We start from the raw sequence: 103,701 nt of genomic DNA on the forward strand, positions 1-103,701 counted from the left end.
TTCCGAGCTCCAGGCAGGTTTGACGTGAGGCAAAAAAGCCCGGTGATGCGGAGAGAGCCGCGGCCAGCAGCCAGCATTTGTGGTGTCGCCACAGGTGCAACGGAATGACAATCGAACGTCACGGCCAATGCTGATTCGTAATCCTCGGGGGCTACAAGCACGCAATGGTGACTATCGCTTGATGCCCTCAAGTGTTGAATTGCCTGCCTTGATGGCAAGACTGTGCGTTCCTGAAAGGAGAGGGCATGGTTTTCGGTCCATGGCCTGGTGCTCGTGGGTTTGTTATATAGTACGAAGCCGCCCCGGAATTAATGCTGGAGTACTAATGCAATGATACGTGAAACCAGGGCGTTAGATGTCAAGCCGGCTACAGCAAGTACCTTAAGTCACCTAGATGCTTTGGAGGCAGAGAGCATCCATATCTTTAGGGAGGTAGCGGCCAGTTTTCAACGGCCGGTGATGCTCTATTCGATAGGTAAAGACTCTTCCGTCTTGTTGCAACTGTTACGTAAAGCTTTCTATCCGGCTTGTTCGCCGATTCCCCTTTTGCACGTCGATACGACCTGGAAATTCAGGGAGATGATTGCGTTTCGTGACGAGATTGCCGCAGCCGGGGACGTTCAGCTTTTGGTGCATATCAACCAGGACGGTGTTAGCCAAGGCATTTCGCCGTTCACGCATGGCGCAACGGTACACACGGAAGTTATGAAAACTTCGGCGCTCAAGCAAGCACTGAGCAAATACGGATTCGATGCGGCAATAGGGGGGGCGCGTCGCGACGAGGAGCGATCGCGCGCGAAGGAGCGCGTTTTCTCATTTCGCAATGCCCTGCATCGCTGGGATCCTAAGCGACAACGCCCCGAGCTCTGGAACCTTTACAACACGCACATTCACAAGGGTGAAAGCGTGCGAGTGTTCCCGCTGTCCAATTGGACGGAAATGGACGTCTGGCATTACATTCGCCGAGAAGGCATTCCGGTAGTACCGTTGTATTTCGCCAAGAAGAGACCGGTGGTGGCGCGCGATGGCGCGTTGATCATGGTCGACGACGATCGCTTTGTGTTGCAAGAGGGGGAAAGCATTGAACAGCGTATGGTTCGCTTCCGTACTCTGGGCTGCTATCCGCTGACTGGCGCCATCGAGTCTAGTGCCAGCGACGTGGATGAGATCATCGAGGAACTGGCGGCTTCCCGGTCGTCCGAGCGGCAAGGACGGATTATCGATCACGATTCCACCGCGTCGATGGAGCTTAAAAAGCAAGAGGGCTATTTCTGATGGCTGCCGCCGATATGTCAGTGCGCAGTCTGCTGCGTTTTATCACATGCGGTAGTGTCGACGATGGCAAGAGCACGCTCCTTGGCCGTCTGTTGTACGACGCGGGCATGCTGCCTGATGATCAGGTCGAAGCGCTGAAGCGCGACAGTCTCCGTCAACATCCGAATGGCGATGTGCTGGATTTTTCGCTGCTTACCGATGGCCTGGATGCCGAGCGCCAGCAGGGTATCACCATTGACGTAGCCTATCGCTATTTCCATAGCGTACGCCGCAGCTTCATAGTGGCCGATTGTCCGGGTCATGAACAGTACACCCGCAACATGGCTACGGGTGCTTCGAACGCCGATCTCGCCGTGGTACTGGTGGATGCGCGAAAAGGGCTGTTACCGCAGACGCGCAGGCATACGTACATTTGCGCCCTGCTAGGAATTCGCAAAGTGATCCTCGCCGTCAACAAGATGGACCTCGTTGGCTATAGCAGGAGTGCCTATGAGTCCATTCGCGACGCCTATCAGGACATGGCGTCAAAGATGGGAGTCAGCAGTGTTTACAGTCTGCCAGTGGCGGCACTGATGGGCGACAACGTAGGTCGACCTTCTCCACATATGCCTTGGCATGATGGTGCTACGCTGCTGCAATTGCTGGAAAGCATCTCGGTGGAGCCTATACAGGCAACCGACTTTCGCATGCCGGTGCAATGGGTCAATCGGCCTGATCAGTCGTTTCGCGGCTACGCGGGTACGATTTGCGGCGGACGGTTGCATCCGGGCGTAGAGATTGTCGTACAGCCCGGTGTGCATCGCGCTCGCGTTGTAAGAATAGTGACTGCCGCTGGAGATTTGTCTGAGGCACACGTAGGGCAAGCTGTGACCCTTACGCTGGATCGGGAGTTGGATGTCAGTCGCGGTGATGTTTTGGCCGATGCGACGTGCCCTGCTCCGGAAGCAGACCAATTTGCCGCACATCTACTGTGGATGGGCGATGAGCCATTGCTACCCAATCGCAGCTATAGGTTGAAGATTGGCGCGCGCACGCTAAATGCACGTGTTACCTCGATCAAGCACAAGGTAGACGTCAATACGCAAGCCAGGCTTGCGGCGCATCGCCTGGAGTTGAATGACGTCGGCTATTGCAATATCGACCTGGATCATCCAATCGCGTTCGAACCCTATACGGTTAACCACAGCCTCGGCGGCTTTATCTTGATCGACCGACAGGACAACGCTACGGTAGCCTGTGGCATGCTGGATTTCGCGTTGCGCCGCGCCACCAACGTACATTGGCAGCAGCTGGATCTGGATAAGCGGGTGCGTGCGGAAAGTAAAGGGCAGCACCCCTGCTGCATATGGTTTACAGGGTTGTCTGGGGCAGGTAAATCTACTATCGCCAATTTGCTGGAGCGTCGGTTGAGTGCGATGGGTTATCACACCTATCTTTTGGACGGCGACAATTTGCGGCACGGGCTCAATCGTGATCTCGGCTTCACGCCCGAGGCGCGAGTTGAAAATGTGCGTCGGGTTGCTGAAGTGGCGCATTTGATGGTCGATGCCGGGCTGATCGTGCTGGTCTGCGTTATCTCCCCCTTTCATAGCGAGCGACAGTTTGCGCGAGATCTGTTTGCCGAAGGCGAGTTCGTCGAAGTATTCGTAGACACCCCGCTGGAAGAATGTGAGCAGCGAGATCCGAAGGGGCTTTATCGAAAGGCCAGGGAAGGGAAGATTCTTAATTTTACGGGTATAGATTCACCCTACGAGATGCCTGTAAAACCAGACGTGCGCTTACGTTCAAACATCTCAACACCGGAAATATTGGCGGATCAAGTTGCATCTTACGTTGTCGATTTGGTGCGCAAGAAATGAGGCTTGCCGTTGGCCCCACTTGCCGTTCATTTTTGCGGTGGGGGCGGACCTTTTGGATACCTTGACTAGTCCAGGTATCGCTGGTTTGCAGTTCGTCTGAAGTTCTTCGCATGTCTATTGGATAGAAACAATAGGAGCATGCATACGCCACCCGAAAGGGCAAGCAATGGGGTCAGGAGCCGCACTGCTACGGCTGCAGCTTCGGCATCCAGGCGAGATCTCCCGAGCCATAGCAAAATACCCTGACTTCCCAGCTCGGCAACCCCCAAGCCACCGGGTGTCATGCTTGCAGTTACGGTAAGCATCACGCCGCCCAGTAAAAGACTGATTTGATCGAAGTCGATCGAGACATTCATCGCGCTAATGGCGGTCCACCAAAGAGCCGCATAGAGCAGCCATAGGGGCACAGTTATCAGGCTCGCGACGGTGATTCGCTTATGCTGGTGCAGCAGCTTGCCATACACCTGGGCTTTGACCGGCAGATGCGGCGTCAAAGTCCTGAGCAAATAGAGCAGTTGTCCGGCCCATGCAGGTAACAAGAGTGCCAAGGCGGCGAGCCAAGTATGCCCGAAATGCAACGAAAGGCCGCACAGGCCCATGCCGACGACGCCGGCCAAATCCAATACTCGTTCCAAAAAGAAACCGGCAATTCCTTGCTGCCACGCAAAGTCATCGCACTCCGGGATCATGCTGATTTTAAGCATCTCGCCCAACTGAAGGGGCGTGAGCGACGCCAGCCCGGAGGCAGCGCCGTTAGCGCAGAAAGATTGCCATAGTCTCCTGCGATCGAGCGGCAGGCGCAGCACAATCAGCCAACGAAGACCGCGCAAGGCGAATGCACAGATAACCAGCGCTACGCCCGACGTCGCAAGAAGACCCCATCTCATCCTCGCTACGCTCGCACCAATCTGGCGCCAATCAAATATATGAATGGTCCATATCACGCAAGCTGTCGTGATAAGCGTGATGATCACCGTACGGGCAATATGGCGTCTCAAGTCAGGTATCAGGGTTGGGTCGCAGCGGTCATCCCAAGACGGAATGCTGTATTGTTGGATAGGAGGCAAGGATATTTTGTGCAGAACGCATGACCTGATCAAGATGTTCTTCGATACCGACCCATAGCGGCAAGCGTACCAAGCGCTCGCTGGTGGCGTCGGTAATCGGTAGTTCGCCAAAACTTCTTGCAAATCGCGTGCCTGCAGGCGAGCTGTGCAGCGGGACATAATGAAATACCGTGCCGATCCCAGCCGCTTTCATCGATTCAATGAAATGCGTGCGCGCCTCCAGATTGTCCAAGAGCAGGTAATACATATGCGCATTGTGGACACAGTCGGAAGGGACTATCGGTCGCCGAGCGAGCCCGGCCTCTTCAAGTGATTTGGCCCATGCGTGATAGCTATTCCAAATATCGATACGGCGACGGGTAAGATATTCTGCCTGTTCGAGTTGAGCGGCAAGAAATGCGGCGATCAATTCACTTGGCAGGAAAGACGATCCGATATCCACCCAAGTGTATTTATCGACTTGGCCGCGAAAAAATTTGCCGCGATTGGTGCCTTTTTCGCGAATGATTTCTGCCCGGTCGATCATCGCCGGGTTATTGATCAAAAGCGCACCACCTTCACCGGATATGACGTTCTTTGTCTCGTGAAAGCTTAGCGCGGCCAAATCGCCGAAACTTCCGAGTGGCTTACCTTCATACGTCGACAAAATACCTTGAGCCGCATCTTCGACAACAAAAAGCCCGTAACGCCGGGCTGTCGCCATGATGGTGTTCATGTCGCACGACACCCCGGCGTAATGAACGACGCAAATTGCCCTGGTGCGCGGAGTGATGGCTGCCTCGATCAGGTTTTCGTCGATATTGAGGGTGTCGGGCCGTATATCCACGAACACCGGGACAGCCCCTCTCAGCACAAAAGCGTTGGCGGTTGTGACAAAAGTGAAAGACGGCATGATCACTTCATCGCCCGGCGCCAGTTCAAGCAGCATCGCCGCCATTTCCAGCGCGGCCGTGCAAGAATGGGTAAGCAGCGCCTTGCGGGTGCCGGTCATTTGTTCGAGCAGGGCATGGCACCGCTTGGTAAAGGAACCGTCGCCGGAAAGATGCCCGTTGGCGTGTGCCTGAGCAATGTAGTCCAGTTCCTTGCCAACGAGGTAGGGGCGATTGAATGGGATGCTCATGTGGGTTTCACTTGGCAAAGCTGGAGTCTATGACTTGGTCTCGCGGTGACCCCAGATGTAGTAGGGCGCCTGCGGACCTGTGTTGAAGATTAGATCGAGTACACTGACCTGGTGTTCAAAGGGCGGATAGAGCTGAGGATAGATCGGGTAGCCGCTGTAATCATGGTACTCCAAATGAATTCCGGCCTCTTCAAAGGCTTTATCGTCAATGTAGCTTCGGGCCGAGGGGCCGGAAAGGTAGTGGGTAGCTCCAGCGGCGCGTAGGAGGTTCAGCAGGCGATCCTGGCGCTTACCCTCGAGTCGGAATTCCCGCGAGTCGCGAAAGCGGGTGTCTATGCCTAAAATCTCTGTGGCGATCATCTGAATGACGAATTGATTCAGTTCCGAAAGCGATCGCCAGGAATGTCCAAGATAGAGGTCCTCGACAGCGTTCTGGTATGTTTTGAAATATGGCGCTTTCGAATAGCTTTGCTTGATAGCGGTCCAATGTTTGCGCTGCCAGTCATGGCTGGTCAACTCGACGTCGCAGATTAGGCGGTCAATACGAGATCCGGCGGGCGTGCTCAGCCAGAGCAGTCCTTGCGGGGTCTTGATTCGATTGCGCGAACGCCAATCCGATTTGGTGAACTGCACATCGTCATAGAAGACGAAAGTATCGACCTTATGAATGAGGTCAAAGTATCCCTTCCAGGGAAGATAGGACGATTGAACGACCCCAACGGTATGTCTTCTCATGAAGGTGTACGAGCATGGTGAGTAAGTTCGTCAACTGCGGTTTGCCGCATGATTGAAGACGACGTTTTGGTTAAAGACACGCAGGCATCTCGGCGCTGCTGGTAGAAAGAAGGATGAGGTCCCTCTTCATGGCTACTTCCTTACTAAAACGGTGAATTCGAACAATCCGTAGTCATGTAGCAACGCCACATTGCGGGAAAAGCGTTGCTTGCATAAGTGAAAGATCCGGCATGGATCCGCGTAGTAAAGATAATCGCGCATCTTTTCGGCATCAGAGTACGTGGTGAGGCAATTGAATGAAAAGCCGCGACGGCTGCTCTGGTTTAGCAAATCCAGCGTGGCCTCAATGTGGCTGAACCATTGCTCGGCCGATCGATCGAAGTGAACGTTGAAGATGCCGCTCGCGATGCTGTAGTCGGCGTGGCCTTCGGGTTCGCTTCCGGCTATGAAATGCGCGCTGGAATTTCCCGTATGGAGGCGCTTCGCGGACCGAATCATGTCTTCAGCGACATCAATTCCAGTGTAGGAGAAGGCGCCGTACGTCAGGGCAAGGAAATCGTAGAGCGCACCATAGCCGCAACCCAGATCATTGATTGAGAATGGGTCATTGGTTTCGATTATCTTGCAAAGTTGTTTGAATCGTATCGTTTGACTCTCTGCGCCATTCCAGTCAACGCCGCGCGGCGTTTCGCCATGCTCGGCGAGCTTGGTCGAAAAATATTCCGAAATATCCATGAAGAGATCATTTTTTTTGTCTGGCATAAACCTGCCTCACTATCGTATAGGGGCGCTGCTTGGTTTCGGAAAATATCTTTGAAAGGTAGATGCCGACGACGCCGATGAATGAAATGATGAGGCCGCCAATGAGCCATATCGATGACATCACAGATGTCCAGCCGATCAATGGTCTGGCGAAGAAAAGCCAGCGAAATATCAGGTAAATTGTATAAATGATGGCTAATAGTGATATGGATAGTCCGGTGTAAAAAATCCCAACCAGTGGTGCATTGCTGAATGATGTGATGGAATTGACGAATAGCGAAAATTTCTTTTGAAGCGAGTAAGTGGTGGTGCTGGTGTTATGCTTTTTGATCGCTTTTGGAATTTGAGTAAAGCCAGTTATATACCAAAGTCCGTTTATGAAGACCTCCCTTTCCTCATGGCGCAATAACGCGTCGACATAGCGACGGGTCATCAATCGAGCAGTAACGGCATTGGCCGGCAAAGCCATTCCCGTGGCCGCGCGGAATAGAATATAGAACCACTTGCCGCTCCACCGCTCAAGCCATCCGCCCTTGCGCTCCGCTTGAACGCCAAATACGACGTCACACGGCTCGCTTTGCATGTGATTGGCAAAGACGCTTAGATATTCAGGTTCCTCTTCCAGGTCGACGTCGATAAGAAATATTCGTTCTCCCCTCGCGTGCGCGAGACCCGTCATCATGGCCTTGTGATGCCCGAAGTTGCGGGAAAGATCAACGACGACGACATGGTCGTCGGTCTCGGTAAGAGCTACGGCAAGATCGAGGCTGTGATCGGGGGAGCCGTCATTCACCAGCACGATCTCGAAGTCTCCGCCCACGAGTTGCCGAGCTTCATCGCTTGCCCTTCGGTGAAATTCAGCGATATAGGCGGCCGATTGGTAGAGCGTGGCGACTATGGAGAGTTTCATATGGGCACGTGCTTCATGTGACGGCGGGTTTCTGGGCCATATTTGAACAAAAGGTCAGCTGCCATTGCGTTGTCTTGATCAGGTGGCGATGGCGCCAATCGCTTCCTGTGTACCGCGCGTCGTCGTCGAGAGCGGTCTTAGGCATAGCGGCAATCATGTCGCAATGCCCTTTCCAAGGGATGTAGTTGGATGGGATGACGGCGATCTTTTTCATTGCGCTTGGCTGTTGGCTTTGGATATGTGGTAATACGGGTTGGGGGAGCCAGGTAGCGGGACGAAGTTGTTGAGAATGTATTGGTAAATGAGCGGGTGTGTATTGCTGAAGCGCAGTGCATCCACTCCGTCGAGAGGCATTTCATCAATCAGAGCGAATCCTGGATTGGCCGCTTCAATCCGCTTTATCTCATCCTGCTCGAATGTGCCGGAACGTCGCTGCAGCGGATAGATTTCCCATACAGGCGATTTTCGTTCGAGCAACGCGTAGGCGCCTGGCCAGTAGGGGGCGGCGATAAAGCTTCGTCCGTGTGCTGCGTATTTGTCGGCCAGAGTGCGCAGCAGCGCTATATCGCGAGCCGTACCAGGGGCTGTTTGCAGCATGCTATGGGAGATCTCAACACCAACACACTTTCCATCCCTGCATTCCCATCCTGGCTGGAACGCAATCATCACCCATATGCTTGCTGCACAGATTACTGCTGCCAGCGGCCATTTGATCTGCGCGGCTTGGCGCGAAAGCGCCACCATGATGCCGACCAGCATCGGAAAGATTCCTTGGGCTAGATGACTGATGTCGGCTCTGGAATACGCAAAATGCGCGTACGGCAGCACCAGGAACGACGCGGCCACCAGGGTTGGCGAAACCGGCCTGTTAAGCATCCTTTGTCTAACTACCCATAGAAGGGAGACCGCGCCGAAGATGAGCAAGCCGATAAAGAAGGTGCCGATCAGGATCTCTCGAACTGCGTCGCTGGTTGGCAGCGACGTGAAATGCACCCGCCAAGGCCATTGCACCGGTAGCGGAATATTGGTGGTCCTGATTTCGAACAGATAGCGGATATCCTCCAGGAATGCGGCGGCAAAGCCCGGAACGAAGATCAGCATAAGCAATATGGGGCAATAGCCGGTTATGACGCCCGCCGACCATGCAAGCAGTCCACTGACGGGACTGTAGGATTCTGATCGATTGATGGTCAACCAGGCAATGACGCCGAGGCTACCCGTTACGCCATATACGCCATGATTTCGTCCAAATACAGCAGCCAATCCCACGCACATGCCCGCCAAGAAATATCTTCGGCCAACGGGTTTCTCGACGAGATAGGTTAGTGCGCCGACTAGAAAGATCGACAGTGAAACGTCAAAAAGCTTGTAGCGTGGAAACATCCATGCCGTCAATATGAGAGTGGAGAGAAGCAGATAGACCAAGCTTTGCTTCTTCAGGGCGCGTGCAATGAGCAGCAAGCCCACGAACAGGCCTATTGCTTGAAAGATCGCTAAGGCAATTCGCATGGCCATGATGCCGTTACTCCCGCACAACTCCATTACGGCGGCGACCCAATAGTACCGGCCTGGGTCATAAGCCATGAAGTCGCGGATGGGTACCTCGCCCAGCGTTACCCGTTGGGCCCCATACCAAAGAAAGCCTTCATCCCAGAGGCTGAAACCTTTGTTGCCTTGCCAGACAAAGAGCGCTATGACAACGACAGAGGCCAGCATCATCAACTGCAGTAGCCGATACCTGTCATGATTGGATGCTGATGGCATCCGCTATCTCCCGAGCGTGAAGTGTGTCCTTCCAACCTCTTAGGCGAGGCTTGGTTTGTCTCGATGTTGGGAGGCAAATCGCAAGAAGGGCCAGCGGCAGAAAACGTCAGAACCTTTTTAAATCAAGGTCCGGGGGCGCTGTTGCAGATGTTCCTGGTAGCGCGTTCTCGGGCACCCCCGACGACGGCGTGAAGTAAAGCCGGCACACGGGCATCCTCGTATCCGCCAAGTCATCTGCCGGTCCAAGTAGCAAATATGTCATGTCAATGGAGTAGGGCGGCGCATCACAAGTAGCCATCTTGAGAATGGACGAAATTTCAGGTTCAAATCGATGATCCACCAGGTATTTTCACGAAACTTTGATGATCTACTGAGATGTAGACGTCTGACCCGCGATTTTTTGAAATGGCCTTCCGGCGTGCTTAGATGGGCGTGTTCAGTGCCGAAGTGAATGGCCGATCGTCAGTTTCGTGGCAGTTATGGGGGGGCGACGCGCCACATTTTTGGGCCGTCGGGTACTGAACCCATGGGGTCATGGGGGCCTGTTTCTTTCTTGACTCGGATGACGCTCTTCGCCTATGTCGAATCATGCTAGACCAATTCGGTTACTACTGCCTGACGTCATGCTGTCTTTATGCTTCCAACGCATTGGCTGGGCGGGGCTGCGATTGAGAGCGCGCGGCGCACGCAGCCTGCCTGGCGTTCGTTAGTCCCAAGCATTGAAGAGCTTTCAGGCGAGAGTCGTGCGCAGAATGAATTTGCAAGTGCGCGGCGCCATCGCATCCCCCTCCTCAAAGCCGAAGTGGCATTTGCTTAAAACGGCCGGCCGTCACGCACGGCCAGACGATGGCCGGGATGATGGTACTCCGTGGGGCCATGGAGGTCGGCAAGCAAGAAGGAATGGTAGCCGGGAACGCCCCTGTGCAGCGTCCAGTGATGCTATGCAGGTAGGCGATTTTCACCGACGAAGCGTGGGCAAAAATTGCCGCGGGGCGGTGGCCTCGCGGCAAAATGGAGCATTCCAGAACGTCAGCAGCCGAACCGCTGGTGTCCTCTGACGGTAATTCCACGGGAACCCGCCATGCGCGAATTCCGAGGCATAACTAATAGACGCCCATTTGATCGTTCGGAGCACCCACGATTGTGTTGGCAATGCGATGATTATTGCCCGCGCTTACGACTGTGCCGCCGCCGGATCCGATGGCGGCGGTGTTATTAAAGAAGTCCACGTTGGATATACCAACCAACCCGCCGGAGGCGTCGGCTTGCACTGCCGTGCCGTTGTACGAGAACACGCTGCTCTCCACGTTGATCGAGCCAGCCTCCGCATGCACGGCATACGAGGAATTGTTCTGGAACATGGAATGCATCACATCAATATGCCCACGCAAAGTATGCAGGGCCGTTCCGGTCCCTTGAATAGTGACGTCCTTCACGGCCACCCCGATGGGCCCGGGCCCTGAAGTTCCGTCGATGACAACGCCCTGGCTTCCGCCTACGAGGGTCGAGTTTTGCACGAGCACGAAACCGCTGTTGGTCATGCTCAGCTCGATGTCGTTGCTGATGAATCCGTCGAAAGTACAGTGGTCGATAATCACATTTCCGGCACTATTGATCAGCACGCCATCCAAGCCCGAGCCTATTCCGCTGAAATGAAGATTCCTGAGGATGACGGTATCGGTAGGGCCAGCGGCAATGACAATGGCATTGGTGCCGGCCACGAGCGAGCTGGCCAGTTCGCCATCCCCATCGATGATGATCCCCTTGGTAATGGTCAAGGCCCCAAATCCGCCGGGGTCGAGGACCGAGATCTGACCGTTGGGAGTAGTCTTCGATATGGCGCCTGCAAAAGTCTTGCATGGAGCGGTTCTGCTGCAAGGGTTGGCGTCGTCGCCAACACCCGAAACCCAAGTGCGAGTGGCCTGGGCATGCGCTGCTGTTGCGAAAGCGAACGACACAACAAGCGCCGCCAGGAATGGCTTCAATAGACGTTTCATCATATTTCCCCTTGAAAGAAAATCGTGCGACGCACGAACGGCTAGCCGCAAAGCGGATTGGACTTTACGGCGCCCCTGAGCCCATACGGGCTGGGGTCGAAGGATAAACCAATTTTGTGAAATGGATCACATTTAATGACGGTGCGGGCACAGTAGTCGGCAGCCAGGCACGCAGAAAACCTGTTGTGACAGTTTCCGTTATCGGCCGATTAGCCTAAGCAGGCTAAGACGACGAAGCCCGCCTTTCGGCGGGCTCGGATCGCTAGCGCCCCCTTCGTCTTTTTCACGAAAGGCGCTCTGTGTCAGGTGGTCGCGAAGCCGGCGTACAAGCGGCGGGAATCGCCTTGGCGCGAAAGCGGCACCACCCCGGTACCGCCTTTCTTTGATCAGCCGATTGCCTGCTCCAGCTCCGGAATCAGCTTGAACAGATCGCCCACCAGGCCGATATCGGCCACTTCGAAGATTGGCGCTTCACCGTCCTTGTTGATGGCGACGATGGTACCCGCATCCTTGATGCCAGTGAGATGTTGAATGGCGCCGGAAATTCCAATGGCGATATAAAGCTCCGGCGCGATGATTTTGCCGGTCTGGCCCACCTGCAATTCGTTTGGCACATAACCGGCGTCGACGGCGGCGCGCGATGCGCCCACCGCCGCCCCGATCTTGTCGGCAAAGCGATAGATGACTTCAAAGTTCTCCTTTGAGCCTACGCCGCGGCCACCGGAAACGACCTTGTTGGCGCTCTGCAGATCCGGACGGTCGCTCTTTCCCTGCTTGAGCTCGACAAAGCGGGTATGTGTAGGCACGGCAATGTCCAGGCTCAGCGGTTCGATCGGAGCATTGTTCGCGCCGTTGGCAGCTGCCGCCCAGGATGCCGTGCGTATGGTCGCCACTACGGCATGCGCCGGATCGGCTTGCACCGTGACGATGGCGTTGCCGGCGTAGATTGGGCGCTTAAAGGTATGGCTGCCGTCGATGCTCATGATGTCGCTCACCTGAGCAACGCCAAGCAAGGCGGCCACGCGCGGCGCGACGTCCTTGCCGAAGGTGGTGGAAGGCGCGAACACATGGCTGTAGCCTGCGGCGACCTTCGCAATCTGCGGTGCCAGTACGGCAGCCAGCGGATGGGCGTTTTCAGCGCGGGTGACGGTAAGTACGCGGCTCACGCCCTCGATCTTGGCGGCGTCGGCGGCGATAGCGTCTACTTCCGCGCTAAGCACAAGCACATCGATGGTGTCGGGCTTGACGGCGACGGCTGCGCTGACGGCACGGGCGGTGGCGGGGTTCAATTTGCCGTCCAGATGTTCGGCGATAACCAGGATCTTGCTCATGGATGTCTCCTCAATGCTGGTCGGCTGCTTAAAGCAGCCCTTTTTGCTTCAGAACCGCCACCAATTCGGCGGCATCCTTGACCATTACGCCTTTGCTGCGCTTTGCCGGCGCGGTGTAGTTCATGGTCTTGAGCTGGTCGTGTGCATCCACGCCCAGTGAAGCGAATTCGATGGTATCGATGGGCTTGGATTTGGCTTTCATGATGTCCGGCAGCTTGATAAAGCGCGGCTCGTTCAGGCGCAAATCGGTAGTGATTACCGCTGGCAGCTCGGCCTCGATGACTTCCAGACCAGCGTCTACCTCACGCGTCACCGTAGCCTTGCCATTGGCGATCTCCAACTTGCTGGCGAACGTGGCTTGCGGGCGGTCCCATAGCGCAGCCAGCATCTGGCCGGTTTGGTTGGCATCGTCATCGATGGCCTGTTTGCCCAGGATGACCAGGCCGGGCTGCTCCTTCTCGACTAACCTCAGAAAGACCCTGGCCGCGGTAAGCGGCTGTAGGGTGTCTGGTGTCACTACATGAATGGCGCGATTGGCTCCCATCGCCAAGCCGTTGCGCAAATGCGCGGTCAGGTCGGCCGGCCCAATGCCGACCGCCACGACTTCTTCAGCCACGCCTTTTTCGCGCAGGCGCAGGGCTTCTTCCAGGGCGATATCGTCAAAAGGATTGGCAGAGAGCTTCACGCCGTCGGTCACTACACCGGTGCCGTCGGGCTTGACCTGGATGCGGACGTTATAGTCCACCACACGCTTGTAGCCGACCAAAATCTTCATTTTTGTACCTTTAACCGTGCGCCTGCGGGACGCGGAAATGGGGTTACGCAAACATCCATTCTAACCGATGCTCCATCCGGGCACGAATGGCAGCTTTGCCGTACGTTTTAAACCGTGTCCGTTTCCGGTAAGGCCCGGCGCAGCGCTGCCCGCGCAGCGCTGAAGGAAAAGTGCTCACGTATATTGTCCAACCCGTTGTCCGACAGGCGCCTCCATAGGAGCTCATCGTCGTAAAGCCGTAACACGGCGGAGGCGAAAGTGGCGGCATCGTCGGCGAGCAGTATGTTTTCTCCATCCCGCAGCTGCATACCTTCACTGGCAATGTCCGTTGCAACGACCGGTAAGCCATAGCTCATCGCCATATTGACCTTGCCCTTAACGCCGGCTCCATAGCGCAATGGGGCTACTGCGATGCGGCACCCGTCCATCCATGGCGCCAAATCTTCAACCTTGCCATGGATCTGAATCCCGGGCTTGGTCAAGTTGGGCCTGGCAGCAGCGGGGATGTCGCCAATAAGGTGCAAGCCGATTTCCGGGCGCAGGCCGTGGATGAGAGGATAAATCTCGTCTACCAGCCATTGGACGGCGTCGACATTTGGCGGATGAGCGAAGCCACCGACGAAAACAAGGTCTCTGCGCGCCGCGAACTCTGTCCGCCGCCCGAATTCCTCATGCACGTTGGACACCAGCTCCACGTTTGCTTCGGGAGCTTCTTTTGACAGCAGGGCCTGCTCGACCGGGCTAACCACCAAAGTGACGTCACACGCGCGAATCAATGCCAGTTCGCGTCGGCGTGACAATTGCGCCCGGCGTAACATGGCTCGATTTCCGGTGTGCCTCGCTGCGCGCAGTTCGCGCAGAAAATGCAGGTCAACCGTATCAAAGATCACTTTGGCGCGCGGTGCTACCCTTCGCACCAGGCCAAGATTGGGGGCGGCGACGTAATGTCGCGATAGCAGGACGGCTTGCAGGGAGTCACGTTCTTTCGCGAGCCAGCGGGCTAGTGAAGGAGACCAGGGTTTGCACAGTGCGTGAACCCCAATGCGACCAAGCTGGACAATCTCCCTATCGCTGGCCGTGTAGTTGTCGGCCACAAAGGTTACACGCCAACCGAGCTCGCGCAGCAAACGCATGATATTGATCATGCGCAGGGAGCCTGAATCGCGCGAGGCATCGGGCGTCAGGGCGTCCACAATCAGAATATGTGGGCGCCCATCGTGATGGATAGCCGATTCAATCGACGATCCGGCAGCGGGCTGCCGAGCCAGCGCGTCCTTCCACTTTTCTGCGAACTTGGTTTTATTGATGAGCTGGTACTGTTTTACGCCCGCGCGCAGATCGGTTCCTGAGCTAATGCCTTCAAAGTGCACCACCACGCTTTCAGGCTGATAGATGACACGCTTGCCGGTGGCGCGAACACCGAAGGCAAGGTCGGTGTCTTCGTAATAGGCCGGAGAATAGCGAGCATCAAAACCGTTCAGCCGCTGGAATAGCTCCGCTTCGATCATAAGCGAAGCGCCAGACACGTAGTCGGTGTCGCGTCGATAAAGGAATTTCGGGTCTTCAGGCGATTCGAAACGGCCGTAGTTCCAGCCGTCGGCATTGGAAAACACTATTCCGCCGGCTTCCTGCAGGCGTCCGTCGGGGTAAATCAGCCGGCTGCCTGCAAGGCCGCAATTGGATTCTTCCTCGAAGCAGTCCAGCAGGCGATCCAGCCAACCGTCAGTAACCTGCGTATCGTTATTGAGGAACAAAAGATGCGACCCGCGTGCGGCAGCGGCGCCTGCATTGCAACTGCCGATGAAGCCTAGATTGCTTGCGTTGCGCAGCAGCAGCAGGCCTGCGATTTCGCTCAGAACAGAGGCCGTTGCATCAGGCGACGCATCGTCTACGACAATGACTTCGAACGGCGCGTTTGCACCGTGACGGGCAATGGACCGAAGGCAAGCCAGCGTATAGCTCAGCTTTCCATGCACCGGAATGATGACCGAAACTCTGGGGGCATCATGGGTGGGCAATGCAAAAGGCGCATGGGACTCCTCCAGCGGTTCCAGTGCCAGGACCGGCAACTGAGCGGTGCGCTGTCGAAACTCCTGAGCGATGCGCGCCGCCGTGCCTTGCACGCCACGCTGTACAACGCTCCCGGCTACGCGTTGCATCAAGTAGTACAGACGCTTCACGCGCCAGGTCAACAAACTGCTCAATGCCACCTCCGAGGGGGCTCATGGGGGAGATTAAAGGTTCTGGTAGTTTGGCCCGGATCCGCCTTCCGGCGGCACCCAGTTGATGATTTCGTACGGATCCTTGATGTCGCAGGTCTTGCAGTGCACGCAGTTGGCGGCGTTGATCTGCAGGCGCTTGCTGCTGCTTCCATCAGGCGCGGTATCCTGGACGATTTCGTAGACGTTGGCAGGGCAGAAGCGGGTGCAGGGATTGCCGTACTCCTCTGCACATTTCGTCACGCATACCGAAGTATCGGCGACGTGCAGGTGGACTGGCTGGTTCTCGTCGTGCTCGGTGGCAGCGAAATACACGCCGGCCAGGCGGTCGCGGGGCGCTAGCTCGCGCTGCACGTAGTCGCGCTTGGGTTCTTCGTACTGGCCAAGCTTGTGCAAGGAGTTCCAGTCGGGTTTGTTCTTCAGCGTCCAGGGCGACTTGCCGCCGGTCACGGTTTCCCAAGCGGAGTTGAACAAGCCGAACCACAGGCCTTTCTTGAAGCCGGGCTTGATGTTGCGCACCTTCTTCAGTTCGGCCATGACCTCCGATCCGCGCAGTTTGGCGTCGAAGCCGGCGGGCTTCAGATCGTTGGCGGCGAGGTGTTCGGCGGCGAGCATGCCGCTCCGGATCGCCTGGTGCGTGCCCTTGATCTTGGGCACGTTGAGCAGGCCGGCGGTGTCGCCGATCAGCAAGGCGCCGGGCATCTCCACCTTGGGCAGTGACTGGTAGCCGCCGGTGACGATGGCCCGCGCGCCGGCGGAGAGAATGGTGCCGCCTTCGAGCAGCGACTTGATCTTGGGATGGTTCTTCCACTGCTGGAAGGCTTCCCACGGCTGGTAGCCGGGATCCTTGTAATCGAGTCCGCTGACGTAACCGAGCGCTATGCGGTCTTTGTCCAGGTGATAGAGGAAGGCGCCGCCGTAGGTGTGGTTGTCGGCCGGCCAGCCGAAGCTGTGGAAGATCTTGCCCGGCGTCGCACGCCCCGCGGGCACCTGCCACAGCTCCTTGATGCCGATCGAGTAGCCTTGTGGATCGCTGTCCTGGTCGAGCTTGAAACGTTTGACGAGCTGCTTGGTGAGGCTGCCACGCGCGCCTTCGGCGAGTACCGTCACCTTAGCCTTGATGTCGATGCCTTGGGTGTAGCCGGGCTTATGCGAGCCATCTTTCGCTACTCCCATGTCGCCTATGCGCACGCCTGCGACGGAGCCGTCTTCATTATAAATAGTGTCGGCGGCGGCGAAGCCGGGAAACACATCCACGCCCAGCGCTTCGGCCTGCGGGGCGAGCCACGCGCACATGGCGCCTAGCGAGACGATGAAATTGCCGTGATTGTTCAAGGTCCCCGGCACCGGCAGCTTGCGGCCGCCGGTCTTGCTGAGCAGCCAGAACTCGTCTTCTGTAGCAGGCACGCAGATCGGTGGCGGGTTATCGCGCCAGCCGGGCAGCAGGGCGTCCAGCGGCTGCGGTTCGATCACCGCGCCGGAAAGGATCTGTGCGCCGATGGTCGAGGCCTTTTCGATCACGCACACCGTCATGTCCGGCTTGAGCTGCTTCAAGCGAATCGCGAACGACAACCCGGCTGGGCCCGCACCGACGACGATCACGTCGTATTCCATCGTCTCGCGTTCGGTCATGGGGCTTGGGCTCCGTCGGTGGCTGGGGGCTGTTGAGGGTGGTACGCACGGCTGGTTACCGTGGCGACCGGGACGCTATTCTCCGGGTTCGCCTGCTGCGCGGCAAACTCGTGCCCGGCGGGCTTGGCCACCGGAGCGTGCATGAGTTCCCTTCCACCAATCGCCGATCTCGATCTTCGCCGTGCCACGCTGTGCCAGATCCTGCATTGGCTGGCGTCCGGCCGGGTGCAGCCGGGCCGCTTGGCGGAGGTCTACCTGGCCGCCATCGAGCGCCTCAATCCTCGACTCAACGCTTACATCAGCGTGAGTCCTGCGCTGACGCGAGAGCAGGCGCAGGGGGCCGAGCATCGCCGTCGTGACGGCGTGATCGGGCGATTGGATGGCGTGCCCATCGCCGTCAAGGACAATTTCGACCTCGCTGGCTGGCCGACGAGCTCAGGCTTACCAGGTCCTGTCAGGCCAGCGGAGCACGATGCCCACGTGGTGGCACGGTTGCGCGCCTCGGGTGCCGTCTTGACCGGCAAGACCAATATGGATGAAGGGGCGCTGGGCGCAGTCACCAACAACCCGCATTTCGGCGCCACGCACAATCCGTATCGTCACGGCTACACGGCAGGCGGCTCTTCAGGTGGCGCCGCTGCGGCGGTGGCCGCGGGGCTGGCGGTGGCGGCGATCGGATCGGACAGCCTGGGCTCGATCCGCATTCCAGCCAGCTATTGCGGCGTGTTCGCGTTGAAGCCGACGCAGGGCGAAATTTCCACGCGCGGCATGACCGCGGCGGCGCGCCGGCTCGATAGCGTGGGCCTGCTGGCGCGAAGTGTGGACGATCTCACCGTGCTGCTGCAGGTGCTTGCCGGTTACGACGCGGAAGATCCACGCTCGCGCCGTCGCCGTGTAGCCTTGTCGCCGCCGGACTGGGAGCCGGGAAAATTGCGCTGTGGCATGCTTCCCAACCTGCCCGCGCTTGGCGTGCAGCAAGATGTGCTGGACGTTTTCGAGGCGGCGCTAGCCAAGCTGGATCGCGAACTGGGCGAACGCCGCACGGTGGACTTCGACGACTGGCAGTTCCCACGCTCGCGTCGTGCCGGCTTTCTGCTGATGGAGGCGGAGATGCTGGGTACCTTCGCTGCGCAGCTCGCCGACAACGAACACCCCGTATCGCCGCAGTTTCGCCGCCTGCTTGACTATGCGGCGCGCAAGACCGCGGCTGATTACGCTGATGCCGATCGCGTGCTCGATGCCGCCGCGCTCAAGATGCGTCGGCTGTTTGCGCAGATCGATGTCCTGGTCACGCCCACCACGCCGCAAGCCGCCTTTGCGTTGGATGGGCCGGTGCCGGATAACCAAGGCGATCTCACCAGCTTCGCCAATCTTGCCGGCTGCCCGGCGGTAAGCATTCCCATGGGCACGTTGCCGAACGGCTTGCCGATCGGCATGCAGCTGATCGGCGCGCGCGGGTCCGATCTGCGCCTGCTCGAGCTGGCGGCGGTGTGGTCGGCCACGCTCGATGCGGCGCCCGAATATCCTGGCATGCGCGATGCTCTGTGAACTTGCCGGTGGTGATTGGCAACGACTGCCTTTGGCCGATGCGGATGTGTATTACGCGCCTTCCTGGCTTGCTGCGGGGGAGGCGGACGAACTGCTTGGGCGTCTGCTCGACGAAATCCCTTGGGAACGCCATCGCCTGCGCATGTTCGGACGCGAAGTCGACGCACCGCGCCTGAGCTGCTGGATCGGCGATCCGGGCGCCACTTACGTGTATTCGCGTAGCCGTTTCGAACCCAGGTCTTGGACGCCATCGCTGTTGGGCTTGCGCGAGCGCGTCGAGCAAGCTTGTGCGGCGCGCTTCAACAGCGTGCTGGCGAATCTGTACCGCGGCGATCAGGATTCCATGGGCTGGCATAGCGACGACGAGCCGGAACTTGGCGCACAACCGGTGATCGCATCGATCACCCTCGGCGCGGAACGCCGCTTTCGCTTCCGTCGCCGGGTGCCGCGCGGAGCGAGTGCGGCCCGGCCCGTCGGTCTTCTGCTGTCGCACGGCAGCCTGCTGTGCATGGCGGGCGATACCCAGCGCCTTTACCAGCATGATTTGCCCAAGAGCGCCGGCAGTTGCGGGGTACGCATAAATCTTACGTTCCGCATGATCAATTCGGCATACACGCCCCCGATGACGCCCTGCAACTTGGATTGACAGGGAGTGGCGGGGATAATGCGCGATCCTTCCCGTCCTCCCCACCCGTGCAGGCCCGCAATGACTCAGAAGACCGTACTCAACGCCCTCCATCGCGAACTTGGTGCGCGCATGGTCGATTTCGGTGGCTGGGATATGCCGATCAGTTACGGTTCGCAGATCGAAGAGCATCACGTGGTGCGCCGCGATGCCGGCATGTTCGACGTCTCCCATATGACGGTCGTCGATCTGCACGGCGCACGCACGCGGGAGTTTCTGCGTCATCTGCTGGCCAACAGCGTCGACAAGCTGAAAGTGCAGGGCAAGGCGTTGTATAGCTGCATGCTCAACGAGCAGGGCGGGGTGATCGATGATCTCATCGTCTACCTCTTGGGCGACGAACACTTCCGCCTGGTGGTCAACGCTGCCACGCGCGACAAGGATCTGGCCTGGATCGAACGGCAGGCACGGGCCTTCGACGTAAGCGTCAGGGAACGCCCCGAGTTCGCGATGATCGCCGTACAAGGCCCCAGTGCGCGTGCCAAGGTGATTGGCCTGCTGCATGAAGTGGACCGTCCGCGCATCGAAAAGCTCGGTCGCTTTGCCGCGGCCGCGGCACAAGGTCCTCATGGCATGCCGCTGTTCATCGCACGCACCGGCTACACCGGCGAGGACGGTTTCGAGATCATCCTGCCGCAAGAGCATGCCGTCGCCCTGTGGAAGGAACTGGCCGCCGCGGGCGTCGCCGCGTGTGGGCTGGGTGCGCGCGACACTTTGCGCCTGGAAGCCGGCATGAATCTCTACGGCCAGGACATGGACGAAAATGTCACGCCATGGGAAGCGGGCCTGGCCTGGACTATTGCGCTGGATGAAGGTCGTGACTTCATCGGCCGCAAGGCGCTGCAGGCGCAGCAAGCCGCCGGCGTCCCGCGCGCGATGGTCGGCCTGGTACTGGACGAAAAAGGCGTGCTTCGCCACGGCCAGAAAGTGCTGACGCCGCAAGGCGAAGGGGAAATCCTTTCCGGCAGCTTCGCGCCCACTTTGAACAAGTCGGTGGCGTTCGCACGCGTTCCTGCCGGCGCGGTCGAGCAGGTACGAGTCGACATCCGCGGCCGCGAAGTGCCGGTCCGCGTGGTGAAGTTCCCATTCGTGCGCGACGGCAAGGCCTGCGAAGGCATCTGAGCGCCGCAGCGGGAGTGTCCCATTCCCGCATCGGCAGCGGTTAGAATCGGCAAAATCAATCCCTGATCGAAATCAATCACTGGACCCGACCATGAGCGCGAGCGAGATTCCCGGCGATCTGAAATTTCTCAAGTCCCACGAGTGGGCCCGTGTCGAAGACAAGGGGCTGGTTCGCGTGGGCATTTCCAACCATGCCCAGGAGCAACTTGGCGACCTGGTTTACGTCGAACTGCCGGAAGTGGGCGCCCAGGTGCAGGCGGGCAGCGGTGCGGCCACCGTGGAGTCGGTCAAGGCCGCTTCGGACATCTACTCGCCGGTGTCCGGCGAGATCGTCGAGGTGAACGAGAGTCTTGCCGACAAGCCCGAGACCATCAATGAAGACGCCTACGGCGAGGGCTGGCTGTTCGTGGTCAAGCCCAGCGATCGCGGTGAGCTGGACGAACTGCTCGACGCGGATGCCTACGCCGAACTGATCGAGAACGAAGACCACTGATAGTGCGATCAGCTTGATCGGAGAACGGCCGCCTACGCGGCCGTTCTCGTGTTCGTGGCAGTGCATGACGCAGGCGTGCAGCGCTGGCGTGTGCAGCGTGAAGAAAACGCGTGGCGACACAGGGACTGAGCATGGCGAAAAGTCCATCGTGTGCGCGTCCGGTCTGTCGCGGCGGAGCGCTTCGAGGGTGCTCGGACGGTCTCAAGACCTCTTCGGCGCCGTCTCGAGCATCTCCCAGTCTAAATTTGTTCATGCTCCCGGATGACCCGTTCCGGCCGTCTCCCTGGCATGACACACCGCGTGATCGCTTGGCTCGCATGGCTGCGGTGCGCGTATCAGGGCGGATGAGAAAAATCACATTTTTTAGCTTGTTTTTGGCCTTTTTTTAAAATCGCGCGAGGTGAATTCCTTGAATATTTAGATGGCTGTCTGCATTGCAATGAGTCATCGAAATACCGTTCTCCCGAGCGTGCCGCCGACCGGTCGCCGGGGCGAAGGGATTGATTTCATGGCAAAAATCAATTGACAGTTGAAATGTTCGGGAATAGCTTTCGCACCATAAACGGGGAACGTTTCCAATGGTGGCATCGAAATACATCCAGCCTTACGTAGAACATGGTGCAAAAGCCGAGGCGGTCAGAAAGATCACAGTCTCGATTCCAATGCATGTATTGCGACTGCTGTCGGACCTGCGCACTTACCGGCAGGTCAACAATTTGCGGCACGCCACCAACAGCGACCTGCTGGTTGAGGCGTTCCTCCACGCTTTTACTGGGCAACCACTGCCAACTGATGAGGAGCTAAGACGTACTATGGCCACTGCCAAGAAAACCGCACGTAAGTCGGCGAAGAAAGCCGCCAAGAAGACCACTCGTAAAGCTGCAGCCAAGCGGCCGGTCGCCAAGAAGGCCACCGCCAAGAAGCGCACCGCGCGCAAGACCGCCAAGAAGGCGGGTGCCAAGCGCGTAGGCGCGAAGAAAGCCACCGCCAAGCGCGTTGGCGCCAAGAAGGCCGCCAAGAAGGCGACCCGTAAGCGCACCGCCAAGAAGGCAGCCGCTGCCAAAGTCGTAAAGGCCACCAAGGCCGCCAAGGCCCCCCGGGCCCCCAAGGCCAAGAAGTAAGCACAACAACTAGAGTCTCACTCGATTTATCTCCCTGCGGTGCCCAGCGCAGGGAGGTGGTTCGAAAGCGTTTCGTCCCGGCCTCGTGCCGGGACGCTTCATTTAGGGCCTTTGCTTCCGGTCACCGAAAAACAAGAAGAACATGGCCTTGGGATGGATTCCCCCCTCTCGCTGATACGCAGTTCGCCTCGCCGGCGTTCGTGATCGTCCTCACAATTGCAGAGCCACTCCAATCGCGCTACCTTTGGCCCATCCGCGCCGCGGCAAGCCTTAAGGGGGGAAGCCGCTCCTGGATAACAGGGGGGAAGCGCGGGTATCTAATGCCACTGCAGTTGTGAAAGATCATGGATACCCGAAACAGTCGTCATGCGCGCTCGCTTGCGCGCGGGGCCTTCAAGCCCGTCATCATTGCGATCCTTGCCGTGGTTGCAGGTCTCGCCGTCGTGTCCTGGTTCCTCATCATCAAGCCGCACGAGGACTTGATGACCGCGGACTCAGGCGGCCACCCGTCCACGCCGGTCAACCTTAACCAGCAACAGGCGGCAGCGGCGCCGGTAAACGTCGACGCGCTGAGCATCGACGCGTTGCTGTCCGAAGCGCGCAAGGCGATGAACCAAGAGCGCGTGATCGCCCCGTCCGGCAACAATGCTTTCGAGTTCTACCTCAAGGTGCTGCAGAAGCAGCCCGGCAACCAGGTGGCGGCCGATGCCTTGCGCGAAACGTTCCCGTTTGCGGCCAGCAACGTCGAGCAGGTCATCAACCAGCGTCAGTTCGATGAAGCCGAACGCGAAATCAACCTGCTGGCCAAGGTGGATCCCACCAACTACACGTTGACCATCCTGCGCTCCAAGCTGGATGCCCAGCGCAAGACGCTCGACCAGGAGCAGCAGAAACAGCTCGACCAGCAGCATCAGGCCGAGCTGGCGGCGCAGAAGGCGGCGGCCGACAAGGCTGTGGCCGACAAGGCGCTTGCCGAGAAGGCGGCGGCGGATAAGGCGGCGCAGCAGCAAACGGCGCTGGCCACGCAGCAGCCAAAGGCCAAGGAGCCAGGCACGTCGCCGGCAGCCGCCCAGAACAGCCAGGCGGCCAGTGCGAACGCTTCCACTGGCGGCGGAACCAGCGACCCTGTTGCGATTTCCGCCATCCGCCCGCGCTATCCGACCACCGCTCTTCGCAACAACCAGGAAGGCTGGGTGGATGTGCAATACACGGTCAACGTGGACGGCAGCGTGAGCAACATCTCCGTAGTTGGCGCCGAACCGCGGCACGTATTCGACAACGCCGCCATTGACGCGCTGCGCCGCGCCAAGTTCTCGCCGGCCATGCGCGACGGCAGCGCGGTCGCCTCGCAGCAGCAGAAGCGAATCGAGTTCAAGCTCAGTGCTTCGCAGTGATGTTGCTCGGATCGCTCCCGCCCCTGCTCACAGGGGTGGGAGCCGCATAGGGTGAATGCTTTACCCGCGCCGCCGCGATTTGTGCCGTGACCTCGCCGGTGCCGCGCGATGGGCCGGCGGATCGCTTTCCACGCCAGCCCAGTCCTCGTGCGGTAAGCCGAGCATCGCATCGAATACCATCGGCATCAGGTCGGTACCGACCGAACCTGGCGAGTTCCACATCGAAACCATGCCGACGCCGTATTTTGGAAAGAACGCGATCATCGTGCGATAACCTTCCACGGCACCACCGTGGAATACCAACGTTTCGCCCGCATAGGTGAACACGCGCCAGCCCAGTGCGTAACTCGCTGAGGTCACGCGGGCGCGGCGCCATGGGGTGTTGTGCATTTCGGCAGGCGTCGGCACGCCGGGTGCGTGCAGTTCGTCCAGCAGCGCTTGCGGCAGCACGTCAGGCCTTCCGCCCATCTGCGCCATCAGCCATTGCTCCATGTCGCGCAGGCTCGCGTTAACACCGGCGGCGGGTGCCACGCGGTAATAAGCTTCCTTGGGATCGAAAGACTCCCAGTTGTGCGCACCGTGCGGACGGTGCGGATGCGCCCAGCTCTTGCTGCCTTCCAATGCCTCGCGGCCATAGCTCGCGGTGGTCATGCCTAGCGGGAAGAACAGGCGCTTGTCGACCTGGTGATAGAAGAAGTCGCCGGTTTCGGCATAGATCAAGTCGCCGATCAGGCTGAAGGCGACGTTTTGGTAGCCGTAGCACTGGCCTACGTTGCAGGTCAGCGTCACCTCGTCAAGCTTGCGCACCAGTTCCTCATAGGGAACGTTGTCCTCCAGCATCTGATCGTAGGTGTTGTGCGGCAGCCCCAAGCGCTGCCCGAGAATGTCGCGAACGGTGACTTCGCCAGAAGCTTGCGCATCCTTCAATTGGAAGAAGGGCACCGCGTCGGCCAGCTTGGTATCCCAGCTGAAGCGGCCATCCTCGATCAGCAGACCGGTGATCGCGGTGGCGAACGCCTTGGATAGTGACGCCAGACGGAACACGGTGGTGGGCGTGACCGGTTCCTGCGTAGCGACATCCGCATAGCCGATGGTGCGCTCGAAAGCCACCTTGTTGTCCACCACCACCGCGGTGGCGAGACCGGCCACCTCGTTGCGTTCCGCCACCACATCCAGCCAGTGCGAATAAGCCTGCAGGGCTGCCTTGACGCGTTCGGGCGGAAGGGTGGCACTGAAGTCAGTGGCGTCGTGGCGCGCTTGGCGGATGTCGGCTGCCGGCGGAGTGTCGGTGAATGCCTTTGCGGCCGAAGCGGGCAGCCAGGTGGCGCCGGCACCGAGCAGGCTGGCGATCAGCAAGGGAAGCTTACGGAACTGCATGCTACTCCGCTTGTTACAGGCGTGACGTCTAGCCCTTAGGCTCAGACTGGTGGGGTCATCCATGCGTGAGTGCAGGATTGTCCTGTACTTCGAACAGGGTCACAACGCCGTGATGTCGCCAACGGAAGTTTCTGTTGCAGTGCATCGGAACTCTGTGCGACGCGTGAATTTTCTGCCCATGGCGCATCATCGCAGCAGCAGGGCCGCTGCGCGTTCAGCCATCATGATGACTGGCGCATTGGTGTTTCCGCTCGGCAAAGCGGGCATCACCGAGGCATCCACCACATGCAAGCCCGTCATGCCGCGCACTTGCAGTTCGCTGTCCACCACGGCTTGTTGGTCCGTTCCCATACGACAGCTGCCGGCCGGGTGATAAATGGTCTCGGCCTTGCGGCGGATGAAGGCCTCCCACTGCGCGTCGCTGGCCGGCGCCGATTCCGGGAAAACCGGCTCGCCGCGATAGGGATCGAAAGCCGATTGCGCGAGGATGTCGCGCGAAAGCCTGGCAGCCTCGATCATGCGCGCCAGATCGTGGCCTTCCGGATCGCTGAGATAGGCCGCATGAATCGAGATGGGTGCCGACGGGTCGGCCGAGCGCAAACGCAAGTGTCCGCGGCTGCGCGGATGCAGGTAGCAGGCGTGCAGGGTGTAACCACGGCCGGGCAGCCGGTGGCGGCCATGGTCGTCGAGCAAGGCCGGCACGAAATGGAACTGGATATCGCAGCGCGCATCCGTGGCCAGCCGGCTGCGAACGAAGCCGCCCGATTCGGCAATGTTGGAGCTGCCAGGGCCGTCGCGATGGCGCAAATAGCGCCAGCCTACCGCGAGGTCATTGAGCTTGTCGTAGGTGATGTCGCGCGTGCAGTTCACCAGCGTGCAGATATCCAGGTGGTCCTGCAGGTTTGCGCCGACTCCGGGCAGATCGACCAACGGTGCAATGCCGTGCGTGCGCAAATGATCGGCCGGCCCGATGCCCGACAGCATCAGCACCTGGGGTGAGTTGATCGCACCGGCGGCGAGGATGACTTGGCCAGCGCGCACGACTTGCCGCCCAACTGCACTACGTAGCACCACACCAGTAGCACGGTCCTGCTCGATCAGGACGCGTTCCACTAATGCATGCGTACGCACATGCAGATTCGCGCGTATCCGCGCCGGGCGCAGATAGGCTGCCGCTGTAGACCAGCGTGCGCCTTCACGCTGGGTTACCTGATAGAAGCCGAATCCGGCCTGTGCCGGACCATTGAAATCGGCATTGCGCGCGAAGCCGGCCTGGACGCCGGCCTCGATCAATGTTGCGGAAAGCTGGTTGTGATGACGCAGATCCGATACGCACAGCGGCCCGTCAGCAGCATGTAGAGCGTTCGCGCCACGTGAGTTGTCTTCGCTGAGCAGGAACCACGGCAGCACCTGCGACCAGGACCAGCGCGCATCGCCCGTCGCTTGCGCCCAGGCGTCGTAGTCGGCCGGGACGCCGCGCACGTAGCACATGGCGTTGATCGAGCTGGAGCCGCCCAGGGTCTTGCCGCGTGGCCACCATAGGCGTCGCCCGAGCAAGCCTGGTTCGGCTTCGGTCGTGTAGTTCCAGTTGAGCCGACGATTGTTCGCCAGATGTGCGATGCCCGCGGGCATGTGGATGAGGGGATGCCAATCGCTTCCACCGGCTTCCAGCAGCAGGACGCGTTTGCCTGGTTGTGTACTCAGGCGGTTGGCCAGCACGCAACCGGCCGAGCCGGCCCCGACGATCACATAGTCGTATTCCATGCCTCCCCCTTAGGGTGCGAACCCATGTCACCCGAGCATGCTAGTCTTGCGCCGCCTCCCGCTGGAAGCCGACCGGTGCGCTTGACGTTCCCTGATTCTCCACGCCAGGACGCCACGCCGATGGTGTCCGCACTCGCGTTTTTTTTCCTGCTGACCTCCTACTACATCATCCGCCCGGTGCGTGATCAGTTAGGCGGGGCGGTGGGTTCCACGCAGTTGCCGCTGTTCTATCTCGCCACCTTCGCGGCCATGCTGCTGCTGACGCCGGTGTTTGGCATGCTGGTGGCGCGTTTTCCGCGGCGGCGCCTGCTGGGCTGGAGCTACAGCTTCTTCATCGTCTGCCTGCTGGCCTTCATTCCGGCATTCGTCGCCCAGGACCGCATCGGTGCGCGAGCCTTGGGGGTCGCGTTCTATATCTGGGGCAGCGTGTTCAACCTGTTCGTGGTGTCGTTGTTCTGGAGCTTCATGGCGGACGTCTTCGACAGCCGGCGTGCGCGCGAAGTGTTCTCGTTGATCGCGCTGGGTGGCATGGCCGGTGCGATCTTCGGCCCCTTGATTACCAGTGCGCTGGTCGGCGTGATCGGTGTCGCGCCGTTACTGCTGGTGTCGGCGCTGATGCTTGGCATGGCGTTGCTGTTGCTGCTGCATATTTCTGTACGGCGGGCGGAAGTCGGCGATACCGAACAACCGATTGGTGGTTCGTTGTGGGCCGGAGCGAAGGAGCTCTGGTCGCGCCCTTTCTTGCGCCGCATGGCCATCCTGATGCTGCTTGGCGATGGCATCGGCACGCTCGCGTACGCACTGGTGGCCGACTATGCCAAGGCGCATCTGGTATCGGCCGCCATGCGCACGGGTTTCTATGCGCACATCGATCTGGCGGTGAACCTGCTCGGGGCGGTGTTGCAGCTCACTCTGTCGCGCTGGCTGCTGATGCGGCGTGGTGCCGTGTGGGCGCTTGTGTTACCGCAGCTGGTGAATTTCGGCCTGCTGATCATAGTGATGGCTGGAGGCCACGCGCAGGTGAGCATGTTGGGCTACAGCGTGCCGCTGCTGGTGCTGATGATGGTGGGCACACGCGGCTTCATGTACGGCATGACCAAGCCCGCCAGCGATGCTCTCTACACCCGGGTGCCGCGGGAAACCCGCTACAAAGGCAAGAACTTCGTGGAAACGGCGGTGTGGCGATTCGGCGACGTGGTGGTCACCAGCGGCATCAGCGGCCTGGTCAAGCTCGGTATTGGCGTGAGTAGCATTGCGCTGATCGGGGTAGGGGTTTCTTCATTGGCGGCCTGGGTGGCGCGCAAAGCGGCTACTTCGCCGGATCTGGCGCCGGACACCAAGGCAGGGAAGGGCGAGGCGGGAACGGGGAACGAAAGCCTTGCGTGAGGCTTTGCGTTCCCTGTCCCTGATTCAGCTCGTGATGTACCGCTGCAACTGTTCGATCTGTTCGGCTTGCGCACCGATCACTTCCTTGACCAGGTCGCCGATCGAGATCACGCCCATCACGCGATGGCCTTCCACCACCGGCAAGTGACGTACGCGGTTGTCGGTGCACATGCGCATGCAGTCGAACACATCGGTGTCCGGCGTTACGGTCAGGACCGGGCTGCTCATGATCTCAGACACGGGTGTCTGGGCCGAAGAGCGGCCCTGCAAGATGACTTTACGTGCGTAATCGCGTTCGGAAATGATGCCCACGAGTTGCTCGCCACGCATCACCAGCAATGCGCCGACGCGCCTTTCCGCCATGTGTTTGATCGCTTCCAGTACCGGTGCCTCCGGCGCGATCGCGTAGATGTCGTTGCCTTTCCTGTCCAGCAAATGCTTGACCTGACGCATCAGACCTCCCCGGCGGCCGCAGCAATGGCCGCGTTGGAACAGTGTAGCGCGGTGGTGTTGCCCCGGTGTGAATCAGGGCCTCTCCTGATGTTGCGTACCCGGAAGGTGCTCCTCCTCGATGAAGTACAGCGGCCGTTGCTTGGTCTCGTTGTAATTGCGGCCCAGGTATTCGCCGATGACGCCCAGCGCCAGTAGCTGGATGCCGCCCAGAAACAGGACCACCACCATCAGGCTGGGATAGCCGGGCACCGGATCACCTCGCAGCAAGGCCTTCAGCAGCACCTTCAGCCCGAACAGGAACGCCAGCACGGATGCGCCAAGCCCGGTCCAGGTAGCAAGTTTCAGCGGTGCACTGGAGAACGAAGTAATGCCTTCGATGGCGAGCTTGGTGAGGCGCCAGTAGTTCCACTTGGTCTTGCCCGCCAGGCGCGGGTCACGCAGGTATTTCACCGCGGTCTGGCGATAGCCGATCCAGGCGAACAGGCCTTTCATGAAGCGCTGCCGCTCGCGCAATTGCGCCAATGCCTTCAGCGCCCGGCGCGAAAGTAGCCGGAAATCGCCGGTATCGCGCGGTACCGCCACTTCCGAGAGCACTTCCATCGTGCGATAGAAAGCCGCCGAGGTGAATCGTTTCAAACCGGTCTCTCCCGCACGCGCCGCACGGGTGGCATAGACCACGTCATAACCGGCCTGCCATTGTTCCACCAGTTGCGGGATGAGTTCGGGCGGGTCTTGCAGGTCGGCGTCGATCACCACGGCGGCATCCGCGTCGACATGATCGAGCCCGGCGGTCAGCGCCGCCTCCTTGCCGAAATTGCGCGAAAGCTTCAGCGTACCCACGTGCGGATCGGCGGCAGCCAATGCCTGCATGATCGCCCAAGTGTCGTCACGACTGCCGTCGTCGACGTACAACACGTCGCAGCTCAACGGAAGCTGTTCCAGGACCTTGGCCAGCCGTGCATGGAAGGCGGCAAGCACGGCCGACTCGTTGTAGGCGGGAACGACAACGGTGAGTCGCAACATGCCAGGTATCCATAGTTTCAAGCGGGCAGACAGGCGAAGTTTAAAGGCTGCCTGCCTGCATGTCTCACGGCCGTCGCGCGGTACGCACGTCGCGCGCCGGCGAACGGCTTTTCAGGTAGGCCGGACCGCCCAGCTGGGTGACCTGTTGTTCGATCCAGTGCGTGCGTTCGAGCACGTAGCTGCTCGGGCGGTCGACACGGAAGCGGTCCGGATTGGGCAGCACGGCAGCCAGGCGCGCCGCTTGCGCAAGACCTAGCTGCGCCGGCGGCGCGTGGAAAAAAGTTTCGCTGGCCGCGCCTACGCCGTAAATGCCGTCGCCAAACTGGGCGATGTTCATGTACACCTCCAGGATGCGCTGCTTGGGCCAGGTCAGTTCCAGCAGCACCGTGAAATAGGCTTCCAGGCCCTTGCGCACGAAGCTGCGGCCATTCCAAAGGAACAGATTTTTGGCCGTCTGCTGACTGATCGTACTGGCGCCGCGCAAGCGCTTGCCATCGTCCGCCGCATCGATCGCGTTCTGGATGGAATCGAAGTCGAAACCGTGGTGGAACGGAAATTTCTGGTCTTCGCCGGCCACCATCGCGATCGGCACCCATGGCGAAATACGCGACCACGGCACCCAGCGCTGGCGTAGCTGGAAATCCTGTTCACCGTGGACCAGGGCATCCAGTCGGCGCTCCATGATCATCGCCGAGGTCCATGGCGGCAGGAAGCGCAAGACCAGCACCACGAACCAGCTCAGGGCGATCCATGACAGGATCACGATACCTGCATAACGCAACAGACGGCGAAAAGGCGGAAGATGCGGCATGGTGTCGATCGGCTAAGGAAAGCCGGTGAAGTATAAGAGGCCGCCGCGGGCGGGCCATTGTTCAAGCCGGCACCCGTCCCCATTTGTCGTTACTTTGTGTTGTGAGGAAAGTCCTACGTGGAAACCGTGCTTGCCGAGGATGTGCTCCATCGCTTTGTGCTGGAGCGCGCAGGTGTCCGGGGCGTGATCGTGAGGCTGGGGGCGGCCTGGCGCGAGGTTGCCGGCCGAGCTGAATATCCTGCGCAGCTGCTGGATCTGCTGGGGCAGACGCTGGCCGCCAGCGCGCTGCTGACCGGCAACATCAAGTTCGAGGGCGCGTTGTCGGTGGAATTGAAGAGCCAGGGGGCCTTGCGGCTGCTGTTCGCTGAGTGCACCGATGCCGGCCGCTTGCGTGGTCTGGCGCGTTGGAGCGCCGAGGAGCTGCCCGAACCGCTTTCCCTGAGCGAACTGCCCCAAGCGATCATGGCCATCACCATCGGGCAGGCGGAACGCGGGCAGCGCTATCAAGGCCTGGTCGACCTGCGCCACCCGGAACTGGCGGCGGCGCTGGAGAACTATTTCCAGCAATCCGAGCAGTTGCCGGCCCGTTTCGTGCTGGCCGCCGATGGACAGCACGCTGTCGGGCTGATGCTGCAGAAGCTGCCGGGCGAGGGCGGCCACGATGCGCAGCAGGACGAGGATGGCTGGCCGCGCGTGGAGCATCTCACCGCTACCTTGGGGCGTGACGAGCTGTTAAGCACGTCGTCGGAGCAATTGCTCTATCGCCTGTACCACGAGGAAACCGTGCGCCTGTTCAAGCCACGCCCGTTGGCGTTCGGTTGTAGCTGTTCACGCGAGCGAGTGGAAGCCATGTTGCGCTCGCTGGGGCGCGCTGAGATCGAAGCAACGCTGGAGGCCCAGCAAGGCACTATCGAGGTCACCTGCGAGTTCTGCGCACGCACCTACCATTTCGACCGCGTGGATGCGGAGCATTTGCTGAGTGGCGGCACGGCGGCGAGTTCGAGGGTACAGTGAGGGGCGAAAGCCCCGAACCGTCATTCCCGCGCAAGCGGGAAGCCATTTTCAATGGATGCATCAGATCAAAATGGGTCCCCGCTTGCGCGGGGATGACGGCCTACTTTATCCATACCTCGGCGGGCCGTGGTTCGGCAAACAGGAAGCCTTGCCCAAAGCGGCAACCGATATGCCGCAAAACCTGTCGCTGCGCATCATCTTCGATGCCCTCGGCGATCACCTGCATCTGCAGTGAATCGGCCAGCACCTGGATGGCGCGCACCACCGGTACACTGTGGCTGTTGGCCTTTGCCAGTTCGGTGATGAAGCTGCGATCGATCTTCAAGGTTTCGATCGGATATTGGTGCAGATAGCTCAACGAAGAATAGCCGGTGCCGAAATCGTCCAGCGCAATACTCACTCCGTGCTGGCGCAGGTTGTCGAGCATGCGCTTCACTTGGGCGGGATTTTCCAGCAGCGTGCGTTCGGTCACTTCGATACGCAGCGAACGCGGATTGACGCCATGCGTGCGCATCAGATTGAGCAGGCGGTCGTCCAGGTCGGACTGGCGGAAATGACGCCCGGAGACGTTGAGGCTGACGAATCCCTCGGCGCCCGCCAATGTGCCAGCTTGCGAGGCGATCTGTTCGAAGATCTGCCAGTCGATGCTCTCCGCACTGCCATTTTCTTCGGCTACGGCGAGGAAGTCGCCCGGCGCCAGCAATCCCCTCACCGGGTGGCGCCAGCGCAGCAATGCTTCGTAGCCGACGGTGCGACCATCCTCCAGCGATACGATCGGCTGATAGAATGGGACGAACTCGTTGCGGCTCAGCGCGCGGCGCAGGTCGCCTTCCATCTCCAGCAGCGACAGCACTTCGCGGCGCAGGCGGTCGTCGAACACGGCGGCGCGATGGCGACCTTCGTCCTTGGCGCGATACATGGCCGCATCCGCGTCGCGCAACAATTCCTCCGGCTGTTGGTAATGCGGGCCGGGCAGGGCGATGCCGATCGAGGCGGAGGTGAAAATTTCCTTGACGCCCAAGCGGAACGGTACATGCAATTCCGCGATGATGCGCTCGGCGACCAGTTGGGCCTTGCCGGCGTCGCTGATGCCTTCCAGCAGCACGGCGAACTCGTCGCCGCCCAGGCGCGCGACCAGGTCACGCGTCTTCAGGCAGGCCCGGATCCGGCTGCCGGCTTGAAACAGCAGGTCGTCGCCGATCAGATGGCCGACCGAATCGTTGATGACCTTGAACCGGTCCAGGTCGATGAACAGCACCGCGAACAGTTTGTTGGGATCGGCGTGATACGCCTGCAGTGCCTGGCCTAGCCGCTGCAGCAGCAAGGTGCGGTTGGGCAGGCCAGTCAGCGAATCGTGCAGGGTTTCGTACATCAGCCGGCGCTCGACGCGTTCGCGCTCGGCGATCTGTTCGCGCAAGTCGCGGTTGGCGAGCGCCAGCGCCCGGGTGCGTTCAGTAACGCGGCGCTCCAGGTTGATGTAGGCCTGCTTCAGCGATTCGCTGGTTTGTTTGCGTTGCAGCGCGTTGGCGATGTGGTAACTGACGAAAGTGAGCAGTTCCTGGTCGCGCGCGTCATAAATGTGCTTGGGTGAGTAGCTTTGCACTGCCAGCACGCCCATGACCCGGTCGTCCCATACCAACGGTACGCCCAGCCAGCACACCGACTTTGCGCCCATTTCCACGCATTCGCCGGTAGAGGCCAGGCGCTCGAAGGTCTGGCTGTCGGCCAGCAGTGGCTTGCCGTACTTGAGCACGTATTCGGTGGCGCCGTTGGCCACGGGCCGCGCCTCCCGGCCGGTATCGAGCTCGTCCACCGAGTAGGGAAAGCTGATGTTCTGGCCGCTTTCGTCCAACAGCGCAATGTAGAAGTTACGCGCATACAGCAAACCGCCGACCACGCGATGCACGGCGGCGTAGAAGTTCTGCTGGCTTTCCGGTGCGCTGGCCAGCTCCGCAATGCGGAACAGGGCCGATTGCAGGCGCTCGCCGCGTTGACGTTGCAGCACCTGCTGGCGCAACACGCGATTGGTGGCACGCAACGCTGCGGTACGGTCGGCCACGCGTCGCTCCAGTTCGGCGTGTGCTTCGCGACGCTCCAGCGCGGTTTGCATGTGCTGGGCGACGTAGTTGAGCAGGTCGCGATCGTGGTGCGTGTAGTGCGTGTCGGATCGATAGCTCTGAACCACGATGCCGCCCACGGCCTGGCTGCCGCGCAGCAATGGCACGCCGAGCCAGTGTTCGCAGGCCGGTCCCACCAAGGTGAAGCGGCCTTCGAGCTGGCGCGCCAGCTCCTCCACCGAACCCATGATCGGCTGGGCGCTTTGCAGCAGGTTCCAGGTCAGGCTGTAGCGCATGTCCTGCAGCGGATAGCTTTCGTCCGGCGGTGGCGGTTTCCGGTCGACCGTATCCACGTAATACGGAAAGCGCACGCTGTCGCCAGCCGGGTCGTACAGGAAGATGTAGAAATTCTCGGCATACATCAGCATGCCGACGATGGAATGCAGCGACTGCATCATCTCGGTCAGGTTGTGCGTGCTGGCCGCCAGTTCGGCGATCGCGTACAGCGCGCGCTGCAGGCGCTCGGCCAAGGCCAGGCGCGAGATGGACTCGTAAAGCCGGCCGGTTTCGCTCAATTGCCGCAGGCGGATGCCGGCCAGGCGACCCAGCCACGCCAGTTCCGAGCTGGCTTCCTGGCCTGGGACGACGTCTCCCTCCCACACCAGCATTTGCAGGGTTTGCGGGTCGATGGCCAGGTTGAGCCGGCCCGGCCCCGAGCTGCTGTCCGCCTCGGTCGGCAGCCAGCACAAGGTTCCCTGCAGCCCCAACTGGTCCATGGCTGTCGCACATATGTCCAAGACGCCAGCCGAATCCGCTGCCCGGAACAGCCGTTCCAGCATCTCACGCAGGGTCGCCGGCAGAGCTCCACCGGGGGTTGGCGCGAAATTGCGGCTATCTGGCACTGAACTCATGACCTGTGAGCGGGTCCATGTGCGGTACGTCAGTTGACTATATATCGTGAAGATACCGTCATGTGACGTAGCCCATGGCTTTCACAAAGTTGGCTGGCGAAGATGCCTTTGCCAAGCATCCCTCGTGCCAGCAAGTCTTTGTTTCGTGAATCCGTTTTTGCTGACCCCGGCACGGAAAATCTAGCTTTCCAGGGTGTTAGCAAAAAGTAAAGTAAGGTATACTGAACCCAAGGGAGTCCGCGATCGACCTAAACGAAGCGGACGGGGTTATCAACCAATTCGAACTTTCATGCGCCGCTTGCTGCTCACATTACCGCTGCTCTGCATGCCGCTACTAGCGGCAGCGCAGGTGTTGCCCGGTGATCAGGCAGCCAGCCACCCCGCGTTGATGCAGCCATCACAGCCGTTGCTGAAAACCGGTCAGCAAGCGCCGATGCAGGGTTCGCTGCTGGTGCAGTCGCAAAACGAAACCACGGCAGACGCGCAAGGCGACAGCAACGGCTCGCTATCGCTCAACCCGCTTGCTGGTGGCACCGTCAAGTCCAGCACGGTGCAATACGGTATTACTTCGAATGTTTCAGCGCAGGCGGGTGTTGCGCAGCGCTCGTGGGCCACTGAGCCCCGCATCATCAGCAGCGAGGTGGGTGCCACCTATAATGCGGGCCGCTATAGCCTGGGCGTGAGCGTGGCGCAGGATCAGGTCCCCAATCCTACTGCGCTGCCGCGCGTGCTGCCCGGTGCGGCACCCGGCGTCAACGGGTTGCCCGATTTCGATAGCGCCACGCAGTTGAACGCGCGCGGGCGCTTTGCCTTGAACGGCGATAATGGCGTGCTGCTCGGCGCGAGCATGGGGCGTATCCGCCTGCTGCCCGGCAATCAACTGGGCTTGACCACGCTGGATCAAAAGGCGTTGAGCTTTGGCGTCGAACACGGTTCGGTCAGCACCAGCATCGTCGGCCGCACCATGCAGCCGGAACCGGGAACGGCCGTGCCGGGCATGCTCAATACCGAGCGCCGTTGGAACAGCATTGACCTGGGCGTGACCTGGCATTTGCCCTGGCAAGGTTCGTTGAGCTTCGGCGCGCAAAATTTGTGGTCGTCCGGCAATGCGGTGAATACGCCGGCCGGTCCGCCGGAGCCGGATCAGTCGCGTACACCGTACGTGCAGTATCACCAGGACCTTTGATACATCGGCTTGAATGCGAAACGCCCCCGCTGATCCGGGGGCGTTGGCTTTTATGGGCCGGCGAGGACACTGTTTCCCATTAGTCCCGACCCTTCCTGATCCGCACGTCACCACTGAAGGTTTCGATGTGGATCTTGCCGCTGCCATTACCGACTACGGTATCAAGCGTGCTGCCCGGGCCATGCTCCGGGTGTGTCGGAGTACCGAATTCGGTGTGCACTGTGCCGCTGAAGGTATTGGCATGCAGATTGGCGTTGAATGGCGCAGGAAGCTGCAATTGCACGTCGCCGCTCATGCTGTCGATGTTCATGCTGCCGTCTGCAGCGACTACGCCGGTAAGCTGCACGTCGCCTGATACGGTGCTGATGCTTAGTTGATGCCAGGGGCCGCCGCCGGCCTGGATACGGCCCGAAACCGTTTGCAGTTCGACCGTACTACCCAGCGTAGGCGCAAGAATGTCGCCGCTGACCGTCTGCAGCTTTGCTTGGCTCGTCTGACCCGAGAAGGCGACGTTGCCGCTGACGGAGACGACGTTGAGCATGGGGGTCTGGGCATTGATGCGCACCCGGCCACTGACCGAGTTGGCTTCGATATCGCCGCCGCGGATGCCATCGACGCTCAGCGATCCGCTGACGACATTCACTTTCACCGACGCACTGCGCGGCACGTTGATGTCCAGATTGCTGGGTTCCATGGCGTTCTCGCCATTCCAGTTGAACCAGCCGCTGTGTCCCTTGGCCTCAACACGGATGGTGAGGTTGTTCTCGCTGCCCTCGATGGTGAGCGGTTCGGCGCCATCGCCGAGCTGGCCGCCGACGTGTACTTCGGGGCGATCCCAGGCGGTGATGTTGATTTCGCCTTTGACATTGCTGATGTCGATGTGGGCCGTGGGGGCGGCCGGATGGTGAAGATCCAGGGGGGTATCGGCAAAAGCCTGCGCTCCTGGCAGCAGGCACAGCATCAGCGGCAGATAGCGGGCGGTTTTCATCGTTGTTATGTCCTTAGCCGGCTTGTTTCTCGAGTTCGCGCAGGTGGTTCTGTTGGGCGTGGGTCCGCTGCAGCAGGCGCTGCAGCGCGGGTGAATCGGGAGCTTGCTGTATGGCCTGTTGCAACTCCATGCGCGCGGCATCCAGTTCGAGCGCGGCGCCGGCCAGGCGCGGGTCACTCGGTTTCCAAGGGAGGTTTTCAGCGTGCATGGTAGTGGCGACCTGCGTTGCACTCTGCGGTATCGCGTGCATGCGCCATACAACGCCGCAGGCGAGCACCACCACTGCGGCAATGCTTGCTGCCATCGCCCATCTGCTTACGTGCCGCGTCGGCGCAGGCCGTGCCGATACGGCGACATCCTGCGATGCGGTGTCGTCCAGCGCGGCTTCGATGCGTGACCACAGATCGCTCCGTGGCGCGACCGGCTGGTTCAATTCGCGCATCTGGCGCAGCCATTCGAATTCGTTCATCGCATTTCTCCGAGAACCTTGCGCAACAGGCCTCGCGCACGATGCAGTTGCGCTTTGGACGAGCCTACCGCCATCTCCAGTTCGCTGGCGATTTCCTCGTGGCGCCAGCCCTCCACGTCGTGCAATACCAGTACCGCGCGTGCCCGCGGCGGCAGCTTGCCGATCGCACGTTCGAGCTCTTCGCGTTCGGCCGCGCAAAACGGGGTTTCGCCATGCTCGGGTACGCTGTCCTCATCGACATAACCGACCGGATCAGCACCCCGCGCGCGGATGTCCATGAGCGCCACATTCACCGCCAGGCGGTAAAGCCAAGTGCCGAACGAACTCTGCTCGCGGAAGCTGTCCAGCTTCTGCCACGCCCGCACGAACGCATCCTGCGTAAGATCCTCGGCGCGTGCGTGATCGTAGCCGGCCAGCCGCAGCATGGCGCCATGAATACGGCCCGCATGCTGGCGATACAGGCGTTGGAACGCCTGCCGGTCGCCCGCGGCGGCCGCACGCACGTCGTCCCTATCGTTGTTTCCCGCAGCGAGCGCAGGTGGCATGGCGCTTCCGGTGGCGATGCAAGCGGCAATCATCTTGCCAGCTTGGATGCAGCCCGGGGCGATTCGGTTTAGAGGGCCCCTTCCGGTGCATGGGGCGGGCCTTCATACCGCTCCTCCTCCCGCAAGGGAGAGGAGGAGTTCGTCGTCAGGCATTCGCCGCCTTGCGCGGCAATTGCAGGGTTTGTTGGACGCGTTGCTGTTCCTGCCGCAGACGCGACGGCAGGCGATCGCCGAAGCTGTCGAGGTACTCGCCAATGGCGTGTAGTTCCGCTTGCCAACCTTCGAGGTCGACGTCGAGCAGCTCGGTCAGCGTCTCACGTGACAGTTCCAGGCCATCCAGTTTCAGCTCACCAGTGGCGGGCAGGGTGCCGATGGGGGTTTCCAGGCCGCGCACCTTGCCTTCCACGCGGGCGATCATCCATTCCAGCACGCGCAGATTTTCACCAAAGCCAGGCCACAGGAACTTGCCGTCCTTGCCTTTGCGGAACCAGTTCACATGGAAGATCTTCGGCAGCTTGGCGCCGGGCTGGTCGAAGGACAGCCAGTGATTGAAGTAGTCGCCGTAGTGGTAGCCGCAGAACGGCTTCATCGCCATCGAATCGCGACGCAGCACGCCCACGGCGCCGGTGGCGGCCGCCGTGGTTTCCGAGCCCATGGCGGCGCCCATCAGTACGCCATGCGTCCAATCCTGCGCTTCCATCACCAGCGGCAGCAGCGACGGACGGCGGCCGCCGAACACGATGGCACTGATCGGCACGCCTTGCGCCTCCTCGGCCTTGGGCGACCAGGTCGGGCATTGTTTGGCGCTGACGGTAAAGCGCGAATTCGGATGCGCGGCCGGGCCGTTGGCTGGGTCGTACGGGCGACCTTGCCAATCGACCACCGGCGTTCCAGGCAGGCCTTCCCACCATGGTTGCTGGTCGGCGGTCAGCGCAACGTTGGTAAAGATCGTGTCGTGCGAGATCGAGGTCAGGGCATTGGGATTGCTGCTGTTGCTGGTGCCTGGCGCGACGCCGAAGAAGCCGGCCTCGGGATTGATGGCGTACAGACGACCGTCTTCGCCAGGGCGCATCCAGCAGATGTCGTCGCCAATGGTCCACACGCGCCAGCCGTTCTTGCGATAGCCCTCCGGCGGAATCAGCATCGCCAGGTTGGTCTTGCCGCAAGCTGAAGGGAACGCGGCGGCAACGTAGTGCGTCTGCCCCTGCGGATTTTCGATGCCGACGATCAGCATGTGCTCGGCCAGCCAGCCTTCGCTGCGCGCCTGGAAACTGGCGATGCGCAATGCATGACATTTCTTGCCCAGCAGCGCGTTGCCGCCATAGCCGGAGCCATACGATTTGATCGTCAGCTGTTCCGGGAAATGCATGATGAAGCGGCGCTCCGGATCGAGTTCGCCGGTGGAATGCAGGCCTTTGACGAAATGGCCTTCGCGCTCGATGCGCGCCTGCGCGGCAGCCCCCATGCGCGTCATCGTGCGCATGTTGGCCACTACGTAAGGGCTATCGGTGATCTCCACGCCGCAGCGTGAAAGCGGCGAGTCGATCGGCCCCATGCAATAGGGGATCACGTACATGGTACGGCCTTCCATGCTGCCCTCGAACAGCGCATCGATCTTCACGTGCGCTTCGGTCGGCGCCATCCAGTGATTGTTCGGACCTGCATCCTGTTCGCGCTCGGTGCACACGAAGGTAAGGTGCTCCACGCGCGCCACGTCGGATGGGTTGGAGCGATGCAGATAACAGCCCGGATGGGTCTGCTGATTCAGCTCGATGAGATCCCCGGTTTGCAACATCTGCTGCACCAGTGCGCGATATTCGGCGTCGGAACCGTCGCACCAATGGATCTGCGCAGGGCGGGTCTTGGCCGCCACCTCATTGACCCATCGATCGAGCGCCGCCAGCTTGCTCGTCATGCTTCCCTCACTTTTGGTATGCCCATAAAACAGAAGTGTGACGCTAAGTTACGACAACTGGGCCTGGCAAGGTGTAGTGCAGCATAAGTACGATTAAATGGAATTGAAGGCGAAGAACATCGTGAGAGCGGACCGCCTCCGCTCTCACCGTGGGACTGACTCGTTTCGGTTTGCGCCCTGGCTTTACGCGGGAATCAGCGTAGCGATCATGTGTTCGACGTAGGCGTCGAACTCGTCGTGGCTCAACCTTGGCAGACCGAGCGTGAAATTCAGTTGCAGGAAACCGACATAGGCAGCGTAGGTGAGGCGTGCCCGATTGAGAGCTTCGGCGGGCTCCATGCCAGCCTCGGTATAGGCCGTGTGAAGAAATTCCGTGCGGCGCTGGGATACGCGTGCCATGACCGGCACCACCAGCGGATGATCCAAAGCCTTCAGCAGCGCAGCGTAGACACGATGCGGATGCAGCTCGTGCGCGACGCGCCGGAACAATTCCGGCAGGCGTTCGCGCGGATCGGGCAGCGCTTCGATCTGGCCGATGATTTCGCGTTCGCCGTATTGTTCCCAGCGTTCCAGGGCCGCCTGCAACAAAGCTTCACGGGTACGAAAATGCCAATAGAAGCTGCCCTTGGTGACACCGAGCTGGCGCGCCAACGCTTCGACGGCCAATGCTCCCACGCCTTGTTCAGCGATCAGGTTGAGGGCGGCATCTTCCCAGTCTTCGGCGGAAAGGCGCGTACGTTCGGGCTTTTGACGGACATTCATAAGCGTATGGTAGCCCATGCTGACGCGGAACTGTGCTTGCCGGGGCGACTCAGGGGCCGGTTGACGACGCGCCGGCGCACAATCCATACTCATGCGTATGGAATCCAGTCCCTCCAACCGCACTTCGTTCAACACGGCCGATGGCCTGTCCTTGGCTGTGGACGTACGCCACCCCTCGGGCGAGCCGACATTGTTGTTTGCGCACGGTTTCGGCCAGACCCGTGGTGCGTGGAATGCGGCTGCGGCGACGCTCGCAGCGCGCGGTTGCCGCTGCGTATCCTTCGACAGCCGCGGCCACGGCGAAAGCGCGCGGGTGCCGAATGGCGACTATCACATGCAGCCCTTCGTCGATGACCTGCTCGCACTCGCTCATGCGCAGCCGCAACCACCGATGCTCGTGGGCGCTTCCATGGGCGGTCTGCTAGGCCTGGTCGCGGCCGGTGAAGTGCGACCTTCGCCGTTCCGTGCGCTGGTGCTGGTGGACATCACGCCACGTTGGGAAACCGCCGGGGTCGAACGTATTCTCGCTTTCATGCAGGCGCATCCAGACGGCTTCGCCAGCTACGCCGAAGCGGCGGAGCAGATTGCCGCCTATTTGCCGCAGCGTCGAGAACGCAAGAGCGAGCAGCAACTGCGTCCCTTGTTGCGCGAAGGCGCGGATGGCCGCTTGCGCTGGCACTGGGACCCGGCCTTGCTGGCCGGCGAGCTGATCAGCGAGTGCGAACGCTACCAGCCGCGCCTGTTCGAAGCGGCAGCCAAAGTCGAAGTGCCGGTGCTACTGCTTTCCGGCGAGCGCAGCGACGTCGTCTCGCAGAGCACCGTCGAAGAATTCCTTGCGCTGGTACCGCACGCGCGGCATGCCGAAGTACCTGGCGCCACCCATATGTTGGCCGGGGATGCGAATGACGCGTTCACGGCCGCGATCGCAGGCTTCATCGGAAGCCTGGAGCCTGCCTTTCGTCCCCGCGGCGAAGGCGAAGCAACCTGCCATGAGGTGTTGAAATGTCCGTAATACTGACCGTGTTGGCCGCGCTGGTTGCGACCGGCGCCTGCGCTTATCACCGCAGCAGTCTGCGCACATGGGCGATTGCCACGATTGCCGCCACTTTCGTCGTGGGCCTGCTCGCGCACGCTCTGATCACGATGGTGATCCTGCTGATCATCGAGCTGGCGATTGCGGTGCCGTTGTTGAATCTGGGATTTCGCCGCAAACAGATCAGCGCACCGTTGCTGAAGATCTTCGCCAAAGTGACGCCGAAGCTCTCCGATACCGAGCAGACTGCGCTGGAAGCAGGCACCGTCGGCTTCGAGGGCGAGCTGTTCTCCGGCAAGCCGGACTGGCACGAACTGCTCAAGCAGCCCAAGCCTGAGTTGAGCGTGGAAGAAAAAGCCTTCCTCGACGGCCCGGTCGAACAGTTGTGCGGCATGCTCGACGACTGGCAGATCACGCATGAATTGGCCGACCTGCCGCCGGAAGTGTGGGAGTTCATCAAGAAGCACAAATTCTTCGGCATGATCATTCCGAAGCAGTACGGCGGCCTGGGCTTCTCCGCGCTGGCGCATTCGGCGGTGTTGCAGAAGCTCGCCAGCATGTCGGCCACCGCCGCTTCCACGGTCGCCGTGCCCAATTCGCTTGGTCCGGCTGAATTGCTGCTGCATTACGGCAGCGACGAGCAAAAGAACTACTACCTGCCGCGCCTGGCGCTGGGCGAAGAAATCCCGTGTTTCGCGCTCACCGGTCCGTACGCGGGTTCCGATGCGACTTCGATTCCCGATTATGGCGTGGTCTGCAAGCAGGTGGTCGATGGGGTCGAAACGCTTGGCATGCGCCTGAATTTCGACAAGCGCTACATCACCTTGGCGCCGATCGCCACTGTGGTTGGATTGGCTTTCCGCTTGTACGACCCTGAGCATCTGCTGGGCGACAAGGAAGATCTGGGCATCACGCTCGCGCTGCTGCCGCGCAGCACCCCGGGCCTGGAAATTGGCCGCCGGCATTTGCCATTGAACATCCCGTTCCAGAACGGACCGGTGCGCGGCAAGGAAGTGTTTGCGCCGATGTCGACCTTGATCGGTGGGCCGCACATGGCCGGCCATGGTTGGCGCATGCTGGTGGAGTGCTTGTCGGTGGGGCGTGCGATTTCGCTGCCTTCCAATGCGACCGGTGGTGTGCGCATGGCGGTGGCGGGCACTGGCGCCTACGCACGTATGCGCAAGCAGTTCGGTCTGGCCGTGGCGCGTTTCGAAGGTGTGGAAGAAGCGCTGGCGCGTATCGGCGGTCTCACTTATGCCACTGCCGCGTTGTCGCGCGCGACGGCGGCAGCGGTCGATCGCGGCGAGAAGCCGGCCGTGCCTTCGGCGATCGCCAAGTATCACGCGACCGAATGGGGCCGTGCCGTCGCGGGCGACGCCATGGACGTGCACGGTGGCAAGGCCGTGCAGCTTGGCCCGAAGAATTACGCCGGCCGTGCCTGGCAGGGCGTGCCGATCGCGATCACAGTCGAAGGCGCGAACATCATGACGCGCAGCTTGATGATTTTCGGTCAGGGCGCGATCCGCTGCCATCCGTACGTGTTGAAGGAAATGCAAGCGCTGTCGATCGAGGACTACAGCGAGCGCCTGAAAGCGTTCGACCGCGCCTTGTTCGGACATCTCGGCTTCGGCGTTTCCAATGCCGTACGCAGCTTCGTGCTCGGCATCACTGGTGCGCGCATCGGCGATTCGGCGGGCGATGCCTATGTGCGCCGCTACTATCGCAAACTCAACCGTTATTCCTCCGCCTTGGCGTTGTGTGCCGACACCTTCATGGGCGTGCTGGGCGGCAAGCTGAAGTTCAAGGAAAAACTTTCCGCGCGCCTGGGCGACGTGCTGAGCTATCTGTATATCGCCAGCGCCATGCTGAAGCGTTACGAGGATACCGGCCGACCGGAGGCGGACCGTCCGCTGCTGGCCTGGGCATTCCATGAGTGCATGTGGCGCACGCAGATGGCACTGGACGGCGCAATCCGCAATTTCCCGGTGCGCCCGGTGTCCTGGCTGTTGCGCGGCCTGGTGTTCCCCTTCGGCCGCCGCGAAGTGCCGCCGTCGGATCGTCTGGGTCGCCGGGTCGCCGCGCTCATCACCGCACCCGGTGAAGCGCGCGATCGCCTGCTGGAATGGGCTTACCTCACGCCAACTTCCAATAACACCGTGGGTCGCATGAACGAGCTGCTGCCGGATGTGATCGCTGCCGAGCCGGTGGAGCGCAAGTTCCTCAAGGCGCAGAAGGCCGGCCAGTTCAAGTCGCACGACTATCTTGGCCAGCTGGATGAGGCGATGCGGTCGGGCGTGATCGACCATTCGGAGGCCGCCTTGCTCAAACGGGTGCGTGAAGGCGTGTTCGAGTTCATTTCGGTGGATGATTTCGATCCGGCTGAGCTACAGTCGGCGATCACCCGCAAGAGCGCCAAGAAGCTGGCCGATGCGGCGTAGGCTGACATGAATCGTAGGCTGGGATGACAATCCCGGCTTTACCATGCATGCAGCATAAGCAAGGCTGGGATTGTCATCCCAGCCTAGGGTACGTCAACGTCGCAGGAGACTTCATGGGTGCATCGTTGTTGTCCTTGTACCAGCGCATCACCCGCTGGCCTGCCGGCCACTGGCTGTTCTCCCGCGCCGTCTGCCTGCGCGCCCCTTACTTCGCCACCATCGCCCCGTTGTTCGTCGCCCTGGAGCCGGGGCGCTGCGAGGTGCTCATGCGCGATCGCCGGCGCGTGCATAACCATATCGGCACCGTCCATGCGATCGCACTCTGCAACCTGGCCGAATTGTCCGCGGGCGTCATGGCGGAGGCGACGATTCCGGCCGATGCGCGCTGGATACCCAGGGGCATGAGCGTGGAATACCTCAGCCGGGCGAAGGGCAGCATGCATGCCGTGGCGACACCGGAAGCGCAGCTTGAGGCCGTGGATGCCGCCAGAGACTGGCCAGTGCGGGTGGAGGTCACCGATCCGACTGGAACGCCGGTGTTCCGCGCCCGCATCACGATGTGGGTGTCGCCTCGCAAGAAGGCGTGACGGCGCGCGACCTGCGGGAGCGCACGATGCTTTTGCGGCGCAATGCGGTCAGCAGCAACACCACCGAAACCGATGTGCACACCAGCAACGCCACCACAGAGGCTTCCGCGCCGAACGCACCGCCGCTCAGCCAGTCTGGGCCAGTGCGCGAGGACAGCAACCAACCCTTGCCGCCGGTACCAGACACTGGGATGCCGTAGATCGTCCCTTGTGTGATGTTCCATGCAGCGTGCAGGCCCACGCATGCCCATAGAGTGCGTGTCACATGGAAAACCAGGGCGAGCAGAATGCCCGCTTCGATGGCGATGGCCAGCGAGCTCCATAGCGTGGCGCCGGGATTGAAGATGTGCGCACCGCCGAAAAAAACGGCGGAAATCGCCAGCGCCCACCAAGTGCCAAGACCCTCTTCGGCGATGCGGAACAGGACCCCGCGCGTGACGATCTCTTCGCCAATGCCGGCGCCGACACCGGCAAGCAACACTTCGGGCAGCCAGTCCACCTGAGCATTGATACCAAGCACGTGATAGCTGCCGCACAGCCACAGTATGCCTACCACGGTGCTGAAGATCAGGAAGCCCGCCAGCAGGCCGGCCAGGCCATAGGTGGGAAGCGCGCGCAAGGACAGTTCGCGTGGTGACCGGTGTTCGACGAGGCAGACCAGAACCAGGTAGGCAATGACAGTGGCGACAAGCTCCATCGTCATGAGGCCGAGCGCGCGCTGCAGTGGTGCTACCGATTTGCCCATCCAGCCTATTGCAGCCAGGATGTCATGCATTGCATAGCCGACACCAAAGGTGATGGCGGCGAAGATTACGATGCGCGCCACTGGCGAATAGACCAGCCAGCGCTGCCATGCGGGCGCTGACGGCGGTGTACGAAAGGCGATGTCTTCGGACATGGCGAATCTCCCGTGAGTGGTTACTCAGGCCAAGTTGCGGTCCTCGTTCGGCGTGGCGTTGCGGGTCACGTCGGCGCCAGCGCGCAGCCGTTTTTGCCGCTCTCCTTGACTTGGTACAGCGCACGATCGGCGGCTTGGATCAAGGTCTCGTCAGAATCGATTTTTTCGCTCCACAGCGCGATGCCGATGCTGGCGCTCACGTGGGCCAGGAAAGCACCGTGTTCGCCCTGCAGCTGGTACGGCTGCGCCAGCACCTGGCAAATCGACTGGCAGCGCTTCAGCAGCGGCTCAAGCTCGGCGGCGCCTTGGAAGATCAACGCGAATTCATCGCCGCCCAGGCGCGCCGCCGTATCGTCGGCACGCACCTGGCCGGTCAATCGCGAGGAAATCGCCTGCAAGAGCGCATCTCCAGCCGGATGGCCGTAGGTATCGTTGACCGCCTTGAAGCCATCGATGTCGACCAGCGCCAGCGCGAAGGGAATGCCGTGCAGCAGGCTGTATTGCACCGCCGAGCGCAGCCGCTCATGAAACAGCATGCGATTGGGCAGCCCGGTCAACATGTCGTGGGTGGCCTGGTGGCGAACCTGTGCTTCGGCGCGCTGGCGCTCGCCGATCTCGGCCTGCAATTGCTGGTTGCGGGCGGACAACTGCTCGAGCGTCTCCTGCAATTGCATGCGCGCGTTGTGCAGTTCCAGGAATACACGTACTTTGGATTTGAGGATCGTGTCGTTGATCGGCTTGGCGATATAGTCGACCGCGCCGGAGCTGTAGCCTTTCAAGCGGTTGATATCGTCTGCATAGGCGGCGGTAACGAAGATCACCGGTGTATCGCGCAGGTGCTCGGTTTCGCCAAGCAGTTGCGCGACTTCGAAGCCATCCATGTCCGGCATGTTCACGTCGAGCAGGATCAGCGCGAACTGCTGGTCCAGGCAGGCCGCCAGCGCAGCGTTGCCGTTGCTGGCTTCCACCAGTTCCGCGCCGCAGTCGGCCAGCAGATGGCGCATGGCGATCAAGTTGGCGCGAGTGTCATCGACGACCAGGATCTTGGGAATGTGAGTATTCATGTAGGGAGCCTCTGATCTATTCCTACGTACCCGTCACCGCACTGTATGCGCGCCTCGCTTCGCCCCGTCGGGGAGTATGTCTAGACGGCGGGGCGAAGCGAGGCGCGCATACAGTGCGGCCCCAGCATTTTAAATTTTGACGACGGGGTGACGTCCAGAAGGCCCGCAGGCTGTGCCCCGCGGCTTGAACAGACGGCCAGTCTGCCCTGTGCCGCGCGACCCACCCTGCGGGCCTTCTGGACGTCATGCCGGGCACGTAGGAATAGATCAGAGGCTCCCTAGACAGAGTCGATTGAGCAGGGGGGCGATGTCCGGGAGAGGAAGGCAGTAATCCGCGCCGGCCATATCGAGCGCGGCTTGCGGCATGGCGGTGGCTTCGGCATCGGTGGGAGACTGCACGATGGCGACTCCGCCGAGTTCGCGAATGCGCTGCAGACCCGCGGCGCCATCGGCATTGGCGCCCGTCAGGATCACGCCGATCAGGGCCTGGCGCCAAACCTCGGCGGCGGAACAGAACAGCACGTCGATGGAAGGGCGCGAATAGTTCACGCGAGGATCGGCCGACAGGGCGAAATGCAGATCGCTTTCCACCAGCAGATGGTATCCGGAGGGCGCGAGGTGTACGACACCGGCTTGTACCGGTTGGCGCTCGACCGCTTCGATCACCGGCAACACCGACATGCGCCCCAACACGTCTCCCAGGATGTCCATCGCGTCGGACCGGTGGCAGCACACCAGCACGGATTGCCGCAGCCTGGCGTCGAGCGCGCCGAGCAGGGTCATCAGAGCATCCACGCCGCCCGCCGAACAGCCGATCGCGATGGCGGCGGGGGTGGTCATTCGGCAATATCGTCCAGATGGCTGGCGAGCCGGTAGATGCGCTGCGGTTCGCTGAACGGCACGAAGGCCTGCGCGATCGGAGAGCGGTCTATGTTCTCGCGCACGCCCAGGCAAAGGAAGCCGGCGCGCACCAGGCTGTCGCGAAACAACGACAGCGCGCGATTCTGCAGCGTGTTGGAAAAATAGATCAGCACGTTGCGGCACAATATCAGGTGCGCCTCGCAAAAGACGCCGTCGGTAGCCAGATTGTGCACGGCGAAGGTCACGTTCCGGCGCAGGCGCTGGTTGAGCTTGAGTAACTTGTAGCCGGCGCTGCAGTAATCGGCCAGTGAGCGCCGGCCACCGGCGGCCTGGTAGTTGCGCGACCACTGCTGGGCCTCCTGGGCCGGATAAATGCCCTCGCTGGCGCGTTGCAACGCGCGGTCGCTGAGATCGGTGGCGAAGATCTGCGTTCGCTCGTACAGCCCGGCCTCTTCCAGCAGGATCGCCAGGGAATACACCTCCTGCCCGTGCGCGCACCCCGCCTGCCAGATGTTGATCTGCGGATAGGAGGCCAGCAGCGGAAACACCTGCTCGCGCAACGCTAGGAACATGGCCGGATCGCGGAACATGTCCGACATCGGCACGGTTAGGCCTTCCAGAACACGCGGCAGCATCGCCGGCTCGTGCAGCATGCGTTCGGTCAGGCCGGTAATGGTCTTGCATTCGAGCTGATCGACCAACAGATGCACGCGGCGCTTGAGCGAAGCGGGCGCGTATTGGGTGAAATCGTGCCCGTGGCGCTTTTGCAGCGCCTGGACGAAGAGTTCCATTTCGATGCTGTCCAGCTCCGGGGCGTCCATGGGCACAGTTCCCTCAGGTCAGTTGCGCAGCCACATGCGCATCAGCGAAGCCAGTTTATCCACGTCGATCGGCTTGGACAGGTAATCGTTGGCGCCTGCTTCCAGGCAGCGTTCGCGGTCGCCACGCATGGCCTTGGCGGTGAGCGCAATGATTGGCAGGCTGGCGAGATTCGGCTGGGCGCGGATCGCTCGCGTTGCCTCGTAGCCGTCCATGCCGGGCATCATGATGTCCATTAGCACAAGTTCGACCTGCGGATTTTCGGCCAGCACCTGCAAGGCTTTCTGGCCGTCCTGCGCCATGCTTACGCGGATGCCCCAGTCGCGCAGCACTTTGGACAGCGCAAACAGGTTGCGCATGTCATCGTCCACCAGCAGGACGTTGCGATCGCGCAGGCCGTCATGGCTGGGTGCGGGGCCGGGGCTGCCGGGTGGTTGCCTGGTGTCGCGAATGCTGTGCAGGAACAGGCTGACTTCATCCAGCAGGCGCTCGGGCGAGCGGGCGCCCTTGATGACGATGCTGTCGGTGTACTGGCGCACCGCCAGGTTTTCTTCGCGGCTCAATTCACGTCCGGAATACACCACCACCGGCGGAATGCTACCTCCCGCGGCGAGCTGCTCTAGCAGTTGGAGGCCGGACATGCCGGGCAGGTTCAGATCGAGCACGATGCAGTCGTAGCCGGTGGCGGCGATCTTTTCCAAGGCCTGCTCGCCACTGCGGGCTTCATCCACTTTGACGTCGTCGTCCACGCCGAGCAGGTCGCGCACGGCGCCTCGTGCGGCGTCGTCGTCGTCGACCACCAGCAGGTGACGTGTGCGGCCCTTGGCGAAATGCAGCAGCCGCTCGAATGCCTGGTTGATGGCCTCCCGCGAGACCGGCTTGGTAAGAAAGCCCACCGCACCCAGCTCGCGTCCGCGACTGGCATCGTCGGTAGCGGTAAGAAAGTGCACGGGAATATGCCGGGTGGCCGGATCGGCCTTCAGCCGCTCGATCACCGTCCAGCCGTCCATGCCAGGCAGCATCACGTCGAGCAGGATACCGATCGGATGATAGCGCCGCGCCAGCTCCAGCCCGGCCTCGCCGTTCGGCGCATGCAGCATGTGATGGCCCTTCTGCCGCACCATGTCGGCCAGGATGCGCGCGAAGGCCGGGTCGTCTTCCACGATCAGGATCACGCTTTCGCCCGGTGTAATGCGTTCGCGATCGTCACGCACGCCTTCGGCAGGCAGCAGGGCGCGCGTCACTGGGCGTGGTGTGGATGGTTGGGTGACGGTTGCCGCCGACGCCTTGGTGGCGATGGAGGTACCGGCGCTTTGCTCGGGCAGGAGCAGCACGAATTCGCTACCTTGTCCGACTTCGCTGCGCAACAGGATGTCGCCGCCCATCAGGCCGGCCATGCGCCGTGAAATGCTCAGGCCCAGGCCGGTGCCGCCGAATTGCCGGCTAGTGCTGCTGTCGGCCTGTTCGAACGCGTTGAAGATGCGTTCCAGCTTGTCCGCCGCCACGCCGATACCGGTGTCCTTCACGCTGATCGCCAGCAGCGGCTTGCCCTGTGCCGATTCCGGTACCGGCAGCTCGCTGCTAGGCCGGCCGATGTGCACGCGGACGCTACCTTGCTGGGTGAATTTAAACGCGTTGCCGAGCAGGTTGTTGGCGATCTGCTCCAGCCGGGTGGGGTCGGTGTGGATGACTTCCGGCAGGCCCTCGTCCATCGTTACCTGGTAATCGAGCTTTTTCTCGCGCGCCACGTGGTCGAAATTGCGGCGCAAGTTGCGCACCAGACTTTGCAGCGGGTAATCGACCAGCGACAGTTCCATCTTGCCCGCTTCGATCTTGGACAAGTCGAGAATGTCGTTGATCAGGCGCAGCAGGCCCGAGCCCGAGTCGTGAATGATGCGGGCCGACTCCACTTCTTCCTCGTCCAGATGGCCTTCGCGATTGTCCGACAGGCTGCGCGAAAGGATCAGCAGGCTGTTCAGCGGCGTGCGCAGCTCGTGCGACATATTGGCCAGGAATTCGCTCTTGTACTGACTGGCGCGCGCCAGCTCCTCGGCCTTCTGTGCGGTATCGTGCTGCAATTCCTCGACCTGCTGCTTCTGCTGGCGCAGCGATTCGGTGATCAGGCGCAATTCTTCGTTCGAAGCCTGCAGCTCATCGGCCTGCACACGCAGCTCTTCCTCCGATGCCAGCAGGCGCTGGGATTGCTCTTCCAGTTCGATGGTCTTGCTTTGCAGGGTGTCGTTGGCGGCACGCAGCGCTTCCTGCTGCTGGCGCATCGTGACGGAAGAAATGCGCAGTTCGTCCGCCTGTTCGCGCGTCTGCTCCAGCAATTGCTCGGTGTTCACAGTGCGATTGAGGTTTTCCAGCGTCAAGGCTGCGAGCGGAAGCAGCTCTTCCAGCAATTGCTCGTGATGGGCCGCGGGCGCGGCAAAGCCGGCAAATTCCAGCACGCCCACCAGCTGGTCGCGCACCATCAGCGGCAGGATGGTGAGGTGGCGTGGCAGGGCCGAGCCGCCACCCCAGTCGATGCGCAGATAGTTCGCCGGCACGTCGTCCAGTACGATGGCATGGCGGGAGGCGGCGCATTGGCCCACCAGGCCCTCACCCGGCATATAGGCATCCGGACTGTTCTGCATGCGCAGCCCGTAGCTGCCCAACAGGTCGAGCCGCTGGCGCGATTCGTCAAAACCGTAGAACAGGGCCACGCCACTGTTGATCAACGGCGCCAGCTGGTCCACGAACCTTTCCGCGAACTCGCGATGGTTGGTCGCCGACTGCAGGCTGGTGGAAATCGCCGTGACGTGGGCCTTGAGCTGAGCCTGCTCGTGCGTCTCGACCACCATGCTCTTGAACACCTGCAGGGCGCGCGAGATTTCGCCGATTTCATCGCGTCGCTCGACGCCGCGAATCGGGATGTTGTGATCATGGTTGGCCAGCCGGGTCATCGACTCGCCCAGTCGGCGGATTGGGCGCGCCACCATGCGTGAGGTCAGCGAGATCACCAGCAGGCCGATGACCAGTTCAAACAGCGTACTGGCGATGTCGATATAGCGAGTCTTGTTCAGCTGACTGTCCGCGCGCTCTACGCGCGAGGCAAGCAATTGCCGTTCGGTCACGACCATCTCGTCAAGCACGGCCATGTAGTCTTCGACATGCACGGTGCGATGCGTCAGGTAGTTCTCCCTGATGGGCGCGATCTCCGCGGCAAGTGCCTGCTTGTCAGTGGCCTTGACCGACGCCAAGGGCCTGTAAACCATGTCCTGTACTTCTTGGTCCCAGCGCAGGGACAGCATCTTGATCCGGTCGACGCGCGACTGCTGCAGCGGATTGTCCGCGCTCATCTGCTGCAGTTGTGCCAGGTCGGCCTGGAACATCGCATCGCTGCTCTTGGCGCGTTCCAGTTCATTGGCATCCTGGGTGAGCATGAAGCCGCGCAAGCCTATCTGCCCGGACAAGGCGGTGCGTTGCAGCCCTTCGATCTGCTGGATGACCTGATAGGTGTGTTCCACCCACTGCCGCGTTTCCAGCTGCAGGTTGCCTGACACGACGTCGATCAGGCTGTCGATGAAGAACAGTCCGAGCAGCAGCCCTATCCCAAGAATGATCTTGTAGCGGATGGGCAGGTGCGCCAGCCAGCCGTACTTCCTTGGAGTCGGAGCCGCTTCGGAGCTGACCATGCGAAATCCCGCTTAAGTTGACGATTGGATATGCCGCGCCCCCTGATCGGACGGCGGCCCCCTTGCCAATCAGATTAGCGAGATGCCTGGCCGGGCGGTACTGCCCGGCAAAAAATGACGATTATGTGAAGGCTGTTCGGCGGCCAGCGTTCAAACCTCGACGGAAGCGGCGTGCTCGCGTGTGGCGGAGAAGCGCACAGCGGGCGATCGCTCCTGCGTCAGTTGCAAGTTCACGCGCGAGGGCGCCAGGTAGACCAGCTCGCCGGCCGCATCGATGGCCAGGTTCATCGCGTTCTTCTCGCGGAATTCTTCCAGCTTCTTGGCGTCGTCGCAGTGCACCCAGCGGGCGGTCACCACGCCGACCGGTTCGAAGCTGGCGTCCACGCCGTATTCGTCCTTAAGCCGGTACGCCACCACGTCGAACTGCAGCACGCCCACCGCGCCCAGGATCAGATCATTGCTCATCAGCGGGCGGAAGAACTGCGTGGCGCCTTCCTCGGAAAGCTGGGCCAGGCCCTTCTGCAGCGCTTTCATTTTCAAGGGATCGCGCAGGCGCGCGCGGCGGAACAATTCCGGCGCGAAGTTGGGGATGCCGGTGAAGCTCACTGCTTCGCCCTCCGTGAAGGTATCGCCGATGCTGATGGTGCCATGGTTGTGCAGCCCGATTACATCACCCGGATAGGCGCTTTCGACGATCTCGCGATCGCTCGCCATGAAAGTGAGCGCGTTGGCGATGCGCACTTCTTTGTTGGTGCGCGTCTGAAGCATTTTCATGCCGGCGGTATAGGTGCCCGAACAGATGCGCATGAAGGCGACACGGTCGCGATGCGCCGGATCCATGTTGGCCTGGATCTTGAACACGAAGCCGGTGAGCTTTTCTTCCGCCGGTTTGATCTCGCGCGAAAGCGTAGCGCGCGAGCGCGGCTCGGGCGCGTGTTCCACGAAGAAATCCAGCAGCAGCTGCACGCCAAAGTTGTTCACCGCCGAACCGAAGAATACCGGGGTCAGCTTGCCGGCGTGGTATTGTTCCAGGTCGAACGGATGCGAAGCGCCCTGGATCAGTTCCAGCTCCTCGCTCAGCTCGTTCAAGGCTTCCGTGCCGATAGCCTGTTCCAGCCCCGGCGCATTAAGGCCCTTGAAGATGGTCGAATCCTGGCGCGTGAAATTCTTGCCTTGCTCGAACACGTGCACTTCGTCCAGCAGCAGGTGGTACACGCCCTTCAGCCGCTTGCCCATGCCGATCGGCCAGGTCAGCGGCGCACAGGCGACGCCGAGCACGGACTCCACTTCGTCCAGTAGTTCGATCGGCGAGCGGCCTTCGCGGTCGAGCTTGTTGATGAAGGTCATGATCGGGGTGTCGCGCAGCCGGCACACTTCCATCAGCTTGATTGTGCGCTCCTCCACGCCCTTGGCGCAGTCGATCACCATCAGCGCCGAGTCCACCGCGGTAAGCACGCGATAGGTGTCCTCGGAGAAGTCCGCATGGCCCGGCGTGTCGAGCAGATTGACGATCTTGCCCTCGTAGGGGAACTGCATCACCGAGGAGGTCACCGAAATGCCGCGTTCCTTCTCCAGCGCCATCCAGTCCGAAGTGGCGTGGCGCGCGGCCTTGCGGCCTTTCACCGAGCCGGCCATCTGGATCGCGCCGCCGAATAGCAGCAACTTTTCCGTCAGCGTAGTCTTGCCCGCGTCGGGGTGGCTGACGATGGCGAAGGTGCGGCGGCGTTGGGTTTCTTGCAGATGGATGGACATGGGGGGTTGGGCTGGCAGGCGAACCGCGTATTGTAGCCCGGATGGCCCATCGGGGCGCGTGAGCTGGGATGGTCATCCCAGCGCAGGTTTCACCGCTGAAGCTTTCCCGGCCGCAACCGTCTTTCGCTGCGCAGCACATAGAGAACGAATACACGCTCGCCGTCAATGCGGTAAATGATTCGACAAGGAGGTTCAACAATCTGGCGATAACGCCAGCCTTTCAATTCCTGTGGCTTTGAACCGCTTTCCGGGTGCTCGGCCAGCTGATCGACATGCGTGAAAACACGCTCGACGAGTTTGCGCGCGGCCTCCGGGTTGTCCAGTGCGATGTAGTCGGCGATTTCGTCCAGCTCGCTCAGGGCCGGCTCGGTCCAAGCTACTTCAGCCATCGGCCCAGGCGTTCCTTCGCCTGCTCGTGCGAGAGCGTACGCCCTTCCTCCACCGCGCGTTCCCCGCGTGCGATGCCTTCCAGCAGCTTCATGCGTTGCTGCATGGTTTCGAAAGACTCGACGTCAACCAGATAGGCGCTAGGCAGGCCATGCTGGGTAATCAGGATGGGCTCGCGGTCGCGCTCCAAGTCGGCCAGCAGTTCAGTGGCCTGTCGCTTGAGGGTGGTGACTAGTTCGGTGCGCATGTGAGTGATACTAGAGTGTCACTCAAAGGGCTGCAAGGCCGGTGTGCCCGGTTACAAAAAAGCCCAGGGATCGCTCCCTGGGCTTGGGCTTTCCGAGACGGCAGCGAAGGCTTACTTCGCTTCCTTCTCCATCAGCTTGGCGACCATGCTCGCCGGCACTTCCTCGTAATGATCGAAGATCATCGAGAAGGTGCCGCGGCCGCTGGTGGCCGAACGCAGGAAGTTGATGTAGCCGAACATTTCCGCCAGCGGCACGAAGCCCTGTACGAAGGCGTTGGTACCCTTCTGGCCCTGCTCGCTGACCGAGCCGCGGCGACGGTTGATGTCGCCGATCACGTCGCCGAGGTAGTCCGCCTCGGTGACCACTTCCAGCTTCATCACCGGTTCCAGCAGCTTGGGCTTGGACATCTTCTGCGCTTCGCGGAAGCAGGCGCGGCCGGCGATTTCGAAGGCGAGCGCCGAGGAGTCCACGTCGTGGAACTTGCCGTCGATCAGGCGTGCCTTGAAGTCCAGCACCTCGTAGCCGGCCACCTGACCCTGGCGCGATTCCACCGTGATCGCGTGTTCCACCGCCGGGATGTATTCGCGCGGTACGCGACCGCCGACCACTTCGTCGGAGAACACCACACCGCTGCCCGGTTCACCCGGTTCGAAGATGATCTTCACTTCGGCGAACTGCCCCGAACCGCCGGACTGCTTCTTGTGCGTGTAGGTGTGTTCCACCGTCTGGCCGAACGCTTCGCGGAAGCTGACCTTGGGCTTGCCCATGTTCGCTTCCACGCCCAGTTCGGTGCGCATGCGGTCGATGGTGATTTCCAGGTGCAGCTCGCCCATGCCCTTGAGCACGGTCTGTCCGGTTTCCTTGTCCACTTCCATGCGCAGCGACGGATCGGCTTTCACCATCTTGTAGAGCGCGGTGGAGAGCTTGTCGACGTCGTTGCGGCTCTTGGGCTCCACCGCCACGCTGATCACCGGGTCGGGGAAGCGCATGCGCTCCAGCAGCACCGGATGCTGCGGATCGCTCAGCGAATCGCCGGTCTCGGTTTCCTTCAACGAAACGAAGGCGCAGATATCGCCTGCACGCACTTCCTCGATTTCCTTGGTGGCGTTGGCCTGCACTTCCACGATGCGGCCAATGCGCTCCTTCTTGCCACGGGTGACGTTCTGCAGGGTGTCGCCCTTCTTGATCACGCCGGAGTAGATGCGGGTGAAGGTGAGGGTGCCGAACTGGTCGTTGATCACCTTGAAGGCCAGCGCGCGGACCGGGGCGTCGTCCGTGACGGACTGTTCGCCGGTCACGTTGCCGTCTTCGTCCACCATCGAGATGCCGCCGTTCTCGCCCGGATAAGGCATGTAGTCGATCACGCCGTCCAGCATCTGCTGCACGCCCTTGTTGCGATAGGACGATCCGCAGAATATCGGCACCAGCTTGCCGGCCACGCAGCCCTTGCGGATGCACTTCTTCAGCGTTTCCAGTGTCGGTTCCTGGCCGTCGAGGTAGGCGTGCATGGCCTCGTCGTCCATTTCCACGGCGCTTTCGATGCTATGCGCGCGCAGTTCGGCCAGCTGGGACACCCATTCCTTGTCGGCGGTGGTGGTGAATGCCTTGACCTTGGGATGGTCGGCAACCTGGTCCAGCGGGATGGTTTCCCACTTGCTGTCCTTGTCGCTGCTGTCCCAGATATAGCCCGCACCGGCGATCAGGTCGACCATGCCGATGAAGTCGTCGCTGCTGCCCAGCGGTACCTGGCAGAGCACGATATTGGCGCCCAGGCGGTTCTTGATGCCGTCCACGGCGTGTTTGAAGTTCGCGCCGATACGGTCCATCTTGTTGATGTAGCACATGCGCGGCACGTTGTACTGGTCGGCCAGGCGCCAGTTGGTTTCGGTCTGCGGTTCCACGCCGGCCACGCCGTCGAACACCACTACGGCGCCGTCGAGCACGCGCAGGGAGCGGTTCACCTCGATGGTGAAATCCACGTGCCCTGGGGTGTCGATCACGTTGATCTGGTGACCCTTCCACTCGGTCGACACGGCGGCAGACTGAATGGTGATGCCGCGCTTCTTTTCCTGTTCCAGGTAGTCGGTCGTGGTCGAGCCCTTGCCGTCCTTGGTGTCGTGCACGTCGATGATCTGGTGCTTCTTGCCGGTGTAGTACAGGATGCGCTCGGTGGTGGTGGTCTTACCGGCGTCGATGTGCGCGATGATGCCGATGTTGCGATAGAGGTTGAGGGGTTTCTGGCGGGCCACTGTCTTGGTTCCGTAGTAGAAGTCGTTTGTCGATCAGAAATCGTTGCTCTCCCCGAGGGGAGAATGAAAAGCTGGGCGGGTCGTCCTTGGCTCCGCAGCGTACGTATCAAATGTGTATGCCTCGTTGCCGGCCGGGCGCGTTCATGGCGCTGGATCGGCTAGCAAATCTTCATAGAAGGCACCGAACGGTTCGCTCGGGTGGGCAATCTGGATTTCAAGTATCCACAAACCCTTGCGGGGGGTGTGGTCGAGATCCCCAAGATTGCCGCCCTTGTGCACCGAGTGCGGAAAGTCGCTCACCCGATGCCCTTTGATGGCATGGTTGAAGCGCCAGCCCATCGCCTCGGCACGCTCGAACGCGTAATTATAAAGCTTTTGACCGTCCCAGCCCTCATGGCGCCATTTTTTGGCGACATCCTGGAACAAATCACGTGCAGCCTGCGCGCAAGCCTCCCGTTCGGGCGCATGGCCAACCACGAAAGTATCGCCGACATCGCCCTCGTGCCCACTGAATACCAAGCCCAGATCGATGAAATAGCTATCGTTTTCGCCTAGTCGCACACCTGGTTGAGAGGCTTCGCGGTAGGTCTTGGTGGTATTCGGGCCGATGCGGATGATTACCGGATGCCACAGCCGTTCCAGGCCCAGCGCCTCGAACACCTGCGAGGCTTCGGCGCGAGCTTCGTCCTCATTAATGCCCGGTCGCATGCGCTCGCGAATGCCTTGCAGCGCCTGCCAGCTCAGTTCGCGTGCGCGCTGCATCAGCGCATGGTCGAACGGCTGGCCGACAGCTTCGCGATCGTGCTCGTGCATGTCAGGCCGCCAGTACCAGGGCAAGGCCGATGGCGGCAGGGAGCCCCTGTATCCATAGGACCTTGCGCGTAGCGGTCAGGCCGCCGTACAGACCTGCTACCAGCACGCAGGCAAGGAAGAACAGCTTCACGTGCGTACCTTCCGGGCCGCCGAGGATCAATCCCCAGCCCAGGCCGGCCGCGAGAAAGCCGTTGTACAGGCCTTGGTTGCCGGCCAGTACCTTGGTCTGTGCGGCGAATTCGGGCGTGATGCCGAACGCACGCAGGCCTGTGGGTTTGTCCCACAGCAGCATTTCCAGGATCAGGAACCATACGTGCATCAGCGCGATGATCGTGACCACGATGCCGGCGAGGGTGGACATGGCGAGACTCCCGGCGCTCAGGCCAGTGCGTGGCCGAATTGCTGTTTGAATTCGGCGGCGAACTGGTCGTAGGTAAAGTGCTGGTTCTGGGTGCCGGGGTGCTCCACTTTCAGCGCACCCATCAGCGAGGACATGCGGCCGATGGTGGGCCAATCCATGCCCTTCATGACGCCGAAGATCAGGCCAGCCCGGTACGCATCGCCGCAGCCGGTCGGGTCCACCACCGCGCGCTCGCGCGCCGCCGGGATCTCATGCGTGCTGCCTTCGGTATGGATCAGCGAGCCGCGCGGGCCCAGCGTCACCACATAGGCCTTCACACGCGAGGCGATTTCCTGTGCGTTCCAGCCGGTGCGCTGTTGCAGCAGCTGGGATTCGTAGTCGTTGACGATCACATAGGTGGATTTTTCGATCATTGCCCGGAATTCCTCGCCGTTGAACAGCGGCATGGCCTGGCCGGGATCGAACACGAACGGTACCCCGCGCGCGGCGAATTCATCCACATGCTGCAGCATGGCTTCGCGGCCATCAGGAGCGACGATGCCGAAACTGACGTCGGGGATGTTGCGCACGTGGTTGGCATGGGCGCTGGACATCGCGCCCGGGTGGAACGCGGTGATCTGGTTGTTGTCCAGGTCGGTGGTGATGAAGCACTGCGGGGTGAACTGGTCTTCGAACACGCGGATGCCATCCATGCGGATGCCGCAGCGCGTGAGGTGCTCCCGGTAGGGGGCGAAATCCTGGCCCACCGCCGCCACCGGCAGGGGATCGCCGCCCAGCAGCTTGAGGTTGTAGGCGATGTTGCCGGCGCATCCGCCAAATTCGCGGCGCATTTGCGGCACCAGGAACGACACGTTCAGGATGTGCACCTGGTCGGGCAGGATGTGCTTCTTGAACTGGTCCTGGAACACCATGATGGTGTCGTAGGCAAGCGATCCGCAGATGACGGCAGACATGGTGATTGGCAATCCCGGCTGAGTTGGCAAACGCATCATCGTAGCGGTTGAGCGGGGAACGGGAAACAGGCGGCCCGCTGGTCTGGGCTGCCTGGCCGGGCTTCCTAGGCTCCCCCTTCCACTGCTGCGCCTCACATTTGCCCTTAAAAAACCGCATTCTTAACGCCAATGTCCTTGCGGAATAGGGGTTTGCTGACTAGACTGGCGCGCTTACTTTTTAGCCAGAGTCGATGCGCGGCGGACCCATGTTCAAGAAGTTTCGCGGGATGTTTTCCAACGATGTTTCCATCGACCTTGGTACAGCCAATACGCTTATTTACGTACGGGGCCAGGGCATCGTCCTAAACGAACCTTCCGTCGTGGCGATCCGTCAGGATCGCGGCCCGGGCGGTCCTCGCACCGTCGCGGCCGTAGGCGGCGACGCCAAGCGCATGCTGGGCCGCACCCCCGGCAACATCGCCACTGTGCGTCCGATGAAGGACGGTGTCATCGCCGACTTCACCATGACCGAGGCGATGCTGCAGCACTTCATCCGCCAGGTGCATCGCTCGCGCCTGTTGCGCCCCAGCCCCCGCGTACTGGTCTGCGTGCCGTGCGGCTCCACTCAGGTGGAGCGCCGCGCGATCAAGGAGTCGGCCGAAGGCGCCGGCGCCCGCGACGTGTTCCTGATCGAGGAGCCGATGGCTGCCGCGATCGGTGCCGGTATCCCGGTGCACGAGGCCCGCGGCTCGATGGTGCTGGACATTGGCGGGGGTACCTCCGAAGTGGCGGTCATCTCGCTGAACGGCATCGTCTACTCGCAGTCGGTGCGCGTGGGTGGCGACCGCTTCGATGAGGCCATCATCAACTACGTGCGGCGCAACCACGGCACGCTGATCGGCGAATCCACCGCCGAGCGCATCAAGCTGGAGATCGGCTGCGCCTTCCCGCAGAGCCAGGTCAAGGAGATCGAAATCTCCGGCCGCAACCTGGCTGAGGGCGTGCCGCGCATGTTCACGGTCAACTCCAACGAAATCCTGGAAGCCTTGCACGAGCCGCTGGCCGGCATCGTTGCGGCGGTGAAGTCGGCGCTGGAGCAGACGCCGCCGGAGCTGTGCTCCGACGTGGCCGAGCGCGGCATCGTGCTCACCGGCGGCGGCGCGCTGCTGCGCGACCTGGATCGCCTGCTGTCCGAGGAAACCGGCTTGCACGTGCAGGTGGCGGACGATCCGCTGACCTGCGTGGCCCGTGGCGGCGGCAAGGCGCTGGAGCTGATCGATCAGCACGGCAGCGATTTCTTTGCCCCTGAATAATCGGCGCGCAGAGGTGTAGGACATGCCGCTCGCGCGCGAGGAATCCTCGCCCCTGTTCGCCGGCACCGCCGCCGGGACCCTGCGGCTGATGTTCTATCTGGCCCTGGCGATGGTGCTGATGGTGTTGGACCATCGCAACGGCTGGCTGTGGCGGCTGCGCTATGCCACCGCGATCGTGGTCGAGCCGGTATACCGCCTGGCAAGCCTGCCTGCCGACGGCTTTCACGCGCTCAGCGTCGCCTTTGCCGACCGCCGCCTGCTTACCGAGCAGAACCAGCACCTGCGCGAAGACCTGCTGCTGGCCAATGCCAAGCTCAATCGCATGGCCGCGGTGGCCGAGCAGAACCAACGCCTGAAGGAACTGCTGGACACCCAGCATAGTCTGGAATTGCACGTGCAGATGGCGCGGGTCATCGGCGTGGACATGGGCGCCTACCGGCATCGCATGATGATCAACCTTGGCGCCCGCGACGGTATCAAGGCCGGCCAGCCGGTGATCGATGCTCACGGCGTAGTGGGGCAGATCGTCGATGTGCTGCCCAATTCCGCCGCGCTGATGCTGGTGACCGACCCGGACCACGCCGTGCCGGTGATGATCCAGCGCACCGGCCTGCGCACCATCGCCTATGGTTCGCGCAACGGCCAGCAGCTCACTTTGCCCAACGTACCCATGGCAGCCGATCTGCATGAGGGCGACAAGCTGCTCACTTCCGGCCTCGGCGGGCGCTTTCCACAGGGCTTCCCGGTAGGCGAAGTCACCAGCGTGGGGCCTTCCCCCAGCGGCATGTTCCTGGAAGCGCACGCCCAGCCGAGTGCCGATCTGGATCGCGCCGACGAGGTGCTGGTGCTGCATGACCTGCCCGAGCCGGCCGGCCCGCCGCCGCCGGTGACGCCGGCAGGTCCTCCGGCCAGCGATGCACCCGCGCCGGCGTCCACGGCGCGGCCGCCCGCTGCTGCGCCGACTGCAACAGGCAAGCCCGCTGCTGCACAAACCGCCGGGACTCCTGCGACATGAGCCGGCAGCGACTGTCCTTCTGGTGGTTCGTCGGCACGCTCGCAGCGGCGCTGCTGCTGATGCTGGTGCCATTGCCGCACGTGCTGGATGCTTTCAAGCCCTATTGGCCCGCATTGGTGCTGCTGTACTGGGCGCTTGAATCGGGCGAACAGCGCGTCACGCTGGGTCTCGCGTTCGTCTTCGGCCTGTGCGCGGATCTGCTGACCGGCGTATTGCTCGGCGAACAGGCCGTGCGCTTGTGCGTGCTGGTCTTCATCGCCTTGCGCTTCCGTTCGCGCCTGCGTTTTTTCCCGATGTGGCAGCAGACCCTGGCGGTGCTGGCCTTGTTGCTCAACGACCGCTTCCTGCTGCTGGTGGTGCGGGCCTTTGCCGGCGAATCCACGCCGCCGGCGCTGTGGTGGACATCGCCGTTCATCAGCGCGCTGCTGTGGCCGTTCCTGTTCCTGCTGCTTGATGATTTGCGGATGCGGTTGAGGCTGCAATGAAGCCGGCAGCAAAACGCCTGCGCATCTACAAGGACTCGCGTGGCGAAGGCGAGGCATTCCGGCGCCGCGCCTTGGCGGGTTTCGCGTTGATCCTGCTTGGCTTGTGCGCGCTGGTGGGGCGCTATGTGTTCCTGCAGGTGCTGCGGCACGACGAGTTCGCCCTCCGTTCGGTCAACAACAGCGTGAAGCCGCGTGCGATTCCGCCGGCGCGTGGCCTGATCTACGATCGCAATGGCGTGCTGCTGGCCGACAACGTGCCGGCGTTCCGGCTTGAAGTGGTGCCCGAGCAGATTCGCAACATGAACCAGTTGCTGGCGCAGCTGGGCTCGGTGATTGCGCTAGACCAGGACGACCTGGACGCCTTCCGCAAGCAGCTCAAGCAATCGCGGCGCTACGACAGCGTGCCGCTGAAGATGCGCCTGACTGAGGACGACATTGCGCGCTTTGCCGTGAACCGCTGGCGCTTCCCGGGCGTGGACGTGGTGCCGTACCTCACACGCCAATACACGCTGGGCCCGTTGTTCGCGCATGTCATCGGCTACGTCAGCCGCATCGACGCGGACGATCTGCAAAACCTCGATGCCGACCGCTACAAGGGCACCACGCACATCGGGCGCACCGGCGTGGAGCGCTCGTACGAGGATATGCTGCATGGTTCGCCCGGCTACGAACTGGACGAGGTGAACGCCGACGGGCGCATCCAGCGCGTACTGAAAACCGATCCGCCCAAGCCAGGCAAGAACCTCTACCTGAGCATCGACGCGCGCATCCAGAAAGCGGCGCAGGATGCGTTCGAGGGGAGGGCCGGCGCTGCCGTGGCCATCGATCCGCGCAACGGCCAGGTGCTGGCCATGGTGAGCGTGCCATCGTTCGATCCGAACCTGTTCGTCAACGGCATCAGCTCCGCCGATTACAAGGCACTGCTCAACGCACCTGACAAGCCGCTGATCAGTCGACCGTTGCGTGCAGCCTTTCCGCCCGGCTCGACGGTCAAGCCGTTCATGGCTCTGGCCGGCCTGGAGTATGGCGTGCGTACCCCGCAGGACTCGGTGTTTTCCAGCGGTGTGTTCTACATCCCCGGACAGGCGCGCGGCTATCGCGATGACCAGCGTTACGGCGTGGGTACCACCAACCTCTACAAAGCGATCTACGCTTCAGTCAACACATACTTCTACAAGCTTGCCCTGGACTTGGGGATCGATCGCATCAGCGACTTCATGAGCTCGTATGGATTTGGACATCCCACTGGCGTCGACCTGCCGGGCGAAGCGCCAGGCATCGTCCCTTCGCGCGTGTGGAAAGCCAAGCATTCACCCAAGGAACGTACCTGGTATCCCGGCGAGACGGTCATCGCAGGTATCGGCCAAGGCTACTGGTCGGTTACCGCATTGCAGCTGGCCCATGCCTTGGCGACGTTTGCCGGCCGCGGTGTGCCTTATGCGCCGCGCGTAGTGATGTCGACCGGGGATGTCGGCACGCCGCAGGTGCCGCTGCCCAATCCGCCTACCGGCCCGTCCTTGATGAAGAACATGAAAGACTGGGAGGCGGTGAACGAGGGCATGCAGATGGTCATCTACAGCAATGACCCGACCTCGACCGGTTTTCGCGCCAAGCTGGGCAATGGCTTCCCGTATCGTATTGCCGGCAAGAGCGGTACCGCCGAGCGTTACTCGCGCAAAAGCAATGCGTATGACGAAAACAAGAATGCTGCCTATCTGGCCGCGCGCCACCGTGCCTGGTTTGAAGCCTTTACACCGGCGGAAAATCCGCGCATTGCCGTAGCCGTCGTGCTGGAGGCGGGTGCGTGGGGTGCGGAGGATTCGGGGCCGATCGTACGCAAGATTCTAGATGCATGGCTGGCTGCGCAGGGCGGCGCGGTGCCGCCGAGCACGCCGCTGCAGGAATCCGGCCTGCCGGCCGCTCCGGCTTCCACGCAGACACCGGAAGACCTTCCGCAGGGCGACATTCCTGCCCCGGACAGTTCCACCGGTGAGGACAACACGCCATGACGCTCGATGTCCTGCGCCTGCGCATGCATCGTTTTTTTCGGCGTATGTGGACGAGGCCGCGCATTGATCTGCCGTTGGCTTTTGCACTGCTGATGCTGTGTGGTGTCGGCCTGACCACCCTATACAGCGCTGGTGATGGCAACCTCGGCCTGGTTGGCGGGCAGGCCGCGCGCTTCGTGCTTGGCTTCGCGTGCATCCTGCTGATGTCGCGCATCCCGCCTTCGGCGCTGCGCAACTGGACACCCTGGCTCTACGCCGGCAGCGTGATGCTGCTGCTGGTGGTGGCGGTGCTGGGCCAAGGCCGCGGTGCGGATCGCTGGTTGAACCTTGGCATCATGCGCTTCCAGCCGTCGGAGCTGGTCAAGCTCACCATGCCGATGATGGTGGCGTGGTACCTGCATCCGCGCCAGTTGCCGCCGCGCTGGAAGGACATCATCGCGGTGGGCGCCATGATCGGCATTCCGGCCGGCCTGATCGCCCATCAGCCGGACCTGGGCACGGCCTTGCTGGTTGCGGCGGCCGGCGGCTTTGCGCTGTTTCTTTCCGGCATGGCCTGGTGGCGCATCGGCTTGCTGCTTGCCGGCGCGGCGGGCATGGTGCCGGTCGCCTGGCATTTCATGCACCAGTACCAGCGCGACCGCATCCTCACCATGATCAACCCCGAATCCGATCCGCTCGGCAACGGCTGGCACATCATCCAGTCGCAGATCGCGGTGGGTTCGGGCGGCATCTTTGGCAAGGGCTTCGAGCAAGGCACGCAATCGCGCCTGGACTTCCTGCCCGAACACACCACCGACTTCATCTTCGCCGTGTTCTGTGAGGAATTCGGCTTGATCGGCGTCTGCGCGATCCTGGTGTTGTACGCCTTCATCATCGGCCGTTGCCTATGGATCGCCATGCAGGCCAAGGACACCTACTCGCGCCTGCTCGCGGGCGCAATCGGCATGAGCTTCTTCGTCTATGTGTTTGTCAACGGCGGCATGGTGGCCGGCCTGCTGCCGGTGGTCGGCGTGCCGATGCCGATGGTCAGCTATGGCGGTACTTCGGCGGTGTCGCTGTTGCTGGGTTTCGGTGTGTTGATGTCGATCCACGCCAACCGCAAAGTTCATGACTGACGCCCCTGCAAAAACGCGCATGCGTGCTACGCTCCGCCCCATGAAGGGAAAGATCATTTCTACGCTGGCAGCGCTGTGTTTCGCGCTGCCGCTTGCCGCATGGGCCGAGCACCCGGGGCAAGCCCAACTGGTCAGCGAAGTGGCGAAGGATACCGGCAAGGATCCGGCCGCCTTGAACGCCTTGCTTGATGGCGCGAAGCGGCAGCAAAGCATCCTCGATGCGATCAGCCGCCCGGCCGAAGCGAAGCCGTGGGGCGAGTACCGTCAGATTTTCCTCACCCCCGCCCGCATCGATGCAGGCATCCGCTTCTACCTCGATCACCAGGCGCTGCTGGAGCAGATCGGCAAGAAGTACGGCGTCGCGCCGCAGTACATCGTCGCGATCATCGGTGTGGAAACCTTCTACGGGCGCAACACCGGCAAGTACAAGGTGCTCGATGCGCTGGTGACGCTGGGCCTGTACTACCCGCCGCGCGCCGCGTTTTTCCGCGATCAGCTGAAGACCCTGCTGGAACTGCCCGATACGCAACTCGCCGGCCCCGTCGACACGCTCACCGGCTCCTATGCCGGTGCGCAAGGCTGGGGCCAGTTCATGCCCGGCAGCATTCGCGACTTCGCCGTGGACGAGGACGGCGATGGGCGCATCGACCTGCAAAATTCGCTGCCGGACATCCTTGGCAGCGTGGCCAACTATTTCGCGAAACACGGTTGGGTTGCCGACGGCCCGGTGGCGGCGCGTGCGCAGCCCGATGCGGCGGCCAAAGCGCTGGGCGTGAAGGATGCCAAGCCACAGTGGACGGTGGAACAACTCGAAGCGTGGGGTTATGCGCCGCTGCAGCATCTGGATCCGGGTGCGCCAAGCAGCCTGCAGACGCTGCAAGGGGCGAATGGCCCGGAGTACTGGTTCACCTTCAAGAATTTCCAGGTGATCACCACCTACAACCGCAGCGTGATGTACGCGATGGCGGTTAATCAGCTCGCCCAGGCGATCATCGAAGTCGTCCATGCGCAACAGGGCCAGGAGCGGACGCCCTGATGAAGCTACCCTGGCGCCTGTCCTGGCTGCTGGCGATCACCCTGGTGCTGGCCGGTTGCGGCGGTCATCGCGGCACGCGGCCTTCGTCATCGCATGCCGGTTCAGGCCGGTCCAGCCAGGGTTCCGGTGGCTTCTACGACGACACCAGCAAACCTCAGGGCAGCCGCTATCGCGACGGTACGGACAGCATTCCGGGTGGTCCGCCACCGGACGTGAGCAACTTGCCTGAGCCGGTACCCAAGGTCGAGCCGCGCTCGCTGTATGGCAACAAGTCACCGTACAGCGTCTTGGGTCGCACCTACACGGTGCTGCCCACCGCGCATGGCTACGACGAGCGCGGCATCGCCTCGTTCTACGGCAGCAAGTTCCACGGCTATAAGACCTCGAGCCTCGAGGACTACGACATGTACAAGTTCACCGCCGCCAGCAAGGTGCTGCCGCTGCCGAGCTACGCGCGGGTGACCAACTTGCAGACCGGCAAGAGCGTGATCGTGCGCGTCAACGATCGGGGACCGTTCCACGAGGACCGCGTGATCGACCTGTCCTACGCCGCGGCCGTAAAGATCGGCATCTGGCCCAAGGGCACCGGACTGGTGGAAGTGCAGGGCATCGACCCTTCGGCGCCACCGCAACAGGAGGCGCCGCCACCACTTGTCAGCGCTACGCCAGCCCATCCGCCCAGTATTTACCTGCAGGTTGGTGCATTCTCCGACCTGGTCAACGCCGAGCGCGTCGCGGCACAGTTACGGGTGGCGAATTTTGCGCCGGTGCAGGTGTCTGATGCGACGATAGCCGGCCGCTTGGTACACCGCGTGCGGATAGGGCCGCTGAACGATGTGGACAGCGCCGATCACGTCAGCGCCAAGATTGAACAAATGGGGCTGCCGCAGCCGCAGGTCGCGGTAGACTGAGCGTTTATTAGAAAAAGTAGGGCGCCTCGCGCGCCGCGTATTGACGGATGTAAGCCCACAATGAATCTGTTCCGCTGCTCCCTGCACGTTTTTGCCGCCGCCGCCCTGGTGATCGGCGCCAGTGCCATTGCCCAGCAAACACCGCCCAAGCCGGTGCCGAACCCGCCCCCGGCGCCGGCTGCCGTAGCGGTCCCGGTGCCACCGCCGCCGGACGTGGATGCCAAGGCCTGGGTGCTGATGGATTACACCACCGGCCAGGTACTCGCCTCCAAGAATCCCGATGAACGGGTGGAGCCGGCTTCTCTCACCAAGGTGATGACCGACTATGTGATCTCGGCGCAGCTGGCGGCCGGCAAGATCCATTTCAACGATCAGGTCACGATCAGCGAGCATGCGTGGCGCGCAGGCGGTGCGGGCACCGACGGTTCTACCAGCTTCCTCAAGCTCAACAGCCAGGTGCCGCTGAAGGACCTGCTGTACGGCATGATCATCCAGTCCGGCAACGACTCCGCCATTGCGCTGGCCGAGCACACGGCTGGCTCGGAGGAAACCTTCGCGAACCTGATGAACGCCTATGCCAAGCAGTTGGGCATGGTGAACACCCATTTCGTGGACGCTTCAGGCTATCCGGCCGATGGTCATTACTCGACGGCGCATGACATCGCCATCCTTTCGCGTGCCCTGATCCACGATTATCCGGACGATTACGCGATCTCCGCGATCAAGGAGTTCACCTGGAACGGCATCAAGCAAGGCAACCGCAACACCTTGCTGTGGCGCGACCCCAGCGTGGACGGCATCAAGACCGGCCACACCGCCGCGGCAGGCTTCTGCCTGGCCGCTTCGGCCAAGCACGGCGATGCGCGCATGATCGCGATCGTGATGGGCGCCAGCAGCGCAAAAGCGCGTGCGGACTCCGCGATAGCGCTGATGAATTACGGTTTCCGTTTCTACGAAACGCACAAGCTCTACGAAGCCAACAAGCCGCTGTCCACGCCGCGGCTATGGAAGGGCGAGCAGAATGAACTTCCGCTCGGCGTCGCACAGGACGTGATGGTGACCGTGAAGACCGGCGACTATGAAAAGCTCAAGGCGACCATGGACATTCCGGCCACGCTGATCGCGCCCTACAAGAAGGGCCAGCAGGTTGGCACGTTGCACATCGCCCAGGACGGCCAGGCTGTGCTGGACGTTCCGCTGGTGGCGCTGAACGACGCGCCGCAGGGTGGCTTCTTCAAGCGTCTGTGGGACAGCATCCTGCTGTGGTTCCACGGTAGCGGCAAGAAGTGAGAATGCGGCGCAAGCTGCGGATTTTCGTAGGCTGGGATAACAATCCCAGCCTACTAGCCAAGCCCGCCATTGAGTCGAGTGGAGGCTCCTTATGAAAGACCTGAGCGACATCAAGGCGCAGCAGGAAGGCCAGGGGTTTCAATTCCCTGGCGAGTTCGAGATCACCGCGATGGGCAATGCCAGTGCGGACCTGAAGGCCAGGGTGCCGGAGATTCTTGAAGGCATCGGGCTGCACGTCCTGCATGAGACGGTCAAGCACCGCCATTCGCGCGAAGGCAACTTCCTTTCCGTCACCGTTAGCTTCCGCTGCGAGACGCGCGAGCAATATGAGCTGGCGCACAGCGCGCTGCGGGCGGATCAGGATATTCGCTATACGCTTTGACCGCGGGGCAGGAAGCCAAGGAACATAAGCGCCTCCAGTACTTGTTCCCATCGCGATCAACCCTATCTGCTGTCCTGTCATACCCGCCTTGATGGTCTTGCCGTGACCGACCCGTCCCCGTTCTCAGTGCCCTCGCTCCTGGTCCGTCGCCTGGGCCGCCAGCCCTACGCGCCGGTCTGGCAGGCGATGAGCGCCTTCACCGACAACCGTACCGCCACCACTACCGACGAACTCTGGGTGCTGGAGCACGATCCCGTCTTCACGCTCGGGCAGGCCGGCAAGATGGAGCATGTCTTGGCGCCGGGCGAGATCCCGGTGGTGCCGGTGGATCGAGGCGGACAGGTCACCTACCACGGCCCTGGCCAGATCGTGGCCTATCCGCTGATCGATCTGCGCCGCGTCGGAGTGGGGGTGCGTGAGCTGGTGTGCCGGATAGAGCAGGCCATCATCGACACCCTGGAGCACTGGAATATCCAGGCTGTCCGTCGCGAAGGGGCACCCGGGGTGTACGTAGGGGATGCCAAGGTGGCGGCCTTGGGCCTGCGTGTGCGCCGCGGCTGCAGCTTTCACGGGCTGGCCTTCAATGTGAATATGAACCTGGAACCGTTTCACCGCATTAATCCTTGCGGTTACAAGGACCTGGCGGTCACGCAAGTGCTAGACTTGGGCGGTCCGTCGCGGCTGTCGGACGTCGAGGATGTGCTGATCGGCGAATTCTGCCGGCAGTTCGGCTTCGAGGCTGAATCGGCCGCTCCCGTGATCCCCGAACTCCCCGCCCGGCTGGCGGTCTGAGCTATTTCATGAGCGAAACCAACGCATCCTCCAGCAAGGTCATTCCGATCAGCGTCGTCAGTGGCGCCCCTGCCGAAAAGCAGCTGGGCGGCGACAAGATCGCGCTCAATCGCGCCGGCTTCGCTACCGACGTGCCTACGCTGCGCAAGCCGAGCTGGATCCGCGTGCGCCTGCCACAGGGCAACGCCGTGCAGGTGCTCAAGGCACGCCTGCGTGAGAACGCGCTGGTGACCGTGTGTGAAGAAGCGTCTTGTCCGAACATCCATGAGTGCTTCAGCAAAGGCACCGCTACGTTCATGATCCTGGGTGAGGTGTGCACGCGCCGCTGTTCGTTCTGCGACGTGGCGCATGGCCGTCCGGCAGCGCCCGATCCGCTGGAGCCAGCGCGCCTGGCCGACACCATTGCCGACATGCGATTGAAATACGTGGTGATCACTTCGGTGGATCGCGACGATCTGCGCGACGGTGGCGCCGAGCATTTCGCCGCCTGCATCCGCGCCGTGCGTCATGCCACTCCCGCCACCCGCATCGAAATCCTAACGCCGGATTTCCGCGGCAAGGGGCGTATGGAGCGCGCGCTGGAAGTACTGAAGGAATTCCCGCCGGACGTGTTCAACCACAATCTCGAAACGGTGCCGCACCTGTATCGTGAAGTGCGTCCGGGCGCCGATTACCAATGGTCGCTGGATCTGCTCAAGCGCTTCAAGGCGCAGCATCCGGACGTCCCCACCAAGTCCGGCATCATGCTGGGCCTGGGCGAAACCTACGAACAGGTGATCGAAACGCTGCGCGACTTGCGCGCGCATGACGTGGATATGGTCACCATCGGCCAGTACCTGCAGCCCACGCCGCATCATCATCCGGTGCTGCGCTACTGGACCCCGGACGAATTCGAAGCCTTGCGCGTCGCCGGCGAGGCGATGGGCTTCCAGCACGTCGCCTCCGGCCCTCTAGTCCGTTCTTCCTATCATGCCGACCAGCAGGCTCACGCGGCTGGCGTCACCGAGCACGCCTGAAGAGAACCCCATGACCCTTCGCTTTCGCCCACTGCTGGCCCTGCTGATCGCCTTCAGCGTCACGACCACGGCAGCCTTTGCGCAATCGGCCGCGGATCTTGGCGCCTCCAAGCCGCGCAAGGTATCGGAGCTGCCGCTGCAGCCGACCGGCGATGAAGCCAACGCGGCGCTGATCTCGGCGCACCTGCTCACCCGCTTCCACTACGACGCGCAGCCGCTCGACAATGCGATGTCGCAGAAGATCTACAACTTGTACTTCAAGTTGCTGGATGGGGAGAAGGTCTTCTTCACGCAGGAGGACATGGCCAAGTTCGCCAAGTACAAGGACCAGTTCGGCAACGCGATCTGGAACAAAGACCTGTCCGGCCCGTTCGACATCTTCAACCAGTACATCCTGCGCGCCATCGACCGCATGAACTATGCGCGCAGCCTGTTGAAGCAAGGTTTTGACTTCAATACCAGCGACACCTACATCATCGATCGCAAGAAGGCGGACTGGCCCAAGGACCAGAACGAACTCAACGACCTGTGGCGCAAGCGCACCATGAACGACTGGTTGCGCCTGAAACTCGCCGGCAAGAACGACGATGACATCCGCAAGACGCTGGACAAGCGCTACGGCAGCTACATCGACCGCATGAAGCAGCTGGACAGCCAGGACGCGTTCCAGACCTTCATGACCGCGTATGCGAACTCCACCGATCCGCATACCGACTATATGGCCCCGCGCGCGGCCGAGAACTTCGATATCTCGATGAAGCTGTCGCTGGAAGGTATCGGCGCCGTGCTGCAGCAGCGCGACGATTACACCGTGATCCGCGAACTGGTGCCCGGCGGCCCGGCGATCAAGTCCGGCAAGCTGCACGTGGGCGACTATGTGATGGGCGTGGGCCAGGGTGATGGTGGTTCGATCCAGGACGTGGTCGGCTGGCGCATCGACGATGTGGTCAACCTGATCCGCGGCAAGAAGGACACCACCGTGCGCCTGGAAGTAGTGCCCGCCGACCAGGGCGCCGAGGGCAAGCACGAAACCATCACGCTGGTGCGCAAGAAGGTCACCATCGAAGAGCAGGCCGCCAAGAAGAAGGTCATCCAGATCAGCGACAACGGGGTTACCCGTAAGATCGGCGTGATCGAGCTGCCGATGTTCTATTCCGACTTCGGCGCCCGTAGCGAAGGCGACAAGAACTTCAAGAGCGCTACCCGCGATGTCGCCAAGTTGCTGGGTGAGCTGAAAGCCGAAGGGGTGCAGGGCGTAGTGGTAGACCTGCGCAACAACGGCGGCGGTTCGCTGTACGAGGCGAACGAACTCACCGGCCTGTTCATCGACAAGGGGCCGGTGGTGCAGGTGCGCGATGCGCGCGGCCAGGTGCAGGTGCAGGGCGACGACGATCCGGGCATGGCCTGGAGCGGTCCGCTGGCGGTGCTGGTCAACCGTGGCACGGCTTCGGCTTCGGAGATTTTCTCCGCCGCGATCCAGGACTACGGACGTGGCTTGATCATCGGCACGGATACCTTCGGCAAGGGCACGGTGCAGACCCTGATCGACCTGAACCGTTTCGCCGCCGACACCGACGCCAAGCCGGACTTCGGTGCGCTGAAGATGACGGTGCAGGAATTCTTCCGCATCAACGGCGGCTCGACCCAGCTGCGCGGCGTCACGCCGGATCTGCAGTACCCCAGCAATGGCGACGACAAGGATTTTGGCGAGTCCACCTACGACAACGCGCTGCCGTGGACGCAAATCGCGCCCGCCGACTACAAGCCGGTGGCCGACATGAAGGCCTATCTGCCGCAGCTGGCGCAGATGCACGACGCGCGCGTGGCCAAGTCGACGGCATGGCAACTGATGCTGGACGAGCTGAACCAGTACAAGAAGCTGGCTGACCGCACCAGCATCTCGCTGAACTATGGGCAGCGCGAGGCCGAGCGCAAGCAATTGGATGCGATGCAGGCCGAGTTCCGTGCACGCCATAAAACCATTGACGGCGGCAGCGCTGACGTCGACGAACAAGGCCAGCTCGACGACGGCCTCAACCCAAGCGAGCGCAGCCTGAAGTCGGAGCTGAAGGAACAGGAAGAAGCCAAGAAGGCGCCCGATCCGCAGTTGCAGGAAACCGCGCACATCCTGTTCGACGCAGTCGGCTTGATCGATGCCAACCCGAAGCTGGCGGCCGAAGTGTTGCCGTACGGTGGCAAGCAAGGCGACAGCCCGGCGATGGCCTCGGCCAATGCCAATGGGGTGGTCTCGTTGCCAACCCCGATGGTCGAACCGGGCGCCTCCCAGGCGCCCGCGCCGGCGGCGTCGAGCAGCGGCGGCAAGTAAGGCCGGCTGTTACGAAAAGGCGGCGCTTCGGCGCCGTTTTTTTTTGGCCATCATTGCGGCAAAAGCACGTAGGCTGGGATGCTAATCCCAGCTTTCTACACGGCATCCCGATGCTGGGATTCATCCCAGCCTACGCGCTAAACCCCCCCCGCTGCATGGCCGGGGAGGGAGCGGATGCCTGCAAGCCTGCGCTAGTTTGCCTTGCCGTTCGCCTTCTGCGCCTTTTGCCACTGCTCGTACTCCGTTACCTGTGGCAAATCGCGCAGCAGCTTCGAATGCGGGTCGACGATCACCAGTGCATCCGCGGGGATCTGCAGCGTACCTTCGCCATGCGTCATCGGCAGCACATGCACGCTATCGTCTACCTGCACTTCCACCGGCATCGGGAACGGCAGGTTCTGGGGTACGCGCCAACGCAGCGTCAGCGTGTTGCCCTGGCGTTGCTCGTCCAATGCCGGCAACGCGGCTTGATACAGGTAAACATTGAAGTACCAGCTCAAATCGCGCCCGGTCACCTTGTTCACGATATCGATGAAATCGCGCGAGCTGGCGTAATGCGGCGAGAAGTTGCCGGGCTTGGGATCGGGGCGCCCATAGACCAGCATGCGCAGGCATTGGAAGAAGTCGTGGTCGCCGATCAGATCGCGCAGCGAGTGCAGCATCAGCGCACCCTTGTCGTAGATGTCGTTGCCGGGGCCGCGCTTGCCGTCGTAGACCTGCTCCTCCGTCTTGCTGCTGCCCGAAACGATCGGCGCGCGATCGTGCAGCCTCAGGCGCATCTTTTGCAGCCAGTCGTAATAACCCATGTCGCCGTTGATCGACTGGCTGTAGAGCGGCTGCATGTACGAAGCGAAGGCTTCATGCAGCCACATGTCATCCCAGTCGGCATTGGTCATCTGGTTGCCGAACCACTCGTGCGCGAATTCGTGTTGCAGCAGCCAGTCGAAGCCGGTTCCGTCTTTGGCGTAGTGATTGCCGTAGGCATTGATGGTCTGGTGTTCCATGCCGAGGTAGGGGGTTTCCACCACGGCCATCTTCTCGTCGCCGAACGGGTAGGGACCGATCATCGCTTCGTTGTAGGCAAGCAGGCGCGGGAATTCGGCAAACAGCTTGCGTGCCTGTTCCTCTTCGCCCGGCAGGTACCAGTACTGCAGTGGAATCACGTTGCCAAAGCGGCTGTGGTATTCCCCGGTCAGTTCCTGGTACGGGCCTACGTTGATGGAAATGGCGTAGGTGGTTGGCTCCCGTGTACGCCAATGATAGGTGCGCTTGTCGCCTTCATCACTGACCCCGATCAGCACGCCGTTGCCCGGTGCCACCAGCGGCTTGGGTACGGTCACGTACAGATCCACCAGATCGGGCTTGCCTTGCGGATGGTCGATGCAGGGCCAGAACAGGTCGCAGCCTTCGCCCTCCACCGCGCTACCTACCCATGGTTGGCCATCTTTGGTGTGACTCCATACGAAGCCGCCATCCCAAGGCGCTTTCTTCGCTACGTGCGGGCTGCCGCCGTAGTGCACGGTGGTGGAAACCTGCTCGCCAACCTTCAACGTGCCTGGCAGCTGGATGCGCAGGCGTCCCTCCGGATTGCTCCACGCCGTGGATGCCAGCGGCTTGCCATCCAGCTCGATCGCGCTGATCGGCAAATTGCGGTCCAGGTCCAGCACCAGCACGTCAGCAGGTTCGCGCGCGGTAAAGCTCAGAGTGGCCGTCGCGTCGATGCGTTGCTGCACCGGATCCACCGCGATATGCAGCTGTGCGTGATCGAAGTGCACGCGCTTTTGCTCGGCCGGCATCACGCCACCGGAGTTTTCCGTCAACGCAGTGAGTGGAGGCTGGTGGTTCCGTACACCGGCGCAGCCGGCAAGAACAAGGGCGAGGCTGAGTGCGAGCAGGGCGGGTCGCAATGGGCGCATGGGTTGTAGGTGTTGGGTGGATGTCCGCTCATCATGCAGGGTCCGATGGCGGCATGACTAAGCCAGAAGTCATGCCTGTCCGATGAAGAACCCTGCAGGCTGGGATGACAATCCCAGCTCTTCGTATGAATGCCGAGGTTGGGATTGTCATCCCAGCCTACAGGTTTAGCCGTAACGCTTGCTCAACAAGGCAAACATCGCGCGTAAGCCCATGGCCTCGCCCCCGCGCGGACGACCCGGGCGATCGCCGTCGTTCCACGCATACGTGTCCAGGTGCAGCCATGGCAGGCCTTCCGGGATGAAGCGCTCCATGAACAGCGCAGCGGTAATCGCGCCGGCATGGCGTGATGCCCCTGCATTGGCGAAGTCGGCCAAATAGGACTCCAGCAGCTTGCGATATGGCCGCCATAGCGGCAGCCGCCACATCGGATCAGCCACGGCGCTGCCGCAGGCGAGCGCCGCTTCGGCGAGTTGATCGTCATTGGCGAACAGCGCCGGCAGATCGGCGCCGAGCGCCACGCGCGCCGCACCAGTGAGCGTAGCGAAGTCGATGATCAGCTCGGGTTTCTGTTCCGCTGCGTAGGCTAGCGCATCGCACAGGATCAAGCGGCCTTCGGCATCGGTGTTGTCCACTTCCACACTGTGGCCGGCGCGCGTGAGGATCACCTCCCCTGGGCGCATAGCATTGCCGGCCACCGCGTTCTCCACTGCGGGCACCAGCAGCGTGAGCCGCACCGGCAGCTTCGCTTCCATCACCAGGCCGGCCAGCGCGATCGCATGCGCCGCACCGCCCATATCCTTCTTCATCCAGCGCATGCCGTCGGAAGGCTTCAGGTCCAGGCCGCCGGTGTCGAAGCACACGCCCTTGCCGACCAGCACCACTTTCGGATCGCTGGCCTTGCCCCAGCTCAGTTCGATCAGGCGCGGCGGGCGATGACTGGCGCGGCCGACGGCGTGAATGGTGGGAAAGTTGTCTTCCAGCAACTCATCACCCACCCATTCGCGCACCTTGGCCTTGTACGTCTTGCCCAACTGCTTCACCTGGTCGGCAAGCTGCTTGGGCCCCATGTCCTCGGTGGGCGTGTTGACCAGATCGCGCACGAAGCAGGTCGCCTCGATCAGCGGTGTCAGCCTGGCGAGCGTCGCGGCGCTGACCACGAGCGGCGAACCTGCGCGCCTGGCGTTGCGGTAGCGGGTGAATTGATAGGCGCCCAGCGCCCAGCCGAGCGCGCAAAGCTGCGGATCCAGCGGCACGCTTTCTGGAGCGAGCGCGTATTCCGCGGCTGGCAGTGTCAACGGCAGCGCCGCCAGCGCGGCAAGCGAATCCCGGCGATCCACGCCCACCGCCACTCGCGCCAGCTTGCCGTTCGTATCCGGTATCAGGCACACGCTGCCGGGGGTTGCGTCAAAGCCGCTTTCGTCCAGCCAACTGCGTTGCGCGGTGCTCAGGCGTTTACGCAGGGAGGACAGGTGCGTGGCGTCGGTGGCTTCGATGGGTGTCGGGGCGCGGCGGCCGGAAGCGTTTGCAATCAGGGCAGACATGCGGTTCCAGGTAATCCGTGGAAAGGCTTGGATGATAATCCGAGCAGCAACAGACGCGAAAAAAAACCGGGACGGCCTCCCAGCTTGCGCGGTGATAGCCCATCGGCCGGATTCAGGCGCGGCTTTCCAGCCACGCGACCAAGCCGGCCAGATCCGACAGATCCAGATCCGGCGCCACGCCTAGCGTTCCCGGCCACGGATGCCTTGCACGATTGATCCACGCCGTGCGCATCCCCGCCTCGCGAGCTCCTACGACGTCCAATTCCGGATCGTCACCCACGTGCAGGATGTGCTCCGGCGCTACCCCGAGCTTCTGGGCCGCGGCGAGAAAAATGCGCACATCGGGCTTTGCCACCCCCACGTCGCGGGCGCAGATACGATGCGCGAAATGCAGGTGCAAGCCGATGCGCTCCAGATCGGCATTGCCATTGGTCAGGCTGGCTACCGGCCAGGCCGTGCGCAGCCGTTCGAGCGCGGGCAGGGCATCGGGATATAGCTCCACCGCATTGCGTGCAGCGGCGAAAATTTCCCACATCGTATCCAGCGGCGCCTCGCTGATGCCGCAGGCTTCGAAGGCGCGTTGCATGGTGATATAGCGCTGCGCGGTGAAGTCATGCGCCAGATCGATGCGCTCGGCGGCCACGCGCGCGCGCAGCTCGCGCAGCGCGGGAATCGGCCAGGTGTTCGCTACCTGCGGGTAGTGCCGGCGCAGGTAGTCGTTGATGTCGCGATCCGCCCGTTCCAGGGCCGGCAGCACCGGCCATAGGGTGTCGTCCAGATCGATCGTGATGGCGAGAATCTGCAAGCGATTAGCGGCTTCCGATGCGCAGTACCTGGCCGGTGCGCACCGTATTGTCCTTCAAGTGGTTCCAGCTGCGGATCTGCGCCACGTCCACGCCATGCCTGCGCGCGATGGAGTACAGCGTTTCTCCGGCCTCTACGCGATAGGTTTGTGCCGGCTTGCTGTTGGCGCTGGCGATCTTTTTCTTGCTTTCGACCTTGTTCGCCTTGCCGTCTGCCTTCTCCGCAGCCTTGGCGACGGACACCTTGCCGTGGCTCACATAGGCATCGCTGGTGACCTTGGCGAAGCTGCCACGTTCGGCAGCAGCCATTTGCGTAAACGCATCGCCGCGCACGCCCTTCAGGCTGCTCGGCTGCGGAGCGGCCACCACCGTGCCGCTGACCTTGGCCAACGCCGGCGCGGCTGGAGTTGCCGCGCGTGCTGCCGCGACCGCCGGAGCAACGGCTGTCCGGGACGGTGCAGAGGCAATCTGCGTAGGCTCGGCGCTGGCATGCGCACCGACCTCGGCCAGGATGTGGCTGCGGCGCGAATCATCCATAGCGATCAAATTGCTGCCCGCCTGATATGGCACTAGCGAATGCGAGCGCAGCGCCGCCGCGCCCTTGTCGCTCAATGCGAAATCCACGAATGCCTTGGCTGCTGCGGCGTTCGGGCTCGACGGGTTGGTGACCAGGTACAGCGGAACGAACAGCGGATACGCACCGCTGGCTACCGCGGCAGTGCTTGGCGTCGTGCCGTCGATGTGCAGCATCTTGATCTTGCCGTTGCCGGCCACGCTCGACAGGGTGGTCACCCCGAAGGCGCGGGGGTCCAACGCGACCGACTGCTCCAGCTGCGTGGTATTCACATACAAGCGCGGCGCCGCCACCGGCTGACTACCGCGGCCGAACACCAGCTTGCGCAGGCTGTATTCCACGCCATCACCCGGGCTGGCCACCGCGAACACGTCGATCGGTGCGTCGTTGCCGCCCAGCTGTTTCCAGTTGGTGATCTTGCCGAAGTAGATGTCATGCACCTGCTGCAGCGTAAGGTTGCTGACCGGGTTCGACTGGCTTGTGACCAGCACCAGGCCATCCCATGCCACCGGCGTAAAGTTGAGCCCGCTATCGGTGGCGCTGCCCGAGCTGGGGCGTGCGCTGCCGGCGATATCGGCGGAGCCGCCGGCCACCGCATCCAGGCCCGAAGCGGTGTTGAATGGCTGCATCTGGACCGGGCCATGCCCGGACGCTTGCCAGGCTTTCGCCACGCCCTTGACCACGCTATTGGCAGTGACCACGTCGCCGCGCCAAGTGAGCGACTGCGTGGCCGCGGCAAGCACGGCAGTGGAAAAACCGGCGCCGATCAGGGCGGCGGAGAGCAGACGGGTGATGCGTACTGGCATAGAAAGGCGCGACCTGCGTGTAGGAACGTATCGGGAAATGCTGTGAGTGTGCCGTCCATGGCGCGTAGGCACAGTGACGGATTGCGGTATTTCAGCGGCCCGGAGGCAAAACATCAAGCAATCGCGCCGATGAACAGCGAGTGCGTTCATGCAGTTGCATGGAAAACTTGAGGGTAGCGCTATGAACGAGGCCCGAATTTCGTTTGGCTTCTAGTCAGCATTAAGATCCGCGCGAGCCGAAACTTGCCTTGCTTGCCCGGCGCTGCTTTGGAACTGCTGGGATTGGCATCCCAGCCTACTTGCCACGAACTACGCCCTCCCCGGCTCGCAGGGGGGGCATTCGCTATTGCACCACTACGTAATTCAAACCTTCATCCGTCGCCACCAGCAATACCAACTGACGCGGACGCGCCGCGGCAAGTCCTTGCAGATCCCGCAGGCTGGTGATGCGGCGATTGCCGATGCCGACGATTACGTCGCCGGTGGATAGCCCCGCCTGTGCGGCGCGGCTGTTGGGGTTCACCGCGGATAAGGTCACCCCGGTCACGCCCTGGCTGGTCTGCTCGTCACTCAGATCGCTGAAGGTCACGCCGGCGAGCCGCGGATCGAGCTTGGCGCCGTCCAGCGTGGCGAGCTTCTGCGGCGTGAGCTGCGCGGTGAGCTTGCGTGGCGCGCCATTGCGCAAAGCGGTCAAGTTAACTGCGCTGTTGGCGGGCAACAGGCCCACTATATTGCTGAGCTGGTCGGAGTTCTGCAGTGACTGGCCGTTCACGGAGGTGATCACATCGCCCACCTCCAGCCCCGCGCGATCGGCCGCCGAACCCGGCAGCACGCGTGTTACCACCGCGCCCTCGTTGCTCTTCAGTTTCAGCATGCGCGCGATATTCGGCGTGATGTCCTGCGTTTGCGCGCCCAGGCTGCCCCGGCTCACCTTGCCGTGGGCGATCAGCTGCTGCATCACCTCGGTGGCGATGTCGGTGGGAATCGCGAAACCGATGCCGATGTTGCCGCCCGAGGGCGACAGAATCATCGTGTTGATGCCCACCAGCTCGCCGCGCAGGTTCACCAGGGCGCCACCGGAATTGCCGGGATTGATCGAGGCATCGGTCTGGATGAAGTTCTGGAAGCTGGAACCGCCCAGGCCAGAGCGGCGCAACGCGGACACGATGCCCGAGGTCACCGTCTGGCCTAGGCCGAACGGATCGCCCACCGCCACCACGAAGTCGCCGACGCGTAGCGCGGACGAATCGGCTACCGGCAGCGCCTGCAGCTTGTCTGCGTTGATCTTGACCACCGCCACGTCGGTGCCCGGATCGGTGCCCACCAAGGTGCCCTTGAAATTACGTCCGTCCTGCAGCGTGACCATGATGTCGTCCGCACCGCCCACCACATGATTGTTGGTGAGGATGTAGCCTTTGGCGGCGTCCACGATCACGCCCGAGCCCAGGCTCTGTTCCACCTTTTCGCGCGGCACGCCCTGCAGGCCGAAGAACTGGCGGAACACCGGATCGTTGAAGAACGGATTGCTCACTCGCACGCGCGTCTTGGTGGAAATGTTCACCACGGCCGGCGTCACCTTTTCCAGCATCGGCGCCAGCGAAGGCAGGGGTTGGCCGTTGACCGCCGGGGGCATCCCGGCGCGGGCGTGCATCGGCAGCACGGCGAGCGATGCGGCGGCGAAGAGGGCGGTGAAACTGCGAAGCAAACGCGCTTGCATGAAATCTCCTGGTGCGAAGAAAAACTGCTGGTTCGACTCGACGCGGCGCGGACGGTTCCCCAAGCATGCACCGTGCCTTCGTTGCATGCAGCAATGTTTGATGAACGGGGTGCCACCCATTGGTGGTGTGCGTTGTAAGGCTATTGCCCGATCGCGACTAGGCATGTCTGACGAACATTTTCAGCCGATCGCCGGTCATGCTGCAGTCAGCCCTTTACTTCCATCCGGCGCGGGGGTAACGTTCGCCCGTCACAACCACAACATCTTGTGTGCGGCCATCCGTGTCCCACCCAAGTGCTGGGGCGGTGAATCAAGTCAGGAGGGGCTGTCGCTGTTAGCGAAAAAGCCGAACTCGACCCTCATGCGTGGGGCATGAATCGGGTGCGATCGGGTCGTTTTCCCGGCTACTGACACTACTTACACCTATAAGACCAGAAACCATCGGGGCCGCAAGGCCATGCCAGGAGGTCAGGAAGCCAATGAGCATCCTGCGTGCAACAAATACCGGCCGCGATGCCGCCGCCATTCCGCTGCAGAGCGCATCGCAGGACATCTGGGACAAGAAGTACCGCCTGCGCACCAAGAACGGCGAGCCGGTAGACGCCGCCATCGACGACACCTGGAAGCGCGTCGCGCACGCGCTGGCTGAAGTAGAAGCCACGCCGGAGTTGCGTGAGCACTGGCATGAGCGTTTCCTGTGGGCGCTGCGCCGCGGAGCGATTCCCGCCGGCCGCATCACCTCCAATGCCGGTGCGCTGGAGCACAAGCCTGCCACCTCCACCATCAATTGCACCGTGTCCGGCACCATCCGCGACTCGATGGACGACATCCTGCAGAAGGTGCACGAGGCGGGGCTTACGCTGAAAGCGGGCTGTGGCATTGGTTATGAATTCAGTACGTTGCGCCCGCGCGGCGCGTACGTGTCGGGCGCGGGCGCCTACACCAGCGGCCCGCTGTCGTTCATGGATATCTACGACAAGATGTGCTTCACCGTGTCCTCCGCCGGCGGACGCCGCGGTGCGCAGATGGGCACGTTCGACGTCAGCCATCCGGATGTCAAGGAATTCATCCGCGCCAAGCGCGAGAACGGCCGCCTGCGCCAGTTCAACCTGTCGCTGCTGATCACCGATGGCTTCATGCAGGCGGTGGAGCACGACCAGGACTGGCCGATGGTCTTCCCGGTTCATGTAAAAGAGCAGGGCGACATCGACCTCGCTGACGCCAGCAAGGTGGTGTGGCGCGAATGGCCCACCAGTGAAAACTACGTCGTGCGCGACGACGGCCTGGTCGCCTGCAAGATCTATGGGCACATCCGCGCGCGTCATCTGTGGGACATGATCATGGTCTCCACCTATGACTACGCCGAGCCCGGGTTCATCCTCATCGACAAGGTGAACGAGATGAACAACAACTGGTGGTGCGAGCATATTCGCGCTACCAACCCATGCGGCGAACAGCCATTGCCGCCCTACGGCTCCTGCCTCCTGGGCTCGGTCAACCTCACCACCTTCGTGCGTGATCCGTTCGGCCCCAAGGCCCGTTTCGACTGGGACGAATACCGCGAAGTCGTGAAGATTTTCACCCGCATGCTCGACAACGTGGTGGAGATCAACGGCCTGCCGCTGGAGCAGCAGCGCAACGAGATCCTGTCCAAGCGTCGCCATGGCATGGGCTTTCTCGGTCTTGGCAGCACCCTCACCATGCTGAAGATGCGCTACGGCTGCGCCGACGCGGTGGCCTTCACCGAAGACGTGTCGCGCGAAATGGCCGTGGCCGGTTGGGAGGTGGCGCTGGACCTGGCCAAGGAGAAAGGCCCGGCCCCGATACTCGCCAAGAACTACACCGTCACCGGCGACATGCTGCGCAAGCGTCCGGAAATGGCCGTCGACGGCTACAAGGCCGGCGACCTGATTCCTGGCCGCGTGCTGCACGCCAAGTACAGCCGTTACATGCAGCGCATCGCCGAGGTGGCGCCCAATCTCGTCAAGGAACTGGCCGAGACGGGCGCGCGCTTCACCCACCACAGCTCGATCGCGCCTACCGGCACCATCTCCCTCTCGCTGGCCAACAACGCCAGCAACGGCATCGAGCCGAGCTTCGCCCATCACTACTCGCGCAACGTAATCCGCGAGGGCCGCAAGACCAAAGAGAAAGTGGAGGTGTACAGCTTCGAGCTGCTCGCCTACCGCGCGCTCATCAATGCCGAGGCCATGCCGTTCGGCGACGATCCCAAGGCCAAGCTGCCCGAATACTTCGTTGCGGCCGACGACATCAGCCCGAAAGAGCACGTGGACATCCAGGCCGCCGCGCAACTGTGGGTGGATTCATCCATCTCCAAGACTGCGAACGTCCCCACCGACTACCCCTACGAAGACTTCAAAGACATCTACTTCTACGCCTATAAACAGGGCCTCAAGGGCTGCACCACGTTCCGCTTCAACCCCGCTGCATTCCAGGGCGTGCTGGTCAAGGAAGCCGACCTGGAGAACACCCTCTACCGCTTCGAATTGGAGGACGGTAGTGTTGTGGAACTGAAAGGCAACGAAGAAGTGGAGTACGACGGAGAGACACACACCGCCGCCAATTTGTTCGATGCTTTGAAGGAAGGCTATTACGGAAAGTTTTAGTAGTGGCACGCAACGCGAAATCGCGCTACGTTTCCGCACACCGTCAGTAAGCCTGATGAAGGTTCCATAACAAACGTACCGGAGGGGAATACCCGCATGTCCATCGATACCGAGTTCGAAGTCCATCATGACGACCTGCTCACACCGGCTGCCCCGGTAGCCGAAGAGCCCGCTCCGGCAGCAGCGCCGAAGAAGGCCCGCCGCAAGAAAGCAGCTAAAAAAGCTGCCGCCAAGAAAGCCGCTCCGGCCAAGAAGGGCGCAGCCAAGAAAGCGGTGAAGAAGGCCGCCAAGAAGGGCGCCGCTAAGAAGGCAACCAAGAAAGCTGCCAAGAAAGCTGCCAAGAAGGGCGCTGCGAAGAAAGCCAGCAAGAAGGCCGCCAAGAAAGGCGCGGCCCGCAAAGCTGCAAAGAAGGTCAGCAGCAAGAAGACGGCCCGCAAGGCCGCATCGAAGAAGACAGCCAAGAAGGCTGCTAGCAAGAAAACCGCCAAAAAGGCGGTAAAGAGGTCCACTGCCAGCAAGAAGGCCGGTCGTAAGGCGACCAAGAAAACCGCCAAGAAGGCCGCCCGCAAGAAGTAAGCAGCATGCAATCCGGCCCGGCGCGAGTCGGGCCGGATTTCTTTTTCAGACCCTCTCGCATTCAACGTGGATGTAGCGAGGGACACCAGGTTTCTCTCCCTCTCCCACGCGAGGAGAGGGTTGGGGTGAGGGCCAAGCTCGCCACAGCGCTTCAAAAGCCGCTGGCGAGCCCTCATCTCGGATAAGCGCCACCCTCAGAACAGGAAACAGCAGCATGACGATCAAGATCGCAAAGAAGATCAAGGGCTACGAGGTCGTCAAACCCGAAGACAAGGCCGCGGCCGCCGCCCAGTCCGCTGTCGAGCAGCCGAAAGAGGCGCCGATGGCCGAAGTCATCCAGATGCATGAAAGCCTGGAGCGCCCCGAAGCCCTGATCGGCTCCACCTTCAAGATCAAGTCTCCGCTGTTCGAGCACGCCCTGTACGTCACCATCAACGACATCGTGCTCAACGCCGGCACTCCCTACGAGCAGCGCCGCCCCTTCGAGATCTTCATCAACTCGAAGAACATGGACCACTTCCAGTGGATCGTCGCGCTCACCCGCATTCTCTCCGCCGTGTTTCGCAAGGGTGGCGACGTCACCTTCATCGTGGAAGAGCTCAAGGCGGTGTTCGACCCCCGTGGCGGCTACTTCAAGGCGGGCGGCGTCTACATGCCCAGCATCGTGGCCGAGATCGGCGCCGTGATCGAGCAGCATATGAAGAACATCGGCCTGATCCACGACCCCGAGATGACCGACGCCCAGCGTGCCCTGATCGCCGAAAAGCGCGCGGCCTACGAGAACGCCGCGCAAAAAAAAACTGAGCTGAGCCCCACCGACGCCGACACCAACGATTCGGCCGGCTTCCCGCCGGGAGCGACCTTGTGTGCGAAGTGCAATACCAAGGCGCTGGTGCTGATGGATGGGTGCCAGACTTGTTTGAATTGCGGATATAGCAAGTGTGGCTAATGGGCTAAATCAAGCTCGGAACATCTGAGAAGGGCGGTAGGAATGCCGCCCTTTTTGCTGCATGAGCAGGGATGCTGCATAATCGAACGACGAATTTAGGCAGCATTTCACGCGCTACGCGGGCGCGCGACGCTTAATTCGAAGGAAAGGGGGGGGCTAATGGTTCTCAAAAGAGTGATGCTGCACTTGATGCTCTTGCTGCTTTTTGTCGTACTAACCGGCTGTAACATGCCGGTCAAGCCGCGTATGAAAGATGCACCTCAATTGGCGCCTGGTAAGGGTGTCTTGGTCGCCTGCATAGAAATGCCGTATTTATTGCGGAGCAATCATTTGCCGACGAGTCTTCAAGTAGTCAATCTAAGCGGCTCGGCAATATCGGGTGAATTCGTCACATTGGATTCAGCGGTAACATTAATCGCCATCCCGCTTTCCGCCGGAACGTATCAGTTGAGATCGCTGAACATAGGAGGCTGGTACTCCCGTTTGAGCCCTATGAACTTTAATATCGCCGCGGGAAAGATCAACTATGTGGGCGACCTGATGATGGTGATGCAAGCAGCTTCCGGCGGCACGGATTACATTGTTCACACTAAAATCTACGACTATCGTCAGTACACTCTGCCGAAAATCACTACGCAGTATCCGGCATTATCGAGCAATTATCCTATTGCCGTGAATATCATTAATCGCTAGGCAAAAATAGGTTCCAAGGCAAAAATAGGTTCCAGGTTAATTTTCTTGGTCGAAAGCAATGGTGAAGCCAAGCCTAAGCATCTGGATCGGTATGCTTTTCAAAGATCACATGGAGAGAAGATCATGCGCGCTCGACATATTTTGTTGCTGACGGCATTGTGTCTTGCGGGATGCGCACCACAGCAGAGGAAGCTCATCGCTTATTCCGGCACCCCACGTGCCGCGAGTAGTCTCGCAATGCTCAAGCCACAGTTTGCGATTTCTATCATTGCTATCGATGGCGATACCAGCAAACGTGCATTTCCTCTGGGCGAATTTCGAGACACAGACACAACAATCTATCTCGAACCGGGTAGGCATCGCCTGGCGCTCCGGTACCGAACGGCCGTGAGCTTTGGGCTCTCGACGGTAAATATGGACGTAGCGCTGGTTGCTGGACACCGCTATCTGGTGCTTGCCTCTACTCAAGGGTCGAGATGGTGGGGCAGGCGTACTTGGCGTCCGGAATTGGAGGACATGACCGATCATCCCGGACTCTGGTGTGTTGACTACCCTCTTCGCGAATGCGAGGGTCACTCCTTCCCTCAAGAAAAGGAAGCCGCTGTTTCGCCGGCTCCCGTGTTGCGAGGTGATATATCTCCCCCGCCAGAGTCAACGCTCGCAAAAAAAGCAGATAACGTTGACATGCTAAATGCAGCGCAGCGGGCTTCTACGGCGATAGGCTGCGGTAGTGTGCAAGAAATTAACGGAGCCACCTTTGAAGCGCAATGTCAGGAATACGCTGTAGCGATCGAGTGCGGTGATAACTATGTCTGCCGGCCAACACATGTCATCAAGCAGTGAATCAGCGGCAAGCCACATTTTCGACATTGGGAATGATGTCGGTACACCTTTGCCAAACTATCTTCATCTGGCACGTGGTCTTCCGCCTCTGAATGCGCACATTTTGCTTGGCCGCCTGAAGGTTAATGGTGTCGACGCGCATTTATCGGGTGAAAACATCGTTCAGATGGACCCTTTATGGTTTTATGCCTTGGGTGGCGTTCGCATCTTTGTGCGCAGCGAGCATATCGCCACTGCGCTCGATGTTATTAACGCCATTCGGAAGGGAGACTATGACGTGACGGAGGCGGAGGAAATGCCTGCTTCAGGCACGGATCGTCTCGACAGAAAACGTCTGCTTGGGTGGAAGATCGTATTGTTGGTCGCTCTCTTGATCGGAGGGCTATCGCTTGTCGTGCTGTGGTGGCCGCCATACGAGCTGTCCTTCCATGCCATAAAACACGTACCTCCTTCTGATCTATCCGGCAGACGGATGGCGAGCGCTCTTCTTTTAGCGTATGCCGCCTTCTGGCTGCTCTTCGTCGAGGGCGTTGTCAGGCGGCAGAGAAGACCTTGACGGTAGCCTCTTCTAATAAATGGCTTCTTGACATCTTTCTGCTAAAGTCAGGTAATGAAGTTGCAGGGCGGTAGGCGACAATCGTCAGCCTGCTGGACGGGGGCATCTATTCTGTAGTCGGAAGAAGGCATTGAGCTTTGTTCTTCCTTGCTGTCATTTGGGTAGATTGCACCTGGCGGGCTTTGATTGGGTTGCTGCGGGAAGGGAAGTTTCTCTGGAAAAGGGTGTACAAACACTACTGGAGATAACGCATGTTTCGCATGACAAGTTTCTTCGCGGTGGCCGTCATTTTTCAGCTTCTCATTTCTAGTTCTGTTTGTGCGAACGATACAAATCGGGCGAGCGACCGAAAAACCTACACCACCTTCGGCCTAAGAAGCTGCAGCAAATGGCTTCAAGATGAGAAGGATGCAAAGACGGCATCGCAAAATGGCTTCAATGAATTGAATTTCATTGACGATCAAAGCTGGTTGGCGGGGTTCATCAGTGGATTCAATGTGGCGATAACTGATCGCCAGGATCTTCTATCAGAGATGGACCTTCAGGCCGCGTCGAGTCGGGTTAGCGTGTATTGCAACAAAAATAAAAACGCCAGTGTTCCGGACGCGGTAATTGCTCTTTTCGTTGAGATTGCGAAGAGCGGTAAGTAGACATGGCAAGCTTGTTACCAGGGCTGTTGCTAGTGCTGGCGATCTGGGGTGCGGTACTGGTTGCTCGCCACATGCTGCAAAGCTCTGTTCGGGAGCTGCTGGGAGCCTCCTTTGTAGGCCAGCGTGTGGTCTTGGATGGCAAAGAAGTCATCTCGGATGATCTTCAGATCCTTTACCGATGGCCGGCCATGGCCATGAGAGATGGCCTTGGCGGTTTTACCATGTTGAGCGCCCAATGGCTTTGTCGAGCGCGCGATGGAAGTTATCTGCTGGCCATGGCGACGGGTTCAAGCAAATTGGGCGATGGCTCAGTGCATTGGTCCTGGCGTCAGCTTACTGGAGAGCAAGCAAGGGCGTCCTTGCGCAGCAAACGGAAAACTTACCAAGCAGTATTTGGCCAGCCATCGGCGAATTAAAGCGATGCGAACGCTTGATCAAGGCGCTTGAACGGGGATGTTGCAGGGATTTTCCTGGCGGGCTATTTCCCCAGGTCGACGCTACGGCAATATTCCAGTAATTCCTGATTGGTGGACAGGCCCAGCTTGGTTTGCGCGCTGCGCTTGTGCCGGCTGATAGTTTTGCGGCTACGGTTGAGGCGCTCGGAAATCTGCTGGGAGGTGAGGCCTTCGTAGGCAAACAAGCGCAGCACTTCCAGCTCGGCCTGGGTAAGTCTTGGAGTGGCGCCTTGTTCGCCATGCAGTTCGCGGCTGGTGAGCAAAGTGCGTAGCGATGGACTCACGTACTGCCGGCCTTGTCTCACACTATGCAAAGCCAGACCAAGCTCGCTGATTTCGCCTTCCTTCTCTATCAACCCCTTGACGCCCTTTTGCAACAAGGTACTCAAGACCCCCGCGTTGCGCAGGGCCGTGATCACCACAATGGGTTTGTCAGGATAAGTGCGAAGGATGCGCTCGATCAGGTACAGCCCGTCGCGGCTCTGCTCGTCAGGCATGGATAAGTCGGTCATGACGATGTCGCAAGCCGTGTCGGCCAGGACCTGGAACAATTCCATGGGCGAACTGGCTTCACCCACCACCTTCGCCAGGCGATTGGATTCCAGCATAAGGCGGATGGCATAGCGGACGATCGGATGGTCATCGGCCAGCACGACCGTCGGCACGATACGTTGCGCATCACTCATCCCTTACCCCTTTGGCTTGATCTCGATGCAAGGTTTCCGGTGCTGGCTTGGCTGATAGGCGACATAGGATTTCTACAAGAACTGCGCTTGGTTCTTATTCTTTTTAGCACCGACCTTCCATGCCGTTATCGCCCGCCGACCTTTTAACGCCCCAACAGGGGCACGCCGGATGTTCAAGCCAGATTGCGATTTTATAGCCGCAATCGGGACGCTACGCTAACGAAGTGTAAACGGGAAGCAAAGCGGGCAAATCAGGCCCATGGCTTCAATCCTGCAAAGAAAATGCCCCCGGCAGGTCGCCAAGGGCATGGATGGCAAGGGGTAGGGATCATGCAGCGGAGTCAATAGATGGTCGGATCTGCAGCCAGATGCTTTTCCGTAAAGGTATTACCGGATTACCAACCGACCGCCACACCGGCGCCCGCCGAGGTGTCCTTGCCCGTGGTCGATGCGCCAACGGAGAGGTTCACGCGTGTTCCAAACCGGTGCGAAATGCCTACCGCCAGGGCGGTCTGGCCGTTTTGATAACCGACGCCCGCACCGACCCGATTGGTCGCGTCCACGCCAGCGGCGCTGAAGGCCATCTGGCCATAGGCCGCAGTCATGGCGCCCATGCCATCGATGCGGCGATCAACTCGCCTAAACTGGTCGCTTGCCCAGTTGTGTTCGCTGCCGACGGCATCTTGCACCTGGCCCCAGTTGGCCGCATCCGTGCGTTCCGTGCCTGGCGCCACATTGGTGATCTGGCGCTCATGGCCCGGCGAACCTACCGAAACCGAGTTGTCGCGGTCGGCGACCGAGTCGCTGCCCAGTGCCACCGAATTGTTGCCTGGTGCGCTCGCATTCGGGCCTATTGCGGAGCTGTTGGTGCCGGTTGCCGTAGCGCCGGCGCCGATCACGGCCCTGTCCATATCTTGCTGGATCGAGGACACGCGGCCGTCGATGTTGACCATGCCCTTGACGATCATTCCGGCGTCTTTGTCTTGACGAGCGTCGACGTCAGCGATATGCGCTGCGTTGTCAGTCACGCGACCGTCGATGTTGGCCATGCCCTTGACGATCATCCCGGCGTCCTTGTCTTCACGGTTGTCGATCGCTTTGATCTTTGCGGAATTGTCGTCAACGTCATTGCCGACTTTGTTGATCACCTTGCCGAGAAAATCGCTATAGGTGCGTGCGTCGTTAGCGATGTCGGAAGTATTGGTCTCGACCGCCGTCACTCGCTTCTCGATGTCGGCAAGTCTGCTGGTCACGTCTGAAGCATCTTTCGCCATCGCAGCATGACTCACGCTCAAACCAAGCGCCATGGCGATGGCGAGGCTTGCCATGGTCGCTGTCTTCTTTTTGCGACCACCGGTCAGTTCGGACGCCACCACCCATTTGCGGGAGGCCTCATTCCACACAATGCGATAATTCCTATTCAAAAGTATTCTCCTTAATTGAAAAAATGTCTGGAACGCTCTTCCCTACGGCGCGGGTGGGCAGGCCCGCGCCCTGAAATGTCTGCGTTGACATCGGGCTCTCGGCGCAGCGATGCCGCTGAGGCAGTGCACGGGCCCTAAGGGAAAAACCTCCGTCCTTGGAGAGACCTTTGTTTGTTGGCAAAGGCGGTTCCGTTCGATTCACCCGCTGTCGGGTCTGCTTGCCGTTAGCGGGTCAGGAAATGATGGAATATTGTTAAAAATAGTACGATAGGATTTGTCTCATTGGATTTGGCCGGTTGGGGCTTTTTCGCCAGAAGTTTTGGTGCGCGATGCCATCAAGCAAGAAGGCAGATATCGAAGGGCCGGATCTGTCGCTTCAGGCACGCACTGCTGAATGCACGCAGGTGATCGCTGGATTTGTAGATGCATCAGGCGTGTATGGTCATGCCTGAAGAGGTGTGGCGTGCTGCGTTCGAGATGGCGGGTCCAGCTCCCTAGACTTCCGTAAACGGCATGCCGCACCTGCGGCGATAAGCTTGATGGAAACCCGCCGTGTGATGCAGCTGCTCGCCTTCCGCCAGATTTTCAACGGCCGCGATGTGGCCGAGGAAAAACGTGTGCAAGCCAATCTCCCGACTGTGCACGATGGACAGCTCCCGAACTTGCAGTGCGGCTGTCACGGCGGGAATGCCAAATTGGCGCGAAGCTTGAACCGGGAACGGCAGTGCTTGCCAATCCTGCAGCGGCTGCTTGTGATGCTCGCTGAGCTTGTAAACAATCGCTTTCATCGACGCGGGCACGCTGGATAAAGCAACCTGCCGAACTTCGCGCATGATGGGTTGGGAAACGTTGGTGCTGCGTAGCGCCAGCGAAAAAAGCCCGCTGCGCTCCAGCGGACCTATCAGGTCCATGGGAAAGATGTTTCGATGGCCTGGCGCGTTGACCGAGACAAGCACCACCGGACGCGGACGCAGGTACGCGATCATCAGCCGCTGCGCTGCGGCCGGTTCCATATTCAAATGGCTCGATGCGCGGCTTTTCATCATGCTCCGGTTCTGCAACCACGCGTTCCACGAGCGATGAGGCCATCCGAGGCAGCGGTGTGCGCCAGCTATGACGTGGTAGAGGGTGATGGAAGCCTCAGCCGTAACAATCGAATCTGCCCGCGCCAGGCGCAAAGCGCCCAGATTCCTCCCGGTCGCGCTATCGCTGTACTCCAACACAGGACTTTGACCGGCATCGAGGCTGGTCGCGATCATGAGCGGGTTTAATGAAGCCACCGTGTGGTCCGAGGTCACGTCTACCGACTGGCCATCCCATCGCAAGGCGGCGACGACTATCCGCGACGGAGGAGCAATGGCAACCGGGGACCATTGCGGTAGAGGACGCACGAACGGCCTTAGCAAGTCCTTGAGCATCTCAGAGTCGCCGGAACAGTAAAAACATGTACAGGTCGGTAGCCAAACGCAAGCCACGCGGAGTAACGCGTTCCAGCCGGAAGTACGGTGTCGCAGCCCGCGCCACCACACGGGGTACGAATCGGTGGATGCTGCTTTCGCTTGGAATGGCGTAGTGGCCGCGCCGCAGGAGGTTTACCAGGTTCTTTCGCCACCAGTCGTAACGCGCATCGCCGAGATAATAAGGATTGAGCATGCTGGCCAGGACAAAGCCATCCTGGTGAACCACGCGCGACAGCTCCTCAAAGAGCGGAGCGTGATCGGCGAAATGGTTGAGCACGGCAAAGTTGGCCGTGACTCCCTGCACCTTGCAGGCGAGCGGCGACGAAATCGGAACAATGGTTTCCTGGGCGATTTCGTCACGGCAATGCCGTGCCAAATAATCGCGCATGGCTTCGGAGGGCTCGTACACAAAAGTACGGTGTCCTCGGGCGGCAAATGTCTTTGCGTCAATGCCCGTGCCGGCACCGAATTCGAGCACATCGGCGCCCTTCGGTAGCAAGTCCAGCGCCATCCTCTGGAATCTGTCCCGCACCATTTGGTCCCGTGGCGAGCTCAGGATGACTTGGTGGTACTGCGCTCCGGTATGCATTTGGTTGGTTGGCCTGGCATGGTTTGAGCCCGAGTGGCGCGTAGAGGGATCTTTCCCGCGGATTGAAACGGCTCTTCGCGGGTGGGTGCCGGTCTAGCCATGGAAGGTTGCAAGAGGGCCGGTCATCGCCTGGGGTAGGACTGCGCTGGCATTGTTTCGGGTTCGCATGTACAAGGGCATACGGGAGCGGACGGCTGCACGGCCGGCGCCGCGAGGGGAGCTTGTTTTCTTAACTGCCGGCTGCTTACTCGCGGCCGGCTTTCTTCACGCTCGAAGGGGAAAGCATGAGCAGCGACAATCCGTATGAGGCACCACAATCCCAAGTGGATGATCGTCCACTGTCCGACAGCGCCGACCTGCAACAAATCGCCAGTGGGCAGAAGCTGGTGATCTATTCGATCATCCTGAATTTTGTGACCATGGCGGCCCGGAATTCCGGCGGCTTGGCGCTAGCCCTGAGTCTTGTCGCCTTGGTGATGGCGATCATCGGCATCGTCCGCCTTTGCGGAGGCTTCGGTCATGCCACCAGTACCAAGGTGCTGCTGGTGATCGGATGCTTCGTGCCGCTCGTCAACCTGGTGATTCTGGTGGTGTTGAGCATGAAGGCCACCAGCCGGTTGCGGGAGGCCGGATATAAGGTGGGCCTGCTCGGGGCGTCACCGCCTTAACAAGATCGTCGAGGGCGAGCTTGCACAGTCAAGCGAGAGTGCCTTTGTGACTCCTCCTCTGCAGCAGGCAGAGGAGGAGCTGAAGCTTTTCGGCCTACGCTCCAAGAATCAAGGCGTACGCGCGCGTTCCGTCGGCCACTGGCTGAATGCAAACACGTACAGCATGATGATATTCACCAGCGGCAAGAAGATCAGCAGCGACCAGGCGCCGTGGTAGCCGGCTTTCGAGACGACCCTCCAGGCCGGAATCACGGCCAGGATGGCGGCGAGCAGTCCAAAGAACGGATGCGGATGCATAAGCCCTCACTTTCCTCTTCGGCTCCCGATTGGAGTAGGTTCAAGCTTAGCCGGAGTACGGGGCGGCAGCAGTCCTCAGGCGGCGTCTTCGGTAGCCAGCCAGGGTGCCGGGGGGCTCTCGCCTTGACGGGCGGCCTGTTGGCGCAGCCATTCGTCCTGGATGCGTTCGGAAACCAGGCAGGGCTCGCCCATGCGGCAGCGGGAGCAGGATTGATTGTGCAGCATCAGTGCTGCGACGACGGATGTGGTCATGGTCGTATTTCCCCGGGGCCCCGCAGGACAAGGGCCTTGATCAGCTTATCGGCTCGGGATCGATAAGCTTGAATCGATGTCGGCCGCCGCGAGTATCCAGCGGCTTGGCGTCGAAATGCCGTGGGCCGCCAGCGTTTCGTAGATGCGTTCGGTCACCCAGTCATAGTGGTCGAACGGGACGTGATCGCGGATCGCGTCGGCTCGCTCCAGGAACTCGACCCAGAATGCGGCGCCTGGGTTCTGCTTCAGCAGTTGCGGCACGACGCGGGCCAGTTCGGCCAGCTGTTGTTCGGTTTCCTGCATGGTCATGGGCACGGCATCACCAAGTTCGGGTAGCCAGGATCATCGGCCGGCGTAGGCCGCTATAAAGGGAGACGTCTGGCTGCCCGAATTTTGAAATGGCGCCGGGTATGGGCCGCGGCCCTTCTTAGTGCTCCGCCTGATGGGCGTTTACCGCGTCCATCACTCGGGCCGAATACACCAAGGCGGCGCCCGCATTGAGGGCGATGGCCACACCCAGGGCCTCGGCGATTTCCTCGTGGCTGGCGCCGTGTTTCAGCGCTTCACCGGTGTGCACCGTAATGCAGCCGTCGCAGCGGGTGGTCACGGCTACGGCGAGGGCGATCAGCTCGCGGGTCTTGGCATCCAGGTGGCCGGTCTTTTGGCCGGCCTTGGACAGGGTCTGGTAGCCGGCGACGGTGTCGGGACTGAGCTTGCCAATCTCGCCGATACGGCCCATTAGTTGCTTGCGGTAATCCAGCCAGTCGAGCATGGGAAAGATCCTCGCTGTGGTGAATGGCAGCGAGGCGCAACACCAGGCTGCTGCTTCCTCATCATGCGCTCTTGCACGGGGCAGTACATGTGCGCGGGCAGGGCGGCAGGGAAAAACGGGTCTTCGGCTCAAACCTAGGGCGTATGCTCCGCCGGCCTTACCGGCGGGTGAGCCGATGATGCCGGCACCACCGCGACCGCGCTCACTTCGAGCATCACATCCTTGCGAAACAGGCTTTTCACTTCCACCAGGCTGGCGGTAGGCATGGGGTCGCGCATGTATTCGTTGCGGATTTTGCGATACGTATCAACCTGTGCCATGTCGGTCACGTACGTGGTCATTTCGACGACGTCGGAAAAATTCGCGCCGCCCGCGGCGAGTGCGGCTTTGAGGTTCTCAAAGGTCTGTCGTACCTGTGCAGCGAAATCGTTGGCGCCGACCAGTTGGCCATGCCGGTCCAGCGGTACCTGGCCGGCGATGTACACCGTGCGGCCACCGTCGACGGTGATGACGTGGGTATAACCGTGTGGTGCGCCCAGGGCGGCCGGATTGATATGTTGCACGCCGGCCAAGGATGCAGCGGCAGGCAGTACAAGCAGCAACGCGAGGAGGATGGACTTCATCGGCGACTCCGCGTGGACGAATTCATGGGTTCCCGGTTTCAAGCTGCGCGCGCCGCCACTGGATCAACCGGCGCACCTGCTCGCCCAGCGCATCGACGTTGAATGGCTTGGACAGCAGGGCCATGCCTTCGGGGAGGCTGGGGGCGGCATAGGCGGCGCTCGCATCGTAACCGGTCATCAACAGCACCGGCACATGGGGCTGCTGGCCGCGCACGCTGTCGGCCAGGCTGCGTCCACTGACGCCGGGTAAGCCTATGTCGGTCACGATGAGGTCGAACGATTCGCCTGCCATGGCGATCGACAGCCCCTCCAGGCCATCGGAAGCCTCCGTAACGGCGTAGCCGAGCTTGGTGAGTACTTCGGCCATCGCCGAGCGGACCGCGTCCTGGTCTTCCACCAGCAAGATGTGTTCGCCGCTGGCAGCGGGCCGCTCCATGACGGCAACCGGCTCCACGGAGGCCTTCACCGAGCCCACGTAACGAGGCAGCAGCAGGACGATGCGCGTGCCTTCCCCGAGCTCGCTTTCGATCGCGCAGTGGCCGCCGGACTGGCGGGTGAAACCGTACACCATGGACAAGCCGAGCCCGGTCCCGTGACCGACCGGCTTGGTGGTGTAGAACGGATCGAAAGCGCGCTCTTTCACGTCGGCAGGCATGCCGGCGCCGCTGTCTACCACGATGAGCTTGACGTAGTGACGGTCAGGGTCGAGGACGTTGAAGGCGGATGGATCATTGCCGTTGACGTTGGAAGCTTCAATGCGCAGGCGGCCACCCTCGGGCATCGCATCACGTGCGTTGATCGCCAGATTGAGGATCGCATTCTCCAGCTGGTTCGCGTCGCAATGCGCGATCCACAGATCGTCCGGCAAGGCCAGCTCAAGTGCGATGTGCTCGCCGATCGAATGCCGCAGCAGTTCGTTCATGCCCCTGATCAGGGTGCCAACGTCCACCGCTTGCGGGTCCAGTGCCTGACGGCGCGCGTAGGCGAGCAGGCGATGCGTGAGTCCCGCGGCGCGCCGCACGCTGCCCAGTGCGCTCTGGATGTGCTTGTCGGCCTTGGCGAAGTCTTCGCGCTGGCTGATGATTTCCACCACTTCCAGCGAGCTGGAAATCGCTTGCAGGATGTTGTTGAAATCGTGCGCGATACCGCCCGTGAGCTGGCCCAGCGCCTCCATCTTCTGCGACTGCCGCAGCTGGGTTTCCATCTGGATCTTTTCGGTAAGGTCGCGCATGAAGATGTTCATCAGGGGACCGGAGGCCAGCGACAGCGCGCTGGCGCTCAATTCGGCAGTAAAGCGCCGCCCGGCGCGATTCATCGCCGTAAAGACGTGTGTCTGCCGCGTAAGTTTGTTTTGCCATACCGAGGCCAGCCAGTCCGCCGCGGACGTATCGCCCGGCAGAAAGCACAAGCTTGCCAGCGGCTTGCCAAGCACCTGTTCGCGCGACCAGCCGAATAGTTCATGCGCCTGCGGATTCCATTCGGTGATGCGGCCGGAGCCGTCGATTTGCGCGAAGGCATCCAGCGCGGTGTTCACGATGCCACGATACCGGCGCTCGCTTTCGAACAGCGCCAATTCCGCATTGCGGCGGGTGGTGGCATCGCGGGTGACTTTCACAAAACCGATCAGCTGGTCGTTGTCCCATACCGGATCGACTACCACGTTGGCCCAGAAGCGCGTGCCGTCCTTGCGTACGCGCCAGCCCTCGGTTTCAAAGCGTCCTTCGCGCAAGGCGGTGGTCAGGGCCAGCTGTGGAAGGCCGGTCGACAGGTCTTCCGGCGTATAGAAGCGGGAGAAATGGTGGCCGATGATTTCATCGGCACGGTAGCCTTTGATCTTCTCGGCGCCGCTGTTCCAACTGGCGACGTGGCCGGTGGCATCCAGCATGAAGATGGCGTAGTCGGTGACGCTGCGCACCAGCAGTTCGAAGTCGCGCTTTGAGTGGATCAGGTCCTCGGCCACCTCCAGCGGTGCGGCCGGTTCGAGCGGGTGTGCCGTCGCCTGCGCTTGTTCGAGCAGCGCTTGCGAGCGTTTCTGGTCGGACAGATCCATCAGCAGGTTGATGCCGCCGATCAGCTCGCCACGTTCGTTGAACAGCGGCGTGGGAAAGGCGCTTAGATGTACGCGCGTGCCGTCGGGGCGCTCGGCCACCGTTTCCATGCCCCCGATCGGGTGGCGTTCGCGCAAGGCGATGGCCATGGGGCCTTGCTCTTGCGGCAGCGGCGTACCGTCCGGCCAGAACAGGCGCCATGTCACGCACCACATTTCACCCAGGGTGGGCCGGCGCCCCGCGAGAACCGCTGCCGCTTCGTTGTAATAGGTGATGCGGCCCTGCGCGTCGGTCGTATAGGCCGCCACGGGAAGGTTTTTCAGCACGTCTTGATCGGATAACACGGCCTCCGGGGCCGCTCTGGAGAAATTGTCTTTCAGCACGCTGACGCCTTTTCCTTGCCAACTGCCTCTGCTTAGCTCATGACGATGCTCTGCAGCGCAGTGAAAAAGTCGTGAACGATGTTAAGCCTATCCGGCGTGAAAAGGGTTAACCCATGGCGACCGATTTTTCCAGCGCCGTATTGAGGGTGGCCACGATGCGCTGCGCCAGTTCACCATAGGTTGCCGCACGAGGATGGCGTTCACGCTTGGCGCAATCGGCCAGCAGATCGGCCCCAGCATAGCCATCGGCGTTGAGGGCGTGCGCATACAGGCAGGCGCGTGGGGCGTCGAGAAATGCCTGGATTTCCGCACCGATGCGTACGGACATGTCAGCGGCGGCGGTGGGCGCGACGAAAATCGCCAGCGCGCGGCTGCCGCGACGGCGCAGGTGGCGCATGGATTCCTCCAGCTCCACGATCAGCGTGTGGCCTTCGGGCAGCGCCAAGTCTCTGAGCAGCACGGCTTCGATTTCGGCGGCCGCCTTGCGCGCTTCCATCTCGATGCGCCCCAGAAAGCCCATGCGCAGTTCCTGCCGGGTATAGCGCAACGGCATGGTGGAAACCTGCGTGTCGTTCTTGCGCACGATCCAGGAATGATTGACGCGTTCGAACGAGATGCCCGCCTCTTCGTAGCTCTGGCGGCAGTTCTGCGCGCTGATGCCGGCGTGGGCCGCCCAGGCGGCCTTGAGGTAAGCGAGATTGGGGTGGGTGCTGATCATGCGGGTCTCCAGGACAATGCCACGCCGCCTGGGGGCTGCGCTCGTCCAGGCTATCGGCTGGCCGTGGCAAAACTTCAGTGCATCAGCCGGGTTCTTGCGTTAGCTTGGCGGGCAAATCCCGACATCGGCAAGCAGAGGAAGAAGGATGAAAATCCTGGGACTGATCGGTGGCATAAGCTGGGAATCCACCGTGCCCTACTACCGCGTGATCAATGAGACGGTGAAGGCCCGGCTGGGCGGCTTGCACTCGGCAAAGCTGGTGCTCTATAGCGTCGATTTCGAGGAAGTCGCCCGTTTGCAGCACGCCGGTGACTGGGATGCCGCCGGCCGTCTGTTTGCCGATGCCGCCCGGCGCTTGGAAGCGGCCGGTGCGGAAGCCGTGGTGATCTGCGCAAACACCATGCACAAAGTGGCCCCGGCGATCGCGGCGGCCGTCCACCTCCCGGTGCTGCACGTGGTGGATGGGGTGGCCGAAGAGATCCGTGCGACGGGTTGGCGCAAAGTAGGTCTGCTCGGCACGCGCTTTACCATGGAGCAGCCGTTCTATGCAGAGCGGTTGCAGCAGCATGGCATCGAGGCGCTGATACCGGGCGAGCCGGCGCGCACGGAAATCCATCGCGTGATTTATCAGGAGTTGTGCGTGGGCAAGATCGTCGATTCATCGCGCGTGGCAATGCAGAACATCATGGCAGCGCTGGTTGCCCAGGGGGCGGAGGCGATCATTCTCGCCTGCACCGAATTATCCCTGCTGCTGGGGCCGCAGGATGCAGCTGTACGGCTGTTCGACACCACGGAGATTCATGCGCGTAGGGCCGCGGAGTGGGCGATCGGATAGTTCCACGCGCAGGTTGGGTCCGTACGCCAACCTGCGCGCAGGCAGTCAGCTGTGCACGCTCGTGTGCTGCGAATACAAGGCATGCCAGTGCCCATCCTGGTACACGAACACGTCCGCCGAGGTCACGCCTTTGAGCATGCCCAGTGCCGTATCGTAGAAGGACACAACCGCCATATCGCCGTGAATCGTCACGCTGCTGCCGATGTGGTGTTCCTTCTCATAAGCGGCAAGCTTGAGCGTGGCCTCGGCACGCGTGACTGGCTTGTGCTTGGCCATGCCGGCAAGCAGTGCCTGTTTGTCGTGCGCACTGCCATCGTTGCTCACCGTGCGATAGTCGGGCATCAGCATGTCGGCCAGCCATGCGCCGTCACCGGTCATTTCGGCAATGCTCCAATGCTGGTCGACCGCCAGGATGGCCGCCGCGGTGTGCTGGGTCTCATCGGTCGCGGCGATGCCGGTATCCTGGGTGTGCGCGGACATGCTTGAACAAGCCAGCAGGGCGGCGGCGAAGCTGCCTATCAGGGTGGTGCGACGCACAGTCATGGCGGAACTCCGTATGGGGGAGCATTGAGCCTGAGCGATCGGGATCGTCCATGCATGCGCTTTGTGACCGGCGCCGGCTGGATGGGGTGAGCGGTCGAAAATCGAGGGTGGGCGGTAGTGGCCGGGCAGGTGCTTCCAAAGCGACAAAGCAACTCGCACACTTAGCCGCATATCGGAAGTCAACGGTTGCCGGCATGACGCAAGCGCTCGCTCAAAAGTGGAAGCCCTTGGCACTTGCCTTCGTCTTTTGGACGATGCTGGCCTTGTCGTACGCCACCAGCAACGTGTGGCAATCCATGAGTGAAGGCCATCCGACGGCTTGGCATCGCGCACTGCTATGGAGCTTCACGGATTTCTATCTGTGGATGGTCTTGACACCGTGGGTTGCTTGGCTGGGACGGTTGGGCGCATCGGGGTGGCGGCGATTCTGGCTGTTGCATCTACCCTGCAGCGTGGCTACGGCGGGTATGCAGAGCGCGCTCATGTTGGGAATTTTCTGGGTGGCGGGTGGCCCCAGTCCGAGCCGCGGCCTCAACACGTTCACCGACCTGCTGCACTATGAAGCGATCTACAAATGCTATCTGGCGATGCTCACCTATTGGCTGATGCTGGTGGTACTGCGTGGACTTGCGTCGCGTCATTCATTGCGAGACGAGCGCCTGCGTAACGCACAGCTGGAAAACCAGCTGGCGCAGTCGCAATTGCAAGCCTTGCGCATGCAATTGCAACCCCATTTCCTGTTCAATACGCTCAATGCGATTTCCGCGTTGGTACTCGCCGATCCGCAGCAGTCGAAGCTGATGATCGCGCGGCTTAGCGATTTTCTGCGCCTTACGCTGGAAGAGCGGCATGCGCAGCAGGTTTCCCTGTCGCGCGAATTGCAGTTTGTCGATGCCTACCTCGGTATCCAGCAGGTACGCTTCCAGGATCGGCTGACCGCGGAGGTGGATATTGGCGACACGGGCGCAGCCATGGTGCCCAGCCTGATCCTGCAACCGCTGGTGGAAAACGCGTTGCGCCATGGCTTGCTGGATAAAACCGGCGGCGGGCATGTGCGGATTGTTGCGCGGCGTGTTGACAGCGATCTGCATCTACGCGTGGAAGACGATGGCTTGGGCTTGCCGGAAACCGGCCTGAAGGAGGGCCTCGGCCTTGGCAATACGCGCGCCCGCTTGAAGGCGATGTTCGGCGATGCGGCCGTGATGCGCATGTCGCGCCGGCCCGAAGGTGGCACCTCAATTGATTTGAACTTCCCCTTTGTGGTGAGCCACTCATGAAGCCGCGCATCCGGGCGTTGCTGGTCGACGACGAAGTGCTGGCACGTGTCGCCATACGTCAGGCCTTGGCCGTGCATCCGGGCATCGAGGTGATCGGCGAATGCGGCAATATCCTGGAAGCCGGGCAGGCGGTCGCCGCACTGGGACCTGAGCTGGTCTTTCTCGATATCCAGATGCCCGGTGGCGACGGTTTCACTTTGTTGGAGGAGGGCATTCCTGTCGATGCCCGGCCGATGGTGGTCTTCACCACCGCCTTCGCCGAGCACGCCTTGCGGGCGTTCGACGCCAACGCCATCGATTATGTGCTCAAGCCGATCGACCAGGCCCGTTTCGATCAGGCCATGGATCGCGTATACAAGCATTGGCGTGGCTTGCAATTGCAGCGCGGCGCCTCGGTGGTTCACGGTGACGGCGATTACGTGAAACGTGTCAGCGTACAGGTGGCCGAACGGACCATCGTTATCCCGGTATCGGACATCGACTGGATTCGTGCCGACGACAACTACGTGCGCATTCACGCGAACGGCACGACCTATTTGCATCGCGAAACCATGCGTGACCTGCATGCATCGCTGGATCCAGCCCATTTCCTGCGCATCCACCGCAGCATCGTTGTCAACATGAATCGCATACGCGAAGTGCACACGCTGTTTCAGGGGCATGCGGAAGTCGTACTTTACGATGGCACCCGGCTCGACCTGAGCCGGCGATTCCGGCAAGCCGCGCGCAGCGCGTTGCGGCTGCGTTGAGGGGCTAGCGTTGTTGTGCCTGCTGCGGAGGCAGACGCTCCAGCGCAGAGTGTTCGGCGTGGGTGTCGAACGGCGCTGCCAGGCCAGCTCTTACAGTCGCAGCATTGCCGCGGCGAACAAGCACAGCAGCGGGCGGCTTTTACGCATGGGCCGCAGCCGCTGGTTAGTCCGATTCGGGCTGCTTGCGCAGCATGATCAGGTTGCGCAGGAAGATCACCAGGGTTACCGATTCGCCGATGATGAAGACCATTTCGCGCTGGTGGATGGCGTAACTCAGCACAACCACGCCGCCGGCCACGCTCAGGTACCAGAAGGCGGGCGGGATCAGGCTCTGGCCGCGCGCTTCGCTGTACAGCCATTGCACCAGGAAGCGCACGCCGAACAACAGCTGCCCGATCATGCCCGCGCCGATCCACAGGGTTTGCTGGTCCAGGGTCATGACGCCAACCCCGAGGATTCAGGCTCGACCGCGGGATCTTTGCGGTCGCGCCGGCGCATCTGCAGGTTGCGCAGGTAGATCAGCAAGCCGCTGGCCTGGGCCACGATGAAGACCGGATCCTTCTTGTAGCAGGCATAGCACAGCAACAGCAGGGCGCCGATGATGCTGGCGTACCAGAACGCCAGCGGTATCACGCTGCGCTGTTTGTATTCGCTATACAGCCACTGCAGCAGAAAGCGGCCGGAAAACACCGTCTGGCCGATCAATCCCAGCACGAGCCAGGCGTTGTTAAGCATTCCCATTCAGGTTACTCAGAGGGGTAGCACGGGGCGTCCAGACGCCGATATTTCACAGGCAAACGCGTGAACTATATGACAGGCATACCGGGCGCGTCTCGAACGGTGAGAGAAATTCAAGCTGAAATGCCTCTGGACCGCGCTTTCGGCTAGCCTACCCTGCGCCGGCTGTCGGCCGCCTTACCCCCCATGCCCTTGCGAGTACCCGATGAAATTCCTGGTCATGATCTACAACGACGACACCCTGCTGGACACGCTCCCGCCGGGGCAGTACGACACGATGATGAACGGCTGCTTCAAGCACGCGGACGAGCTGCGCGCCGAGGGGCACCTGCTTGATTCCATGCAGCTGGAGCCTCCCGCCCAGACCAAGACGGTGCGCGTGCGCAACAACCGCACCACCGTGATAGATGGCCCTTATGCCGAGGCAAGGGAATACCTGGGCGGCTTCAACCTGATCGAGGCGAAGGATATCGATGAGGCGGTGCGTATCGCCAAGACGTTCCCGTGGGCGGCCACCGGCTGCATCGAGGTAAGGCCGGTGAAAGATATCGGCGCTGAAAGGCAGCGGGTCGGGGCGTAAGCCCCGTCGTAGGCTGGGATGAGGTCCCGGCTTTCTTTCTGCTCTGGACGCCGGGATGGCCATCCCGGCCTACGGCTTCTCATCCAGCGGCAGCACGTCATGGAAGACGGTGTAGTCGATGATGCTGACGCCGTTGTTGTCGCGGTGGACCAGGTCGACGTAGCGGTGATTCCAGCGCACGTCCTTGATACCCCACTGCTGGCGCGCCAGCATCGATTGCGAGGTGGTTTCGTCGACGCCTTCGATGGTGAGCAATAGGGCGGTCTCGCTGGCTTCCAGGGTTTCGGGCGTGGCGCCGTAGAGCGGGCTGTCCTCGTCGATGATATGCATCAGGCTCCAGCTCAGCATGAAGATCGGGTGGTGGTCACGCACCAGTTTCAGGTCTTCGATGCGGCGTAGCTGGAAACCCTCCGGCGAGGCGTGCAGGCGTAGCAGGTGCAACTGGGCCGAGGCTTGCGCGATCAGGTTCTGGCGCATGTTGGCGGCGCGCATCATCAGCGTCTGCTTGCCGTCGATCATGCGTACCACCGGATGCTTGCCGAACAGAATCTTGGCTTGCGGCCGCGAGAAGCGCGCAAAGATCAGGCCGGTGAACACGGCGATGTTGCCCATGCCCAGGATGATTTCCGCCGTGGCTACGAGGTGCGTGTAGATCGACTGCGGATGCATGTCGCCATAGCCCACCGTGGCGAGCGTTTCCACGCTGAAGAAAAACGCGCCGGCCAGCCCCTTCGGGTACTGGTTGGCGATGCCGTTGGGGTCGGCCTGGTAGATCATCGCGAACAGGGCGTTGAAGATCAGGAACACGCTGACCGCCATGCCGAAAAAGCCCGGCCAGCTCATGGTCAGGGCGCGGTGATAGAAGTCGTCCCAGAAGCGCTCCTTCAGGCCCTGGGAAACGAACGGCCGTCCGCCGATCTGCAGGACGCGCGGGCGCTGCCAGAAAGACTTTGTCCCATTGCCGTTCATGTGTGACTCCACTCCAACCTGATCCGGTGAGGGAATTGTAACGTTCGCGCCGGGTGCTCCGGCACGGCACGCGCGGTAAGCTTGCCAACCCCACCCGAAGGATCGCCCATGCTCAAGCTCATCGGTTTCGACGGCGACGACACGCTCTGGCACAGCGAGGGCTACTACCGTGAAGCCAGCGCGCGCTTCACTGATATCGTCGGGCGCTACGTGGACTTGGGTGATGCCCAGGTTCAGGCCGGCATGCTGGCGACCGAACGGCGCAACCTGAAGCTATTTGGCTATGGGGCCAAGGGCATGACGCTGTCGATGGTGGAGACGGCCATCGCAATTACCGAGGGCCGCATCTCAGCCGCCGACATTCACGCCCTGGTGGAGATCGGCAAGACGGTGCTGCAGCATCCGGTAGAGCTGCTGCCCGGCGTGCGCGAGGCGGTGGCCGCCGTGGCCGAGCACCACGCGGTGGTGCTGATCACCAAGGGCGATCTGTTCCACCAGGAAAAGAAAGTGGCGCAGTCGGGTATGGCGGACCTGTTCCACCGCATCGAAATCGTGTCGGAAAAGGACGTGATCACCTATCGCCGCGTGCTCGGCGAGTTCTCGCTGGAGCCGGGGCAGTTCGCCATGGTCGGCAATTCGTTGCGCTCGGACATCGAGCCGGTGATTCGTCTGGGCGGCTGGGGTGTGCACATGCCCTACCACGTGACCTGGGAGCACGAACTGGAGAACGGCCTGGGCGAGGCGGACGCGCCGCGCATGCTTACCGTCGACACCCCTTCGGCCATTCCCGCCGCGATCGCGCAGCTGGCCGAGCGCGCCGGGACCTGACATGGAAATGCTGACGCCACGCAGCATCCAGTGCCCTTATTGCGGCGAGCGCATCGAAATACTGGTCGACGCGTCGGCAGGCGACCAGCAGTACATCGAGGACTGCCAGGTGTGTTGCCAGCCGATCAACGTGTCGGTGTGGATCGGGGCGGATGAGGATGTGCATGTGAGCGTGGCGGGGGAAGACGAGGCTTGATGCTCGCCGGTAACTGCTCCCTCCCCTGCCAAGCACCTGATTAGCGTCGAGTCTCAGCTGGTGATTTAGACAGGGGAGAT

General features: G+C 61.4%; 96 protein-coding genes. 41 read left to right on the forward strand and 55 right to left on the reverse strand.

Going from position 1 to position 103,701, the window contains the following annotated elements:
• Positions 1 to 330 precede the first annotated feature (330 nt).
• Complete coding sequence (cysD, locus tag QQJ96_RS08380; RefSeq protein WP_284331530.1) at positions 331 to 1,275, forward strand: sulfate adenylyltransferase subunit CysD; 945 nt, start codon at positions 331 to 333, stop codon at positions 1,273 to 1,275.
• Positions 1,275 to 3,134 (forward strand): adenylyl-sulfate kinase, encoded by a 1,860-nt coding sequence (gene cysC / locus QQJ96_RS08385; protein WP_284331531.1) that lies wholly within the window; start codon positions 1,275 to 1,277, stop codon positions 3,132 to 3,134. Before cysD ends, cysC begins: the two co-directional genes overlap by 1 nt.
• Positions 3,135 to 3,199: 65 nt before the next feature.
• On the opposite strand, the gene QQJ96_RS08390 is transcribed toward cysC, so the two are convergent.
• The 12 genes from QQJ96_RS08390 to QQJ96_RS08445 all read right to left on the reverse strand — a co-directional run bounded on the left by QQJ96_RS08390 (position 3,200) and on the right by QQJ96_RS08445 (position 17,446).
• Positions 3,200 to 4,132 carry a lysylphosphatidylglycerol synthase transmembrane domain-containing protein gene (locus tag QQJ96_RS08390; protein ID WP_284331532.1) on the reverse strand — a complete coding sequence of 311 codons (933 nt, stop codon included), beginning with the start codon at positions 4,130 to 4,132 and terminating at the stop codon, positions 3,200 to 3,202.
• Between the two features lie 28 nt (positions 4,133 to 4,160).
• Positions 4,161 to 5,321 (reverse strand): dTDP-4-amino-4,6-dideoxygalactose transaminase, encoded by a 1,161-nt coding sequence (gene rffA / locus QQJ96_RS08395; protein ID WP_284331533.1) that lies wholly within the window; start codon positions 5,319 to 5,321, stop codon positions 4,161 to 4,163.
• A 27-nt stretch (positions 5,322 to 5,348) separates the two neighbouring features.
• Positions 5,349 to 6,056, reverse strand: a complete 708-nt coding sequence (locus tag QQJ96_RS08400) for a WbqC family protein (RefSeq protein WP_284331534.1) — start codon at positions 6,054 to 6,056, stop codon at positions 5,349 to 5,351.
• Between the two features lie 132 nt (positions 6,057 to 6,188).
• A complete protein-coding gene (locus QQJ96_RS08405) occupies positions 6,189 to 6,791 on the reverse strand; it encodes a class I SAM-dependent methyltransferase (RefSeq protein WP_284331535.1) in 603 nt (200 codons plus the stop codon).
• Positions 6,792 to 6,798: 7 nt separating this feature from the next.
• Positions 6,799 to 7,728: a glycosyltransferase family 2 protein gene (locus QQJ96_RS08410; protein WP_284331536.1), complete on the reverse strand. Its 930-nt coding sequence runs from the start codon at positions 7,726 to 7,728 to the stop codon at positions 6,799 to 6,801.
• Between the two features lie 13 nt (positions 7,729 to 7,741).
• The gene (locus tag QQJ96_RS08415; RefSeq protein WP_284331537.1) at positions 7,742 to 7,942 is read right to left on the reverse strand and encodes a WbqC family protein; all 201 of its coding nucleotides are present in this window, start codon (positions 7,940 to 7,942) and stop codon (positions 7,742 to 7,744) included.
• Positions 7,939 to 9,492 carry a hypothetical protein gene (locus tag QQJ96_RS08420; protein WP_284331538.1) on the reverse strand — a complete coding sequence of 518 codons (1,554 nt, stop codon included), beginning with the start codon at positions 9,490 to 9,492 and terminating at the stop codon, positions 7,939 to 7,941. The genes QQJ96_RS08415 and QQJ96_RS08420 overlap by 4 nt, the downstream gene beginning before the upstream one ends.
• A 1,103-nt stretch (positions 9,493 to 10,595) precedes the next feature.
• A complete protein-coding gene (locus QQJ96_RS08425; RefSeq protein WP_284331539.1) occupies positions 10,596 to 11,492 on the reverse strand; it encodes a right-handed parallel beta-helix repeat-containing protein in 897 nt (298 codons plus the stop codon).
• A gap of 383 nt (positions 11,493 to 11,875) precedes the next feature.
• Positions 11,876 to 12,820 carry an electron transfer flavoprotein subunit alpha/FixB family protein gene (locus QQJ96_RS08430; RefSeq protein WP_284331540.1) on the reverse strand — a complete coding sequence of 315 codons (945 nt, stop codon included), beginning with the start codon at positions 12,818 to 12,820 and terminating at the stop codon, positions 11,876 to 11,878.
• Between the two features lie 28 nt (positions 12,821 to 12,848).
• Positions 12,849 to 13,595, reverse strand: a complete 747-nt coding sequence (locus QQJ96_RS08435; protein WP_284331541.1) for an electron transfer flavoprotein subunit beta/FixA family protein — start codon at positions 13,593 to 13,595, stop codon at positions 12,849 to 12,851.
• Positions 13,596 to 13,702: 107 nt separating this feature from the next.
• Positions 13,703 to 15,754: a glycosyltransferase gene (locus QQJ96_RS08440; protein ID WP_284331625.1), complete on the reverse strand. Its 2,052-nt coding sequence runs from the start codon at positions 15,752 to 15,754 to the stop codon at positions 13,703 to 13,705.
• A 75-nt stretch (positions 15,755 to 15,829) separates the two neighbouring features.
• The gene (locus QQJ96_RS08445; RefSeq protein WP_284331542.1) at positions 15,830 to 17,446 is read right to left on the reverse strand and encodes an electron transfer flavoprotein-ubiquinone oxidoreductase; all 1,617 of its coding nucleotides are present in this window, start codon (positions 17,444 to 17,446) and stop codon (positions 15,830 to 15,832) included.
• A gap of 141 nt (positions 17,447 to 17,587) precedes the next feature.
• Between QQJ96_RS08445 and QQJ96_RS08450 the strand changes: the two genes are divergently transcribed.
• The 6 genes from QQJ96_RS08450 (at position 17,588) to QQJ96_RS08475 (ending at position 23,809) form a co-directional block, all read left to right on the forward strand.
• Complete coding sequence (locus QQJ96_RS08450) at positions 17,588 to 18,994, forward strand: amidase (protein ID WP_284331543.1); 1,407 nt, start codon at positions 17,588 to 17,590, stop codon at positions 18,992 to 18,994.
• Positions 18,984 to 19,640, forward strand: coding sequence for an alpha-ketoglutarate-dependent dioxygenase AlkB family protein (locus QQJ96_RS08455; RefSeq protein ID WP_284331544.1), 657 nt, complete (start codon positions 18,984 to 18,986; stop codon positions 19,638 to 19,640). Before QQJ96_RS08450 ends, QQJ96_RS08455 begins: the two co-directional genes overlap by 11 nt.
• A gap of 60 nt (positions 19,641 to 19,700) precedes the next feature.
• Positions 19,701 to 20,801, forward strand: coding sequence for a glycine cleavage system aminomethyltransferase GcvT (gene gcvT / locus QQJ96_RS08460; protein WP_284331545.1), 1,101 nt, complete (start codon positions 19,701 to 19,703; stop codon positions 20,799 to 20,801).
• A gap of 91 nt (positions 20,802 to 20,892) precedes the next feature.
• On the forward strand, positions 20,893 to 21,294 hold the full coding sequence (gene gcvH / locus QQJ96_RS08465; protein WP_284331546.1) for a glycine cleavage system protein GcvH: 402 nt from the start codon (positions 20,893 to 20,895) through the stop codon (positions 21,292 to 21,294).
• A gap of 578 nt (positions 21,295 to 21,872) precedes the next feature.
• Positions 21,873 to 22,415, forward strand: a complete 543-nt coding sequence (gene metJ / locus QQJ96_RS08470) for a met regulon transcriptional regulator MetJ (protein ID WP_284331547.1) — start codon at positions 21,873 to 21,875, stop codon at positions 22,413 to 22,415.
• Positions 22,416 to 22,759: 344 nt separating this feature from the next.
• On the forward strand, positions 22,760 to 23,809 hold the full coding sequence (locus QQJ96_RS08475; RefSeq protein WP_284331548.1) for an energy transducer TonB: 1,050 nt from the start codon (positions 22,760 to 22,762) through the stop codon (positions 23,807 to 23,809).
• A 60-nt stretch (positions 23,810 to 23,869) separates the two neighbouring features.
• On the opposite strand, the gene QQJ96_RS08480 is transcribed toward QQJ96_RS08475, so the two are convergent.
• Positions 23,870 to 25,186 carry a serine hydrolase domain-containing protein gene (locus tag QQJ96_RS08480; RefSeq protein ID WP_284331549.1) on the reverse strand — a complete coding sequence of 439 codons (1,317 nt, stop codon included), beginning with the start codon at positions 25,184 to 25,186 and terminating at the stop codon, positions 23,870 to 23,872.
• A gap of 186 nt (positions 25,187 to 25,372) precedes the next feature.
• Positions 25,373 to 26,950 (reverse strand): GMC family oxidoreductase, encoded by a 1,578-nt coding sequence (locus QQJ96_RS08485; protein WP_284331550.1) that lies wholly within the window; start codon positions 26,948 to 26,950, stop codon positions 25,373 to 25,375.
• A 120-nt stretch (positions 26,951 to 27,070) separates the two neighbouring features.
• Between QQJ96_RS08485 and QQJ96_RS08490 the strand changes: the two genes are divergently transcribed.
• The gene (locus tag QQJ96_RS08490; RefSeq protein ID WP_284331551.1) at positions 27,071 to 28,336 is read left to right on the forward strand and encodes an NTP/NDP exchange transporter; all 1,266 of its coding nucleotides are present in this window, start codon (positions 27,071 to 27,073) and stop codon (positions 28,334 to 28,336) included.
• A gap of 24 nt (positions 28,337 to 28,360) precedes the next feature.
• Here QQJ96_RS08490 and QQJ96_RS08495 read toward each other — a convergent pair whose 3' ends face one another.
• The 3 genes from QQJ96_RS08495 to mtgA form a co-directional block, all read right to left on the reverse strand.
• Positions 28,361 to 28,789, reverse strand: coding sequence for a CBS domain-containing protein (locus tag QQJ96_RS08495; protein ID WP_284331552.1), 429 nt, complete (start codon positions 28,787 to 28,789; stop codon positions 28,361 to 28,363).
• Positions 28,790 to 28,861: 72 nt separating this feature from the next.
• Positions 28,862 to 29,812, reverse strand: a complete 951-nt coding sequence (locus QQJ96_RS08500; RefSeq protein WP_284331553.1) for a glycosyltransferase family 2 protein — start codon at positions 29,810 to 29,812, stop codon at positions 28,862 to 28,864.
• A gap of 64 nt (positions 29,813 to 29,876) precedes the next feature.
• Positions 29,877 to 30,623 (reverse strand): monofunctional biosynthetic peptidoglycan transglycosylase, encoded by a 747-nt coding sequence (mtgA, locus tag QQJ96_RS08505; protein WP_284331554.1) that lies wholly within the window; start codon positions 30,621 to 30,623, stop codon positions 29,877 to 29,879.
• A 117-nt stretch (positions 30,624 to 30,740) separates the two neighbouring features.
• On the opposite strand from mtgA, the gene hslO reads away from it, so the two are divergent.
• Complete coding sequence (gene hslO / locus QQJ96_RS08510; RefSeq protein WP_284331555.1) at positions 30,741 to 31,637, forward strand: Hsp33 family molecular chaperone HslO; 897 nt, start codon at positions 30,741 to 30,743, stop codon at positions 31,635 to 31,637.
• Positions 31,638 to 31,737: 100 nt separating this feature from the next.
• On the opposite strand, the gene QQJ96_RS08515 is transcribed toward hslO, so the two are convergent.
• Complete coding sequence (locus QQJ96_RS08515; RefSeq protein WP_404649438.1) at positions 31,738 to 34,605, reverse strand: EAL domain-containing protein; 2,868 nt, start codon at positions 34,603 to 34,605, stop codon at positions 31,738 to 31,740.
• A 289-nt stretch (positions 34,606 to 34,894) separates the two neighbouring features.
• Here QQJ96_RS08515 and QQJ96_RS08520 point away from each other — a divergent pair, with 289 nt between their 5' ends.
• Positions 34,895 to 35,791, forward strand: coding sequence for a hypothetical protein (locus tag QQJ96_RS08520; RefSeq protein WP_284331556.1), 897 nt, complete (start codon positions 34,895 to 34,897; stop codon positions 35,789 to 35,791).
• A gap of 79 nt (positions 35,792 to 35,870) precedes the next feature.
• Here QQJ96_RS08520 and QQJ96_RS08525 read toward each other — a convergent pair whose 3' ends face one another.
• The 5 genes from QQJ96_RS08525 to QQJ96_RS08545 all read right to left on the reverse strand — a co-directional run bounded on the left by QQJ96_RS08525 (position 35,871) and on the right by QQJ96_RS08545 (position 40,470).
• Positions 35,871 to 36,779 (reverse strand): DUF4097 family beta strand repeat-containing protein, encoded by a 909-nt coding sequence (locus QQJ96_RS08525; RefSeq protein WP_284331557.1) that lies wholly within the window; start codon positions 36,777 to 36,779, stop codon positions 35,871 to 35,873.
• Between the two features lie 13 nt (positions 36,780 to 36,792).
• Positions 36,793 to 37,248: a hypothetical protein gene (locus QQJ96_RS08530; RefSeq protein ID WP_284331558.1), complete on the reverse strand. Its 456-nt coding sequence runs from the start codon at positions 37,246 to 37,248 to the stop codon at positions 36,793 to 36,795.
• Positions 37,245 to 37,793, reverse strand: coding sequence for an RNA polymerase sigma factor (locus QQJ96_RS08535; RefSeq protein ID WP_284331559.1), 549 nt, complete (start codon positions 37,791 to 37,793; stop codon positions 37,245 to 37,247). The genes QQJ96_RS08530 and QQJ96_RS08535 overlap by 4 nt, the downstream gene beginning before the upstream one ends.
• A 145-nt stretch (positions 37,794 to 37,938) precedes the next feature.
• Complete coding sequence (locus QQJ96_RS08540) at positions 37,939 to 39,708, reverse strand: phosphoenolpyruvate carboxykinase (GTP) (protein ID WP_284331560.1); 1,770 nt, start codon at positions 39,706 to 39,708, stop codon at positions 37,939 to 37,941.
• Positions 39,709 to 39,891: 183 nt separating this feature from the next.
• Positions 39,892 to 40,470: a TetR/AcrR family transcriptional regulator gene (locus QQJ96_RS08545; RefSeq protein ID WP_284331561.1), complete on the reverse strand. Its 579-nt coding sequence runs from the start codon at positions 40,468 to 40,470 to the stop codon at positions 39,892 to 39,894.
• Positions 40,471 to 40,561: 91 nt separating this feature from the next.
• On the opposite strand from QQJ96_RS08545, the gene QQJ96_RS08550 reads away from it, so the two are divergent.
• The 3 genes from QQJ96_RS08550 to QQJ96_RS08560 all read left to right on the forward strand — a co-directional run bounded on the left by QQJ96_RS08550 (position 40,562) and on the right by QQJ96_RS08560 (position 44,528).
• Entirely contained in the window at positions 40,562 to 41,482 is a 921-nt protein-coding gene (locus QQJ96_RS08550) for an alpha/beta fold hydrolase (RefSeq protein ID WP_404649442.1), read from the forward strand.
• On the forward strand, positions 41,473 to 43,941 hold the full coding sequence (locus QQJ96_RS08555) for an acyl-CoA dehydrogenase (protein ID WP_284331562.1): 2,469 nt from the start codon (positions 41,473 to 41,475) through the stop codon (positions 43,939 to 43,941). Before QQJ96_RS08550 ends, QQJ96_RS08555 begins: the two co-directional genes overlap by 10 nt.
• A gap of 113 nt (positions 43,942 to 44,054) precedes the next feature.
• On the forward strand, positions 44,055 to 44,528 hold the full coding sequence (locus QQJ96_RS08560) for a hotdog fold domain-containing protein (RefSeq protein ID WP_284331563.1): 474 nt from the start codon (positions 44,055 to 44,057) through the stop codon (positions 44,526 to 44,528).
• On the opposite strand, the gene QQJ96_RS08565 is transcribed toward QQJ96_RS08560, so the two are convergent.
• From QQJ96_RS08565 to QQJ96_RS08620, 12 genes are all read right to left on the reverse strand, one after another.
• Entirely contained in the window at positions 44,494 to 45,426 is a 933-nt protein-coding gene (locus tag QQJ96_RS08565) for a CPBP family intramembrane glutamic endopeptidase (protein WP_284331564.1), read from the reverse strand. The genes QQJ96_RS08560 and QQJ96_RS08565 overlap by 35 nt on opposite strands.
• 65 nt (positions 45,427 to 45,491) lie before the next feature.
• Complete coding sequence (locus QQJ96_RS08570; protein ID WP_284331565.1) at positions 45,492 to 46,490, reverse strand: diguanylate cyclase domain-containing protein; 999 nt, start codon at positions 46,488 to 46,490, stop codon at positions 45,492 to 45,494.
• A gap of 267 nt (positions 46,491 to 46,757) precedes the next feature.
• On the reverse strand, positions 46,758 to 47,330 hold the full coding sequence (locus QQJ96_RS08575; protein WP_284331566.1) for a chemotaxis protein CheB: 573 nt from the start codon (positions 47,328 to 47,330) through the stop codon (positions 46,758 to 46,760).
• The gene (locus QQJ96_RS08580) at positions 47,327 to 48,172 is read right to left on the reverse strand and encodes a CheR family methyltransferase (RefSeq protein ID WP_284331567.1); all 846 of its coding nucleotides are present in this window, start codon (positions 48,170 to 48,172) and stop codon (positions 47,327 to 47,329) included. Before QQJ96_RS08580 ends, QQJ96_RS08575 begins: the two co-directional genes overlap by 4 nt.
• Positions 48,173 to 48,190: 18 nt before the next feature.
• Positions 48,191 to 51,847, reverse strand: a complete 3,657-nt coding sequence (locus QQJ96_RS08585) for a response regulator (protein WP_284331568.1) — start codon at positions 51,845 to 51,847, stop codon at positions 48,191 to 48,193.
• A 150-nt stretch (positions 51,848 to 51,997) separates the two neighbouring features.
• Positions 51,998 to 53,599, reverse strand: coding sequence for a peptide chain release factor 3 (locus QQJ96_RS08590; protein ID WP_284331569.1), 1,602 nt, complete (start codon positions 53,597 to 53,599; stop codon positions 51,998 to 52,000).
• Positions 53,600 to 53,688: 89 nt separating this feature from the next.
• Positions 53,689 to 53,988: a type II toxin-antitoxin system RelE/ParE family toxin gene (locus QQJ96_RS08595; RefSeq protein WP_284331570.1), complete on the reverse strand. Its 300-nt coding sequence runs from the start codon at positions 53,986 to 53,988 to the stop codon at positions 53,689 to 53,691.
• Positions 53,976 to 54,233 carry a type II toxin-antitoxin system Phd/YefM family antitoxin gene (locus QQJ96_RS08600; RefSeq protein ID WP_284331571.1) on the reverse strand — a complete coding sequence of 86 codons (258 nt, stop codon included), beginning with the start codon at positions 54,231 to 54,233 and terminating at the stop codon, positions 53,976 to 53,978. The genes QQJ96_RS08595 and QQJ96_RS08600 overlap by 13 nt, the downstream gene beginning before the upstream one ends.
• Before the next feature lie 111 nt (positions 54,234 to 54,344).
• Positions 54,345 to 56,483 carry an elongation factor G gene (fusA, locus tag QQJ96_RS08605; protein ID WP_284331572.1) on the reverse strand — a complete coding sequence of 713 codons (2,139 nt, stop codon included), beginning with the start codon at positions 56,481 to 56,483 and terminating at the stop codon, positions 54,345 to 54,347.
• A 141-nt stretch (positions 56,484 to 56,624) separates the two neighbouring features.
• Positions 56,625 to 57,296, reverse strand: a complete 672-nt coding sequence (locus QQJ96_RS08610; protein WP_284331573.1) for a M24 family metallopeptidase — start codon at positions 57,294 to 57,296, stop codon at positions 56,625 to 56,627.
• A gap of 1 nt (position 57,297) precedes the next feature.
• A complete protein-coding gene (locus QQJ96_RS08615) occupies positions 57,298 to 57,657 on the reverse strand; it encodes a DUF1304 domain-containing protein (RefSeq protein WP_284331574.1) in 360 nt (119 codons plus the stop codon).
• A gap of 17 nt (positions 57,658 to 57,674) precedes the next feature.
• Entirely contained in the window at positions 57,675 to 58,610 is a 936-nt protein-coding gene (locus QQJ96_RS08620; RefSeq protein WP_284331575.1) for a carbohydrate kinase family protein, read from the reverse strand.
• A gap of 245 nt (positions 58,611 to 58,855) precedes the next feature.
• Here QQJ96_RS08620 and QQJ96_RS08625 point away from each other — a divergent pair, with 245 nt between their 5' ends.
• From QQJ96_RS08625 to QQJ96_RS08680, 12 genes are all read left to right on the forward strand, one after another.
• Entirely contained in the window at positions 58,856 to 59,902 is a 1,047-nt protein-coding gene (locus QQJ96_RS08625) for a rod shape-determining protein (protein ID WP_284331576.1), read from the forward strand.
• A 22-nt stretch (positions 59,903 to 59,924) separates the two neighbouring features.
• Positions 59,925 to 60,917, forward strand: coding sequence for a rod shape-determining protein MreC (gene mreC, locus QQJ96_RS08630; RefSeq protein WP_284331577.1), 993 nt, complete (start codon positions 59,925 to 59,927; stop codon positions 60,915 to 60,917).
• Positions 60,914 to 61,402 (forward strand): rod shape-determining protein MreD, encoded by a 489-nt coding sequence (gene mreD, locus QQJ96_RS08635; RefSeq protein WP_284331578.1) that lies wholly within the window; start codon positions 60,914 to 60,916, stop codon positions 61,400 to 61,402. Before mreC ends, mreD begins: the two co-directional genes overlap by 4 nt.
• Positions 61,399 to 63,411: a penicillin-binding protein 2 gene (mrdA, locus tag QQJ96_RS08640; protein ID WP_284331579.1), complete on the forward strand. Its 2,013-nt coding sequence runs from the start codon at positions 61,399 to 61,401 to the stop codon at positions 63,409 to 63,411. The genes mreD and mrdA overlap by 4 nt, the downstream gene beginning before the upstream one ends.
• Entirely contained in the window at positions 63,408 to 64,526 is a 1,119-nt protein-coding gene (gene rodA, locus QQJ96_RS08645; protein ID WP_284331580.1) for a rod shape-determining protein RodA, read from the forward strand. Before mrdA ends, rodA begins: the two co-directional genes overlap by 4 nt.
• A 40-nt stretch (positions 64,527 to 64,566) precedes the next feature.
• Positions 64,567 to 65,562, forward strand: a complete 996-nt coding sequence (gene mltB, locus QQJ96_RS08650; protein ID WP_284331581.1) for a lytic murein transglycosylase B — start codon at positions 64,567 to 64,569, stop codon at positions 65,560 to 65,562.
• On the forward strand, positions 65,562 to 66,473 hold the full coding sequence (locus QQJ96_RS08655) for a septal ring lytic transglycosylase RlpA family protein (RefSeq protein WP_284331582.1): 912 nt from the start codon (positions 65,562 to 65,564) through the stop codon (positions 66,471 to 66,473). The genes mltB and QQJ96_RS08655 overlap by 1 nt, the downstream gene beginning before the upstream one ends.
• Before the next feature lie 60 nt (positions 66,474 to 66,533).
• Complete coding sequence (locus QQJ96_RS08660) at positions 66,534 to 67,763, forward strand: D-alanyl-D-alanine carboxypeptidase family protein (protein WP_284331583.1); 1,230 nt, start codon at positions 66,534 to 66,536, stop codon at positions 67,761 to 67,763.
• A 91-nt stretch (positions 67,764 to 67,854) separates the two neighbouring features.
• Positions 67,855 to 68,145: a YbeD family protein gene (locus QQJ96_RS08665; protein WP_284331584.1), complete on the forward strand. Its 291-nt coding sequence runs from the start codon at positions 67,855 to 67,857 to the stop codon at positions 68,143 to 68,145.
• Between the two features lie 126 nt (positions 68,146 to 68,271).
• A complete protein-coding gene (gene lipB / locus QQJ96_RS08670; RefSeq protein ID WP_284331585.1) occupies positions 68,272 to 68,937 on the forward strand; it encodes a lipoyl(octanoyl) transferase LipB in 666 nt (221 codons plus the stop codon).
• An 8-nt stretch (positions 68,938 to 68,945) separates the two neighbouring features.
• The gene (gene lipA, locus QQJ96_RS08675; RefSeq protein ID WP_284331586.1) at positions 68,946 to 69,953 is read left to right on the forward strand and encodes a lipoyl synthase; all 1,008 of its coding nucleotides are present in this window, start codon (positions 68,946 to 68,948) and stop codon (positions 69,951 to 69,953) included.
• Between the two features lie 10 nt (positions 69,954 to 69,963).
• Positions 69,964 to 72,279, forward strand: a complete 2,316-nt coding sequence (locus tag QQJ96_RS08680) for a carboxy terminal-processing peptidase (RefSeq protein ID WP_284331587.1) — start codon at positions 69,964 to 69,966, stop codon at positions 72,277 to 72,279.
• A gap of 191 nt (positions 72,280 to 72,470) precedes the next feature.
• Here the strand turns inward: QQJ96_RS08680 and QQJ96_RS08685 are convergent, their stop codons facing one another.
• From QQJ96_RS08685 to QQJ96_RS08705, 5 genes are all read right to left on the reverse strand, one after another.
• Entirely contained in the window at positions 72,471 to 74,195 is a 1,725-nt protein-coding gene (locus QQJ96_RS08685) for a M1 family metallopeptidase (protein ID WP_284331588.1), read from the reverse strand.
• 165 nt (positions 74,196 to 74,360) lie between these two features.
• Positions 74,361 to 75,737 (reverse strand): leucyl aminopeptidase family protein, encoded by a 1,377-nt coding sequence (locus QQJ96_RS08690; RefSeq protein WP_284331589.1) that lies wholly within the window; start codon positions 75,735 to 75,737, stop codon positions 74,361 to 74,363.
• 112 nt (positions 75,738 to 75,849) lie between these two features.
• Positions 75,850 to 76,542, reverse strand: a complete 693-nt coding sequence (locus QQJ96_RS08695) for an HAD family hydrolase (RefSeq protein WP_284331590.1) — start codon at positions 76,540 to 76,542, stop codon at positions 75,850 to 75,852.
• Positions 76,543 to 76,546: 4 nt separating this feature from the next.
• On the reverse strand, positions 76,547 to 77,920 hold the full coding sequence (locus QQJ96_RS08700) for a LysM peptidoglycan-binding domain-containing protein (protein WP_284331591.1): 1,374 nt from the start codon (positions 77,918 to 77,920) through the stop codon (positions 76,547 to 76,549).
• Between the two features lie 343 nt (positions 77,921 to 78,263).
• Positions 78,264 to 79,637, reverse strand: coding sequence for a DegQ family serine endoprotease (locus QQJ96_RS08705; RefSeq protein ID WP_284331592.1), 1,374 nt, complete (start codon positions 79,635 to 79,637; stop codon positions 78,264 to 78,266).
• A 479-nt stretch (positions 79,638 to 80,116) separates the two neighbouring features.
• On the opposite strand from QQJ96_RS08705, the gene QQJ96_RS08710 reads away from it, so the two are divergent.
• The 8 genes from QQJ96_RS08710 (at position 80,117) to QQJ96_RS08745 (ending at position 86,947) form a co-directional block, all read left to right on the forward strand.
• On the forward strand, positions 80,117 to 82,264 hold the full coding sequence (locus tag QQJ96_RS08710) for an adenosylcobalamin-dependent ribonucleoside-diphosphate reductase (protein WP_284331593.1): 2,148 nt from the start codon (positions 80,117 to 80,119) through the stop codon (positions 82,262 to 82,264).
• Positions 82,265 to 82,360: 96 nt separating this feature from the next.
• Positions 82,361 to 82,840 carry a hypothetical protein gene (locus QQJ96_RS08715; protein ID WP_284331594.1) on the forward strand — a complete coding sequence of 160 codons (480 nt, stop codon included), beginning with the start codon at positions 82,361 to 82,363 and terminating at the stop codon, positions 82,838 to 82,840.
• A 214-nt stretch (positions 82,841 to 83,054) separates the two neighbouring features.
• Entirely contained in the window at positions 83,055 to 83,789 is a 735-nt protein-coding gene (locus tag QQJ96_RS08720) for a TSCPD domain-containing protein (protein ID WP_284331595.1), read from the forward strand.
• 159 nt (positions 83,790 to 83,948) lie between these two features.
• Positions 83,949 to 84,482 carry a hypothetical protein gene (locus QQJ96_RS08725; RefSeq protein WP_284331596.1) on the forward strand — a complete coding sequence of 178 codons (534 nt, stop codon included), beginning with the start codon at positions 83,949 to 83,951 and terminating at the stop codon, positions 84,480 to 84,482.
• A 45-nt stretch (positions 84,483 to 84,527) separates the two neighbouring features.
• A complete protein-coding gene (locus QQJ96_RS08730) occupies positions 84,528 to 85,325 on the forward strand; it encodes a hypothetical protein (protein WP_284331597.1) in 798 nt (265 codons plus the stop codon).
• The gene (locus QQJ96_RS08735) at positions 85,291 to 85,881 is read left to right on the forward strand and encodes a hypothetical protein (RefSeq protein WP_284331598.1); all 591 of its coding nucleotides are present in this window, start codon (positions 85,291 to 85,293) and stop codon (positions 85,879 to 85,881) included. The genes QQJ96_RS08730 and QQJ96_RS08735 overlap by 35 nt, the downstream gene beginning before the upstream one ends.
• 251 nt (positions 85,882 to 86,132) lie before the next feature.
• A complete protein-coding gene (locus QQJ96_RS08740; RefSeq protein WP_284331599.1) occupies positions 86,133 to 86,531 on the forward strand; it encodes a hypothetical protein in 399 nt (132 codons plus the stop codon).
• Positions 86,532 to 86,533: 2 nt separating this feature from the next.
• Complete coding sequence (locus QQJ96_RS08745) at positions 86,534 to 86,947, forward strand: hypothetical protein (RefSeq protein ID WP_284331600.1); 414 nt, start codon at positions 86,534 to 86,536, stop codon at positions 86,945 to 86,947.
• A gap of 62 nt (positions 86,948 to 87,009) precedes the next feature.
• Here QQJ96_RS08745 and QQJ96_RS08750 read toward each other — a convergent pair whose 3' ends face one another.
• The 4 genes from QQJ96_RS08750 to QQJ96_RS08765 form a co-directional block, all read right to left on the reverse strand.
• Positions 87,010 to 87,672: a response regulator gene (locus tag QQJ96_RS08750; RefSeq protein ID WP_284331601.1), complete on the reverse strand. Its 663-nt coding sequence runs from the start codon at positions 87,670 to 87,672 to the stop codon at positions 87,010 to 87,012.
• Positions 87,673 to 88,067: 395 nt separating this feature from the next.
• On the reverse strand, positions 88,068 to 89,096 hold the full coding sequence (locus QQJ96_RS08755; RefSeq protein WP_284331602.1) for an ESPR-type extended signal peptide-containing protein: 1,029 nt from the start codon (positions 89,094 to 89,096) through the stop codon (positions 88,068 to 88,070).
• Between the two features lie 494 nt (positions 89,097 to 89,590).
• Positions 89,591 to 90,514 carry a flavin reductase gene (locus QQJ96_RS08760; protein ID WP_284331603.1) on the reverse strand — a complete coding sequence of 308 codons (924 nt, stop codon included), beginning with the start codon at positions 90,512 to 90,514 and terminating at the stop codon, positions 89,591 to 89,593.
• A gap of 1 nt (position 90,515) precedes the next feature.
• The gene (locus QQJ96_RS08765; RefSeq protein ID WP_284331604.1) at positions 90,516 to 91,145 is read right to left on the reverse strand and encodes a class I SAM-dependent methyltransferase; all 630 of its coding nucleotides are present in this window, start codon (positions 91,143 to 91,145) and stop codon (positions 90,516 to 90,518) included.
• A 284-nt stretch (positions 91,146 to 91,429) separates the two neighbouring features.
• On the opposite strand from QQJ96_RS08765, the gene QQJ96_RS08770 reads away from it, so the two are divergent.
• Positions 91,430 to 91,813, forward strand: a complete 384-nt coding sequence (locus QQJ96_RS08770; RefSeq protein ID WP_284331605.1) for a hypothetical protein — start codon at positions 91,430 to 91,432, stop codon at positions 91,811 to 91,813.
• Positions 91,814 to 91,921: 108 nt separating this feature from the next.
• Here QQJ96_RS08770 and QQJ96_RS08775 read toward each other — a convergent pair whose 3' ends face one another.
• The 7 genes from QQJ96_RS08775 to QQJ96_RS08805 form a co-directional block, all read right to left on the reverse strand.
• A complete protein-coding gene (locus QQJ96_RS08775) occupies positions 91,922 to 92,110 on the reverse strand; it encodes a DUF805 domain-containing protein (RefSeq protein WP_284331606.1) in 189 nt (62 codons plus the stop codon).
• A 75-nt stretch (positions 92,111 to 92,185) separates the two neighbouring features.
• Positions 92,186 to 92,362 (reverse strand): hypothetical protein, encoded by a 177-nt coding sequence (locus QQJ96_RS08780; protein ID WP_284331607.1) that lies wholly within the window; start codon positions 92,360 to 92,362, stop codon positions 92,186 to 92,188.
• Positions 92,363 to 92,407: 45 nt separating this feature from the next.
• The gene (locus QQJ96_RS08785; protein WP_284331608.1) at positions 92,408 to 92,671 is read right to left on the reverse strand and encodes a hypothetical protein; all 264 of its coding nucleotides are present in this window, start codon (positions 92,669 to 92,671) and stop codon (positions 92,408 to 92,410) included.
• 118 nt (positions 92,672 to 92,789) lie between these two features.
• Positions 92,790 to 93,134 carry a carboxymuconolactone decarboxylase family protein gene (locus tag QQJ96_RS08790; RefSeq protein ID WP_284331609.1) on the reverse strand — a complete coding sequence of 115 codons (345 nt, stop codon included), beginning with the start codon at positions 93,132 to 93,134 and terminating at the stop codon, positions 92,790 to 92,792.
• A gap of 134 nt (positions 93,135 to 93,268) precedes the next feature.
• Positions 93,269 to 93,757 (reverse strand): RidA family protein, encoded by a 489-nt coding sequence (locus tag QQJ96_RS08795; protein WP_284331610.1) that lies wholly within the window; start codon positions 93,755 to 93,757, stop codon positions 93,269 to 93,271.
• 22 nt (positions 93,758 to 93,779) lie between these two features.
• A complete protein-coding gene (locus QQJ96_RS08800; protein ID WP_284331611.1) occupies positions 93,780 to 96,188 on the reverse strand; it encodes a PAS domain S-box protein in 2,409 nt (802 codons plus the stop codon).
• 106 nt (positions 96,189 to 96,294) lie between these two features.
• On the reverse strand, positions 96,295 to 96,906 hold the full coding sequence (locus QQJ96_RS08805) for a hypothetical protein (RefSeq protein WP_284331612.1): 612 nt from the start codon (positions 96,904 to 96,906) through the stop codon (positions 96,295 to 96,297).
• Positions 96,907 to 97,051: 145 nt separating this feature from the next.
• On the opposite strand from QQJ96_RS08805, the gene QQJ96_RS08810 reads away from it, so the two are divergent.
• A complete protein-coding gene (locus QQJ96_RS08810) occupies positions 97,052 to 97,741 on the forward strand; it encodes an aspartate/glutamate racemase family protein (protein ID WP_284331613.1) in 690 nt (229 codons plus the stop codon).
• Positions 97,742 to 97,786: 45 nt separating this feature from the next.
• On the opposite strand, the gene QQJ96_RS08815 is transcribed toward QQJ96_RS08810, so the two are convergent.
• On the reverse strand, positions 97,787 to 98,284 hold the full coding sequence (locus QQJ96_RS08815) for a nuclear transport factor 2 family protein (RefSeq protein WP_284331614.1): 498 nt from the start codon (positions 98,282 to 98,284) through the stop codon (positions 97,787 to 97,789).
• Between the two features lie 194 nt (positions 98,285 to 98,478).
• On the opposite strand from QQJ96_RS08815, the gene QQJ96_RS08820 reads away from it, so the two are divergent.
• Positions 98,479 to 99,561 (forward strand): sensor histidine kinase, encoded by a 1,083-nt coding sequence (locus tag QQJ96_RS08820; protein WP_284331615.1) that lies wholly within the window; start codon positions 98,479 to 98,481, stop codon positions 99,559 to 99,561.
• A complete protein-coding gene (locus QQJ96_RS08825) occupies positions 99,558 to 100,310 on the forward strand; it encodes a LytR/AlgR family response regulator transcription factor (RefSeq protein WP_284331616.1) in 753 nt (250 codons plus the stop codon). The genes QQJ96_RS08820 and QQJ96_RS08825 overlap by 4 nt, the downstream gene beginning before the upstream one ends.
• 163 nt (positions 100,311 to 100,473) lie before the next feature.
• Here the strand turns inward: QQJ96_RS08825 and QQJ96_RS08830 are convergent, their stop codons facing one another.
• Both QQJ96_RS08830 and QQJ96_RS08835 read right to left on the reverse strand, forming a co-directional pair.
• Positions 100,474 to 100,749, reverse strand: coding sequence for a lipid-A-disaccharide synthase N-terminal domain-containing protein (locus QQJ96_RS08830; protein WP_284331617.1), 276 nt, complete (start codon positions 100,747 to 100,749; stop codon positions 100,474 to 100,476).
• Positions 100,746 to 101,045, reverse strand: coding sequence for a lipid-A-disaccharide synthase N-terminal domain-containing protein (locus QQJ96_RS08835; protein ID WP_284331618.1), 300 nt, complete (start codon positions 101,043 to 101,045; stop codon positions 100,746 to 100,748). The genes QQJ96_RS08830 and QQJ96_RS08835 overlap by 4 nt, the downstream gene beginning before the upstream one ends.
• Positions 101,046 to 101,253: 208 nt before the next feature.
• On the opposite strand from QQJ96_RS08835, the gene QQJ96_RS08840 reads away from it, so the two are divergent.
• Entirely contained in the window at positions 101,254 to 101,628 is a 375-nt protein-coding gene (locus QQJ96_RS08840) for a YciI family protein (RefSeq protein WP_284331619.1), read from the forward strand.
• A gap of 69 nt (positions 101,629 to 101,697) precedes the next feature.
• Here QQJ96_RS08840 and QQJ96_RS08845 read toward each other — a convergent pair whose 3' ends face one another.
• Positions 101,698 to 102,597, reverse strand: a complete 900-nt coding sequence (locus QQJ96_RS08845) for an ion channel (protein ID WP_284331620.1) — start codon at positions 102,595 to 102,597, stop codon at positions 101,698 to 101,700.
• 108 nt (positions 102,598 to 102,705) lie between these two features.
• Here QQJ96_RS08845 and QQJ96_RS08850 point away from each other — a divergent pair, with 108 nt between their 5' ends.
• Positions 102,706 to 103,425: an HAD family hydrolase gene (locus QQJ96_RS08850; protein WP_284331621.1), complete on the forward strand. Its 720-nt coding sequence runs from the start codon at positions 102,706 to 102,708 to the stop codon at positions 103,423 to 103,425.
• Between the two features lie 7 nt (positions 103,426 to 103,432).
• The gene (locus tag QQJ96_RS08855) at positions 103,433 to 103,621 is read left to right on the forward strand and encodes a CPXCG motif-containing cysteine-rich protein (RefSeq protein WP_284331628.1); all 189 of its coding nucleotides are present in this window, start codon (positions 103,433 to 103,435) and stop codon (positions 103,619 to 103,621) included.
• Positions 103,622 to 103,701: the final 80 nt, after the last annotated feature.

This window comes from Dyella flagellata (assembly GCF_030160275.1).
GTDB classification, from domain to species: Bacteria; Pseudomonadota; Gammaproteobacteria; order Xanthomonadales; family Rhodanobacteraceae; genus Dyella_B; species Dyella_B flagellata.

What these genes read in the sequence shown, in the direction of transcription:
- QQJ96_RS08720 (WP_284331595.1), top strand. Translation starts at nt 83,055, where the DNA reads ATGACGATCAAGATCGCAAAGAAGATCAAGGGCTACGAGGTCGTCAAA.
- QQJ96_RS08580 (WP_284331567.1), bottom strand. Translation starts at nt 48,172, where the DNA reads ATGGACGCCCCGGAGCTGGACAGCATCGAAATGGAACTCTTCGTCCAG.
- QQJ96_RS08585 (WP_284331568.1), bottom strand. Translation starts at nt 51,847, where the DNA reads ATGGTCAGCTCCGAAGCGGCTCCGACTCCAAGGAAGTACGGCTGGCTG.
- QQJ96_RS08770 (WP_284331605.1), top strand. Translation starts at nt 91,430, where the DNA reads ATGAGCAGCGACAATCCGTATGAGGCACCACAATCCCAAGTGGATGAT.
- QQJ96_RS08830 (WP_284331617.1), bottom strand. Translation starts at nt 100,749, where the DNA reads ATGACCCTGGACCAGCAAACCCTGTGGATCGGCGCGGGCATGATCGGG.
- QQJ96_RS08555 (WP_284331562.1), top strand. Translation starts at nt 41,473, where the DNA reads ATGTCCGTAATACTGACCGTGTTGGCCGCGCTGGTTGCGACCGGCGCC.
- QQJ96_RS08515 (WP_404649438.1), bottom strand. Translation starts at nt 34,605, where the DNA reads ATGAGTTCAGTGCCAGATAGCCGCAATTTCGCGCCAACCCCCGGTGGA.
- QQJ96_RS08445 (WP_284331542.1), bottom strand. Translation starts at nt 17,446, where the DNA reads ATGACCGAACGCGAGACGATGGAATACGACGTGATCGTCGTCGGTGCG.
- QQJ96_RS08815 (WP_284331614.1), bottom strand. Translation starts at nt 98,284, where the DNA reads ATGACTGTGCGTCGCACCACCCTGATAGGCAGCTTCGCCGCCGCCCTG.
- QQJ96_RS08845 (WP_284331620.1), bottom strand. Translation starts at nt 102,597, where the DNA reads ATGAACGGCAATGGGACAAAGTCTTTCTGGCAGCGCCCGCGCGTCCTG.
- QQJ96_RS08825 (WP_284331616.1), top strand. Translation starts at nt 99,558, where the DNA reads ATGAAGCCGCGCATCCGGGCGTTGCTGGTCGACGACGAAGTGCTGGCA.
- mrdA (WP_284331579.1), top strand. Translation starts at nt 61,399, where the DNA reads ATGAAGCCGGCAGCAAAACGCCTGCGCATCTACAAGGACTCGCGTGGC.
- QQJ96_RS08450 (WP_284331543.1), top strand. Translation starts at nt 17,588, where the DNA reads ATGAGTTCCCTTCCACCAATCGCCGATCTCGATCTTCGCCGTGCCACG.
- QQJ96_RS08735 (WP_284331598.1), top strand. Translation starts at nt 85,291, where the DNA reads ATGTCTGCCGGCCAACACATGTCATCAAGCAGTGAATCAGCGGCAAGC.
- QQJ96_RS08440 (WP_284331625.1), bottom strand. Translation starts at nt 15,754, where the DNA reads ATGCAACGCGTAGCCGGGAGCGTTGTACAGCGTGGCGTGCAAGGCACG.
- QQJ96_RS08540 (WP_284331560.1), bottom strand. Translation starts at nt 39,708, where the DNA reads ATGACGAGCAAGCTGGCGGCGCTCGATCGATGGGTCAATGAGGTGGCG.
- mreC (WP_284331577.1), top strand. Translation starts at nt 59,925, where the DNA reads ATGCCGCTCGCGCGCGAGGAATCCTCGCCCCTGTTCGCCGGCACCGCC.
- QQJ96_RS08425 (WP_284331539.1), bottom strand. Translation starts at nt 11,492, where the DNA reads ATGATGAAACGTCTATTGAAGCCATTCCTGGCGGCGCTTGTTGTGTCG.
- QQJ96_RS08500 (WP_284331553.1), bottom strand. Translation starts at nt 29,812, where the DNA reads ATGTTGCGACTCACCGTTGTCGTTCCCGCCTACAACGAGTCGGCCGTG.
- QQJ96_RS08765 (WP_284331604.1), bottom strand. Translation starts at nt 91,145, where the DNA reads ATGCATACCGGAGCGCAGTACCACCAAGTCATCCTGAGCTCGCCACGG.
- QQJ96_RS08855 (WP_284331628.1), top strand. Translation starts at nt 103,433, where the DNA reads ATGCTGACGCCACGCAGCATCCAGTGCCCTTATTGCGGCGAGCGCATC.
- mtgA (WP_284331554.1), bottom strand. Translation starts at nt 30,623, where the DNA reads ATGCCGCATCTTCCGCCTTTTCGCCGTCTGTTGCGTTATGCAGGTATC.
- QQJ96_RS08600 (WP_284331571.1), bottom strand. Translation starts at nt 54,233, where the DNA reads ATGCGCACCGAACTAGTCACCACCCTCAAGCGACAGGCCACTGAACTG.
- QQJ96_RS08485 (WP_284331550.1), bottom strand. Translation starts at nt 26,950, where the DNA reads ATGGAATACGACTATGTGATCGTCGGGGCCGGCTCGGCCGGTTGCGTG.
- QQJ96_RS08590 (WP_284331569.1), bottom strand. Translation starts at nt 53,599, where the DNA reads ATGTCCATCCATCTGCAAGAAACCCAACGCCGCCGCACCTTCGCCATC.
- QQJ96_RS08835 (WP_284331618.1), bottom strand. Translation starts at nt 101,045, where the DNA reads ATGCTTAACAACGCCTGGCTCGTGCTGGGATTGATCGGCCAGACGGTG.
- QQJ96_RS08520 (WP_284331556.1), top strand. Translation starts at nt 34,895, where the DNA reads ATGCGCCGCTTGCTGCTCACATTACCGCTGCTCTGCATGCCGCTACTA.
- QQJ96_RS08435 (WP_284331541.1), bottom strand. Translation starts at nt 13,595, where the DNA reads ATGAAGATTTTGGTCGGCTACAAGCGTGTGGTGGACTATAACGTCCGC.
- cysD (WP_284331530.1), top strand. Translation starts at nt 331, where the DNA reads ATGATACGTGAAACCAGGGCGTTAGATGTCAAGCCGGCTACAGCAAGT.
- QQJ96_RS08760 (WP_284331603.1), bottom strand. Translation starts at nt 90,514, where the DNA reads ATGCTCAAGGACTTGCTAAGGCCGTTCGTGCGTCCTCTACCGCAATGG.
- QQJ96_RS08790 (WP_284331609.1), bottom strand. Translation starts at nt 93,134, where the DNA reads ATGCTCGACTGGCTGGATTACCGCAAGCAACTAATGGGCCGTATCGGC.
- QQJ96_RS08700 (WP_284331591.1), bottom strand. Translation starts at nt 77,920, where the DNA reads ATGCCAGTACGCATCACCCGTCTGCTCTCCGCCGCCCTGATCGGCGCC.
- gcvT (WP_284331545.1), top strand. Translation starts at nt 19,701, where the DNA reads ATGACTCAGAAGACCGTACTCAACGCCCTCCATCGCGAACTTGGTGCG.
- QQJ96_RS08565 (WP_284331564.1), bottom strand. Translation starts at nt 45,426, where the DNA reads ATGTCCGAAGACATCGCCTTTCGTACACCGCCGTCAGCGCCCGCATGG.
- QQJ96_RS08785 (WP_284331608.1), bottom strand. Translation starts at nt 92,671, where the DNA reads ATGACCATGCAGGAAACCGAACAACAGCTGGCCGAACTGGCCCGCGTC.
- QQJ96_RS08745 (WP_284331600.1), top strand. Translation starts at nt 86,534, where the DNA reads ATGGCAAGCTTGTTACCAGGGCTGTTGCTAGTGCTGGCGATCTGGGGT.
- QQJ96_RS08780 (WP_284331607.1), bottom strand. Translation starts at nt 92,362, where the DNA reads ATGACCACATCCGTCGTCGCAGCACTGATGCTGCACAATCAATCCTGC.
- QQJ96_RS08550 (WP_404649442.1), top strand. Translation starts at nt 40,562, where the DNA reads ATGCGTATGGAATCCAGTCCCTCCAACCGCACTTCGTTCAACACGGCC.
- QQJ96_RS08705 (WP_284331592.1), bottom strand. Translation starts at nt 79,637, where the DNA reads ATGCAAGCGCGTTTGCTTCGCAGTTTCACCGCCCTCTTCGCCGCCGCA.
- QQJ96_RS08665 (WP_284331584.1), top strand. Translation starts at nt 67,855, where the DNA reads ATGAAAGACCTGAGCGACATCAAGGCGCAGCAGGAAGGCCAGGGGTTT.
- QQJ96_RS08850 (WP_284331621.1), top strand. Translation starts at nt 102,706, where the DNA reads ATGCTCAAGCTCATCGGTTTCGACGGCGACGACACGCTCTGGCACAGC.
- QQJ96_RS08420 (WP_284331538.1), bottom strand. Translation starts at nt 9,492, where the DNA reads ATGCCATCAGCATCCAATCATGACAGGTATCGGCTACTGCAGTTGATG.
- QQJ96_RS08615 (WP_284331574.1), bottom strand. Translation starts at nt 57,657, where the DNA reads ATGTCCACCCTCGCCGGCATCGTGGTCACGATCATCGCGCTGATGCAC.
- QQJ96_RS08570 (WP_284331565.1), bottom strand. Translation starts at nt 46,490, where the DNA reads ATGAATACTCACATTCCCAAGATCCTGGTCGTCGATGACACTCGCGCC.
- lipA (WP_284331586.1), top strand. Translation starts at nt 68,946, where the DNA reads ATGAGCGAAACCAACGCATCCTCCAGCAAGGTCATTCCGATCAGCGTC.
- QQJ96_RS08455 (WP_284331544.1), top strand. Translation starts at nt 18,984, where the DNA reads ATGCTCTGTGAACTTGCCGGTGGTGATTGGCAACGACTGCCTTTGGCC.
- rodA (WP_284331580.1), top strand. Translation starts at nt 63,408, where the DNA reads ATGACGCTCGATGTCCTGCGCCTGCGCATGCATCGTTTTTTTCGGCGT.
- QQJ96_RS08535 (WP_284331559.1), bottom strand. Translation starts at nt 37,793, where the DNA reads ATGCCACCTGCGCTCGCTGCGGGAAACAACGATAGGGACGACGTGCGT.
- rffA (WP_284331533.1), bottom strand. Translation starts at nt 5,321, where the DNA reads ATGAGCATCCCATTCAATCGCCCCTACCTCGTTGGCAAGGAACTGGAC.
- mreD (WP_284331578.1), top strand. Translation starts at nt 60,914, where the DNA reads ATGAGCCGGCAGCGACTGTCCTTCTGGTGGTTCGTCGGCACGCTCGCA.
- QQJ96_RS08740 (WP_284331599.1), top strand. Translation starts at nt 86,133, where the DNA reads ATGTTTCGCATGACAAGTTTCTTCGCGGTGGCCGTCATTTTTCAGCTT.
- QQJ96_RS08490 (WP_284331551.1), top strand. Translation starts at nt 27,071, where the DNA reads ATGGTGTCCGCACTCGCGTTTTTTTTCCTGCTGACCTCCTACTACATC.
- QQJ96_RS08660 (WP_284331583.1), top strand. Translation starts at nt 66,534, where the DNA reads ATGAATCTGTTCCGCTGCTCCCTGCACGTTTTTGCCGCCGCCGCCCTG.
- QQJ96_RS08775 (WP_284331606.1), bottom strand. Translation starts at nt 92,110, where the DNA reads ATGCATCCGCATCCGTTCTTTGGACTGCTCGCCGCCATCCTGGCCGTG.
- QQJ96_RS08405 (WP_284331535.1), bottom strand. Translation starts at nt 6,791, where the DNA reads ATGGATATTTCGGAATATTTTTCGACCAAGCTCGCCGAGCATGGCGAA.
- QQJ96_RS08655 (WP_284331582.1), top strand. Translation starts at nt 65,562, where the DNA reads ATGAAGCTACCCTGGCGCCTGTCCTGGCTGCTGGCGATCACCCTGGTG.
- QQJ96_RS08685 (WP_284331588.1), bottom strand. Translation starts at nt 74,195, where the DNA reads ATGCGCCCATTGCGACCCGCCCTGCTCGCACTCAGCCTCGCCCTTGTT.
- QQJ96_RS08545 (WP_284331561.1), bottom strand. Translation starts at nt 40,470, where the DNA reads ATGAATGTCCGTCAAAAGCCCGAACGTACGCGCCTTTCCGCCGAAGAC.
- QQJ96_RS08715 (WP_284331594.1), top strand. Translation starts at nt 82,361, where the DNA reads ATGTCCATCGATACCGAGTTCGAAGTCCATCATGACGACCTGCTCACA.
- QQJ96_RS08680 (WP_284331587.1), top strand. Translation starts at nt 69,964, where the DNA reads ATGACCCTTCGCTTTCGCCCACTGCTGGCCCTGCTGATCGCCTTCAGC.
- QQJ96_RS08625 (WP_284331576.1), top strand. Translation starts at nt 58,856, where the DNA reads ATGTTCAAGAAGTTTCGCGGGATGTTTTCCAACGATGTTTCCATCGAC.
- QQJ96_RS08475 (WP_284331548.1), top strand. Translation starts at nt 22,760, where the DNA reads ATGGATACCCGAAACAGTCGTCATGCGCGCTCGCTTGCGCGCGGGGCC.
- QQJ96_RS08710 (WP_284331593.1), top strand. Translation starts at nt 80,117, where the DNA reads ATGAGCATCCTGCGTGCAACAAATACCGGCCGCGATGCCGCCGCCATT.
- QQJ96_RS08410 (WP_284331536.1), bottom strand. Translation starts at nt 7,728, where the DNA reads ATGAAACTCTCCATAGTCGCCACGCTCTACCAATCGGCCGCCTATATC.
- QQJ96_RS08620 (WP_284331575.1), bottom strand. Translation starts at nt 58,610, where the DNA reads ATGTCTGCCGTCATCTGCGGATCGCTTGCCTACGACACCATCATGGTG.
- QQJ96_RS08530 (WP_284331558.1), bottom strand. Translation starts at nt 37,248, where the DNA reads ATGAACGAATTCGAATGGCTGCGCCAGATGCGCGAATTGAACCAGCCG.
- QQJ96_RS08415 (WP_284331537.1), bottom strand. Translation starts at nt 7,942, where the DNA reads ATGAAAAAGATCGCCGTCATCCCATCCAACTACATCCCTTGGAAAGGG.
- cysC (WP_284331531.1), top strand. Translation starts at nt 1,275, where the DNA reads ATGGCTGCCGCCGATATGTCAGTGCGCAGTCTGCTGCGTTTTATCACA.
- QQJ96_RS08575 (WP_284331566.1), bottom strand. Translation starts at nt 47,330, where the DNA reads ATGACCACCCCCGCCGCCATCGCGATCGGCTGTTCGGCGGGCGGCGTG.
- QQJ96_RS08560 (WP_284331563.1), top strand. Translation starts at nt 44,055, where the DNA reads ATGGGTGCATCGTTGTTGTCCTTGTACCAGCGCATCACCCGCTGGCCT.
- QQJ96_RS08480 (WP_284331549.1), bottom strand. Translation starts at nt 25,186, where the DNA reads ATGCAGTTCCGTAAGCTTCCCTTGCTGATCGCCAGCCTGCTCGGTGCC.
- QQJ96_RS08725 (WP_284331596.1), top strand. Translation starts at nt 83,949, where the DNA reads ATGGTTCTCAAAAGAGTGATGCTGCACTTGATGCTCTTGCTGCTTTTT.
- metJ (WP_284331547.1), top strand. Translation starts at nt 21,873, where the DNA reads ATGGTGGCATCGAAATACATCCAGCCTTACGTAGAACATGGTGCAAAA.
- QQJ96_RS08750 (WP_284331601.1), bottom strand. Translation starts at nt 87,672, where the DNA reads ATGAGTGATGCGCAACGTATCGTGCCGACGGTCGTGCTGGCCGATGAC.
- QQJ96_RS08820 (WP_284331615.1), top strand. Translation starts at nt 98,479, where the DNA reads ATGACGCAAGCGCTCGCTCAAAAGTGGAAGCCCTTGGCACTTGCCTTC.
- QQJ96_RS08795 (WP_284331610.1), bottom strand. Translation starts at nt 93,757, where the DNA reads ATGAAGTCCATCCTCCTCGCGTTGCTGCTTGTACTGCCTGCCGCTGCA.
- QQJ96_RS08805 (WP_284331612.1), bottom strand. Translation starts at nt 96,906, where the DNA reads ATGATCAGCACCCACCCCAATCTCGCTTACCTCAAGGCCGCCTGGGCG.
- gcvH (WP_284331546.1), top strand. Translation starts at nt 20,893, where the DNA reads ATGAGCGCGAGCGAGATTCCCGGCGATCTGAAATTTCTCAAGTCCCAC.
- QQJ96_RS08610 (WP_284331573.1), bottom strand. Translation starts at nt 57,296, where the DNA reads ATGCACGAGCACGATCGCGAAGCTGTCGGCCAGCCGTTCGACCATGCG.
- QQJ96_RS08400 (WP_284331534.1), bottom strand. Translation starts at nt 6,056, where the DNA reads ATGAGAAGACATACCGTTGGGGTCGTTCAATCGTCCTATCTTCCCTGG.
- QQJ96_RS08595 (WP_284331570.1), bottom strand. Translation starts at nt 53,988, where the DNA reads ATGGCTGAAGTAGCTTGGACCGAGCCGGCCCTGAGCGAGCTGGACGAA.
- QQJ96_RS08495 (WP_284331552.1), bottom strand. Translation starts at nt 28,789, where the DNA reads ATGCGTCAGGTCAAGCATTTGCTGGACAGGAAAGGCAACGACATCTAC.
- QQJ96_RS08430 (WP_284331540.1), bottom strand. Translation starts at nt 12,820, where the DNA reads ATGAGCAAGATCCTGGTTATCGCCGAACATCTGGACGGCAAATTGAAC.
- QQJ96_RS08840 (WP_284331619.1), top strand. Translation starts at nt 101,254, where the DNA reads ATGAAATTCCTGGTCATGATCTACAACGACGACACCCTGCTGGACACG.
- QQJ96_RS08690 (WP_284331589.1), bottom strand. Translation starts at nt 75,737, where the DNA reads ATGTCTGCCCTGATTGCAAACGCTTCCGGCCGCCGCGCCCCGACACCC.
- QQJ96_RS08810 (WP_284331613.1), top strand. Translation starts at nt 97,052, where the DNA reads ATGAAAATCCTGGGACTGATCGGTGGCATAAGCTGGGAATCCACCGTG.
- mltB (WP_284331581.1), top strand. Translation starts at nt 64,567, where the DNA reads ATGAAGGGAAAGATCATTTCTACGCTGGCAGCGCTGTGTTTCGCGCTG.
- QQJ96_RS08525 (WP_284331557.1), bottom strand. Translation starts at nt 36,779, where the DNA reads ATGAAAACCGCCCGCTATCTGCCGCTGATGCTGTGCCTGCTGCCAGGA.